This window comes from Granulicella sp. S190 (assembly GCF_009766095.1).
Taxonomy (GTDB): domain Bacteria; phylum Acidobacteriota; class Terriglobia; order Terriglobales; family Acidobacteriaceae; genus Edaphobacter.
Genome location: NZ_LMUD01000016.1, coordinates 15,284 through 111,116, shown reverse-complemented (window position 1 = coordinate 111,116; position 95,833 = coordinate 15,284). Strand labels below are relative to the sequence as shown.

Sequence of the window (95,833 nt, the reverse complement as noted above, 5' to 3'; positions counted from 1 at the left end):
GCACAAGCCGCAAACCACGCGCACGCGAATCCATGGCGTACTCGAAGTCCCGCTTAAGAAGAAGGCAAAAAACGAGCCCGGCCATCCCGCCGCGCAGGTCGTACTGGTCGACACCCCAGGCATTCACAAGCCCGACACTCAGCTCGACCGCCGCATGATGCAGGAGGTACACGACGCGCTCGAGTCACGCGACGCCGTCCTCTTCATCGTCGACGTAACCCACCGCCTCCCCAAGGCTCCCGGTGCAACTGACAGCGGCAAAGCCACAGGACGCATGGGCATGTCCGCAGCAGAAGACGACTTCGCCCTCTCGCTCATCAAAAAACTCGAGTGCCCCGTAATCCTCGTCCTCAACAAGATGGACGCGATCCCCAAGAAAGATCTGCTGCCCCTCATGGCCCACTGGTCCACCCTCCACAACTTCGCCGACGTCATCCCCATCTCCGCGCGAAAGAAAGAAGGCCTCGAACTGCTGCTGCATAAGATCGTCGGCCAACTCAAAGAAGGCCAGCGCTACTTCCCGAAACATCAACTCACCGATCAACCCGAGCGTTTCCTTGTAGCAGAGCTGATCCGCGAAAAGATCCTCATGCTTACCGGCGAAGAGGTTCCATACGCAACGGCGGTCGTAATCGAAAAGTTCGAAGAACCCGCCTCGATGAAGAAGATGAAGGACGGCAAGCTCCCGGTCACCAAGATCTCCGCAGCCATCTTCTGCGAGCGAACCGGCCAGAAGGCAATCCTCATCGGCAAGCAGGGCGAGATGCTAAAGAAGATCGGCACCTCAGCGCGCAAGGACATCGAATCCCTCCTCGGCACCCGTGTCTTTCTCGAGCTCTTCGTCAAGGTGCAGGAGGAGTGGCGATCCAGCCGCGGCTTCGTCGAAGACCTCGATTGGCGACGCCAGCTCGAAGAGATCGCAGCCAAACAAGCAGCTGAAGAAAAATAGCCTGCACCGTTCGCTTGCCTACTCCTTCACGCTCACGCCCAGCGCCTTCATCTTGCGATACAGATGACTCCGCTCCAGCCCCAGCCCCTCGGCAGCACGGCTGACGTTGCCATGAAACTCATCTAACTTCTTCAAAATATAGTCGCGTTCGTAAGCCTCCCGCGCCTGCAGCAGACTCGTGAACTCTTCGCCGCGACCATTACTTTTACTCGCATCCCGCGCAGAGTCGCGATAAACCAGCATCGGCAGATGCTTCTTCTCGATCCTCTGCGTCTTCGGATTCAAGATCAAAACCCGCTCCACAAGATTACGCAGCTCACGAACATTGCCCGGCCAGTGATACTGTTTCAGCGCGGCCAGCGCATCCTCGGTCATATCCACGTGGGGTCGGCCATACTCCGCGCCAAACTGCTGCAAAAACTCCTTCACCAGCAAAGGAATATCTTCCTTCCGATCGCGCAGCGGCGGCACAAAAAACGGAATTACATTCAGGCGATAGAAGAGATCCTCGCGAAAGTTACCCCGCGCAATCTCTTCTTCAAGGTCTTTATTCGTCGCGGCAATCACCCGCACATCCACGTGAACAGGATGCGAAGCCCCAACAGGAAGAAAGCGCTGCTCATCCAGCGCCCGCAGCACCTTGGCCTGCGTCTTCAGGCTCATGTCGCCAACCTCATCCAGAAAAAGCGTACCGCCATCAGCCCTCTCAAAGGTCCCGCGCTTCTCGGTCGGTCCTCCCGGCACGGCGCCGTGGCGATAGCCGAACAACTCGCTCTCGATGTAGTCCTCAGGAATCGCTGCGCAGTTCAGCTCAACAAACGGACGATCTTTACGCAGACTCTCCGCGTGCATCGCGCGACCCACCAACTCCTTTCCCGCACCCGACTCGCCGTAGATCAAAACCCGCCCATTCGTAGGAGCCATCAACTTGATCTGCTGCCGCAGCGCCTTCATCGGAACGGAGTTCCCCGTAACTGTCCCCTTCGTTAGCTGACGCGAGAACTCCTGGTTATCCTCGCGCATCTGCCGCGCCTTCATCGCGTTCTTCAGCACGATCAGGGTGCGATCGAGCGAGAGCGGCTTCTCCAGAAAGTCGTAGGCGCCAAGCTTCGTAGCGCGCACCGCGGCTTCGATCGTGCCGTGTCCGCTGATGATAATCACCTCGGGAACGTTCGCGGACTCCATCTGCCGAATCTCGGTAAGCGTGTCGAGACCATCACGATCAGGCAGCCAGATGTCGAGCAGCACGACGTCATAGGCCGCGTCGCGAAGAAGCTCCAGCGCTTCGCCCGCAGTAGCGGCTGTAGTGACGACATAATCCTCTTCACGAAGAATGCCTTCGAGCGACTCGCGAATCTCGGCTTCGTCGTCGACTATAAGTACATGGTTCATTGGGGGCCTTTGGGGAGGGTGGTGGCAAAGTCATCCTCTGCCGCTTTGCTGCTTGGAACTGGAGGCGTTGCAACTTCCACCGCGTGATGGCCATTCTGCGGAGCCCCGAAGCTGCTGAACACAGCCGCCTCGGGATCGTTCTCTCCGGAACTCGCTGGTCGAAGTTCAACGATGAACTTCGCGCCCGCAGGCTCGTTCTTCTCCGCGCGGATCGTGCCTTGATGCTCCTGAATAATCTTCGCCGCAATCGCAAGGCCCAGCCCGGTCCCACGCTGCTTTGTAGAAAAGTAAGGCAGAAAAAGCCGCTCCCGCATGTCATCGGTAAGTCCCGACCCGCTATCGGCAATTGTCAGCTCCACCATTCCGTTCTCCAGAAGGCCCGTGCTGATTCGCAGTTCACGATAGAGGCTCTGCTGCATCGCCTCTGCGGCGTTGTCGATCAGGTTACCGAGGGCCCGCTTCAGAGCCTCCGGGTCCGCCATCACCAGCGGTAGATCCGTGTTCATCTTGCGCACGATCCGTATCGTCTGCATGCGGCCGGCAAAGAGCGCCAGAGAATTCTCGACGATCGTGTTCAGGTCCGCAGGCTTCGGTCGCGCCGTCGGAAACTCCGCCAGCGCAGCAAACTGGTCGACGAGCGAACGCATGCTCTCCACCGAAGAAGTAATCACCTCCGAACAGCGGCGAATCACGGCGATAGAAGGCGACTCAGTCGCGCTGTCGGGTGCCGCATCTGCAACAGCACGAGCCACGCGGTCGATGTGACGCCGAATCTGCTCCGCGCTCAGCCCAATCGGTGTAAGCGGATTTTTAATCTCATGCGCCACGCGCCTCGCCACCTCCTTCCACGCAGACTGCTTCTGCGCTCGAAGCAGCTCCGTCGCATTCTCCAACACAATCACGTACCCTTGGTGCTCTCTGCGCATCCGGTCCGTTGCCCCCGGCATCTCCAGCAGCGCAACCGTGGCAAGCAAATTCATCGTGCCGCCAAACCTGTCACCGGAGCTCTGCGGAAAGCCAGTAATCTCAATCTCGCTCGAAGCCGAACCCATCCTGTGGCTGCGCTTGATCAGCCGGTCCAACACCTCAGCGACCTCCGGCGGAAAGACCTCCTCCATCGTCAGACCGTAAAAGGGCGTCTGCCCGCCCGGGTCCATCATCTCGCTCAATGCACGGTTGGCCAGCACGATTCGGCGCTCCGTATCAAGCGTCGCAACCCCGTTCGGAATCGTCTCAAGCATCGTCTCAAGTTCGCCGCGCCGAGCCTCCAACGCAGTATTCGCCGCGCTCAGCTGCACCGTCGAATCCTCTACCGCCCGCCGGCTCCCCTCAAGATCCGCCGCCATGTGGTTGAAGCTGCGCACCAGTTCCCCAAGCTCCTCCGTCGCACTCTCCTGCACTCGGTGGCCATAGTCTCCCTGCGCAATCGCCTCCATCGCATCGGCGAGCGCCTCCACCGGCTTCGTCACCTGTTTGGACAGATGCAGCGCCAGCCAACATGAGGCAAACAAAGCCAGGCTCGTCATCATCAGCAGCAGGAGCATGTAAAGATCGCGAATCTGCCGCCGCTCACTATACAGCACCCAGTACGCATCCGCCGCCTTACGCAGGTTCGTCATGGTCGCCGCCATTCCGAAAGGCATCGGCAAACCCACCACAACGGTATTGCCCCCCTTCAGCGTAGCCGCGCCCAGCGCATAGTCCGTACTTCCCAGCGAAAACACTGGCTGATCGACCCGCTGCGCCGCCGCAAGGATCGAATCGTCGGTCGTGTTGGTAGACGCACTCGAATCCCCCGTGTCCACCCCCGCCGTCTGATCCGGCAGCCATGCCTTCACCTCGGCTGTAGCACCCGCTCTCGCCGGCATATGGAACGAAGCGGCGACACGACCCTCGCGATAGACGATCGCAAAGCCGTTCTGCAGAGTAATCTCGTGCTGTCGCAAGACCTGGTAGATCTCCTCGCGATTCAAATGAGACCCAGCAAGTGCCCCGGAATGCATCGGACCACGAGAAGGACGGTGACCCGACGCAGGCTCGCGCGAACCAGCCGCCGCCTTCACCACGCTAGGCACCATCGACACCGCAGGAAGGCCCGCGGCTATCGAGTCCGCCTCCGCGCGAGCGTTTGCCGTCGTATAGTGCGCCAGCTCTAGCGCCATGTTGTTGCTGTCCTCGCGCATGTCCGTCACGGGCTGTGTAAACCAGCGATCGACCGCGCGGTTCATCAGCTGATAGCTGAACGCAAACATCGACGCAATGGGAACCAGACTGACCAGCACCGCACCCCACAGCATCCGCGTTCGCAGGCGTGTCCCCATCACCCGGCTGCGTTGGTCCGCATACAGCTTCAACACGTTGCGAACCAGCAGCAGCAGCACCGCGACAAACAGAAGAAACGCCACAACCGACAGCCCTGTGAAGATCACAGTCTGCTGCGTGCTTGCAGGTTTAGGCAGCTGCGTGTTGAAAGCGTTCAACGTGGCAAGAGCCACAAAAAGAATCAGCAGGCACACACCTAGGGCCACGATCCAAACCTTTCGCCGGCTCGTAGTAGTGCCCATGCCTGTTCTCCTCGATCCTCCAGATTATATGCAGCTAACCGCAGACCAACTGCGGCTAAACCAGCTTCGCCACAGCCTGCCATTCCCGCTTCTGCGCCTGCGCAACCGCGCCATAGGTCAGAACGCCGTTGAACGTATTGACTCCCTCGGCAATCCCCTTATCTTCGCTGATCGCCGCATTAGCCCCCAGCCGCGCCAGCTTCAACACGTAAGGAAACGTCGCATTCGTCAATGCCAGCGTCGACGTATTCGGCACCGCGGCCGGCATATTCGTCACGCAGTAATGAACCACCCCGTTCACCTCGTACGAAGGATTCGAGTGCGTCGTCGGATGCGCCGTCTCAATGCATCCTCCCTGGTCGATCGCCACATCCACAATCACCGCGCCCTTCTTCATCTTCGCCACCATCGCCTTGGTCACAATCTTCGGAGCCGCCGCACCCGGAATCAGCACTCCGCCAATCACCAGGTCCGCCTCGCGAACCGCATGCTCGATGTTGTAGCTGTTCGAAGCCACCGTATACAGACGCCCGCCAAAAATATCATCCAGCTCCCGCAGCCGATTCAGATTCAGATCGATCAACGTCACCTTCGCGCCCATCCCCAGCGCAATCTTCGCAGCGTTGGTGCCAACAATCCCTCCACCGATAATGCACACATTTCCCGGAGCAACCCCTGGAACCCCTCCCAGCAGCACCCCACGCCCACCATGCTCTTTCTCGAGATAAGCAGCGCCCACCTGCACGCTCATACGCCCAGCAACTTCGCTCATAGGAGTCAGCAGCGGCAACGTGCCCGCCTTATCCCGCACCGTCTCATACGCAATCCCCGTCACCTTCGACTGCAGCAGCGCATCGGTCAAATCGGTCAGCGGAGCCAGGTGCAGATACGTAAACAGAACCAGCCCCTCGCGAAAGTGCTTGTACTCCTTCTCGACCGGCTCCTTCACCTTGACCACCATCTCGGCGAGCCGCCATACATCGTAGGCCGAGCCGACGATCTCGGCTCCCGCAGCCTGGTACTCGTCATCAGGCATCGCCGAAAGCGCTCCCGCATCATGCTCCACCAGGACCTTATGTCCTGCCTCGACCAGCGCCTTCACGCCCGCAGGGGTCACCCCTACGCGGCTCTCGTGATCCTTAACTTCCTTGGGCACACCAATAATCATTCGTCTGTCTCCCCATCGCCGAAGCTCCTTCTCATTGTATCCACCCACAACCAAACGATGTCGCAAATCCCCAGAACAACCTACCGCGCAGGCCTGGCGCCTCGCAGTCGACGGTTGAGCGGTTCAGAGAAGTAGCGTGAGACAAACCATCCCAGGGGCGCAGTGAGCAGCAGGATGCCGGAAAACCATACAACCATAGAAAGTAGATCCACTTGATGAGGAGCGGGGCCGCCCGGCCTTGCACTCGTGTTCGGATGCCAGTGAAGGAATAGCAGAACGCCCCACACCACGATGAACTCATGCGTTAGATAAACTTCATAGCTGTGCCGCCCATACCAGCGCAGAGGAGCAGTCAATCGATTCGGCCCACTCAAGCGACCTCCCGTCTGCCGCAGAACGCTGGCCAGCATCACGAGGCAGGCGGCCACTGCCAGCAAAGTGCCATAGAAATCTGCCTTCGTAGGGAATAGCTTCCAAAGCCAGTCAGGACCGCAGGCGATCACCGCGAAAAGGATAGCTCCGGCAACCTGCAGAAAAAGAAAAAAGCTCCTGTAGGCTCTGGACCACGCTTCGACTCGCCGCTTTGCTAGAAACTCTGTCAACAGGGCGGTCATGCAACCAAGAGCAATCCCATCCATCCCCCCAAAGTAGCTCTCCTCTTGCCAAATCGGATTACTCGACCAAACCGTCCGTGCAAACGGCCCAATCGTCACCAAGGCCAGCAGCAGAGCGATGAACAGGGCCATGCCCCACCGCAGGCGCGCAAGGCAGATGCAGGCAATGGGGAAGACGAGATAAAACATCTCTTCAACAGACAGAGACCACATCACATTCCAATTCGCGGGTAAGAAGCCATGCCTGCCCTCAAGCCAGTTCAGATGAAAAGTCAGAGCCGCCGCGACTGCGCGCCATAGAGGAACACCTTTCCCCGAAAACTGAAAACCCTCTGCATGCTTCAGAGCGAGCAAAGACAGAATGGTGATAACCAGCAGAAGTAACGGAGCGATTCGTGCAAACCTGATCCGGTAAAAAGTCGCCGCCCTCATGGCAGAAAGCGAACCGAATCGACGCAGTGAGGTGAGCGTGATCAGAAACCCGGAAACAGCGAAGAAGACAGTGACTCCGTTTCCTCCGTTCAAGAAGATTAGGTGCGCCATCATGCGGGGCATGTAGGGGCGAATGTCATAGCCTGCCAGATAGAAGCGCAACCACGTGTGCAGTAACACGACTGCCAGAATGGAAAGGCCGCGAAGAACGTCAACGGTGTCGAAGCGTGGTGCAGCCGCAGGTAGCGTGCCTGATGTCATCTCACCATCGTACGAACCTGAGAGACTCCACAAATCAGGGACTCTAAATTGGTACCGGCGCGATCAATAGTCCATCGGCACCACAGACCTTACACTTACCCACTACCCCGTCTTGCATTAGATTGGGCAGATGCCACGATTCACCCCAGCCACCACAGATCGGGCCACGCCGAACCGTCGCCTTCTATGTGCTCTGCTCATCATCCCGGTGCTGGTGTCTCTGGCTGCCGTCTGGGGCCTCGATCACTCCAGGGCAAACAAGTCGATCTTTTCGATCACCAATCTCGTAGGCCCCACCACCCAAAGCCTGCTCAACGGCGGAGGAATCACCATCTGCACCGAGCAGATGGGAACCATCGGCAATCCCATCTGCTTCCACGCAGCCCGCATGCCCGCCACCGCTGTTGTGGTCGCCGCAGGCATTCGTCTCTTCGGCGACCACTATCTGACGGTCGCCTTCTTCAAGACCCTCCTGCTGCTTCTCCCGCTTGAGCTTGCCATCTACCTCGTGTGGCGTTGTCTACCGCAAAGGCGACCCCGCGCCCTCCTGGTTGCGTTCCTGCTTCTGGCACCTTTCTTCATGACGCCGTTCCTTGCCGACGTCGTCAACCTCCAGGTCGACGAGGGCTACTCGTACAGCTTCCTGGCGCTGTCTGTCGCTCTTCTGCTCTTCCGTCGCTCCGGTCTGCCAGCCGTCGCAACGGCACTCCTCTTCGCAGCTGCACTGGACGGCCTCTATCTCTCCAAGAGTGGAATGCTGCTGGCAGTCCTGGTACTTCTCGTTGCGTTCGTGGGGGACGAACGTACCTCAAAGCTGCGATGGCTAGTGGTTCTGCTGGTAGCCGCAGCTCCAATAGGGTGGGCCATCCATCAGCATCACGCCAGCGGGCGATACAGCGTCGGAACCAGCCTCGACGGGCTCAATCTGCACAAAGGCAACAACGCCGCGTTCCTCCAGAACTATCCACCGGTCCGCGGAGACTCCCTCGACTGGTATGACGTCGTCCTCAACCACGGCCTTCGCTTCCCCGACGAGTGGAGCTTCAACGACTATCACCAGCGAGCCGCCCTGGACTATCTCCGGACCCACCCTAAGGAGACCCTACAGGGAGATCGGCGCAAACTGAAGATTCTCTTCTTCTCGCTGGAGAAGTACGGATCGAACGCGAACCACGGTCTTCGATGGGTGATGGAAATCGTAGGCATCCTGCTCTTCCGCCTGATCCTCTGGACTGCACTCGCAGCTTCGGCCTACCTGCTCTTTCGCCATCGGCATCAGGAGAGCCCCTCCCTGCGCTTCGCCGCAGCAGCCTATCTGGCAATCGTCGCCGCGTGTGCGCTCCCCTACCTGGCCGGATTCGCCTACACCCGCCACGTCAGCATCCTCATCTACCCATCCGCCCTCTTCTGCTGCCGCCTGCTATGCGAGCCAGAACGGGACTAACACGGAAGAGCCATGCTTACTGGTTAGGTTAGGTACTGAAATAGCGCTTGCTAAAGGGATACACTAGTGGGAGTCTCTTTTCAGGAAACGATCCAAACATCTATGTCTTCGAACACCTTTCAGATGCGTTACTCCCGCATTCACAACATGCGGTCTCTCTTTAGCCTTTTCTCCAGCGACTTGGCGATCGACCTGGGCACGGCGAATACGCTTGTCTTCGCGCACGGAAAGGGCATCATCGTCAACGAGCCCTCCATCATCGCGGTGAATAAAATCACCAACGAGGTAGAGGCCGTAGGCAAAGAGGCCAAGGAGATGCTTGGCCGCACGCCGGGAAACATCGTCGCCATCAAGCCCATGAAAGACGGCGTCATCGCCGACTTCCGGCACACCGAAAAGATGCTGAACTACTTCATCCAGAAGGCCCATAACCGCAAGATGATGGTTCATCCGCGCATCGTCATCGGCGTCCCGTCTGAGATCACCCAGGTCGAAAAACGCGCTGTCATGGACTCTGCCTATCGCGCCAAAGCCTCCGAGGTTCACCTGGTCGAGCAGGCCATGGTCGCCGCCATCGGCGCAGGTCTGCCCATCACCGAGCCTGGCGGAAACATGGTCGTCGACATCGGCGGCGGCACCACCGACATCGCTGTCATCTCGCTCGCTGGCATCGTCTACTCGCGCTCGGTCCGCATGGCAGGAAACCAGATGGACGAAGCCGTCATGACCTACCTCAAGCGCAAATACAACCTGCTGATCGGCGAACGCACCGCCGAGCAGATCAAGATTGTGCTTGGCTCCGCTTATCCGCTGGATAAGCCCATTCAGATGGAGGTCAAGGGACGCAACCTCATCGAGGGCGTGCCGAAGACCATCACCATCGAAGACTCCGAGATCCGCGAGGCGCTCAGCGAGTGCATCGCGACCATCATCAATGCCATCCGCGTAGCCCTCGAGCGCACCCCACCCGAGCTCTCCGCCGACATCTCCGACCGTGGCATCGTGCTCACGGGTGGCGGCGCGCTCATCAAGAACCTCGACAAGCGCATCCGCGAAGAAACTGGCCTCCCGGTCTCCATCGCCGATGACCCTCTGGCCTCGGTCGTCTTGGGCACAGGCAAGATGCTTTCTGACTTCAAGCTCCTGCGAAAGATCTCCATCGACTAGCTCTTCCCTGTCGCAGTGGCTTCACTCTGGTTATAGAAAAGGTTCCAGACTCAGTCTGGGACCTTTCTTTCTTGGGCAGCGGTCCAGGCAAGACACAGCAGCAGTATCATCTTCCCTCCGACCAACGGGAGGACAAAGCGAAGCAATCACAAGTCACGAAGTGACTGCCCCACGCAAAGTGGGCCCGTCCGGCAGGACAGCCTCTGAGCAGGTCAAAAATAAAGTTGAAAAACGTGGCATGTTTTTAGACACCCGAAAACTGACGGCTAAAACACCACGTCAGCCACGCAATCCACCACAGTTACACCAGCAAAAAACCATCACGAAACAGCCGTTTTTCGCAAAATCCCCTTATTTTTCGCCGCTCCACCACGCCAGAAAAAAACATGCAAAACATTAAACGCCAACCCTCTAAGCAGACTCCGGAGAATGAGTCAGGCTTACCCGGATCCGGTCGATGCGACGATCGGTACTGGCCAGCACCTCAAGTCGAAGCCCATCCTCTTCCACCACCTCGCCCGGCAGTGGAATGTGGCCCGCAATCTCCGAGACCAGGCCGCCAAGTGTAGTAGATTCATAGTGTTCCGGTAGACGAAGCGCCGTCGGATCGTCACGCGTATCGCGATCCTCAACCCCCTCGTCGCTGTCTCTCCTGCGCAACTCGGCGTCCTCTTCCCCATCATGCGGCTCGCCGTCTTCAGCAGGCCGCAGACTCCGCTGCCCATGCTCAAACTGATCCGCAAAGAGGTCGCGAAGCCGCGAAAGCTCGAAAGAACCCGAGACAACATACGCTCCATTCGCCTCTCGAATCGGCGCATCATCCGCCTCCGGCTCATCATGCTCATCGGCAATGTTTCCCACGATAGCCTCAAGCAAATCCTCAATGGTGACAAGGCCTGCGACGCTTCCGTACTCGTCGATCACGAGGCGCATATGCTGCTTCTCGCGCTGCATCTCGCGCAGCAGTTCGGCTACTTTTTTAGTCTCCGGAACGAAGGCTGCAGGCCGCTGGATCTGGAGCACAGTGCGAGTGTTCGCCTCCGCATCCAAAACCTTGAGAAGGTCATGCGCAAAGGCGATTCCGGTGACATGATCGAGCGAACCCGAGTAGACAGGAACGCGGGAGAAGGCATGTTCATTGATCGCAGCCGTGAACTCATGAAGAGTCAACGTGCCGGGCACAGCAAAGATCTCGGGACGGGGAGTCATCACCTCGAGAACCACCTTGTCCCCGAACTCCACAGCGGAACGCACCAGTTCGCGATCCGACTCTTCAAGAATCCCTTCTTCTTCCCCTGCTTCCAGGAGAGCGTCCATCGCCTCAGAGGGGTGATCCTCTTCTTCCGTATCTTCAGGCTCCGCCAGCGCGGCGATGGAGAGCAGAAGGCCCAGCAGAAGCGTTACCGGAAGGATGAGATAGAAGAGGGCTTGAAGAATAGGCGAAATCCGCGCGATCCAGAGGCCACGGGTCCGGCTGAACAGAAGCTGCGGGAGCAGGCGGTCGAAGATCAGAATCAGAAGAATGAGCTCAAAGCATGCGCGGAGGATCTCGCTGAGGGTAGGTGTGCGCGCAAGGGCTGGGATCAGTGTGGACTGGGTGTAGAGACGAAGACCGGAGAGAAGTGCAAGCGCCGCAAGGCTAAGCTGACGAAGCACCGATGCGGAAAGAGCAATTGACTCGCGACCAATGCGAAGCCGGGGCTCGACGACCCGCTCCCAGGAATCGACATTGTCCTGGTACTCCCGCGCGAGGAACTTCCCCATCTCCGAGTAGATGCGGTCGACGTAAGAGGACAGCGCCAAGATCGCTAGCAGCACCATGAGAGCAAGCGAGTAGCTATAGGCGGGGGTCATCTAGCGCCTCGCTTATCTTTAGTTTTCTCGATCTTTGTCACTCTTCGAACGGTCTTCGGCGAAACTGTAGAGCTCTTCTTCACACGCGGCGACAGTTTTTTTGCAGCACGGGACAGGGGTTTTCCCGGGAATGCTGTAGTTCGCTCGATAAGCGTGTTAGAAAGCTTGAGCTTGCTACGAAGCTCAGCCTCGCGGATAGCCATCTCGCCATTATCGGTCTCGTGGTCGAGGCCTGAGAGATGAAGGAGGCCATGCAGGAGGAGAATTCGCACCTCGTCGCGCAGGGAGTGTCCGTACGTGGCAGCTTGTCGGGCGGCGGTTTCGAGGGAGATAGCGAGATCTCCAGCGTGGGAGTCGGCAATCTCAGCAGGAGCGGGAAAACTGAGGACGTCGGTAGCTTTATTCTTACCCCGAAAAGATTTGTTGAGACTACGAAGAGTCGGGTCGTCAGCAAGAAGAACCTCGACTTCGCCGCGGAGACCAACGGCTGCGCGGGCACGGTTGAGAAAGCTCGTCATACCGGAGCGCGAGAGAGTTTCTTTGAGACTTATCGGTGGTTCGATTGTGATCATGGAAGGGGCTTCGCTGCAGCCGTTGTATGGCTTGGCTTGTAGACACGGACGTAGTCAACCAGCATCTGCTGCGGGAAGGTCGTGGTCTGGTCGGGATTGCCGGGCCAATCGCCGCCTGTGGCCAGATTCAAGATGATAAAGAAGGGATGATCGAAGACCCAATGGGCACCTGGTGGCAGGTCGGCAGGGGTGCGGTGGGTGATGAGGTGATCGTCGATGAAGAATTTTATATCGTTAGGGCTCCACTCAACGGAGTAGAGGTGAAAAGCAGTGTTGACGGCCTCGCCCGACGGGAGGGTGAACTTTGCGGTGATGGGGTGCGCGCCGCTGTATCCGGGACCGTGGAGGGTGCTGTGAACCTCGGTTGGATTGCCGATGTTCTCCATGATGTCGATCTCTCCGGATTTAGGCCAGGGATCGGAGTCGATGTTGCCGCCGAGGAGCCACAAGGCAGGCCAGATGCCTTTACCGGTTGGGAGCTTCATGCGGGCTTCGAAGAGTCCGTAAGCCTGGGAGAACAGGCCTTTGGTGAGGATGCGGGCGGAGGTGTAGGGCTGCGTGATACCGTCTGGGCCGGTGTGAGTCTCTTTGAGGGCGGTGATGACGAGGTGGCCGTGCTGCAGATCGGCATTAACGGGACGGTTGGTGTAGGACTCAAGCTCGTGATTGCCGTAGCCGCCGCCACCGATGTCGTAGGTCCATTTGGCAGGGTCGGGGGAGGAGCCATCGGGGCCGTTGAACTCATCACTCCACGCTAAAGTCCAACCGGGCGGTGGCGACTGGGCTTTGAGGCTGGGTTGGAGTCCGACTACGAGAGCGAGCGCAAGGCAGGCACTTGTAAATGTGCACTTAGGGCCGGGCCGGCGAAGCGCGGGAATGGAGAAAGTACTTGGAGGTTCGATGTTGATCATCGCTTGGGGAGCAGTTGGTACTAAATGTCACAGGGGGCTGGATTCGCCCCCTGTGATTGATTATCGCAGATTCGTTGAATTTATTGGGGTTTGGGTATGGGTTTGGCCGTAGGAGCGAGGTTTGGATCAGGCAGCGCGGCTTCGCCGATTGGGAGCGGAAGCTGCTGCTGAGCCTTGCCGTAGCTGTCGTAGGCTCGCACGATGCGCTGGACGAGCTGGTGACGGACGACATCAACGTCTTCGAAGTGGCAGAAACGAATGCCTTCTACGCCGTCGAGGACGTGGAGTGCTTCGAGGAGGCCGGACTTCTTGGGGTTAGGAAGGTCAGTTTGGGTGAGGTCGCCGGTGATGACGGCCTTGGAGTTGTTGCCGAGGCGAGTGACGAACATCTTCATCTGCTCCATGGTGGTGTTCTGGGCTTCGTCCATGATGATGAAGGCGTCGGAGAGCGTGCGGCCACGCATGAAAGCGAGAGGTGCGACCTCGATGACGTTGGACTCAAGGAGCTTGTCGACCTTCATGGGGTCGAGAAGATCGTAGAGGGCGTCGTAAAGGGGACGGAGGTATGGGTCAACTTTTTCCTGGAGCGAGCCGGGGAGGAAGCCGAGACGTTCGCCGGCTTCAACTGCGGGACGGACCAGGATGATACGGCTGACTTTCTTGGCCATGAGGGCGCTGACTGCCATGGCGACGGCGAGATAGGTTTTACCGGTGCCGGCTGGACCGAGGCCAAAGGTCATGTCTGACTGTTCGATGGCTTCGACATATTTGCGCTGGTTGGGCGAGCGGGGCTGAACCATGCGCTTGACGCCGGCTGAGCGCTGTTTGCCGGTGTCGACGATGGACTTGAGGGTGGCGGCGGGGTCGGCGACGAAGAGTTTTAGCATGCCGTTGAGTTCGCCGTTATGAAGGTTGACGCCTGACTTGCGGAGAGTGTCGAAGTCAGTGAAGAGTTGTTCGACGCGGGCAACGTTGGTGGCTTCGCCGGTAACGTGGATAGCGTCGGAGCGGAGATCGATCGTGACGTTGAGTTTGTCCTCGAGGAGGCGGAGGTTTTCGTCGTGGGTCCCGTACAGGGGCTCAATGCCAGGTGTGATTTCCAGGGATTTTTTAATCAAGTAGTGTGCTGACCTCCGTCAGGGGGAGCTGGGTTGGGTGCATGACCGGTTGACTTGGGAGTTTTTGAGGGAAGAGCGGACACTGGCTGGTGGCGCATTGGCTGCGCCCTTTGACTGCGACCGGGATGGCGGAAGGTGCCAATCTAGTGTCGAAGATGGGCAAAGAGTAGAACGTCGGAGAGGTGGCGTCAAGGGGCAAATGATGAATTGATTTTGGTGCAGAACCGATGTGGAGTCGAGGTACACCATGTTTTCTACATATCAGATGCTTTTGATGGGGTTTGAGGCCTATTTTCGGCTGCAAGAAGGGTTGACCGAAGGCCCGGGTTTCCGTAGACTTAGATATTGCAGGGAGTGCGGTGGGCCGTGTCTGAATACAGAGTCGGCTGGCCTTGAGCCTGCATCCCATTTTCCCCTACAAATGTACGGGTTGAGAGAAGAGAGTTTATGGCAAATCATGTTTCGTCTTTGAAGCGCGCACGTCAGACCGTAGCTAAAACTGCGGTGAACCGCTCGAACAAGAGCAAGCTGCGCGGAACCCTGCGCCAGTTGCGCGAGTCCCTCGCTAAGGGCGACCACACGGCTGCAACCACCCAATACCGCGAGACTGCTTCGATCCTCGACAAGAGCGTGCAGAAGGGAATCCTGCACAAGAACACTGCAAGCCGTTACAAGAGTCGGTTGAACGCGCGTGTAAAGGCTGTGGCGCCGAAGAAGGCTGCTTAACTTTTTAGGTTATTCCCGAACGACAGAAGCATCGGGGTATAGAGTGTCAAAAGGCTGGCTTACGGAATACCGTGGCCAGCCTTTTTGTATCTAACCTGAAACCGGCCGTTGCATGTTATTGCGGCGAGTTTTTGGGTTTGTCTGTGGGCAGGGTGTAGAGGGTAGGCGGTTTGCGGTGCTCTTCAGGGGCTGGGTCGCCAGACGATTGGACAGTATCGCCTGAGGGCTCGACGGCCGGGACTGCACTTGTCGGTGGAGGCGCTTGGGTGGCGTCTACAGCGACACCACTCGCTTGGGGGGAAACGTTCACCGGGGTAACGGCGTTGGCTGGTTGAGCTTCGGGTTGGACGGTAGAATCGGCCTCTTCCGCCTCTGGATGAAGTTGATTGACGAGGTGAACCGGAAGATCGTTCTCGGGCGGCGCAGAGCTCTGGGCAAGTTTAACTGCAGCTTCTTCTTTCGACGAAAGAGGGGGAAGACGGTAGATCTCGATGGCTTCTGCGTGGACTACCGCGAGGGAGAGACCATCTGGAGAAAGAGCGAAGTTTTGACCCGCACGCTCTATGGGAGTGCAGTCAACGTGGAGAATCTGCTTACCACTTTCAGTCTGATAGACGACCACCGTTTGAGAGGAGATCTCGTCTGCGCTGACAGGCTGATCGGCCACAGCAGAGGAATGAAGAAGGACTCGACTCAAGGCAAATCGCCCGCTTGACGGTGCGTAGACAAGAGATGGAGCGATGAAGTCGCCGAAGAGACCCTGCTCCCACATCTCCTGACCACGCATGTTGAAGCCGCCGACAGCGCCGATGGTTTGGCCGTTCCGGCAGCCGAAGACTACGAACTCGCTATGGCTGACGAAGAGTGGAAATGGGCGGCAGGTGGAGTCGAAGGGAGAAAGTTCGTCAATCTTGCCGGCGTAGGAGTGAAAGTCGAAGGCGTAGTGTTGATGGCCTTGGTCGACAGTGGAAAGGTAGCCCGCTACCGTAACGGGTACCCCACCAGTGCCTTTAGAGTGGATGACCCCGGCAAAGTTGGATCTAACTGCGCCACCAGATTCGATTGGGGGGTGAAGGCGATAAAAGTTGATTTGAACGACAGGTGGTTCAGGAGCGGGATCGATCGGAGTGAGGACGAAGAGAGGAGTTTTCGGCCTGGGAGGCGCGGGAGTACGCCGAATGGTCTCGACGGTCAGCAGATCAGCATCAGGAGAGAGAATGACGGCGGCTATGCGGCGATTGTCCGTGGATAAGAAAGGGTGCTCCGCGAAAGGCTGGCCGGTGGAGAGATTGGCAAGCGGAGCAAAGGTGGTAAGTGTGTCGCGGATGCGTAGTAAAAAGTGACCGTGGCCCAGGCTCCATAGGTATTGCCCATGGTCGTGTGTGCGCCAGGTTGTGCGGGCGAGGATGTGGCCGGAGGTAAGTTCAAGCAGGACGGCATCGATCGTTCGATCCATATCATCCTCGGGCTCGTCGGGAAGGCGCTTGAGAAGGTGACGGGCGCTGAAGGTAAGCAGAAGATGCTGATCATCGACGTAATGGAGCGTCAGCATGGAGCTGCCAGCTAGAAGAAATTGTGCGGAAAGAGGTTGAAAACCAAAGCCTTCCAGGGGAAGACGAAGCGGAGCATCGGAGCCGCGAGCCGCAAAAGCGACTGTCGAAATGGATAAAAGGAGGACTCCCGCGAGTGGGAGACGGTGTAACACCGAAATGAGATATCTGGGAACCTTCATGGGAGTCAGCACGTATCTCTGCTCATCAGAGAGCGCATGGGGTAATGCTTTCACAGACGCGCGAATGACGCCAACGTATGCAGACAACGGAAGCAAATAATAGTCAGCATCGAGTTGGTGATACAAAGGCTGCAGAGATTTCGTACGTAAAGGACAATCGAATGTTGAACGGATGGATGTTGGAGATACCGGTCCTGCAGAAACGACGGGTTGGATTGGGTGCAGCGATCACATTAGCTGCCGTTGGCGCGTGGAATACTGCAATTGCCCAGCAAATCAAGTTGGTAAGTGATAGCAGCAAGCCTACCGAAATCTATCTGCCGATTCCCGGGTTCGATGCGACGTCGCTGGATACTTCAGCGGACCCCTGCAATGACTTCTACAAGTTTGCCTGCGGGAAGTTTGCGGCGAACCATCCGATTCCTGCAGATCAAGCGGGCGTGGATCAGTTTTATGCGCTGTATAACGTGAACACCCAATCGCTTAATGGGATTTTGAATAAAGCGGCTGCTGGTGGAGCGGGACGGTCGCCGGATGAGCAGAAGATCGGGGACTACTACAAGGCGTGCATGGATACGGACGCGATCGAAGCCAAGGGAGTTACGCCGATTGAACCTCTGCTTAGTGAGATTGACGCCGTGAAGAGCAAGGCTGAGCTGCCAGCGTTGATTGGGAAGCTGCAGCGCATAAGCGTGAACGCGTTCTTCGGTTATGGAGAGCAGCAGGACTTCAAGGACGCCACGAAACAGATTGCGTTTGTGCAGCAGAACGGCCTCGGGTTACCGGAGAAGGATTATTACCTGCGCGCAGGAGCGAAGGACGTTGAACTGCGAGAGCAGTATGTGGCGCATGTGGCGAAGATGCTGGAGCTGGCGGGGAGCTCGCCCGAGAAAGCAAAGAAGGATGCGCAGGCCATCATGACGTTCGAAACGGCGCTGGCCAAGGCATCGATGGGTGTGACCGATATGCGGGATCCGGAAAAGACGTACCATCTGCAGCCGATCGCAACCTTCGAGGCCACGATGCCGGGTTTTAAGTTCGAAGATTTCCAAAGTGAGGTGCACTCGCCGAAGGTCACGGAGATTAACAACTCGACGCCGGATTTCTTTCCCGCACTGATGAAGGAGATTGATGCGACGAATCTGGAGACGCTGAAGGCCTACCTGCGACACCAGGTGCTGACGACTTATGCGGGCAGATTGCCGAAGCGATTCGATGCGGAGAACTTTGATTTCTACGGACGTAAGCTAAATGGACAGCCGGAGCAAGCGGCGCGTTGGAAGCGCTGTTCGAACTCGGTGAATGGCGCGTTGGGCGAGGCTCTGGGCAAGGTGTATGTGGAGCTGTACTTTGCTGGGGATAGTAAGGCGAAGATGATGAAGATGGTTGCAGACATCGAGGCCGCGATGGGACGAGACATCGATCAACTCGACTGGATGTCGGCCGCGACGAAGACGCGGGCGAAGGAGAAGCTGCGCGAAGTTACGAATAAGATCGGCTATCCGGACAAGTGGAGAGATTACTCCAAGCTGGAGATCAAGCCGGACGATGCGCTGGGGAACGCACGACGTGCGGATGCATTCGAGAATGACAGGCAACTGGCAAAGATCGGGCAGCCTGTCAACATTTTTGAATGGGACATGACGCCGCCGACGGTGAATGCGGACTACGACGATAGCCAGAATACGATCAACTTCCCTGCCGGGATTCTGCAGCCATCGTTTTACGATCCGAAGCAGGATGATGCGACGAACTACGGGCATATCGGCGCGGTGATTGGGCATGAGCTGACGCATGGCTTCGACGATGAGGGGAAGAAGTTCGACGGCAAGGGCAATCTGAGCGATTGGTGGACGGCGGAGGATACGAAGAACTTCGTTGCTCGGACAGACTGCCTGCAGAACGAGTATGGCAGCTTCGTCGCGGTTGACGATGTGAAGGTGAATGGCAAGCTGACGTTGGGCGAGAATACTGCGGACAATGGTGGTTTGCTGCTGGCGTATATGGCTTATCTAGATCGCGCGAAGAAAGAAGGTGTGGATCTGGCGGCGAAGAAGGATGGATACACTGCACCGCAGCGGTTCTATATCGGCTTCGCGCAGAACTGGTGCGAGAACTCAAGGCCGGAGCAGGTGCGGACACAGGTGTTGACCGACCCCCATTCGCCCGATCACTTTCGTGCGAATGGTGCAATTGTGAATCAGCCTGGGTTTGCGGCGGCGTTTGGTTGCAAGAAGGGCGCGCCTATGGTGCCGGTGAAGAGTTGCCGCGTCTGGTAGTAGTTGTCAGGTTTCAGTTGTTAGTTCTGTGGTGTGACGGAAGAGAGCCTTTCGGCTCTCTTCCGTTTTTGTGGGATTGAGTGTGCGAAAGTGGAGGGATGGCGGTTTTAGAGAAGAGACGGGCACTGGGGTTTGGAGCTTGTGCGCTGGCTAGTTCGTTGTGGGGGTGTGGGTTCTTCTTCGGCAAGATTGCATTGGCGGAGATGAGCTTCGCACATATGGTGCTGTACCGGTTTCTGTTTGCCATGGTGGTGCTACTGCCGCTGCTGGTGACGCATCGTCCGGGGTTGAACCGGCGGGAGTGGGGATTGCTGCTGGTGGCTTCGTTTCTTGGCGTGCCTCTGCAGTTTCTGATCCAGTTCTATGCGTTGTCGATTACCACGGTGAGCCATGCTTCGCTGATGGTGGGGACGATGCCGGTAATTCTTGCTGTGGGGGCGGCGGGGTATGCCCATGAGCGGATGGACCGGGTGGGGTGGGTGGCTCTGGCGGGATCGACGTGCGGGGCGGGGCTGATTGCGCTCGGTGGGGGCGTGCATGCGAAGGGCGGGGCGACGCTGGCTGGGGATGCGCTGGTCGTGGTTTCGCTGCTGATCGCGCTGTTCTGGATACTTTTGAATAAGCAGCTGATGGGGCGGCACTCGCATGTTGTGGTGACGGCGTATGGGGTGCTGCTCGGTACGGTGATGTTGATGGTGTGGGTTCCGGTGCGTTATGGGTTGCCGCCGGTGGCGGGGGTGTCGGTGAAGGCGTGGCTGGCGCTGGCGGCGAGTGGGGTGTTGTGCACGGCGACTACGACCCTGCTTTGGAACTGGGGGATGACGCAGGTTCCGGCCTCACAGGCTGGGGTGCTTTTGAATATGGAGCCATTGATTGGGAGCTTGCTGGGGGTGATCGTTCTGGGAGAGCGGCTTGGGCCTAGCGCGTGGGTTGGTGGTGGGCTGATTTTGGCTTCGGCTGTCACTTTGACGACGCGGTCAAAGACGACGGTGCGGGAGACGATGCCGGTTACTTAGGTGTCAGTTCTCAGGTGTCAGTTCTCCGGTATCAGGTAACGGTTTGGAGTTTTTTTGTGGTGCGGTGCCAGATAAGGGCAAGGGTGGTGCCGGCTACGATGAGGCCGGTGCAGAGTCCCAGCCATAGGCCGACAGCTCCGTATTGGAGGCGAAAGCCGAAGAGATAGCCGACAGGCAGGCCGATGATCCAATAGCCGACGATCTGGACGACGAGGCCTGCGTGGGTGTTTCCTGCTCCGCGGAGGGAGCCGGTGGCGGTGATCTGGAGCCCGTCGAAGAACTGGAAGATAGCCGCGACGAAGAGTAGAGGGATGGTGGCGGCGATGACGTCTTTGTCGGCGGTGAAGCTGGCAGCGATGGCATGGGGGATGAGCAACAGGACCGCGGAGAAGCAGGCCATGACTCCGGCGCCGAGGAGGATAGCAGCCCAACCCGCCGAGGCTGCTTCAGAGGGAGCTTTGCGGCCTATGGCCTGGCCTACGCGGACCGCTGCGGCAGCGGAGATGGCGAAGGGAACCATGAAGGTGAAGCTAGCGCAGTTGAGCGCGATCTCGTGGCCTGCGAGGGGAAGGCGCCCCATGACTCCAATGAGGAAGGTGACCATGCCGAAGATGGAGATTTCGACGAAGATCTGACCGCCTGCCGGGGCTCCAAGGAGGGCGAGGCGGCGGAGGCGATTGGGCTCGAAGTGGCGGGCCATGCTGATAAGCCCATAGTGGTGGCGACGCTCGATACGCCAGAGGGCGATGACCATGAAGAGGGCGAGGTAACAGCGGGAGAAGGAGGTGGCGAGGCCTGCGCCTGTGACTCCGAGCGCCGGGATGTGGATGGGGCCGAAGGAGTGACCGTAGATGAGGAACCAGTTGCCGAAGACGTTGATGAGGTTGGCCGTGACGAGTGCGACGGCGATGGGACGGACGTGGTTGAAGGCCTGGAGGTAGCGGCGGAGTGTGAAGTAGAGGAAGAGTGCGGGGGTGCCGTAGTTGAGTGAGCCCAGGAAGGCGACCGAGCCGGTGAGGACGGCGCGGTCAATAGGCAGGCGAAGCATGAGGAACGGGGCGCAGAGGATGATGAGGATGAGAGTGAGCGCGAGTCCGGCAGCGAGGATAAGACCGTGGAGGAGCCAGCGGTTGGCCTCGTCGAAGCGGCCTGCCCCGTGAGATTGGGAGAGGTAAGTGTCGAGGCCGAGGAGGACGCCGGCGATGCCGAAGGCGATGGTGTTGTAGAGGACCTGGCCGAGAGCAGCGGCGGAGATGGCGAGTGCGGGGTTGGCCATGTGACCGACCATGATGGTGTCGACAATGCCCATGGACATCCAGCCGAGTTCGGCGAGGATGAGGGGGAGGGCAAGCGTGAGGACCGGCCGGATTTGTTGACGAATGGACATAGATTTTGCGGTACCCCCTCCCCCCTCCCTTCTATGGGGTATCTTGTACGGAAGTTATCCGCTTTCTTAGAGATAGAGGTGGCCCCCGTCTGCAAAATATTCATTACAGATGGTTTAGGCCTAAAATACTTGTTTTGTACAGTTTACAGGACCTAAAAACGGAAACCCCGGTTTAGCCCGGGGTCTTTTGACGTGTGGCTCCAGTATAGCTGGTTGCAGGAAACTGATGCGCCACGCGAATCTGCTGAACTGACGCGGTGAATCGCGTGTTCGGGGATTGACAGCTTTTCGAAGACTGCAAGTTAATACTTTTTCGAGTAGCGAGGAATCGAACCTTTACGCTCATTGCATGGCTGAGAGCTTAGAACTTGAGCAAAAAATATTTGAAGTAGTCATTGCAAATAAGAAAGAACAGACAACGACAGATACGGGCGTCTCTCCACTACGTCGCGCGATAGTACCGCGCGACGTCGGTCGAGATGACGATTCTTTGTGGCTGTAATGAAACGCGATTTCGATGGAGCCTGGAGTTTATTTCAACGGCGCATGAGCTTTTAGCAGTTGCTTAGAGATTTTCAAAGTTTGAAAGGATCGGTATGCGCGCCTACGTTGTCGAACGTCCTGATGCAGAATTTTCGGTGGTCGATCTTCCCCGCCCTGTTCCTTTGTCGGGTCAGGTGTTGGTGCGAGTCCATGCGAGTGGGGTGAATCCTCTGGATACCAAGATCCGAGCGGGGAAGGCGCCCCATGCGAAGCAGCCGCTGCCTGCGGTGCTGGGACTGGATATGGCCGGTGTTGTAGAGGAGATTGGCGACGGCGTGACGTCGTTTCGTCCAGGCGATGAGGTGTATGGGATGGTTGGCGGTGTGGGCGGGTTGCAGGGGACGCTCGCGGAGTTTGTTCTGGGGAACGCCGATCTGCTTGCGCTGAAGCCGAAGGCACTCTCGATGCGCGAGGCTGCGGCTCTGCCGTTGATTACGATCACTGCCTGGGAGGGGATTGTGGATCGCGCCGGCGTGCATGCGGGACAGAAGGTGCTGGTTCACGCGGGCGCGGGCGGAGTAGGGCATGTTGCGGTGCAACTTGCGAGGGCGTATGGCGCGGAGGTTTTCGCGACGGTGTCTGCGGAGAAGCGAAGCGTGGCGGAGGAGTTCGGAGCGACCCCGATCGATTACCGCAGACTTTCAACGGAGCAGTATGTGGATCTGCATACCGATGGGCAAGGCTTCGACGTGGTGTATGACACGGTGGGCGGTGCGACGATCGATGCGTCGTTCGTTGCGGTGAAGCGATATACGGGCCACGTGGTGAGCTGCCTGGGATGGAGTACGCACTCGCTGGCTCCGCTCTCGTTTCGTGGGGCGACGTACTCTGGCGTGTTTACGCTGATGCCTCTGCTGACGGGCGTAGGGCAGCCCCATCATGGGGAGATTCTTCGGCAGGCGGCGGTGCTGGCTGACGAAGGCAAATTGAGGCCGCTGATGAATAGAGAGCGCTTTGGCGTGGCCGAGATCGGAGCAGCACATGCCCTGGTGGAGTCCGGAGCTTTGGGCAAGGTGGTGATTGATCTTGTTTGATGTGGGTTGATTACGTTGGATCGTTCAATCGGTGAAGGCTACCGGGGAGTGAGCAGAAGAGCTTGCTCACTCCGCCGGTTATTAGGTTTAGAACTGTTCTGGAATTCCGAACTGCTTCGGGATTCAGAACTGCTCAAAGATGTTGGAGAACTGGTAGGAGCTTTGCGAGACACCGCTGCAGAGGTTTTGACTTCCGGTCTCTCCGCTGGGGCACTTTTGATCTCTCTCGAGCGCCCAGAATGAGAGCAGGCTGACGTTCGGGGTACTGTTTGCGAATGTGGCCACTTTCTGAGCGTCAGCGAGAGAGAAGATTTCGACGTAGCCATCGGGGTTAGGGTCCTGATATCCAACCTGCGACGTGATGCCGAGAGTGGAGCTGGAACCGATCTGCTTGAGCTGTGCGAGGGTGCCGGTTGCCGAATTGACGGCGATGCTTCCTTCCTCTTCGGAGCTGTCGTCGTAGTCCATCGTCATGATGTTGACGGTGGAGAGCTTGACTCCGTATTTTTGGGCGCTGGTGAGGACGTAGAGGGCGTTGGGGTCGAGGCCAGTGGTATCGACGGGAATGGTGAAGCTGACGATGAGGCCGGGATTGGCCGCCTGCAGGGCTGCGATGGTCTTGTTGCGCAGGTCGACCGTGGCTTCATTGTCGATCGTGTCGGCGTAGTTGTTCTCGATGTCAAAGTCGATGCGAGTGGCGTTGTACTTTGTAATGACCGCCTGATACTGGGCCTGGAGGCTGCTTTGCGTGGTGCACTTGTCGGCGAGCTCGTAGCCAGCTGCTCCGCCGAAGGAGATGATGCCATCGCCACCGGCGTTACGCAGGGTTTGGAGGTAGCCCGCATAGGTGGAGTCCGAGGTGATGGGGCTGTAGTCGTCCCAGGCGGCTTCGCAGGCGGAGTAGTCGGCGATGATGAACGCGAGGGTTACATACTTCAGCCCTGCGGCTGAGGCCATGGCGGGTAGATTGTTGTAGGGGTAGCCATTTCCCATATTGACGTAGGGAGCGACGATTTTGGTGGGCGTACCGCCGCCAGAGGGGGCGCTTACGACGATGTGGTCGACGTCGGGAGCCGAGCCACTGGCGTTGAAGAATCCGATGGAGTTAGTGCTGCCGGCGGTGAAGTTAGCCTGGAAGGTGACGGGCGCTGCGGGCGCTGTCCAACTGCTGCCGGTGAGGTTGTTGAGGGTTGGACCTGCTCCATCGTTGACCTGGATGGTGAAGGAGCGAGCGCCGCCGTCCGTGCCTTCGGTGTAGTAGAGCGTGACCGTGTAGGTGCCAGTGGTGGGGACGCTGATGTTTTTGATGCGGAGATAGTTGGCGTTGCCGTTGCCGATATTGCCGACGCGAAAACCGTTGAGACATCCCGAACAGCTTTCAGCCACGGCTGTGCCCTCTAATGCGTTGCTGCTGGCATTCGATTCATAGACCGTTTGCGCTTGCAGAGATGTGAGAGACGCGAAGAGCGCGACGAAGAGAAGGAAGAAGAAGCGTGAGGATGACGCTCGTCTGGAGGGTTGAGTGGAGTGGTCCGCGGGATCGCGAGGGTTCAGAAGGAGATGCCGGGAAGGTAATGCGTGCATGAAATTCTCCTTGGAGTAGCAGGTTCTGACGGTGAGGCCATCGAGATCGCTAACGGACCTGGAGAGTTTCAGTTGCTACGGAGAGCAAGGGACTTTCTAAACCTTAATTCACAACTTTCAATCTGTTGGGGAAAGTTACGGAGGAAAGATTAGTTTGTCAATCAAATTATTTGAGACTAACGCTTATCTGAGGAGTGCGGCTGTTTGTGCGGAGGAGCAAGGGTGTACGAAGTGCGGATTTCTACTTCCCGGTGCGGCGGTTGCGAGGCGCAAGATTCACATGTTTGTAATCTCCGGGGAGCATGGGCTTGCCTACACTTTCAGCTATGCTTGATCAACTTTTGACTCATGGTTTTACGAATGGAAAGAGCGAAGGGACGACGATTCTAAAGCTCGTTGGACCGCTGACTTTGTCTACGATGTTTGGGTTTCAGAACGAGTTTCGCAGCAAGACGCCGCAGGTGATGATCGTCGATCTAAGCGAGTCGCCGTATATGGATTCGGCTGGGCTGGGGCTGCTGATGAACTACTACGTGTCGGCAGAGAGCCACGGACGAAAGCTGCTGCTGGCGGGGGTGAATGAGCGGATCGAATCGCTGCTGGAGATGACGAAGGTGCAGACGATTCTGAAGAGCTTTCCCAGTGTTGAGGCGGCTGAGAGTTCTTTGTAAAGGCTAGAGATAGTGTCCTGCCGGACGGGCGCCCTGCGCGGGCAGCGATCACTTCGTGACTTTTATACCGGTTTGGGAGGACCAACTGCCTGGTCCTCCCTTTGGTCGAGTTGGGCTTTATTGCGGGGTGATGATGCCTCCTACGGGCATGCTTTTGGGGAGGCTGCCGGGGCGCTTGAGGTGCATGGCTTCGGCGGTCATGTCGGTGTATTTGAGGCCTGCACCGGTGTTGAAGAGGACGACCTTGTCGGTAGGTTTGAGTTCTCCGTTGGCGATGAGAGCGTCGTAGGCTGCGGTAGCGGCGGCTCCTTCGGGGGAGAGGAAGATGCCCTCGTGCTTGGCCCAGTCGAGGATGCTGGCTAGGATCTCTTCATCGGAGAAGGCCAGGGCTGCGCCGCCGGATTGGCGGACGATGTCGAGAATGATGGCGTCGCCGTAGGGCTTGGGGACGCGGAGGCCGGCGGCGAAGGTGGCGGCGTTCTGGAAGAATTCGCTGGCGGGCTTGCCCTCTTCGAAGGCCTTGGCTACGGGGGCGCAGCCGCTGGCCTGAAGGGCGTACATCTTTGGGCGCTTGCCGGTCACCCAGCCTAGCTGCTCCATCTCTTCGAAGGCCTTCCACATGCCGATGAGGCCTACACCGCCGCCCGTGGGGTAGAAGACGGCGTCGGGATACTGCCAGCCGAGCTGCTCGACGAGCTCGTAGCCCATGGTCTTTTTGCCTTCGACGCGGTAGGGCTCTTTGAGGGTGGAGATGTCGAACCAGACTTCGCTGGCGGGGAGGTTGGCGTCGCGCTGGGCCTTGATGTTTTCACCAACCATGCGGGCGCAGTCGGAGATGAGGCCGTCGACCATGGTGACGTCGGCGCCGTAGACGATGCCTTCGAGATAGTTGGCGAAGGGGACGTCCTGAGGCATGAAGATGTGGGCCTTGATATCGGCGGCAGCGGCGTAGGCTGCGAGGGCTCCGGCGGCGTTGCCTGCGGAGGGGACGGCGAGGTGACGGAGGCCGTAGTGTTTGGCCATGGTAACAGCGAGGCCGAGGCCGCGGGCTTTGAAGGTGCCGGTGGGGTTGGCTCCTTCTTCTTTGACGTAGAGGCCGGGGTAGCGCTTGCTGTGGAGCATCGGCGTCCAGCCTTCGCCGAGGGTGACGGGAGTTACGTCAGGAAGGACGCTGGCGTAGCGCCACATGCCGAGGCTTGAAGGAGATGCCGCAGCGCGGGCGGCGATGTCTTCACGCTTCGCGGTGTGCTTGAGCTTGTCCATGTCGTAGCGGACGTAGAGAGACCCGGCGCAGAGGGGGCAGAGGGTTTGAGGAGTTTCGGCAGAGAGGTGGTGATGACATCGAGAACATTCGAGCGACGTAATAACGGCCATATATTAGATGCTAACGGATTTGGGTTACGAAGAGATTGCTTAAGCGGCGCAAAAGTGCGACGAGGCGATGTGAGGGTTGTTTCCCACTTTGGAAAACAACCTCATTAAGATGGTGCTCGTGGCTGCTAGTGGCGCTGGAGCCAGCGGCGAACGGAGAAGTCCGTTGCGATGCTGGCGGCCAGGAGGGTGAGGCTGATGCTGAAGGCGCTGACCACCCAGTTGAGCTCCATGCGTCCTTTGAGCATGAACCTGTCGAGCAGGGTCAGGACCAGGACCAGGACCGCCGCCTCCGCAAAGAAGGACGAGCAGCGTGGAGCAGCGGCGGCGAGCAGGTCGAAGAGTGGGGATGTCTTCTTTTGAGGCGGAGCTTCGCCTCCGGGAGGAACCAGCGTGATGCGATGGATGGGCTGGGGAGAAGAATCTGAGGGTTGCTGCGGTAGAACTCCTCCGAAGGAGGTTAGTAGATTTTTGTGAAACATAAACAAGCCTTTGTGGTGCCTGCTGTTAGTCTGCCTCCGGCCAGGGTGAATGTCGAGTAAATTTCCCGTAAATGTAAGACATAGCTTGGGTTATGAATATTTATGCAGTGCGGATGAGAGAATATGCAGAGAGATTGAGGTAGGAATGCGTTTAATCGCGGTGGATATGGATGGGACGCTGGTGGGGCCTGATGGGCAGGTGAGCGTACGGAACCTTGCCGCGATGAAGGCGGCAGAGCAGGCCGGGGTGCGGGTGGTGGTCGCTACCGGGCGGCGACATTGCTACGCGATGAGGGTGCTGCGCGGGCTGGGTCTGCGGGAGGAGGATGCGCTGATCAGCTCGAATGGAACTGTGACAAGGACGATTGGGGCGAAGCTGCTGGAGAGGACGTTGCTGCCGGTGGAGACAGCGCGGTGGTTGTGTGGGCATCTGGAGGAGTTTCGCAACGCGCTGGTGGTGACGTTCGACAAGGTGGGGACGGACGGGGAGGATGTGCGCGGGGCGTTGGTGGTGGAGCACCTGGAGGAGCTGCACGCGAGCATTGGCAGGTGGATGACGGCGAATGAGCCATATATCGAGAGGGTGGTGCCAATTGAGAGAGCGCTGGAGGGTGAAGCGCCGATCCAGATGATGCTGTGCGGGACGGTGGAGCGGATGCGGAGGGCGGAGGCGCTACTGCTGGATCATTCGGGGGTGTCGGCTGTGGGGGTGGCAGCTGTGGAGAGCGCGAAGGTTTCGTTGCATCGGACGGAGTATCCGGAGCGGGATTTAAGTATTGTGGACATTTTGCCGGCGGGGTGCAGCAAGGGTTCGGCGCTGCTGCGGCTGGCGGAGACCCTTGGGGTGGGGGCGGAGGAGATTGTGGCGATTGGGGACAACTGGAACGACGTTTCGATGCTTGAGGTTGCGGGGCAGGCAGTGCTGATGGGGAATGCGCCGGAGGATTTGAAGGCGGAGAGGGCGGCGAGAGGGTGGATATTGGGCCGGCGGCATGACGAGGATGGAGTGGCGGAGGCGATTGAAGCGGTGTTGAACGGTCTGCCAGTGACACGATAGTGGGAGTTTTAGCGGGATGGAGGATGGGCTTGGGGTGGTAGGCTTTGAAGGTGGCTATGGGTTTTAGAACGTTCGTGTTGAGCGCTGCGATGCTGGCTGCAATGATGGCTGCGGCGTGCCCGCTGGCCAATGCAGCCGAGCACGTGACGCTGAAGAACGGATTTGAGGTGGATTGCGTTCGGCGCGAGGCGGTTGGAGATAAGATCCGGCTGTACTTTGCGGAGAAGGGCGTGCCGGCCTCGGAGTCGAACTACATGGATGTAGCTTCGGACTCGGTGGTTCGGGTGGAGACGGTTGCGGATGTGCCAGAGCCGGCGGCCGAGGAGAAGGCACCGACTGCGATGGTGCTGATGACCGCGCCGACGAAGGAAGAGATGCACGAGATGCTGGCGCATGCGGGGGCGGCGCACCATATCGATGAGGATCTGCTGGCGAGCGTGGTGAGGGCAGAGAGCGGCGGTCATGTGCGGGCGGTTTCGCGCACCGGGGCGCAGGGGCTGATGCAGCTGATGCCGGGCACGGCGAGTGCGATGGGCGTAGAAGATTCGTTTCGTCCGGAGCAGAATATTGCAGGCGGGACGGCTTACCTGGATATGCTGCTGACGCGGTATCACGACAATGTGGCGCTAGCGTTGGCGGCCTATAACGCCGGGCCGGGCGCGGTAGATAAGTACCGTGGGGTGCCTCCGTATCGCGAGACGCGGGAGTATGTGGCGCGGGTGATTCGCGAGTTCAATCGGCGGAAGCAGACGGCGATGGTCGCACAGGCCAGGTAAGACAGCACCAGCTACAGACCAAGAGAGAGATTTGATGACGAAGCGTAATGCAGTCGTGTGGGGAGTGGGCGCGGTTGCGCTGGTGGTGCTGGTTTGGTTATTTCGGACGAAGGTCCACTTCGACTGGGCTACCTTCTGGCAGCAGCTTCGCTATGTGAGCCTGGGGCATATCCTGGCTGGGATTGTGCTGATTTACGTTACGTATTATCTGCGGGCGCTGCGATGGTCGGTGTTTCTGTCGCCGACGAAGAAGGTTCCGGCTACTTCCCTGCTGGGCTCGCAGTTCATCGGGTTTACGGCGGTGGCTTTGTTTGGACGGCTGGCGGATCTAACGCGGCCTTTCCTGGTAGCGCGGCGGATTAGCCTGTCCTTGAGTTCGCAGGTGGCGGTGTACACGATTGAGCGGATGTTCGATCTTGGCGCGGCAGCGTTGATTTTTTCGAGTGCGCTGGCGTTTACTCCGCGAGATCTGCCACACCATGAGGTCTTTGTTCGAGCAGGCGCTGTGAGCATGGGTTTGACGCTTACGATTGCGATCTTCGCGGGCGTCGTGCGGGCGGCGGGCGCCGTGGTAGCAGCCTTTGCACGGAGGACCGTGGGACTTGTTTCAAAGCCTGCGGGCGAGAGCATCGCTACGAAGATCCTTGGGTTTCGCGATGGGTTGAATGCGTTGTCGTCGGCGCGGGACTTTGGAATTGTGACCCTGCTCTCGCTGACCATGTGGGTGATGATTGGGTCTGCTTACCTACAGACAGCACACGCCTTTATTCATACGCCTGAGCTGGCTGGAGTGACATTTTCGCGGACGATGCTCCTGATGGCGGTCAGCATCGGCGGGTCGGCGCTGCAGCCTCCCATCATTGGCTGGTTTACGCAGATTGCGATTACGGCGGCGGCGATGCATTCGTTTTATGGTGCGCCGATTGAGGCGGCTACGGCTTGCGGTGCTGTGTTGCTGGTGGTCACGTCCCTCTGCATTATTCCTGCCGGGTTGATCTATTCGCGGGTGGAGCATGTGAGCTTGAAGAGGGTGGCCGAGGAGAGCGAGGCTGCCGGGGTCGCTGGTTAGTTTTTTGTGAGTGCTTTGTCCTGCCGGACGGGCCCACTGCGCGTGGAGCGGTCACTTCGTGACTTGTATACCTCATCTTGCTTGGGGGTTCGTTTCGGGCCTCGCTTTGCTCGGCGTGATTATCGCGCTTGTGCGCTGTAGAATCTATCTATTCCGATGAAGTGTCCCTACTGTGGTTTTGCCCAGGACCGTGTTGTCGATTCCCGCGAGAGTAAAGACGCGGACTCGATACGCCGGCGACGGGAGTGCGAAGGCTGTAACAAGCGATTTACGACGTATGAGCGGATCGACGAGATCCCGTACATGGTGGTGAAGAAGGATGGACGTCGGGAGAAGTTCGACCGGCAGAAGGTGCTGAGCGGGCTGTTGCATGCGTGCGAGAAGCGGCCAGTGGCCGCGGTGAATCTGGAGCGCATTGTGGATGAGACCGAGGCGTATGTGGTGGATTCGCCGGAACGCGAACGGACGACGAATGAGGTCGGCGAGCTGATTATGTCGCGGTTGAAGGATATCGATACGGTGGCGTATATCCGGTTCGCGAGCGTGTATCGGGACTTCAAGGATGTGCGCGAGTTCAAAGAAGAGCTGGAAGAGTTGCTGAACGGAAAAGACCCTAAGAGATTGTCGAAGAGGTGAGGCTGACCGCGGATCGTCGCGGATAGCGCGGATATGAAACAAGGAGCAACGACAAAGGCGAAATACGGGGTCTCTCCACTGCGCAACAGACGATGAGACTGTCTGTCGCTCCGGTCGAGATGACACACTCTTCCGATTGGGGAATGTCAGATGACGCACTTCAGGCGGGGGATTTTGGAATGAGTTTAACTTTACAGAAAAGGCGGTAGTGGATGACGGCAGCAAAGAAGACGCACAGAATTACTTTGATTCCGGGGGATGGGATTGGCCCGGAGGTCTCTGGCGCAGTAGTGAAGATTCTGGAGAACGCGGGTGCGGCGACGGGCGTGGCGTTTGACTGGCATCCGTACGATGCTGGCGCGACCGCGTTCGAGAAGACGGGCGAGTATATTCCGAAGGCGCTGTACGACTCGATCGAGAAAAACAAGGTGGCGCTGAAGGGACCGGTGACGACACCGATTGGCGGCGGGTTTGCTTCGATCAATGTGACGTTGAGGAAGAACTTCGAGCTGTTTGCGAACTTCAGGCCGGTGAAGAGCCTGCCGGGGCTGAAAACGAACTATCCGAACATCGATCTGGTGATTGTGCGCGAGAACATGGAGGATCTGTACGCCGGGCTGGAGCACGAGGTGGTGCCTGGGGTGGTGCAGGCATTGAAGATTATCACCGAGAAGGGGTCGACGCGGATTGCGAAGTTTGCGTTTGACTATGCGCGGAAGCATGGCCGGAAGAAGATTCATGCGATCCATAAAGCGAACATCATGAAGCTGTCGGATGGCCTGTTTCTAAAGTGCTGCCGTACGGTAGGCGAGGGTTTTCCTGAGATCGCGTATCACGAACACATCGTGGATAACACTTGCATGCAGCTGGTGATGAATCCTTACCAGTACGATATTTTGCTGACTGAGAATCTGTACGGGGATATTTTGAGCGACCTTTGCAGCGCGTTTGTGGGTGGCTTGGGATTGGTTCCTGGGGCGAACCTGGGGACGGAGTGCGCGATCTTCGAGGCGGTGCATGGATCGGCTCCTGATATTGCGGGGAAGGATATGGCAAACCCAACGGCTCTGCTGCAGAGCGCAGTGCTGATGCTGCACCATATCGATGAGCCGGTGGCGGCAGAGCGGGTGCAGGCCGGGTTGGAGCAAGTGTATCGCGAGGGGAAGACGCTGACGAAGGACGTTGGAGGAACCAGCGGGACGAAGGCGTTTGCCGATGCGGTGATCGCGGCGATGGAAGCTCCGGTGACGGCTTAGTTGCTTCACGGATCACCTCAATGGTGCGAATCTACGAAGAGACAAAAGCGAAAGCAAAGACAAAGACGAAATACGGGGATCTCTCCACTTCGCTACTCACGATGAAACTGTGAGGAGCTTCGGTCGAGATGACGATTTGCAAAGGTGTGGAGGCGGTATGAGGCGGATTTGTGGCTGGTTGATGGCGACGGTGGTTGCTGGTGGGGTGTTGAGCGGATGCAAGCCGAGCGATGCGGTGAAGCATAGCGGCGATGGAGTCGCGGCGACGGAACCGGCTGCTGCTCCGGCGCCTACGGTCCAGCTCGATAAGGCGACGCTGGGGATGGTGACGGGGACGATCCATCTGACGGGGAAGGCACAGGCGCGGGTGAAGATCGATATGTCGATGGATCCGGTGTGTTCAATGACGGCTGGGGATAACTTTGCCGAGCAGTATGCGGTGAAAGATGGCAAGCTCGCGAATGTGTATGTGTACATCAAGAGCGGGCCGCCTGCGGCGATGCTCTCTGGCGGGCCGACGCCTGCACCGGTGGTGCTGGACCAGGTGGGATGCAAGTACGTGCCGCATGTGATTGCGCTGGTGCGCGGCGGGTCAGTGGAGTTCAGAAACTCTGACTCGACGATGCATAACATTCACACGATGCCGACGGTGGTGGGGAGCCAGCCGATCGACATCTCGCAGGGGCCGAAGGGTGCGCCGCAGGTGAAGCAGTTCAACCAGCCGGAGGCGATGATTCCGGTGCGGTGCAACAACCATCCGTGGATGAATGCGTTTATCAATGTGTCGGCTACGCCGTTTTTTGCGGTGACGGATGCGGATGGACACTTTGGGATTAGCGGATTGCCAGCGGGGACGTATACTTTGGCGGCGGTGCACGAGAAGATGGGCGAGCGGACGATGACCGTGACGGTTGAGCCTAAGGGGACGACGAAGGCGGACTTCAGCTTTACCGCATCGAACTAGAGACGACAGCATGGTGGAGGCAGGATGAGCGCAGGATTGGCGTTGTTAGCGGCGATGCAGCATACGGCACAGTTCACGGTGGACCTGGCTTTCGTGGTGCATGCGCTGCCGCTTTGGTTTTTGGTGTTTGCCCTGTTTCTGCCTCGCCTGGCAATGGTGGTGGCTTGGTTTCAGGGGCTGCTGGGGCCGTTTCGCTTCGATCTGACGCCACCGCACTTTCAGGGTTTGTTGCCGCTGCTGTTCTGGCTGCTGCTGCCGCGGGCGCTGGTGCTTTATCTGATCTACCAGGATCAGGGGATTCACTTCTGGTTTTTGCTGCATCTGCTGGTTGCGCTGCTGGTATGGGCGGGCGGTGGGCACCGGATGACTCGGCGACGGCGGGATAGTTAGGTCCGACTAGATATGTCCTGCCGGACGGGCGCCCTGCGCGGGCGGCGGTCACTTCGTGACTTTTTACCTTTTTTATTTTGGGTCAGGTGATCTGGGCCTCCCGCTGGTCGGCTTGTCATAAGTGACGGTGTTGGGCCGGCGCGTTATTCTTAGTGGATGGAACGACGCAGGGTTGGCATTCTTGGCGCGACCGGGATGGTCGGGCAGCGATTCATTCAACTTTTGAGCAATCATCCGTGGTTCGAGATTGCGTGGCTGGCGGCAAGCGATCGCAGCGCCGGGAAGACGTATGCCGAGGCCTGCAAGTGGAAGCTCGATACTCCGCTGCCGAAGCGAATTGCGGCGATGACGCTACAGCCAAACGTTCCTGAAGGCTCGGCGATCGAGCTGCCGAAGATCATCTTCGCGGCGCTGGATGCGGAGATTGCGCGCGAGCTGGAGCCGAAGTTTGCCGAGGCCGGGTGCGCGGTGATCTCGAACTCGAGCGCGTTTCGGATGACGGCAGATGTTCCGCTGGTGGTGCCAGAGGTGAATGCAGATCACCTGGCGCTGATCGAGACGCAAAGCTACCGCAAGGGGCATGGCGGACGCGGCGGCTACATCGTGACGAATCCGAACTGCAGTGCGATTGGCCTGGTGATGGCATTGAAGCCGCTGGAAGAGCGGTTTGGGATTGAGAGTTTGTTTGTGTCGACGATGCAAGCGGTGAGCGGTGCGGGATATCCGGGGGTGGCTTCGCTGGATATTCTGGGGAACGTGGTGCCGTTTATTAAGAATGAAGAGGAGAAGCTGCAGGAGGAGGTCGGCAAGCTTCTGGGCGAACGGAAGGGCACGAAGATTGAGTTGCTGGACGCGAAGGTGAGCGCGCATTGCAACCGGGTTGCGGTGGAGGACGGGCATACCGAGTGCGTGAGCATCAAGCTGAAGAAGAAGGCGACGCGCGAGGAGATTCTGGCGGCGTGGAGCGAGTTTCTACCGCTGCATGGGCAGCCTCTGCCGACTGCGCCTGAGCAGCCCGTGGAGTATGACGAAGGCGTAGACCGGCCGCAGCCCCGGCTGGACAGGATGCGCGGGGGTGGTATGGCAGCGACGGTGGGACGGCTGCGCGAGTGCCCGTTGCTGGACTGGAAGTTTGTGGTGTTGTCGCACAACACGATTCGCGGGGCGGCTGGGGCGGCGGTGTTGAATGCGGAGGTGCTGGCCCTGTTGGGCAAGCTGGATAAGATGGGCGTTCCGTTGACTGTGGGTGGTTCGGCGAAGACTGGGAGTCAGCTGAAGGCTGCGGCGGTGACGGCTTGAGCGTAGCGCGAGAGAAGTTGGTGGTGATGAAGTTTGGCGGCACGTCGGTGGAGGACGCGCAGGCCATGGGGCGGACGACGGCGATCGTACGCAGCCGCAGGGAGAAGGGGCTGGAGGCTGTCGTTGTGGTGTCGGCGATGGCGAAGGTAACCGATCTGCTGCTGTCGGCTGCGAGTGCCGCGGGGCGTGGGGACAAGGCAGGAGCGCTGGCGATTGGCGCACGGTTGCGGCATCGGCATATCGATACTTCGAGTGCGCTGCTGCAGGGCGAGCGTTGTGTGCGGGTGCAGCAGGCGTTGCATACAGAGTTCGACGCGCTGGATGACCTGCTGCGCGGGATTGCAGCGGTGGGTGAGTTGACGCCGCGCACGAACGATCTGGTGGTGAGCTTTGGCGAGAGGCTGTCGAGCAGGATGATGGCTGAGGCGCTGGAGCAACAGGAGCTGCAGGGTGTGCATGTCGATGCCCGGAGCTGCATCATTACAGACGCGAGCTACGGCAAGGCGGTGCCGCAGAACGCGGCCATTGAGGCGAAGCTGGCTGCGATTGTGCTGCCTCTGATTGAAGCGGGAAAGACGCCGGTGATGGGCGGATTTATCGGCTCGACTGCTGAGGGCGTGACGACGACGCTGGGTCGCGGCGGCAGCGATTTTACCGCTGCGCTGGTGGGTGGCGGGATGCACGCTGGAGCGATCGAGATCTGGACGGATGTGAATGGGATCATGACTACAGATCCGCGGATCTGTCCGGATGCGCTGCGGGTGAAGACGATCAGCTTTGAAGAGGCGGCTGAGCTGGCTTACTTTGGCGCGAAGGTGCTGCATCCGGCTACGATTCTGCCGGCAGTGCAGAAGAGCATACCGGTGTGGGTGTTGAACTCGCGCAACGCGGAGAATGAAGGCACGAAGATTACCGCGATGGCGGCGAAGTGTGCGAGCCCGTTCAAGAGCATCGCGGCGAAGAAGCGGCTGACGATCATCGATGTAGTTGCGAGCCGGATGCTGATGTCGCATGGGTACCTGAAGGCGGTGTTCGATGTCTTCGATAAGTACAAGTGCGCGATTGATATGGTGTCGACGAGCGAGGTGAGTATCTCGCTGACGGTGGACAGCAACCAGCAGCTGCCGGAGATCTGTGCGGAACTGGCGAAGATCGCCGACGTAAAGATGGAGGGGCACAAGGCGCTGGTGTGCCTGGTGGGCGAGGATATTCGCGGCCATAACGGCATTGCGGGGCAGGTGTTTTCGGCGATCAGCCATGTGAATGTGCGGATGATCTCGCAGGGGGCGAGTGAGATCAATATGAGCTTCATGATCGATGAAGAGGATGTGGAAGAGGCGGTGCGGAGTCTGCACAACCACTTTTTTGCGAACCCGGATGAGACGGTGTTCGATGTTGCGAACAGGGTTCAGCTACAGGGCAAAGCTTAGGGAAGGCACACATGCGGGTTCTGGTTCTGGGGATGGGAAAGACAGGCAAGCTGGTGGCATCGGTGGCGGCGGAGCGCGGACATAGCGTGCATGTGCTGGATGCGAAGGAGAACGCGGGAGCGGCTGCACTGACGCCGCCGTTTGTTGCGGGGTTCGATGTGGTGATCGATTTCACTACGCCGGAGGCTACGATTCAAAACATGCGGGCTTGCCTGGCGACTGGCGCGAAGATGGTGATTGGGACAACGGGCTGGTATGACAAGCTGAACGATATGCGCGGGCTGACGGAGCGGAAGCAGGCGGGGCTGTTGTATGGGACGAACTTTTCTGTCAGCGTGCAGGTGATGCTCAAGATGGCTGCGGTGATGGGCAGCGAGTTGAAGAAAGCTGGGTATGCGTTTTCGATTGAAGAGACGCATCATTCCAGCAAGCTGGATTCGCCTTCGGGTACTGCGATCAGTCTGAAGAGGGTGGTTGAGACTGCGGCTGGCGGGGCTGAGGTGCCAGTGGAAGCGAAGCGCGAGGGCGATGTGATGGGACTGCACACGCTGATAGCTACGAGCGATGCGGATCGGCTGGTGCTGACGCATGAGGCGTTTTCGCGGCGGGGGTTTGCGGAGGGCGCGGTGAGGGCGGCGGAGTGGCTGTCGACGCGGACGGGAAGCTTCGACTTCCAGGATGTTTATACCGAGGTTTAGTTGGCTATCGGTAACCGTTGAAGAGCGCTATTGAAGGCTTAACACGGATTGGCACCGATGGCATCGATTTAAGAACAGACAACGGAAAAAGCAGATCCGTACGGGATGACAAACAACGATACAAACAACGAAAAACAAAGGCGAAATGCAGGGATCTCTCCACTGCGAGACGGACGATAATACTGTCCGCCTCTCCGGTCGAGATGACGATAGTTTGGGTGGGCGATAATTTTCTTAAGATGTCGATGCGTTTGGAGGATTGATTATGAGCGTTGCAGTAGTGGCGGAAAAGACGAAGTTTGCGGACCTGACTTTTGAAGAGAAGCTGGACCGGCTGGCAGAGGTTGCGGTGAAGGTTGGGCTGGGGTTGCGCGCGGGGCAGGAGCTGATCATGTCCGCTCCGATGGAGGCGCTGCCGCTGGTGCGCCGGATTACCGAGCATGCGTATAAGGCCGGAGCGCTGCTGGTGACGACGTTCTATGCGGATGATCCGAGCGTGCTGGCGAGATATGAGTATGCGTCAGATGCAAGCTTCGACTATGCGCCGAAGTGGCTGCAGGACGGGATTGCGGAGGGGTTCCGCAGCGGGGCGGCGCGGCTGGCGATTGCCGGGTCTAATCCTGCGCTGCTGGCGAAGCAGGATCCGGCAAAGGTGGCGCGGGCCAACGTTGCGGCATCGAAGGCGGGGAAGCCGGCGATGGAGCTGATTACGCGACATGAGATCAACTGGACGATCGTTGCGTGTGCGACGCCGGAGTGGGCGAAGCTGGTGTATCCGGGAGAGCCCGAGGAGATTGCGGTCGCGAAGCTTTGGGAGGCGATCTTTGTGGCGTCGCGGATTGCGGTGGACGACCCGGTGGCGGAGTGGCAGGAGCATGGCGCGAGGTTGAAGAGCCGCGTGGAGATGCTGAATGCGAAGCGGTTTTCGGCGCTGCACTTTACCGGGCCGGGAACGGATCTGACGGTTGGCCTGGCAGACGATCACCTGTGGGCCGGCGGTGGAACGACTGCGGGGAATGGCGTTTATTGTCAGCCGAATATTCCGACGGAGGAGTGCTTTACGACTCCGCATAAGGACCGCGTGGATGGGACGGTGAAGGCTTCGAAGCCGCTGTCGCACCAGGGAACGTTGATTGAGAATATTGCGGTGCGGTTTGAAGGCGGCAAGATCGTTGAGGCCACGGCGACGGCGGGTGAGGATGTTTTGAACCGGCTGATCAGCACGGATGACGGGGCAAGGCGGCTGGGCGAGGTGGCGCTGGTGCCGCACTCTTCGCCGATTGCGCAGAGTGGAGTGCTGTTCTGGAGCACGCTGTTCGATGAGAATGCGGCGAGTCATATCGCGCTGGGACAGGCTTACTCGACGTGCCTGATTGGCGGCGAGAAGATGGACGCGGAGCAGTTGGCGGCGTTGGGTGCGAATGCGAGTCTGATCCATGTGGACTGGATGATCGGGTCGGGCGAGATGGATGTGGATGGTGTGGCTGCCGATGGGAGTGCGGAGCCGTTGATGCGCAAGGGCGAGTGGGTTTAGCTTCGCGCGGGAGAACGATCGCGCGGCCTGGGTGTTAGGTCAGGAATGATTCAGGCCGCGCTGAGAGTGCGATAAAGCTGCGCCAGTACGGGATTTTCCACTGCGCGGGCGATAATTTCTCTGGTATTTGTGGGAAATTCGCTGTAAATTGAAGCTCAATCGGACTGTGGTCCGCCTTCATTCCAACGTTCCCAAAGAATAGTACCTGCAAAGCGATCGGTTTTTTTGCAGCACATAGATAGCTGGTCCTCTAGCTCATCAGGATCTTCAGTTGGTGTCTTCCTTCTGTTGCCGCGGTGTCGCATCTCTACAAATCAAACTCTTCGAGGAGCACTTCTATGCACTCTGATTCTGTGAACTCCGATAGGACGACAGGCGTTTCCCGCCGATCGTTTCTGCGCATCGTTGGCGCGGCCTCCGCGGCTGCTACCTCTTTCCCGGCGTTTGCTGCGATGCAGCAGGCGGCGCCAGCAACGGCACAGCCTGCGCGACGCGGCCGACGCGGGATGCAGGCGCTATCGCCGGATACGGTGATTATCAGCGCGAACGAAAACCCACTAGGGCCGGCGCAGTCCGCGTTGACCGCGATATGTAGCACTGCCGCGACGGGTGGCCGCTATCATGAAGACGAGTACATGAAGACGCTTGCCGTCTTCAACGAGCAGTATGGCCTGAAGAACGATTATTCGGCGCTGTTTCCTGGCTCGAGCGGGCCGCTGGACCTGGCGCTGATGTCGAATATTGGACCGGATAAGCCGCTGGTCTATGGCGATCCGAGCTACGAACAGGGGCCACGTGCGGCCGATGCGATGAAGGCTCCGAAGTATCCGGTGCCGCTGACTTCGACCTATGCGTATGACGTGAAGGCGATGCTGAAGGTGCATCCTTCGCCGGGTGCTTACTACATTGTGAATCCGAATAATCCGACGGGAACGGTGACGCCCAAGGAAGACATCGTGTGGCTGGTGAATAACAAGCCGAAGGGTTCGGTGGTGATCATTGACGAGGCCTACACTCACTTTTCCGATAATGAATCGTGCATCGATCTGGTGGCGCAGGATAAGGACGTGATTGTGATGCGGACGTTCTCGAAGATCTACGGGATGGCCGGTCTGCGCGCTGGATTTGCGGTGGCGAGGCCGGACCTGATCGACCGGTTCAACAATGTTGGAGGTCCCAGCCAAAGTTTGGCGAGTATCTCCATTACCAGCGCCGCGGCTGCGCGGGCGAGTCTGCAGGATAAGGACCTGGTTTCGCTGCGGAAGAAGATCAATGCGGATGTGCGGTCGGAGACGTTGGAGTTTTTGACCAAGCATGGCTACAAGATCGTTCCTGGCTCGCAGGCGAATATGTTTATGGTGGATGTGAAGCGTCCGGGCAAGGAGTTTCAGCGGGCGATGCTGGGCGAGAGTGTTGCGATTGGGCGAACGTGGCCTGCGATGCCGAACTACGTGCGCGTGACGGTTGGGACCAAGTCTGAGATGGCAAAGTTTCAGACGGCCTTTGTGAAGTGCATGGACACTGCGCCGGGCTCTGCAAATGGGGCTGCGGCTTTGGAGATGCCGAGATTTCATGTACCGTCGGAGTTTGCTCGAGGGTAGAGATTCGGAACAGGATAAGGCTCTGGCGGCAGATCGCCGGGGCCTTTTTTCTGTTTGTAGGGACGGAAGCGCTGCTCTGAGGAAATCAATACTGCCGACGCGGTAAACTTGCAGTCATTATGGAATTGATGGGTTGTGGAACGGCGCTGGTGACTCCCTTTCGCAGGGACGGCAGTGTAGATGAACCGGCGCTGCATGCGTTGGTGATGTGGCAGATCGAGAGTGGGATCGATTTTCTTGTGCCGTGCGGGACGACGGGAGAGGCCTCGACCCTGAGTGAGGTCGAGTGGCTGCGGACGATTGAAGTGGTGATTGCCGCGGCGGCGGGGCGGGTGCCGGTGATTGCGGGGTGCACGCATAACTCGACGCATGAGGCGGTGGCGAGGGTACGGAAGCTGTCGCACGTGCATGGGTTGACGGGCGTGCTGACGGCAAATCCTTACTACAACCGGCCGGGACAGGAGGGGCAGTACCAGCACTTTCACGCAATCGCAGAGGCGACTGAGCTGCCGGTGCTGCTGTACAACATTCCTTCGCGGACGGGCGCGAACCTGGAGCCGGCGACGGTGCTGCGGCTGGCTGAGCTGAAGAACGTGATTGGGGTGAAGGAGTCGAGTGGGAATATTGCACAGATTACCGAGTTGCTGACGACGGCTCCGCGAAGCTTCAAGGTATTCTGCGGAGACGATGGGCTGGCGCTGCCGGTGCTGGCGCTGGGTGGGGCGGGGCTGATTTCGGTGGCTTCGAATGTGATTCCTGGGCAGATGTCGCAGATGGTGCGAGCGGCTCTCGAGAATGACTGGGTGGATGCGAGACGGATCAACCGGCAGTTCTTCCGGTTGATGCAGGCACACTTCTGGGAGGCGAGCCCTGCCCCGGTGAAGGCGGTACTGCATATGCTGGGACGTGGGGAGGATGTGCTGCGGCTGCCGATGGTGCCGGTTTCAGATGCTACGCGGAGGAGGCTGGAGCGGATGGTGGGTGAGCTGGGGATGCTGGTGGAGGCTCCTGCGAGCGGTGATGATCTGAGGATGTTCTAGGAGGTTAGGGTTTAGGCATCAGGACTGGTTGCCATCACTAAGAAGCTGGAAGTTTAACAAGATGCTGGAGAGGAACTAAGAACGTGATCGGGTTACAGGAGCGGATTGAACATTGGTTTGCGCAGGGTGCAGAGGCGATTGGGAACGCAGAGGCAGAGGCGGCGTTTCTTGAGCTGCGTGGAAAGTTGGAGGCGGGAGAGCTGCGTGCGGCTGAGCCGGATGCTTCTGTGCCTCTGGGGTGGCGTGTGAATGGCTGGGTAAAGCGCGGGATCTTATTGGGGTTCCGCATTGGCACGATGATGGAGATGGGTGGGGAGACGCTGCGGTTTATCGACAAGCATACGTACCCGGTGCGGAAGTTTGTCGTGGCAGATGGGGTGCGCGTGGTGCCGGGTGGCGTGAGCGTGCGGACGGGTGCTTATGTGGCGAAGGGGGTTGCAGTGATTCCGCCCTCGTATGTTAACGTTGGCGCGTATGTGGATGAGGGGACGATGGTGGACTCGCATGCGCTGGTGGGGAGCTGCGCGCAGGTTGGGCGGCGAGTGCATCTGAGTGCCGCAGCGCAGATTGGCGGAGTGCTGGAGCCGGTGAATGCTTCGCCGGTGATTATTGAAGATGACTGCCTGATCGGCGGGAATACCGGGGTTTATGAGGGGACCGTGGTGCGCAGACGCGCGGTGCTGGCGGCCGGGACGGTATTGACCCGGGGGACGCCGGTGTATGACCTGGTAAAGGGCGAGATCTATAAGGCAACAGCTGAGATGCCGCTGGTGATTCCTGAGGGGGCGGTGGTGGTGCCGGGATCGCGGGCGGTTTCGAAGGGTAAGGGCGCGGAGTGGGGGTTGAGTCTGGCGGCTCCGGTGATTGTTAAATATCGGGATGAAAAGACTGAGCTTTCCTTGGTGCTGGAGGAGATTTTGCGGTAGCTTGTCCTGCCGGACGGGCCCACTGCGCGTGGAGCGGCCACTTCGTGGCTTGTATACCTTTTGCATGACAACCATCTGCGGTAGCCCCTCCCGTTGGTCGGGGACGGGCTACCGCTGTGGTCTTGTCTATGCGGGTTTCTTTGGGACGGAGTTGAAGAGGCTGAGGAATCCCTCGGAGATGGTGGGGTGAGTGAGGATCAGGTTGTGAACGGCGGTGTACGGCATGTCGGCGGACATAGCTAGCTGGATGACGGGAAGGAGTTCGCCTGTGCCTGGGCCGATGGCAGTGAAGCCAAGGATCCGATCGTCAGGGGCGATGAGGACTTTCATGAAGCCACGGGTTTCGTCGAGGGTGCGGGTGCGGAGAACGGCAGCCATGGGGATCTTGCCGAGGCGATAGGCTGTTCCCTGCTTCTTCGCTTCGTTTTCCGTGAGGCCGACATGGGCCAGCTCAGGATCAAGGAAGGTGACGGAGGGCATGTGCCGGCCCGTGATGGTGCGGTTGGCACCCTCCAGGTTGTCGCGGACGATGCGGAAGTCGTCGTAGGAGGCGTGGGTGAAGTAGGGGGTTCCGGCGCAGTCGCCTATGGCCCAGACGCCCGGGGCGGTGGTTTCAAGGCGATCGTTTACCTGGAAGTGGCCTGCAGGTGTGGTCTTGATGCCGACGGTTTCGAGGCCCATGTTTTGCGTGTTAGGAATGCGTCCGGTGGCGGCGAGGAGGTGCGAGCCTTCGAGGCGGGCGCCGTCGCTGAGGTGGACGATGACGGACTTGCCGGAGGTGCCTTCGACACGGGTGACATTGGCATTGGAGACGGTATCGATGCCTTCGTCATGAAAGAGCTGCTGGACGAGTTCAACTACGTCGGCGTCTTCGCGGTGGACGAGGGTGGGGTTGCGCTCGATGATGGTGACGTTGGCTCCGAAGCGACGCATGGCCTGGGCGAACTCGAGCCCGATGAAGCCGCCGCCGAGGATGAGGAGATGCTCGGGGAGGGTGGTGAGCTCCAGGATTTCGATGTGGGTGAGGGGCGCGGATTCGGCGAGTCCGGGGATGGGATCGATGGTGGCACGAGAGCCGGTGTCGAGGAAGATGTAGTCGGAGCAAAGGGTACGGGTGCCCCCGGCGTTGAGAGCGACTTCGATGGTCTTGTCGGCAATGAAGCGGCCGAAGCCCATGACGATCTCTGCGTGGGACTTAGCGTAGTTGGCGAGGTGTATTTCGCGGAGGCCGTCGACCATTCGTTCGCGGCGAGCGCTAACTGCGGCCATGTCGACGTGCCATTTTCCGTGGACGATGCCGAACTCTTTGCCGCGCTGAAAGAAGGAGGCGACTTTGGCGGAGTGGATGACGTTTTTGCTGGGGAGACAGGCTATGTTGGGACAGGCTCCGCCGATGCGCTTGTCTTCCACATTGGCGACCTTTTTTCCCTGTGAGGCAAGATGCCAGGCGAGGTACTTTCCGCCTTCTCCGCTGCCTATAACGATTGCGTCGTACTGCTCTGGGGTGGACATAAGATCTCCTTGGGATCGACGTTGGAATCGAGGCATCTCTCAGATGCTCCGATGATCGCGATGGCTCACGTAATCGTCACACCGACGGGCAGATCGTTATCTGCCCGTAGATATGTGACTTGGAAAGTTCGCCGGGTTACACCCGGCCTGGTTTTAGCCACTATTTGGGAGCGTGGCTGGCGGGTGAGTTTTTTTGCCGTGTGCTTAGGCCGTTGGGTTCTCCAATATCTTCGCCAAGGCATGCAGCCGGCTGGCATCCTCTGCGTTCTTCGCGTCGGAGGCACTTGTTTCAACAGATGCGGCCATCGCATGCAGTTTCGCCAAATCCTTTGTGTCAAGATGCGACTTCTGCGTGTGCGTGATCGCTTTGTTCAAATCAGCGATTCGCGCCGAGGACAGCGCCTGCGAGCGCCCTAGTTGATCCAGATACGCCTTTGCCACTGTCAGTTGAGAGGGCCATGCAGTCTTCTGCTGGTTCTGCACGTTGAGTTCGCTGACCTTCACGAGGCTGGCCGCATCGATCTCATTCTGTGTCAGGAATTTGCTAGGGACCAGCTTGAACACGTCCAGGCCGCGCGCGATCTCCGACCCATAGATGTAGCCGTTGTACCAATACGCAGACCAGTCGCCGCCCAAGACGAGTGCCTTGGCATCGACGGGACCACGATCGAAGTAGGCGATCTCGAACGGATGAGCCGCGTCTGTGAAGTCCATCACCGAGATGCCGCCTTGGTACCAGGCCTGCACTTCGATATCGCGTCCGGGCACAGGTACCAGCGAACCGTTGTGAGCCACGCAGTTTTCCGTCTCGGTCTGAGCGGCTGGCATCTTGTAGTAGCTTGCGAAAGACAACTTGTCGTCCTTCAGGTTGAAGATGGCGTCCGCGCCCCACTTGTTGGGATCAGTTGGACGGCAGCGTGGCTGCAGACCGCCGCCCCACTCATCGGTAAAGACGACCTTGGTCCCATCATTCGAGAAAGACGCCGAGTGCCAATAGGAGTAGTTCGGATCATTCACAGCATCTACTCGCTTCGGGTGCACGGGGTCCTTGATATCGAGCAGGATGCCATTGCCGGAGCACGCTCCAGCTGCGAGTCCCAGGGCCGAATAGACCGTGATGTCATGGCACTGGTTTGTGTCCTTGGGCATCTCTTCTTTCTTGTCGTGGCTTCCGCCATTGTTCAGGCCGTTGAGAGCGCCGGTGCGCGGATCGATGAAGACTCGCGGACTGGAAACCACCTTGGCCTGCTGCGGAGCGGCGAGCGGCACCTTGATTACGTCGATGCGGAAGAGCGAAGTGTTCGGGTCTTTCTCTGGTTTCTCCTCGCCTGAACAGCCGGCGAGCTCCTCACTTTGGCGCACAAACGACGTGCCCGAGACGTAGAGGTAGACATTGTCCTTATCGTTGGGGTCCACCACCAGGGTATGCGTGTGGGAGCCACGGCAGGTCTGCACAGCAGCTACCTGCTTCGGGTTTTTGATGTCCGAGATATCGAAGACTCTGACGCCACGAAAGCGATCCGGACTGGCCGTCGGGATTCTGTGGTCCTTCTCATGTCCTGGAGCCGGCGGTGGCAGTGGCGGAAATCCCTGCACTCCGCAGTCGAGCCGTCCGTTCGGCATCTCCACCGACATGAACAGCAGGTTTCCATAGACCGAAACGTCGCCCTGGCCGCCTGGGCACACCAGCGAGGTAATCAATGAGATCTTGGCGGGGTTCGAGATGTCGTAGAAGTTCACGCCATAGAAGTTGCCCTGGAACAGATGCGTTCCCTGAAAGGCGAAGTCCGAGTTTGCGAAGGCGAGCTGCGCAATCACGAGCTGCATGGGCTTCGGTATCTTCTCCCTGTTACCCACACCTATCAGATCCAGACTCTTCTGAACGGCGGGATCGTCCGGGTTGGTCGATGACAGTTGAAACGCATTGGGCTTCTTCACAAACGCGAGGTGTTCCATCCCCATCGCAGCCTCACCCGCGTCGTAGAGTCCTGCCTTCAGGCCGACACGCGGATCGTTCGTCGTCGAACCCGTCATGCCAGGCGGCAACGGCGTAGGTGGCTTCGGCGTAAACGGATTGTCGTCTTCTGGAGCCGCCTGCGCAGCCGGAGCAGCAGGAGCCTGCGCCTGCAAAGCTCCCCAACTGGAGCACACCACAGCCGCGCCAAAGGCAATAGCGGCTAAACGGAAAGCGAGAGACTGCGTACGGTTCATCGTTTCTCCTTCAACATGTTCTGCATGATTCCAATCTCGGCTCGTTGCGTGTTGTCTGCGTCGGTAGCAAAGTCGAACAGGTCGGCATCCTGCCCTGCGCCGGGGGTATCGAAGAGCTGTTTGACCATCACCAGCGCCCCGTTGTGGTGCTGAATCATTCCGGTTAAAAACAGCCTGTCGAACTCCGCGCCTTTGGCTTGCCGTAGCGCATCCATCTGCTTTGACGTCAACATCCCCGGCATGGCCTGCATCGGGTGGCCGCTCATATCCATATCCGGCATTCCCGGCATGGTCATCGACACGGACTCGCCCCGCGCCGTCAGCCAGCGCTTCATGAACTTCATCTCGTCCGACTGCGAGAGGCCGATACGTGCGCCCAAGGAGCGAATCTCTGAGTTCTCGGTGTGCGACGGAATCAGCGCAGTCATCTCAACCGCCTGGCCGTGATGCATGATCATGCCTTGCATAAACTCGATGTCAGCCTGCGACCGTTGCGGGGCCTGTGCCGTTGTAGAGGACGGCAGCCGCTTGCTCGGGGATCCCGGCGCGCCCGGCTGGACCACGACAGGAGCGGGGTTAGTCTGCTGAGCACGACTCGGACTGATGGATAAGCCGCAAAGCACGGCCATTGCAAGCCGTCCCCAGAACGATGTGGCGGAGGTAGTCCGCGTTCGCGACTCGTGGCCGCAACCAATAGAGTTGAATCTCAATCTTGCCACCGCGCCGGACATATTTTCGTTCTCTCACGGTATCACGGGGATGCTGGTTAGATCCTGGGACCCGCATTGGTAAAAAGCTGGGCGATACGTTCCTCCAACTCGCTTATTTCTCACCCATTGGCGCTGTAGTGCAGATTTTTGCTTCCCGTGATATCAAGGAAGGCATGAGTTCTTCTGAGCAAGCTAATTCGGCCGAAACAGACAAACGTAGAGCTGCGGTGTGGGCCGCGTCGCAGGTTGAAGATGGGATGGCGGTGGGGCTGGGTTCGGGCTCTACTTCGGCGCTGGTGATTGAAGAGGTAGGGCGGCGGGTGGCGGATGGGTTGCGCATCGAGGCGATTGCTACCTCAGAGGATTCGCAGCGGCTGGCGCTGAGTTTGAAGATTCCCATGAGCGACTTCGCGCATCTGCCACAGCTCGACCTGACCATTGATGGGGCAGACGAGGTGCAGGAGGGTACGCTGTACCTGATCAAGGGGCATGGCGGGGCGCTGTTGCGGGAGAAGATTGTGGCTACGGCGAGTAAAAAGCTTGTGATCGCGGTGGATCCGCGGAAGCTGGTGAAGACGCTGGGGGCTGTGTTTACGCTGCCGGTGGAGATTGTGCCGTTTGGGTTTGAGACCACGATGAGGCGGCTGAAGGAGCTGGGGTATGAGGCGGAGCTGAGGATGAAGGACAATGGCACACCCTACATCACGGATGGGCAGCACTATATCGCTCATTGCAAGCTGCCGCAGGTTGGGTTTGATGCGAGGGAGGCCGCCGAGCAATTGAAGGCTACGCTGGGTGTGGTGGAGCATGGATTGTTTCTGGGGATGGCGAACAAGGTGGTGATTGGCGGCCCTGACGGGATTCAGGTGCTGGAGGCGAAGTAGCTTTGTGGCGCTGCTCCGACGAAGCAGCGGCGAAGACAAAGACGAAATAAAGGGGTCCTTTCTCATTCGACTACGCTCAGGGTCAGGATGACTGCGGGGGTAGCTATGAAGAGGGGTCCATGGAGTGGGTGGCTACGAAAGTAGCGGCATTTGTGCACAAAGGCGCTGTAATTGGCATGTTGACAGGCTGTTGAGCTTGCGGTGGTAAGCTTAAGCATTGATGGCACAAGATAAATTGAAGATTATTCCGCTGGGTGGCCTTGGTGAGTTCGGTATGAACTGCATGGCGATCCGCTGGCAGGATGACATTATTGTCATCGACGCCGGTCTGATGTTTCCTGAAGAAGAGTTGCTGGGTGTGGACATTGTTGTCCCGGACATCAGCTATTTGACTGAAAACCGCGAGAAGGTTCGCGCGATCCTTTTGACGCATGGACATGAAGACCACATTGGCGGGCTGCCGTGGATTCTGTCTGAGCTGAATGTTCCGGTGTACGGGACCGAGTTTACGCTGGCGTATGTAGAAGGCAAGCTGGAAGAGCACCGGCTGCTGGACGACGCCGATCTGAACGAGTTGATTCCCGGCAAGCGGCTGACGCTGGGACCTTTTTCGATCATGCCGATCCGGGTGACGCACTCACTGGTGGACTGCGTGGCACTGGCGATCCATACGCCTGTGGGCGTGATTTTGCACACGGGCGACTTCAAGATCGACCTGTCGCCGCCGGATAACAAGCCGTTCGATCTGCATGCGTTTGCGGAGCTGGGCAAGCAGGGCGTTCTCGCGCTGCTGCAGGACTCGACCAACGTGGATCGCAATGGGTATACGCCGAGCGAGCGGGCTGTGCGGCCGAAGCTGGATGAGATTTTTTCGCAGACGAAGAAGAAGTTGTTCTTCAGCTGCTTCTCTTCTTCGATTCACCGGATTCGGCTGGCGATGGAGCTGGCGCATCAGCATGGGCGCAAGGTTGCGGTGATTGGGCGGTCGCTGGATAACTCGACCGAGATTGCGCAGGACCTTGGGTATCTGGATCTGCCGCAGGGGTTGATTATCAATCCGGGGCAGATTCGCGATATGCCCGCGAATAAGGTTTTGATCATGATCAGCGGGACGCAGGGCGAGCCCATGAGCGCGCTGAGCCGGGCTGCGGTGAACAATCACAAGTTCGCGCATATCGACGCAGGCGATACGGTGTTGCTGAGCTCGCGGGTGATTCCAGGGAATGAGAAGTCGATCTATCGGATGATCGATCACCTGGAGCGGCGCGATGCGAAGGTGATTCACGACGATGGACAGTCGGGGTTGATCCACGTGAGCGGACATGGGAGCCAAGAGGAGCTGAGGTTGATGATCAATCTCGTTCGTCCGAAGTTCTTTATTCCGGTGCATGGCGACTATCGCCACTTGAAGCGACACGCGGAGCTGGCGGCGTCGATGGGCGTCGTGGAGAAGACGATTCTGATGGAGGACGGCGACGTTCTGGAGTTGGATAAGGGTTCGGCTACGAAGACCGGGAAGGTTACGGTTGGCCGGGTGTGCATCGACTCTGGCGGGACCTCGACCGATGTGGTGGAGGACATTGTCATTCGCGACCGGAAGCACTTGAGCGAGGATGGAATTGTGCTGCCGATCATTGCGATTAACAAGCGAACGGGCCTTCTGGAGAATCCTCCGGAGATTGTGATCCGCGGTATGGCGATTGCGACAGAAGAGGGTTTGATCAGTGAGGCGCGGCAGGTGGTTCAACGGACGCTGGAAGGATCTTCGGCGGAAGAGAAGGCCGACTATGGCGTGATCAAAGAGAAGATTCGGAATGACCTGAAGCGGTATATCCAGAAGAGCACGAGCCGTCGGCCTTTGATCATGCCGGTGATTCTGGAGATCTGACGAGTTTTTATGGTGTTGAAAGAAGCGCTCCTGCCGGGGCGCTTTTTTTGCGTCGCGATGCGGTTAGCGCGGTGATTACCCCTGTGAGGTTAGAGGCCGTGCAAGGGTGATGGGATAGTAGGATCAGCGCGGAACCCATAGTTTGCGCGAGCCTCGCGATGATGCGGTTTTGCAGGTTAGGTGGGTTATGTTGATGAATGTTTTTTGCCGTATGGTTGCAACGATCTCGATCGCAGCGATGGTGTCGGCCGAAGTAGCGAGCGCGCAGAAACCGGTGGTCGAGCCGCCGTCGCGGCCTAAGGTCGCGCTGGTGCTGGAGGGTGGCGGGGCACTGGGGTTTGCACATGTGGGCGTGATCGAGTGGCTGGAGGTGAATCACATTCCGGTGGACTATGTGGCCGGGACCAGCATGGGCGGGCTGATCGGCGGGCTGTATGCTTCGGGCAACAGTCCACAGGACATTGAGACGTTTGTAGGCGGGATCAACTGGCCGGTGGTGTTGAGCGGGCAGGTTCCGTTTCCGGCGTTGAGCTATCGCCGCAAAGAGGACAAGCTGGCGTTTCCGAACCGGCTGGAGTTTGGATTGAAGCATGGATTGAGCCTGCCGAACGGATTGAACTCAGGATCGGCGGTGGGGCTTTTGTTGGATCGCGAGATGCTTCCGTACTATGACCTGAAGAGCTTTGACGATCTGCCGATTCCGTTTCGCTGCGTCGCGACGGACATCACCTCAGGCAAGGAACATATCTTCAAGGATGGCTCGCTGGCGCAGGCGATGCGGTCGACGATGTCGATTCCTGGTGTGTTTGCGCCGGTGGCGCATGGAGACCAGATCTACTCCGATGGCGGCGCGGTGAATAATCTGCCGGTGGATGTGGCGCGGGCGATGGGCGCGGATATCGTGATTGCGGTTTACCTGGATACGGGGCCGGTGGATAAGGCAAGTTTGAATTCGCTGGTGGGCGTGGCGGGGCGGAATGTCGCGATCATGGTTGCGGCGAATGAGCTGCAGAGCATGAAGAACGCGAATATTTTATTGAAGGCGGATGTAAGCAAGTTCAGCGCCAGCGAGTTTGAGAAGAGCGCGGAGATTATTCCGCAGGGCGTGAAAATTGCGGAGGAGCATGCCGCCGAGTTGAAGAAGTATGCGCTGAACGATGCGGACTGGCGGGCTTATGTGGCGCGGCGGGATGCTCGACGAAGGACGCGGATTCCCGTGCCGCAGTTTGTGGATGTGTATGGGATCAAGGGCGCGCAGCGAGCCGAGATTGCGAATGAGTTTACGAAGTATGTGGGCAAGCCGGTGGACCCGACGAAGATTGAAGATACGATCGCAGATCTGCAGGGGACGGGGACCTACTCGAGCATCAGCTACAACCTGGTGGATGAGAAGAACAAGACCGGGCTGATGGTGCGGCCGCGCATCAAGGACTATGGGCCACCGTTTTTGAACGTGGGATTGACGCTGGACTCGAATGATTCGAACGACATTCAGCTTGGGCTGGGTGGGCGCGCCACATTTTTCGGCTTGACGGGGCCGGGCAGTGAGGTGCGGGTTGATGCTTCGGTGGGTGAGGTAGCGGGAGTTACGGGAGAGCTGTATCAGCCACTGGTTGCGGGTAAGCGGTATTTCGTCGCGCCTCGAGGGTACTACACGCATACGATCAATTCATTTTTCTCGGGGAGCCAAGAGCTGTCGCAGTATACCGAGGAGAGAAATGGTTTTGGGGCGGACCTGGGATACCGATTTAGTTCGAAGGCTGAGCTGAGGGCAGGCGAAGACTACCAGTGGTACGGGGAGACGCTGCGAGTGGGACAGCCGATTGAGCAGCTCTTCCACCTGACTCCGTTTGTAAGCAACGTGAGGTTTCAATACCTGGGGCAGGATAACGTGCAGGTGCCGACGCGGGGGTCGGAGCTGTTGACGAAGTACACGTATTCGACGCAAAGGCCCTTTGGTGAGGGCGGGTACTCGCAGTGGAACTCGAGGGCTGCGCACTTTCTTCCGATTGGGCAGAAAGGAATTGCCTTCGGCACGGTTGCGGGTGGGACGAGTTTTGGGGCGACGAACCTGGGGCTTGCCGGGTTTTCGCTGGGTGGAGCTCTGCGGCTGAGCGCTTATGATCGCGGGGAGCTGCTGGGGAGCGATTACTTTTTGGCGCAGGGTGGCTATCTCTACCGGTTGACGAAGCTGAATCCGGTGATTGGGGATTCGATCTACGCGGCGGGGTTCTATGAGGTTGGCAAGGTGTGGAATGGAGCGGCGGGGACGCCGAACCTGCCGAACGATATCGCAGGAGCTGTGGTGGTGAAGACGCTGCTGGGGCCGTTTTATGGCGGGGGCAGCATCGGCGACAGTGGGCATCGCAAGTGGTTCTTCGGGTTGGGGCGAGTGTTCTAGCTGTCGGCCACTGAGTGCTGTTGTTTCGTTGAGGCAGATACTATTATCTCTGCGGCGGATGCGCTTGAGGAGATGGAAGTAGATGAGCGAGTTTGTGACGTTGGAGGAGATACGGGCGGCGCAGAGGCGCATCGCCGGGGTTGCGGTGAGGACGCCGCTGTATCGCGTGGAACGAGCGCGGTTGCGGATGGGACGGTTTGCGGAGCCTGAGTTCGATCTCTACATCAAGGCAGAGAGCGAGCAGCCGATTGGGAGCTTCAAGCTGCGTGGGGCTTACAACATGGTGGCGCAGTTATCGCCTGAGGCGCTGCAGCGTGGAGTAATTACCTATTCGAGTGGGAACCATGCGCAGGGTGTGGCGTATGCGGCTCGGGCGCTGGGCGCGAAGGCGGTGATCGTGATGCCGAGCAATGCTCCTGAGGTAAAGAAGGCCGCTACGAGGACGCTGGGTGCGGAGATTGTGGAGGTGGGTCCGGCTTCGTCGGAGCGGAGGATGAAGGCGGAGGAGCTGGTGGCGGAGTTTGGCTATGCGATGATTCCGCCCTATGACGCGCCGCAGATTATCGCGGGGCAGGCTACCTGCGGGTTAGAGATTGTGGAGCAGCTGCCGGGGGTTGAGCTGGTGATCTCGCCGGTGAGCGGCGGTGGATTGTTGAGTGGGACGGCGACTTCTGTGAAGCTGGCGGCGCAGGCCGGGATGGCGAGTGCCGGGGTGCAGGTGTGGGGTGCGGAGCCCGAGCTGGCAGCGGATGCGAAGGAGAGTTTTTACTCGAAGACGCTGGTGGAGTGGCCTGCGGCGAAGACGACGCGGACGATTGGAGATGGGCTGAGGACGCAGAGCATGGGGGTACTGAACTTCGCGCATGTCATGCGATTCGCGGATGGGATTGTGACGGTGTCTGAGGACGAGATAGTGGCGGCGATGCGGGTGATGCTGGGCGCGACGAACCTGGTGCCTGAGCCTAGTGGCGCGGTAACGCTGGCGGCGGCGTTGTTTCACGCGGCGGAGTTGCCGAAGGTCAAGAAGGTGGCTGTAATTTTGAGTGGCGGGAATCTGGAGCCCGCGCTGCGGGAGCAGTTGATGGGGGAGCTGGCTGGGGCTTAGCTAATCCTTATCGGCAATGGCGGAGCGTGTAAAAGCAGATTCTTTCGCTTCACTGCGGAATGACAACAAAGGACGGGCACGGTGCTCCCCTTTTACTTTAGCGCTTCTGGTAGCGGGCCAGGACGTTTTGCAGGGAGACGACGCCTTCGAGAGAGCCTCGGAGAGCCCGGTTGGTGATGGGTAAGAGAGGCCAGCGCTCGAAGTGCGGGAGTGCGCTTGAGAGAGGGAGATCCGGAAAGAGGACTGGGGTCCGTTCGGAGCCTAGATGCTGGGCGAGGGTGATCGCACTGAGGCCATCAGACGAGGCACTGAGGGAAGCTTGTCTTTCAGGACTTCGCTCTTCGTCTGCTGATGCGTTCTCGATCAGAGAGGTGAGAGCTTCGAGCTCTTCCCTTCTAGCGGCGTACCAGAGACCGTCGCCGCATTGGATGAGGAAGACCGGAATGGATTTGAGGTCTTCGTATTGGGCCACGGACTGGAGAGTATTGGCGATGGTGTCGGTGCCCTGCAGGATGGGAACGGTGACTGGCCGGATGGCATCTTCGAGATGGAGGTTACTCTCTTCGCGAAGTTCTTCCATGGAGGGAAGGTCGAGGCCATCCTGATGGGTGAACTGCTCGAGGATGGGGACGGGCTGGAGAACTCGTGAGATGAGATAGGCGATGGTGTTCGCGAGGATGACGGGCAGGACGATGGAGTAGTTGCCGCTGACCTCGAGCACCATGAAGACGGAGGTGAGCGGGGCGCGGAGAAAGGCGGCGAAGAGGACTCCCATGCCGACCAGCGCGTAGGAGCCGACAGAGCCGGTGAAGTGGGGGAAGTAGATCTTTTCGACTGTGCCTACGGCTGCACCAAGCATGGCTCCGATGAAGAGAGTAGGGGCGAACATACCACCGGGGGTGCCGCTTGAAAAAGACAGCGTGGTGGCGATGATCTTGAAGAGCGCGAGGAGAAGAAGCATCTTCCAGGCGAACTGGGCGTGCATGGCCTGGTCGATGGCTTCGTATCCCGCGCCCATGACCTGCACGAGGCCGAAGTAGCCGATGGCTCCGACGAGAAGGCCTGCGGCGGCGGGCTGGAAAAGTTGCGTCCACTGCGGCTGGCTACGGAGTTTAGGGCGGAGATAGCTGAGGGCCTTCGCGAAGATAAGAGAGGCGAAGCCACCAACGACGCCGAGGGCCGCATAGGCGAGGAGTTCGCGGGAGTCGCGGAGGTTGATGGTGGGGATACGGAACATCGGCTGCGATCCCCAGAAGGAGCGGGCGACGACGACGCTGGCGACGGCAGAGAGGACGATAGAGCCGAGGACAGCGGCGCTCCACTGGCCGATGACCTCTTCGATGACGAAGAGGATGGCAGAGATGGGAGCGTTGAAGGCTGCGGCGAGGCCGGCGGCGGCTCCGATGGGCGCGAAGATGCGGAGCTTCTCTTTGGACATGCCGAAGCGGCGGCTGATGAGGGAGGCGACGCCTGCTCCGATCTGTAGCGATGGGTCTTCGGGGCCGAGGGAGTGGCCGCTGCCGATGGCGAGCGCGGAGAGAAGGAATTTACCGATGACGGTGCGGAAGGAGATGTAGCCGTTGCTGATGTAGAGGGCGGCCTTGGTCTGGTTGATGCCGCTGCCGCGGACCTTGGGGAAGACGTAGCGGGTGAGGATCGCGATGACGAGACCAGCGGCGGCGGGGACGAAGAGAAGGCGCGGTTGATGCGGATTGGGAGAAGAGCCCAGAAGGAGGACGCTGAGCCACTCGATGGCCATGCGAAAGGAGACTACGAGCAGACCGGAGACGACGCCGATGAAGATGGAGAGAAGCAAGAAGATGCGCTCTTCTCGCGCCGGGGCAATACGGGCGATCATGTCCTCGTCGAGGTTGCTTTCGGCGGCGGGGTCGATCTCTGGTTCTGCTCCGGCGAGGATGGTCTTCTCTTCCATTTACCTTATGGCTCCATTGCTTTGGGGAATCTGGCGAACTGTAGGAGGAGCGCGTCGTCGCCGGTAGGTGCGCCGCAGATCTTGCTGGTCTGGATCTCGGTATCGAAGACGAGCTCCATGGTGGCATCCTGTTGTGCTGGATCGTTGAGGAGAGCGGCACGGCCTTCGGTGGCCTCTTTGCCGGCCCATTTTGCGGAAAGAGTTTGCAGCGGAGAAGAGAGGCCGCTGGCTGCCGAGACCTGAGTGCTGCAGGCATCGAAGCGCTTCTTTGCGAGGTCGCGAGCTTTGAGGATGCGGGCGGTGCGCTCGTTGTTGGGAAGTTTTTTGAGCGGAGCGAGGGCGAGGATGCGTGCGGAGTCTTCCAGCATGATTTTGTCGTCGGGAGAGATTGCCTCAGGGCTGGAGGCTGTCTCATGTTCGCTTGCGGCTTGCTCCATCAGGCGGTGGGCTTCGTCAAAGTGGCCGGACTGGTACTCGAGGCGCGCGGCGGATTCGAGTGCCTGCTGATTCTTCGGCTCCTGCGCCAGCACCTTCTGGTAGTAGGTGAGAGCGTCGCGGGGGGCACTGGCCTGCTCAAGAAGCTGGGCGAGGGTGAGCGCGAGGGGTACGTCTTCAGGGGCGTTGCCGCCGGCTATGAGCAGCTCGGTTCGGGCGGCGCTGAGGTCTTGATGGGAGATGAGGAACTGGGAGAGCTCGAGGCGAACGTCGCGTCTGCGGAGGACGCCGTCACCCTCCCATGTGCCGTAGATGGAAGCGTGATAGTAGTTGATGGCGGCTTGGACCTCTTTTTTCTTCGCGGCAAGGCGGGCGAGGCTGAGGTTGATGAAGCCGTTGCCGGGCTCAGTCTCCCAGAGGCCGAGGAAGTAGTTGTAGGACTCTTCGGTGTGGCCTGCATCGCCGAGGGCCTGCGCGAGGAGCAGCTCGTTGCTGCGCACACCGGGAGCGTAGGAGAGAGCGGTGCGAAGGGCGACGATAGCCTGCTCGGGATGGCCCGCCTTGATCGTGGCCTGACCACGTGCGGCCCAGCGCTGGGCCAGGTCTTCGCGATGGGAGGCAAAGGAGCTAAAGAGGAAGAGAGTGACGAGAGACAAAGCTATGGTGATGAGCAAAAGAACGAGCAGGTTAAGGGAGTCGCGAAGGATTAGCTTCCGCTTCATGCTCGGATACTGTTCTGTCTGCAGGGTCATAGAGGGGTCGGCGCTTCGTTCGAGACATTCTCTCTTTAGTTAGTCTACTTGTTTGGATGCGATTGAAGACGGGGACGTAGTCTCGTAAGGAGGAGAGCAGGAAGTGGCCGCTGAAGGGAGAAAGTTTAGACTGGACCGTGATTCGCTCTCCGGCAAGCGGCGGAGGCGTCTAATGAGGGCTATGCGGATAACTTCTTTCGGGCGATTTTTGAGGGTAAGCGGGGCTATAGTGCTGCTGGCTGGCTTCTCTGCGATGGGGCAGAAGAAGGGGAAAGACTACGACAGGACGGCCATTGCGACGGTGCTGCATGATGCGAATGTTTATGTCGCTTCCGATGCGGACTCGCAGAAGCTTTCGCTGGTAACGCCGGGACATGAGATACAGATCGTGGAGCGGAGCGGGCCGTGGGTGAAGGTGTTTGCGAATACCGACATCAACGACGATGCGAACGAAGACGATCGCAATAAGCCTGAGTTCGGCGAGGATGCGAATGTGACTCCGGCATCGGGATGGATTCGAGATAAGGGGATCCTGGGGCCGTCGACGGCGGGTGGGGATGTGATTCTGTTTGGGTCGGCGGCGAACTTTGAGGATGACGCGGAGCGCCCGCATGCGGCGAAGGGCGCGGCTGGAGAAGCTCATCTGCTGTACAAGCGGGTGGCGGAGTACTTTCCGGACTCGCCGCTGGCGGCTGAGGCTGCGTGGCGGGCGGCGGATATTCGATGGCAGCTGGATAAGGTGGACATCAGCACGCTGCCGAGCGCGAAGGAGCAGGAGGCTTATCTGCGCCCGCAGATCTATGAGGGCGAGCTGAAGAAGGTGATGAAGACTTATCCGGGCAGCGAGTTTGCGGCACGGGCGGCATTCGACCTGCTGGATAACAAGCTGTGCGGGGACTGGCAGGGGCTGCCGAAGTGTCCGGAGATGGAGACGGGGTTGTACGTGAAGTATGCGCAGCAGTTTCCGGATGGGCCTAAGGCTGCGGAGGCGCTCTATAACGCGGTGTATCGGCAGGGTGTTGTGGTGACGATGTACCTGGTGCAAGAGGATAAGAAGCGAGCGGATGAGGCGGCGAAGAGGACGCAGGCCCTGGCTATGGACTTGAAGGCTAGATATCCCAAGTCGGAGTTTGCGGCTCGCGGTGCGAGCATTGCGTTTCGGGTGTCGCAGGGGATCGCGGTTTATGGAAGCGACCGGGATTAGCGGGCGGTATCTTTTGCGAGTCTCCGGGCGGGATCGATTTACCGCTTAAACATGCTGAGCCTTTAGGATAGAGATATGTCGATCTTTCATGTCATTATCCTTGCCATTGTGCAGGGGCTTGCCGAGTTATTGCCTGTCTCCAGTTCCGCTCATGTGGTGGTTGCCGAAAAGCTGTTGGGCCTGGACCCGACGACACCGCAGATGACGCTGCTGCTGGTGATGCTGCATACGGGCACGATGTTTGCCGTGATTGTGTACTTCTGGAACCAATGGAAGAAGACGTATTTTTCGAGCAGCGATGCGTTCAAGCGATTTCTGATCCGGTTGATCTGGGCTTCGGCGCTGACGGCTGTGATCGGCGAAGCGATTGTGAAGACGATTGAGAAGACCGCGTTCAAAGGCGCTTCGAAGGGTGAGATTGAGCTGCTGTTTGGACGATTGGATCTGATCGCTCCTGCGCTGGCGGCTGCGGGATTGTTGATTCTGCTGGCCGGGCTGATGGAGAAGAGACGCATGGGCGCTCATGAGCAGGTGTACGGCGATAGCGTGACGATGCGGCAGGCAGGATGGATCGGAGCGATTCAGGGTCTGTGTCTGCCGTTCCGCGGGTTCTCGCGGTCGGGAGCTACGATCTCAACGGGCATGCTGGCGGGAGCCAGTAAGGAGCGAGCAGAGCGGTTTAGCTTTGCGCTGGCCGTGGTGTTGACGCCGCCTGCTGTGGGTCGCGAGGTGCTGCGGCTGTTGAAGGCTTCGCACGAAGCAAAGGCGGCAGGGGTGCCGATCGATCTGCATGGAAGTATGGTCATGGGGCTGCTTGGCGCCGTGTTCGCTTTCCTTGCAGGGCTGGTGGCACTGAGGTGGTTGAGCAGCTGGCTGGAAGAGGGTCGCTGGTACCTGTTTGGAATCTACTGCCTGGTGGCTTCGGTGGTGGTGTTTGGGCTGTATCACGCGGGGTATTGAGACGGTCGTAACTCTAACGGGAACGGGTGTAGAGCCATGCCCAATAGATCAGAGGAATCTGCAGGGGGATGCGTAGCCATTGCGCCCAGCTTTGTCCCATGACGCCGGGAAGAGGCAGGTAAATCATGGCCATGTAGATGTTTGCCGGAAGAACCGCGATCAGCAGCGCGGCCAAGCCCCATGCGGCCGCATGGCGGGTTGTAGGTAGAAAGAGTCCGAGGCCGCCAAGAATCTCTGCGGCTCCGCTGAGGTAGACCATGGCAAGGTGTGCCGGCAGGTAAGGCGGCATGATGGCAAGGTAGCGTTGCGGCGCGATGAAGTGAAGACTACCCGCGACGAGGAAGAGAAGAGAGAGAAGGACACGCCCGATCATGCTGTTGTCTTCCTTCTGTCTGCGACCACTCCCGCTGAAGCTTACTGCTGATGGGTTTAAAGATATAACGGGCAGCAGGGTGATCTCTGCTGCCCGAGTCGAGTGGTCTGCGTCACTGTTGAATTCTTGCGGTCAGTTACTTTGTTACGAGTGAATCGCGGTGGCTCTTCACGTAGTCGTGGGAGGTTAGGACGTGAGCCTGCTGCTCGGCGATTAGCTGGCGAACGGGCAGCGGCAGATCCTGATTGAGAACGTCGGCATAGGCTTTCTTGGCTTCGTCTTCACCCTGCTCTGCGGTTTCGAGAAGTGTGTGATCGCCGCCGCCTAGCTTGGCTTTGAGATCTCCCCATACGCGATGAAGGGCTCCCACCGTGGTGCCGGACTCCTTGATATCGTGGACGCCGTTTTGATGGAGAACTTCTTCGAGGTCGCCGCGGAAGCTTGCTCGCTTGAGGGATTCGGCCAAAAAGTAGCGCTTGAGGGTGTCATCTTTGAGGTGTTCGCCGATGTCGGCAAAGCCTTTTTGACTATCGAGCAGAGTGCTGATGAGGGAGTTGAGGGCGAGTTGCATCTCGTGCTGTCTGCCTGAATCTGTGGACATGAGACCTCGAATCTTGGGTAAGTAGTGGTAAGTAGCAGTTCGAGTACTGAGTGCGGCTGGGGCAGGGTCCGTCGGCTGTGCGCGATTCTCCTCCGCCGACGGCAAGCAAGAGAAATCGCGAAAATCCCGCTCCCCTGCCAACCGGTTCTAAGGACCGCCGAGTGAAATTTGGCTCGGCGGTGGATATGGAAAGATAGATGCGGCGATGGGCTATAGGTTTGTATGTGGGTACCCCAAAGTGAGGTTTTCCTCTATTTGTGCAGGCTCTGGGGGGTGGTCTGGGATAATCGAAAGTGCTCTGGTGATTTGCGGACTCGGTTTGGATCGGATGGCGTACAGAGGTGTGTGCGCTGCGTCGATGAGTCCGCGCGTCCCCCTCACATGAAGGCTCCCCAATGAAAACTCTGAGACTTGTTTCGACCCCGACGCGTAACCGCCGCCTGAACGAGATTCTCGGGATGGTCGTGCTGGTGAGCGCGGGTCTGCTGCTGCTGGCGCTGGCGAGTTATACGCCGACCGATCCCTCGTTCGACACCGTGGGGCAGTATGTCAAAGGGCGGCCTGCGCATAATTGGACGGGGATGGTGGGGGCTTATCTCGCCGATGCGATGCTGCAGCTGATTGGGGTTGCTGCGTTTTTTCTGCCTCTGGTGCTGGGGCGGCTGGGGCTCTGCTGGATGCGCTCGCGGCCCGCTGGCTCTCCGCTGGCGAAGACGATTGGGCTGGCGATGTGGGTGGTGTTTGGGCCGGCTGCGATTGGGTTGCTACCTGGGGCGATGCTGTGGCGGGGCTCGCTGCCTGTTGAGGGGACGAGCGGCAGACTGCTTGCCGATCTCCTGGTGCATTACCTGAACCTGCCGGGCGCGGCGATTGTGCTGACGCTGATGGTGGCTGTGTCGCTGTATCTTGCGACGACGTTTACGTTCAACACGGCGCGGGAGTGGGCGACGATCCGGTTTGGCTTTCTGCAGCGGCTGTGGGAGTGGTGGATCGAGCGGCGGAGTCGAAGGGCTGGGGCAGAGGTTGATCTTGACGAATCGTATGGGAGCAAGCGGGAGCAGGCGGATGCGCGAGCCCGCCGGGCGAGAGAGCTCGCAGAGGCTGCAGAGCTAAGGAGACTGGAACCCGAGCCGGAGCCCACGACGCTGCTGGGTGGGCTGTTTGGCTGGTTGAGCAGGAAGAAGAAGGTTCAACCGATATCGATTGCCCCGGAGGAGGTCGCGGTGGGCCATACTCCTTCGATCTTCGAGACGATGCCAAGGACGCTGGTGGATGCTCCTCCTATGACGGCATTTGGAACTGCGACTGCTGCTGCGGCTCCGTTTGCTGAGGTGCTGGCGAAGGCGGCTGCGCCGATGCATGCGCTGGACGATGTATCGAACTTCAGTGGTGCGGATGGTGCCGCGGACTGGCGTGAGCCGATTCCGATGAAGGCGCCGACTCCGATGCGCGCGGTGAAGAAGGTCGTCGAAGAGCCGATGGCTCCGTTTGCCGTTCCGCATGCGGCTGCGGCTCCGTTGCAGACGATGCCCGATAGCATCTCGTTTGGCAGACGCGCGGATGCGGATATCAAGCCGGTAACGATTGTTCCGAAGAGTGTGCGCGGGTACAAACTGCCACCGTCTTCGCTGCTGTATCGCAGTGAAGAGCATGCGGTGGTTCGCGAGGATGCGCTGCGTGAAGAGGCGCGGGTGCTGGTGGAAAAGTCCGCCGAGTTCGGTGTCGATGGGCAGGTGACGCAGATCAATCCAGGGCCGGTGGTGACGACGTTCGAGTTCAAGCCGGAGGCTGGCGTGAAGGTGGCACGCATCACCGGGCTGGCGGATGATCTCTGCCTTGCGATGGCCGCAGAGTCGATCCTGATTGAACGTATGCCGGGCAAGAGCACGGTCGGGATTCAGGTGCCGAATCATGAGCGGGAGACGATCTGGCTGCGGGATGTGGTGGAGTGTGAGAGCTTCGCGCAGAGCAAGAGCAAGCTGGCAATCGCGCTGGGCAAGGATATCAATGGGCGCATTGTGACGGCGGATCTGGCGAGCATGCCGCACGTGCTGATCGCAGGCTCTACAGGTTCAGGTAAGTCGGTGGCGATTAACGCGATGATCATGAGCGTGCTGTTCAAGAGCACGCCGGAGCAGGTTCGCATGATCCTGGTGGATCCGAAGCGGGTGGAGCTTGGGATGTATGAGGGGATTCCGCATCTCTTTACGCCGATCATCACGGAGGCAAAGCTGGCGGCAAATGCGTTGCGAAATGCCGTGCGTGAGATGGAGCGAAGGCTGAAGCTGCTGGCCGCGAACCATGTGCGAAACATCGACCAGTTCAACAAGCTGTTCGACCACGGCAGCGAGTACCTGTTCGAAGACGTAAACCAGGAGCCGCTGCCGTACATCATCATCATCATCGACGAGTTGGCCGACCTGATGATGCTGGACCGGGCAAATGTGGAGGAGTCGATTACGCGGCTGGCGCAGATGGCGCGCGCGGTTGGGATTCACCTGGTGCTGGCGACGCAGCGACCTTCGGTAGATGTGATTACTGGGTTGATCAAGGCGAACGTGCCTACTCGCATGAGCTTCCGGCTGGCGACGAAGGTAGACTCGCGAACAATTATCGATTCGAACGGCGCGGAGAGCCTGCTGGGACGGGGCGACATGCTTTACCTGCCGCCGGGAACGAGTCGCGTGCAGAGGGTGCATGCGCCGTTTGTGACGGAGAAGGAGATCTCCGCGGTGACAGCGTTCTGGAGAGCGCAGGGCGAGGCGGAGTATGTCCATGGCTTCCTGGAAGGACCGAAGGAAGACACCGGCACCGGCAAAGATGGCGATGGTGGAAACGACGGGGATAATAACGACGAGTTGTACGATGATGCGGTACGGCTGGTCTTTGAGTTTGGAAAGGCGAGCACTTCCCTGCTGCAGCGCAGGCTGCGCATTGGATATGGGCGCGCAGCTCATCTGATCGACATGATGTACAACGATGGACTGGTGGGACCGGCGGATGGATCGAAGCCGCGAGAGATTCTTAAGTCGGCCAACTGGATCAACGAGGTGGATGCGGCGATTCGTTAGTTCTCAGCTCTCTGTTTAGCCAGTGAAAAGCTAACGGCTGGGAGCTTACGGCTCGCTCGTCTAGTGGTGAACTATCTTCGAAGAGCGGATGGCTATGATCGCGAGGATGCAGATCACGATCAGCAGAGCGATCCAAAGCAGGTGAGGATGGCGATCGGTGAGTGGGCGCGCATCGGGGCGGTCTCGGTAGGCAGGATTGAACTGCTCTGCGTCCAGCTTTGCCGCGCGGAACTTATTCGATGCGGAGAAGAGGCGGGTGTAGTCATACTGCGGTGCGGTGAGAGCCGGATCTCCATAGAAGAGGGTGAGAGGTTGAGCCGCTGGGGCGTCGAAGCAGATCTTGCGCTGGCGCATCTCCAGCCGTACGGCGGTGATGGGGAGCGGGGTGTCGTCGCCGTTGTTGATTGCCACTTCTACCGCCGCAGCACTTTGCAGGTTGCTGCCGAGGGTTGCGGGGACATAGAGCTGCTCTTGCCGAATCTCGCGGCCTGACTGCGTGAGATGGACGCGAAGGATGGTGCCAGCGAGGGTTTCGCTGAGCGAGTCGGCCTGGTTGGGAGTGGTTGGGCGGTCGGTGATGCTCACGTCGCGGCTGAAGTTCGCCTTGAAGGCGGGAGCGAGGACGAAGGAGACGCGTTCGACAGGGATGCGCTGCGGCAGAGAGAAGACGGCGACGCTTTGCCGGTTTCGCTGGGTGAGGATGAAGACCTCCTCGGCCACAGTGTAGAGAGATTGCGCCTCGCGGCTGGGCGGAACGGTGACGGATTGCACCATCTTCTGAAGAGCCTGCGGAGAGGTGTCGAAGGTGTGAGTGCCCGCCACGGGAGAGACGGCTAGTTCGACGTGGAGATAGGGGAGGCTGGTCTCCTGCAAATGAATGGTGGTGTTACGGGAGAGATGCTGCGAGGTGAGGTCGAAGAGGGTGAACTCGCCGAGGCTGATTTGATTTGCGTAGTTGGGATCGCGCGTGCCGGAGACGGTGGCGGTGGCAAGAAAGTCCTGTCCGGCGAGGTTGAGGGCCAGCTCGGTGTAAGGGCGATTCGGCATCTCGAGGTCGAAGACGATGTTGCGACCGCGTAGGCCGAGGTTGCGGAGAGTGGCGGTGTCGCTGTCGGGTTGCTGAGGCTCGCTCAACGTAATGGCGTAGGGGATCTCGTGATCTGCCTGGAAGAGGCGAAGATCTTTCAGCGAAGCAGCGGCGTGGGGAAAGAGGGCGGGATCGAGGACGGCGCAGCTGGGGCCTGCTCCCGCAGGGAGGGTGATGGTCCGTTGATAGCGGAGGTAGTGCGGGTCGAGAGCGACGGGTGTTGCAGCGGCTTGCCAGAGGAGAAGGGACAGGAGGATCGCAGACTTCACTGGTCGGCTCCTTCGTGCGCAGGCAGAGGAGGTTCTGGCACCGGTTCGGGGACGCGGAGTGCGAGCCAGTCTTTCTGATAGGCGAAGCTTACAGTCATCAGGAGCGCTCCGAGACCGAGAAAGCTCAGGACGCGATAGCCCTGGCTGAGGTTGCGCAAGTCATAGACGAAGGTCTTGCCGATGGTGAAGACGAGTAGGAGGAGTGCCTGCCAACGGATGAAGGCGGAGCGCTTCCAGAAGCCCACGGCGAGCAAGGCCGCTCCGTAGAGCATGAGAAAGGCTGAGATGGCGAGGGCCTTTTGCAGATCGGCTTCGGGATTGCCTGCGGAGACGCTCCATGCGGAGTCTAACTCGCGGAGGCAGGCGAGGATGGCGATGAAGTTAAAGGCCACGATGGACGAGCCTGCGATGAGAAGCCAGCTGGGGAAAGACTTGTCCTCGGCGTCTCCATGATGAAGCGGGCCGTGAGCGAGGAAGGCCGAGAGACCCAGAGCGACGAGTCCGAAGAGAGCAGTCGCAAAGCGAAGATTGAGAAAGACAGTGTCGACCCGCTCGTTGAGCCAGAAGGGTTCGACCAGGAGTCCGCAGACTCCGAGTACGAGGGCGGCCACGGCCAGACGGCGCAGGATGATCGGAGAGGCGTCGTCCCTCTTTTCTGGCTTCTTCTCTGGCATAGGAGTAGATACGCGAATTGCGACCCAGAGAAGAGCTGCGCCCTCGGCTAGCCATCCGACGATGATCCAGCGGCCGCTGGCCTTGAGAGGGATGGCGATGGTAAGGAAGACGATGGCCAACGCGAGATGGACGGCGGAGGTGACGCGCGGCTGGGGCAAGCGCATCAAGCACAAGTACAGTGCAGCAAAAAAGACCGCTAACCATGGGAGAAGGTCATGGTTGCGGGTGTCCTCGAGGATTGAATAAAACGCGAGCGCCGCGAAGGCCGCGTTGGCTAGTGGGAGAAGTATCTCCGTGATTGGGGCGGAGGGCTGTCCTTCGGTTTTTGGAGCGCGAAGAGAAGGAAGAAGAAACGTGATGAAGTAGAGCACCAGGAAGATCGCGGTGATGGCCAGCGGCTTCGACACGTTAGAGACATCGAACCACTCGACATACCAAACGATGAAGAAGGCTACGGTGGCGGGAAAAGCGCCGAGGAGCAGGCGCGGCCATGGCTTGAGGCGGACGAGGATGACGGTGGCTACGTCGATGGCAAGGAGGTAGGTGAAGAGAAAGATCTCGTGGTTGCCGCCGGTGGAGAGAAGCAGAGGCGTAGCGAAGGCACCTGCGAGGGCATACGCGGCGAGGATCTGGCTGTTCTGCGACCACGCCATGTAGGCGTTCCATGCCGTGACAAGGATCATGGCCGGAAGAGCGATGCCGGCGGGAAGCAGATGGTAGACCTGAAAGGCCGCCCAGAGCGAGAGGTAGAGGGCTCCGCTGCCGATAGCCTTCAGGGAGTAAGAGAAGGCGTTGAATCCCTGGCGGCGGAAGTGCTCGGACCAGACGACGATAGCTGCGCCTGCGATGAGGCCAGCGAGGATGCGCCCCATTGGGCCTATCCAGTGGTTGTCGATGGCCCATTTGAGAAAGAGTGTGACGGCGATGAGCAATGCGATGATGCCGATGCGGCTGAAGAGCTGGGAGCCTATGCGGTCTTCGAGCGAGCCATTAGGCTTAAGGAGTTTTCGGGCGGGGTCTGGGGCGGGAAGGCCGGTGGAGCTGGCTTCAGGTCGAGGTGGAGGAGGAGACGAAAGTCTACGCGCTCTGAACGATGGCGTGGAGCGCAGCTCGGCTAGCTGCTGCTCGAGGGTTTCGACGCGAGCAGAGAGGGCGGCGAGGGTGGCGGCCACCTGGGCTTGCTGGTTGGGCTGCTTCGGCCGGACTTGATTCTGGTCATCCTGATTCTGGTCGTCCTGCACATCCTCCGAAGCCATGGCAACTACTTTACCGCTATCACGCACCGGAGTGGTACAGAAGACTCTCAGTTGATAGTCTTTGCGCTAAGGATAAGGGAGACGCATGCCGGTTCGAATCTTGATTGTGGATGACGATGAGTTGAGCCGGGAGGTGCTTACCCTGCTGACAGAGGGTGAAGGGTACGAGGTGGAGGCGGTCGACTCCGGCGATGCGGCTCTTTTGCATCTTAGGCAGGCAAGGCAGGTGCCGGAAGTGGTGTTGACCGATCTGCAGATGCCTGGAACTGCGGGGGATGAGCTTGCGCGGCAGCTGCGTGGGTTGTGCGGGGTGGAGACGTTGCTGCTGGCTATGAGCGGAAGCGAACTGGAAGAGGGCGTAGGATCGGAGTTCGACGGTTTTCTGCTGAAGCCGTTTACGATGGACATGCTGACGGGTACGCTGGTGAATGGTCGAGGGGAATCTACGCGCGGGCAGAAGGCCACGAGCCTTAGTCTGTTGCCGGACAGAGCGACACCGCCGACTGTATTGAATGAAGATACCTATGCCAAGCTTGCGGGATCCATGCGAGCTTCGCAGCTGGATCAACTTTTTACTCTCTGCCTGAAGGACGTGGAGGACAGGATTCGAAGGATGCGGAAGGCTGCATCTGACGGCGACTCTGCTGCGTATAGGAGAGAGGCTCACGCGGTGAAGGGTGGATGTGGAATGGTTGGCGCTGTCGAGTTGCAAAGTCTTGCAACGTCAATGGAGGAGCGGGGTTTGTGTGATGACGATGTAGCTACATTGGATGAATTCATGGTCGCGTGGGAACGACTGCGGCGTATTCTGATCGCACGCGGAAACAACTATAGCCGGCTCAACGAGTTGTCGGGAGATGATGCACGATGAAGGAATCGATAAAGAAATTTGACGATGCAGTTGTCGCGGCGACACCGATTCGGATCGTAGTTGCCGACGATCATCCTGTGGTGCGCTTCGGCGTGAAGAACATGCTGGAGAACGAAGCCGGCTTCGAGGTGGTAGGCGAGGCCGAAGACGGCGACGTGGCGATTACACAGACGCTGGAGCTGGAGCCGGATATTCTTCTGCTCGACCTGCAGATGCCGCGGCTGCCTGGGCTTGAGGCTCTGCGCGCCATCATGAGCAAGTCGCCGCGGGTGAAGATCATCATGCTGACCAGTACGATCTCGACGCAGCAGATCATCGAAGCGCTGCAGATCGGCGCACGCGGAATTGTATTGAAGGATGCGGTTGCGGGCGATCTCTCGCGTTCGTTGCGAGCGGTGCTCTCGGGCGACTACTGGATCGGCGGGGAGCGCGTCGCTAACCTGGTGACGGCACTGAACGAGCTGATGAAGAAGGCCGCAGCGGTGCCGGAGCGGAAGACCTATGGTTTGACGCCGAGAGAGCTGGAGGTGGTCACCTGCATCGTGGAAGGCTGCAGCAACAAGGATGTGGCCAAGCAGTTCACGATCAGTGAGGAGACAGTGAAGCGGCATCTTTCGAATATCTTCGACAAGACGGGCGTCTCGACGCGGCTGGAGTTGGCCCTCTTTGCCATCGCGCACAAGCTTGTCGTCCTCGATAACTAGGCCGGACTCTCTCCGCTCGTGGCCTTCAGTAGAATGAAGGAATGAGTGAGGGTGCATCGTTAGAGATTGTGGATTTGCTGGTGATTGGCGCAGGGCCGACGGGCCTGGCCTGTGCGATTGAGGCGCAACGCGCGGGCTTTACGGCGCTTCTGGTCGATAAGGGCTGCCTTTGCAACTCGCTGTTCCACTACCCGGCGCACATGACGTTTTTTACGACGCCGGAGCTGCTGGAGATCGGGGATATGCCCTTCTCCAGCCCCAACCAGAAACCGAATCGCAATGAGGCGCTGGAATACTACCGCAAGGTGGCCGAGCACTACCGGCTGAACGTTCGCCAGTACGAAAATGTGGAGCGTGTCGAGGGGTCCGACGGAAACTTCACCATCCATACGACAGACCAGTTTGGGCGGCTGAAGCAGCAGCGCGCTAGAAAGCTTGTGATCGCCACCGGCTACTACGATCTTCCGAACTACCTTGATATTCCAGGCGAAAACCTAAGTAAGGTCAAGCATTACTACCATGAACCTCACCCCTACTATGGGCTTGAGGTTTTGGTGATCGGAGGCAAGAACTCCGCGGCGATCGCCGCACTCGACCTTTGGCGACATGGAGCCAAGGTGACCCTGGTGCATCGAGGGAAAGAGATGCAGAAGAGCGTCAAGTACTGGATTCTTCCGGACATCAATAATCGGATCAAGAACCGTGAGGTAGAGGCGCACTTCGACAGTGTCGTGACGAACATCACCGAGGATGACGTGACGCTCGCGACGCGGCGAGGAAAGATCACGATTCCGAATCATTTTGTCTTTGCGCTGACCGGATATCACCCCGACTTCGAGTTTATCGAGCGGCTGGGAGTGAAGCTGGATAAGGCGAATGACCGCTGCCCGGTATGTAATCCGGCTACGCTTGAGAGCAATGTTCCGGGGATCTATGCGGCGGGTGTGATTGTGGCCGGCGAGCGGACGAGTGAGATCTTTATCGAGAACGGACGCTTCCACGGCAAGTTGATCGCGGAAGATCTGCGTAGGAAACGAGCTGCGACAGCCTAATCTCGGCAGCTCCGCCTCATCCGATAACGCGGCGGAGAAAGCCCTTGATGCCCAGCCAGGTGAGAAGGCAGAGAGACGCTATGAGCATGCCCACGATGAGGAACGGGTTCATGTGGGGGAGCGTCGGAGTGAGGGCTGCGCGAAGGCCTTCGCTCATGTAGACGATAGGGTTGATCAGGACGCCGATCTGGAGCCAGCGAATGTGAGTCAGCGCGGCCCAGGGATAGTAGACGCAGCCTAGAAAAGTAATTGGGATAACGACCACGCCGAAGATGAGGCCGATCTGCTGCGGTTTGACACTGGTGCCGATGGTGAGGCCAAGCGCACCAGCAGTAAGGCTTGCCAGCGCCACAACCAGGAGCAGGAAGGGCCAGTTGCTGACGTGGGTGACGGGATGCACCGCGGGAACGTAGTAGGCCAGCGGATAGACGATGCAGGCAGCGATGATGCTCTGCAACGCCGAGAAGACAATCTTTTCTATGGCGACGAACGGGACCGGTAACGGACACATCACGCGGTCGTCGATCTCGCGCGTGATGCCGAACTCCTGCGCGAGCGGGAGAGCGACTGCCGCGATGCCGGAGAACATGATTGCGACGGCCATGAGGCCGGGGAGAAGCACGGTCGAAAAGGCGCTGCCCGCCATGGCTCCCGTAGGATTCAGCTTCATCGAGGAGGACCCTGCGCCACTCATATTGGGGATGACGTAGGTGAAGACGAAGAGGAAGAGCAGAGGGTTCATGCAGACGCGGATGACGAAGGGAAAGAGTTCGCGGCGAAGCACATGAAGGTCGCGGCGAAAGAGTCCGAAGAAGGCGCGGGTGTACTGCACGGACCTCGAGCCCTGTGCGCCGCGCGGAGCGGATCGGGTTGGCGGCGTGCTGGTGGTTGCGGCTTCGGCCAGTTGGGTCATAGATTTCGGGTTCTCAGGATGCTCGGGCTACTCGCGGAGGTCGCGGCCAGTGAGGCGGATGAAGACCGTCTCAAGGCTGGTTTCGGTGATGGTGAGATCGCGCAGGCCGTAGGGGTTCGCCTCGCGGACGACATCGGAGAGCAGGCCTTCGGCGCCGTGGGCCAGGACGCGAACGCCTTTGGGTGTAGGTTCAGCACTGGCTACGCCGGTGAGCTGCTGCAGTTGTTGAACAAGCGTGGGGATGTTGTCGTGGCTGCGAAGAAAGAGCTCGTAGACCTTCTGTGCGCCGACAGAGCCTTTGAGGGCGGTGGGAGTGTCCTGCACGAGGATCTTGCCGTGGTCGATGATGGCGACGCGGTCGCAGAGCTCATCGGCCTCTTCCATGTAATGTGTGGTGAGAACGACGGTGATTCCCTCTTCGCGCAGCTTGCGGACGGCGTCCCACATGGCGATGCGGCTCTGCGGGTCGAGGCCGGCACTGGGCTCGTCGAGAAACAGAACCTTGGGACGGTGGGCGATGGCGCGGGCGATCTGGACGCGCTGGGCGAGACCGCCCGAGAGTTGCGCGGGATAGGTTCCGGCGCGCTCGGTGAGATGAAACTGCGCGAGGAGTTGATCCGTGCGCTCGGCTGCTTCGGCGCGCGAGAAGCCGAAGTAGAGGCAGTGGAAGTTGATGTTTTCGTAGATGGTGCAGGCGCGGTCGAGCGTGTTGTACTGAGGCACGACGCCGATGAACCGACGCGCCACCGCAGGAGCTTTGACGACGTCGATGCCTGCGATGAGGACCTGCCCGGCGGTGGGCAGGGCGCGAGTGGTGCAGATGCTGATGGTGGTAGTTTTGCCAGCTCCGTTAGGGCCGAGCAGGCCGAAGAGCTCGCCCTCGCGCACACTGAGATCGATGCCGTCGACGGCGACGACCCGCTGCTTGCCGTCGTAGATCTTCTGGAGGCTTTCGATTTCGACGATCATTGATCTTCCCTCCCATCATGCGCTCACTGCGATTATATGCAATGTGACGAGCGGTCTTCGCCAGGTAAGGTCTACAGTTTTGCGGCGTCAACAAGATACAAGCGGTGTCCCGTTACTGGCTGACGCGAACTACGATCTTGCCGAAGTGCGAGGCAGACTCCATGTGAGCGAGGGCCTCCGCGGCCTGATGGTATTCGAAGACTCTATCGATGACAGGATGCAGACTCGCCGTGGTGATGGCTGCATTCATCTGCTCGAACATGGCGCGGGAGCCGACGTAGATGCCCTGCACGCGGAGTTGCTTGTGAAGGATCGGCGTGAGGCCAACAGGGTCTGAAGTGGATGCGCCAGAGAGCACGCCTATCTGCGTGATGGTGCCACCAACCCGGGCTGCCCGCAGAGACTGACTGAAGGTTCCGGCGCCACCTACTTCGATAATGCGGTCTGCTCCTTTGTTCGCCGTGGATTCAAGCACCCACTTGGACCAGTCGGGACGCTGCTTGTAGTTGCACCCTTCGTCGAGGCCAAGATCTTTGGCGCGCGTCAACTTCTCTTCGCTGGAGGAGGTGCCCAGGACGCGGGCTCCGAGCAGCTTCGTGAACTGAAGCGCGAAGAGAGAGACTCCGCCAGTGCCTTGAATAACAACGGTGTCGCCGGGTTGAGCAGGAGTGGCGGGATCTCCGGCATGATGCAGGGCGTTCCACGCTGTAACGGCCGCGCAGGGTAGCGTGGCGGCCTCTTCGTAGGTCAGGTGATCAGGAAAGTGAATGACGCCTTCTTGAGAAAGGAGAGCGTACTCCGTAAGCATGCCATCTATATCACCGCCGAGCGCAGCCTTCGATTTTTCGGCAGTGAGCGAACCGTCAAGCCACTGCTGCATGAAGATGCCACAGACACGGTCGCCCACGTGGACACGCGAGACGCCTTCACCCACGGCAACGACCTCGCCGGCTCCGTCCGAACAGGGGATGCGGGGGAGGGCCATCTTTGGGTTATAGAGTCCCTTGACCATCATCAGATCGCGGTAGTTGAGAGAGACGGCGCGGACTTTAATTAGAACCGTTCCGGGCGCTGTCTGCGGTGTTGGCAGATCAACTTCGCGGAGTTGATCGATGCCAAAGCTCTGGATGGGATAGGCGTGCATAGGACCTCAAAACATGTGAGATGGCGATTAACTCGCGATGTGCCGCGAACTGAAAGCAGCGAAACTAGTTATACATTGATATCTCGCGGCGTAGAATGAACTACATGTCGCGAGGTTGGGAGAGTAAATCCGTGGAAGAACAGCAAAATCAGGCTGCCGCTCCGAAACCTGTCACCACTAATGACAACGCCGAGGTGGCAGAACGCAAAAGAAAGAGACAAGCGCTGGAGTTGCAACGGGAACGGATTCTGTCGGAGCGGACATCGAGTCCGCATCGGCGGTCCGCGCTTACGATTGCGCTTGCCGATATCGAAGAGAAGCTCTCGGAGCTTGGGTGGTCGATTCACCTCTAGGTTTTCTCTGGCTCTGGTCGAGGCACAGCTAATCGCGGTTCAATCGCCGACTCGCGTTTGAGTGTTAAGCCGATCTGATCGTCCGCGAGCTGTACCGGCTGGTAGAGTACGGGCTCTCTGGTGCGCAGCCGCCTTTCACAGATTTCGCAGGCTGGATAAAAGAAGAGACCGCCCGGAGGCGGCCCTTCGTGGTGTTTGCACGCAGAACCCTACTGTGGAGGAGCGGAGTCAGGACTGCTTTGTTCAACTCCGATAGCATCTCCCGAGACCACAAGATTGACGCGACGATTCTGGGCGCGGCCCGAAGCGGTAGCATTATCCGCCACTGGCTTGGCTTTGCCGTATCCTGTCGCGCTGATGTTATCGGTCTGGACGCCCTGGGTAACGAGGAAGTCGCGAACCGCATCGGCACGATTTTCAGAGAGCTTCTGGTTGTACTGATCGCTTCCAACGCTGTCGGTGTAGCCTTCCACCTGAAGCTTTAGGCCAGGATAAGCCTGAAGAATTCCGGCCACCTTGGCCAGACTGATCTGAGTATTGGGTTTGAGCGTGTAACGTCCGGTGTCAAACAGAACATCCGACATGTTCACGATAAGACCGCGAGCTGACTCGCTCGTGGCCAGAACACTGTTGAGCTGCGCACGCAATCTTTCGCGGACTGCGTTGGCATCGGAGGCGCTCTTATTGGCGCTCGCTGCACGAGCCTGGGCTTCCGCAGCGGCGGCTTCTGCCCGGGCTCGGTCGGCGTCAGCTTCTGCTTGAGCGGCTCTTGCCCGCTCAGCCTCAAGCTGAGACTGTTGCGCCTGCAGTTGAGACTGCTGCGCCTGAGCCTCGGCATCGCGTTTCGCGTTGTCTGCGTTCTGCTGACGCTCAGCTGCCTGCTTACGCAGCGTGACGAGGCGAGCATCCTCGGCGCGCTGTACAGCCTGACGGGCGAAGGTGATCTCTAGATTGCGATTGCCTTTTTTATTCTGGTCGATGTCGGTGGCGTTGCGAAGATCCTGCATCGCTTCGGCCATAATCTCAGGAGCATACTTATCTGCTCCTGCTACCTGCGCGATACGGATCGCGTTGTTGGCCTGGTACAGCTCGAGAGGAGACTTCTCATTCCGGGTAATCGGGTTCAGGTTCGACTTCGAGCCATCGGTCTGAGCATAGGCACCGCGTGGCAGAAGCGAGTAGTGCGCGTTTACCTTTTCGAGCACGCCATTGGTCTTGTCATTAATGATCACGTTCTGGAGCACAACGACGTCGCTCGGCTGGGTGACCGAGAAATAGGGCTCAGCAGTAACGATCATGCCGAAGGACTGGAGAGCGGTCGTCACTTCAATGTTGTTCTTATTGTTCGAGGGAAGAACCTCGCCGAGGTTGTTCGGACGGCCGTCAGGTGTGATCGCCCACAGGACGTAGGTCAGGTATTCGGGCCCAAATCCATTGGCAGGCGTAAGTCCCTGGAACCTGGCTGAGATATGGATTCCGCCGCGCTCACTGGTTACCTTGGCTTCTCCCTTAGCGAAGGGCAGAAGTGCAGTTCCCTTGAAGCCGATGTTGGTGGAGCCGCTGCGATGAAGATAGTTCACGGCGTCCAGGTCGCGCTGGACGACCTTCACCCGATAGAGATAGATTCCATTATCCTGCTTTTTAATCTGGTCAGAGTCCTGAGGGGGATTCATCTGGGCGGTAGGATTCGGTTCCTGCGCGTCGAGCGATTTGGCAAATCCAGAGAAACCAACAGAAAACATCAGGGCAGTAAAGACGATCTTGTTACGGTTCATTCACGATCTCCTTGCGATCTCGAACTGGTGGCGCAGACGCAGAACTTTTCCTTCGTCTGGCGGCTATACATTGCGATGCAGGGGGTGGTTTAAAGGGTGTCCAGAGAAGGCGGGTTCTCTTCGGTAACGATACCCTCTAGAGAAGAAAAAGGAAGGGAATAAAGGGCTTGCGGTCTTGGGGAGAACCGCGCGGCCCCCGAAGCCTGAGGGCCGCAGGGGCTGGTACTTACGGTTAGGCGCTGTGCTGATGCTGCGGGGTGGTCTTGTGCACGAAGTGGTATGGAGGCCAGGGACCGGAGAGCTGCATGCGGCAGTCTTTGAGCTCGAGCGTGGCCGAGGTGTACTTGTTCTGGTACCGCTCCACCGTCTTGTTGTCGATGAGATGGGCGATATCGAGGAGCATCTTGCCGGTGTCCATACGCTTGCAGGTGATCTCTTCCGCCAGCGGCAGGAACATGCGATGCATCTGGATGGAGAGCGCACGGGCCTTGGACTGACGCTCGCGTTGCCGGCTCGCGCTCTCGCGCAGGCTGGTCAAATACTGCTGACCGACTGTCATATCGCGGGCTGCATTGCCGGGGCAGATGTCGTCGACGAGGACCTTGAGATGCATCTCTGCCTTGCCGCGAAGACGCTCGACGTTGGCCTGGAAGTGGCGCTGATTGGAGCGAACGGAGCGACGCAGGGCGTCATCATCCTGGAAGGTGGTGCCGAAGCGAAAAGGTAAAACAGTGGAGAGCTTGAAGCAGTCCGCGACGACGCGAGCATGATCTTTGGCGGCCTGCTGGTCGAGACGGTCTGTGTCTTCCGGGCTGTGCTCTGAGACGATGACGGCCAGATCGCTGGCGGGAAAGAGAAAGGTCTGATTACCGAAGAGCCCCGAGACGCCCGCAAGGGGCATCGGACGGCGGTGGCGGCAAAGTTCTGGGAATGCTTGTCTCTCTGCGACGCAATACGCGTACCATGCCATAATTTTTATCCTTCCGAGCGCGCTGAGGGGTCTAACCGCCCCATCAGGAAGTTGGTTATGTAACCTAAACCGATACGGAAATTTTGGAGGAACTCTTCATTTCAATAGGGTTTTCGTCTCTGAGAAGCATGCAATGTATCGCAAACTCCGCCGAGCCGAAACGGATAGTATGCCTATTGAAGTACGATTGGCAACACTTTCTTCACCTGCAAATGCACTATTTTCTGGGCAGGCTAAGGCGCTTGAAGAAACTGCGAATCAGGCTATACGTCTAGGCCGTATGCCAGGTGGTCGTACCAAAGAATAAAAGATAGAGAGAGAGCATCGCAAAGTCTAAGATTTGCCTTCTACTTTTCAGTCGGTGCCCTCTTTGGTTCGACCGAAGCCGATGCCTGAGTACGCCAAGAAGGTGGATCCGCAGCAGTTATGGCTCTTGGAGCCGAATCTTCGGGGCTGGATATGCCGACCAGACGCAACACCTTTCCAATCATACGAACAACCGGTCGCATATTTAACCTCGAAACTGCTTTGACATGCCTCAGGCTACGCTATTTTTAACGGATGAGATCAAACGACGCAACGAACCCTGGCAGCAGGCAAGGTAAGTGGCACAGCCTGTTCGTCTTGAGCCTGATCGCAGGTGTGATGACTCAACCGGCAGCGAGCGGATGGGCCCAAGGGGCCAAGCCTGCGCCCGATGTGATTGTGTTTACCAATGGCGATCAATTGACAGGGACGCTGGAACGAGCGACTGGTGACTCCTTCGTCTTCAAGAGTGATGTGGTCGGCGAGATTACTGTGACCGCGGACAAGATCAAGGAGCTGCACACCGCGGGTAAGTTCGTCGCACTGAAGAACGGCGAGAAGGTGACGCGCACCTCCAAGACTCCAGGAACGATCACCTACCAGGACAATGCGATCTCACTGGCGGACGAATCCTCCTCCAGCACTGTTGAGACGGTTCCGGTGAAGGATCTTGCTGCGCTGATCGATAGCGCGACCTACGGCAAAGAGGTAACGGGCAATCCAGGGATCTTCCAGGATTGGACCGGCGGAGTATCGGGCGGCGTGAGCCTGGTCGAATCGACACAGACGGGGCAGACATACTCCGCGGCGGTCAACCTGATTCGGCTCGTTCCTTCGGTCACATTTCTGCCGGCGCGAACACGCGATACCGTCAATGTGCTCGAGACCTATGGCAAACTGACCCAGCCTGTCATTCCGCAGACGACCCCAGCAACTCCGGACTCCGTTGCGAAGACGAATATCTTCCATGCAGACGCAGAGCATGACAAGTACCTCACTCCGAGACTGTACGGACTGGTCGGAGTCTCTTACGATCACAACTTCTCACAGGGCCTGAACCTGCAGCAGATCTATGGCGCCGGCATCGGCTACACCGTGATTCAAACACCTGTTCAGGAGTTCGATGTAAAAGCGGATGTGCACTACGAAAGACAGAACTTCGTGCCTCCCACCGCCAGTACGGACCTGATCGGATCGAGCTTCACGGAGCTGTATCACCGCACCTTGCCACGCAAGATCCTGTTCACGGAGAGTGGCACGTTCATCCCCTCGTGGAACGATCCGAGCATCTACTCCGCGATCTTTGAGGCCGGCTTGCAGTTGCCTACGTACAAACGCTTTAGCCTCAACCTGAATCTGCAGGATAACTATCTCAGTAATCCTGCAATTGGATTCAAAGACAATAGCTTCCAGTTCTTGACAGGAATCACCTACACCCTGAAATAGGGTGGTCTAAAACTCGAAGCGGTCTCGATGCCTTCGCGTCGAGACCGCTTTCTTTTTAAAGCTTCGAGGCTAAGGTGTCGGCGAGTCCAGAATCTGGGTGACCGGGCCGGGCAATTCCTTGTCGGCGCTCTTGAGAAGCAGGCTGACCTGCCACATCTGAGTGTCGGAGAGAACGTGGCCGTAGGCAGGCATGCCGGAGAGACGGATGCCATTGGCCACCTTCCAGTATGTCTCGCCGGGCTCGTCATCGCTGACGCCTACGACACCATTGCCGCCGTGCTTCTTCCAGAGTTGTGGAGCCGAAGGAAACATGTGTTTGGCGTAGGCAACGTCGTGGCCTGGCGTGCCGTGACAGCTTGCACACTGGGCGCGATAGATGTGCGCTCCGGATTCGAAGACATCCTCGCTGATGCCAAAGGGAGCGGTCTTTGTTTCGCGCTCAATACGAGCATCTAGAGGAAGATGAACGATTTGTCTTTCGAAGGGCAGAGGCGCATCGGCCACCGCGACCGGTAGAGGGCCAAACTTGAGGTAAGCGAAGAGTCCCACCACGACGGCGGCGATCCCGAGAAGGAAACCCAGAAAGACCTTGCCGAAACCGCCGCCGCTACTGCTTTTTTTCGCCATCTTGAGGAACTCCTTTGGGGTGAGGGCCGCTTTGAGGGGCGGCGGATGTTCTAATAAGAGAAGGCCGCCGTTGGATCTTCCAGTCGTCGGTCCCGAGTTCCACCATAGCAAAGCGAAGCTTGTGCAGGAGTAATCGTTGATGTTCGGTTTCAGATCGAGTGTGAAGCAGGTAGCAGGAGTGTTGCTGGCAGGTTTAATGGTCAGTGGAGCGGTTGCCGTACAGGCGCAGGTGACGCACAGAACCCGGCGGGAGTCGAGCGCTAACCGCAAGGCGCGCATCGCGAGAACGACTGCGGAGACCTACAGCCATCGCTTCGAAGTCGCCGGCGGCGGCGGGTACATGCGGTTCAAGTCAGGCTCGTTGCTGCAGAAGAATAATGAAGTAACCTTCTGGATGTCTGGCACCTACTTCCTGAATCAGAAGCTCGGCATCATCGGCGAGGTTCGCGGAGCCTATGGGAATGCAAAGATTGCCAACAATCTTGGCTCTCCGGTAACGCTGCCTTTTAATCCGCAGATCTCCGAGTACCCCTTCCTGGGCGGAATCGCATACCGGGTATATGCGAAGGAGAAGTACGCGGTGACGGTGACGGGCGAGGGCGGCGCGGCGCTGGGCAAGTTTGACGGCGACGCCAAGGGATTCCGGTCGAGCGATATCGGCGTGTGGCAGGATGCGACGAAGCCTGCTTTCGCCGTGGGCGCCAACTTCGACTACAACTTCTATCCAAACCTGGCGTTTAGGGTCTCGCCGACCTATATCGCCACGTTCTTCCGGCTTGATCCTACCGATCTGACGCATGGGCCGCAGAGCACCATTCAGAATAACTTTGGCGTCAATGTAGGCGTGGTGTACAGGTTCGGAAAGATTCGATAAGTTTCGATCGATTCATGACGGGTGCTGCGAGAGATTTCGCTGCACCCGTTTCGTTTTTGCGCTGGATAATCCGTTGAGCGTTAGTGGCGGGGCTCTACGTTGAGCCGCGTCGAGCCAGGGATGCTGCGGCGTAAGTAAAATGCTCTAGCGAAACTATCTGTGGAGGCACTCTCGTCATGGCGACGATCAAGCAGGACGACTTTATCCGGAGCGTAGCGGATGCGCTGCAGTACATCAGCTTCTACCACCCGGTGGACTACATTACGAACCTCGCGCGGGCCTACGAGATGGAGAAGAGCCACGCCGCAAAGGATGCGATGGCGCAGATCCTGATCAACTCGCGCATGTGCGCGGAGGGCCATCGGCCGATCTGCCAGGACACCGGAATCGTCACAGCCTTTGTAAAAGTGGGGATGGAGACGCGGTGGGAGCCGGGCATCGGCGGCATGATGACTATGCAGGAGATGGTGGATGAGGGCGTGCGCGAGGCATGGCGGAACGCCGATAACGTTCTGCGGCCTAGCATCCTCGAAGACCCAGCCTTTACGCGCAGAAATACGGGGGACAACACCCCTGCGATGGTGGTCGTCGAACTGGTGGAGGGTGGAGATGTCGATGTGACGGTCGCCTCAAAGGGCGGAGGCTCGGAGGCGAAGAGCCGGTTTGCAATGCTCAATCCCTCTGACTCCGTAGTCGACTGGGTGCTGAAGACGGTGCCGGGGATGGGCGCAGGCTGGTGCCCCCCAGGGATGCTGGGGATCGGCATAGGAGGCACCGCCGAAAAGGCGATGGTGATGGCGAAGGAGTCGTTGATGGACCCGATCGACATGCAGGAGCTGATCGCACGCGGGGCAAAGACGAAGATCGAAGCGCTGCGGATTGAGCTGTACGAAAAAGTGAACCGGCTTGGTATCGGCGCACAGGGTCTGGGTGGGCTGACGACGGTGCTGGATGTGAAGATCATGGACTTCCCGACGCATGCGGCCAACCTGCCGATCGCCATGATTCCGAATTGTGCGGCGACCCGGCATCTGCACTTCAAACTGGATGGGAGCGGGCCGGTGATGGTCGATCCTCCGAAGCTGGATGCGTGGCCGAAGCTGGAGTATGACGTTCATACTGCGCGGAAGGTGAATCTAGATACCGTAACGCACGCGGACGTGAAGACATGGAAACCGGGCGAGGTGATTCTGCTCTCCGGCAAGCTGCTGACCGGACGCGACGCGGCGCACAAACGCATGACCGACATGCTGACACGCGGAGAGAAGCTTCCGGTCGACTTCAAGAATCGTTTTATCTACTACGTGGGGCCGGTGGAGGCGGTGCGCGATGAAGCCGTCGGGCCTGCAGGGCCAACGACCGCAACTCGCATGGATAAGTTCACCAGGCAGATGCTGGCGGAGACGGGTCTACTCGGAATGATCGGCAAGGCGGAGCGGGGGCCGGCGGGAATCGATGCCATTCGCGAGTTTGAGGCGGTATACCTGATCGCAATCGGCGGCGCAGCTTATCTGGTCTCGAAGGCGATCAAGAGCTCGAAGGTGCTGGCCTTCGCTGACCTCGGCATGGAGGCGATCTACGAGTTTGAGGTGCAGGATATGCCGGTCACTGTGGCCGTCGATACCAAGGGCACCAGCGTACACACGACTGGCCCTGAAGAGTGGTCGCGTAGGATCGCGGGGATACCGATTTTGCAGTGATGAACTTAAGGAGATTGAAACACGGATGATGCTAAGTGGAGTATCGCGCTCTTTTGCTGCCGTTTTGATTTTTTTTGCTTGCGTTGCATCTTCAATGAAAGCCCAGGAGGAGCCCAACGCGCAGGCTTCGAATCCGCCATCCCTGGGCCAGCAAGCAGTTCAGGTAATACTCAGCAGATTCAAACTTGATTCCACGAATATGGTCCCTGCAACAAAGAAACCGCTGGCAGCAGATGGTAAATGGTCGATCGGGAATGAAAGACCCGATCTGTGTCCGAAGACTACAGATCCGTGCGTACAGGTTTTGTACCGTGTGTCCGATACGAAGATCTCCTGCGAATGGTTAGTCTTACTTCTCGGAAGCAGTCAGACCAACCTTGTCTTAAGTTTAAAACGAAGATGCTGCACGATACTTGCTAAATAAGATGCCCAATCAGGACATGGCTGCTGATCAGTTTTATCGCAAGAAGATCAAAACTAAAGCTCCCACATATCCAGATCAAGCGAGGAATGCGCGCATTAGCGGTTCTGTGAAGATGATCGCGCAGATTGAGAGCGACGGACGGGTCGGCAAAATCACTATGGTGAGTGGTCCAGAAATTCTGCGAGATGCTGCCATAACAGCCGTCAAGGAGTGGCAGTACGAACCTCTCGTCGTCGAATCCACTGCGATCTCGCAACAAACTCTGATAGTTATAAATTTCAACATCGGACGATAAGAGTTCGGCCGGTTCTGAAAACATCAATAAGATCGTTCGAAAAAGCCCTATCAGGAGATGCGGGACGGGTGCTCTGCGGCGGGCGATGGCTTGGGCTTGCGGCTCAGGACAAAGCTGCGGCGCTTGCGGCGTTTGTCGGAGGCGTGGTCGATCTTCCTCCAGAAGCCGATGAAGTAGTCGATCGCCGAGATGATCGACACAATCGTCATCCAGTAGATAGCAGTCACCGCGATGAAGTGAACGCCGACGACGTATCCGCCGCCCACGCTTGGGAACCAGAGCCAATACTTCCAGCGGTGAGCCAGAATCGCTGCGACGACTGAGACGATCTGAATGACGGTTTTGAGCTTGCCGATCTCGCTGGCCTCGATGGTGAAGCCTTCGGTGGCGGCGATGGAGCGCAGGCCGGAGACTAGAAATTCACGGCCTATAACGAGGATGGCGATCCACGGTTTGACGATGGCAGGGGTGTAGGCGACGAGGATGATGTAAGCCGCCGTGATCATGAGCTTATCGGCCAGAGGGTCGAGGAGGATGCCCATGGTGGTGATCTGTTTACGGCGGCGAGCGAGGTAGCCGTCGAGCCCATCCGTGATGGCTGCAAGGATAAAGATCACGCTGGCGATGATCTCCTGCTCGCCGCCGCGCAGCCCCGTGGCGCCGTGACCGCCGGTAAAGGGAAACGCAGGCGAGAGGATCCATATGAGCAGAGGCAGGCAGGCGATGCGGCTCATCGTGATGGAGTTGGGCAGGTTCATCGAGAGATTTCAGCGTGCGCGGGATGTGGCAGATACTCAGCCCCGACAATAGCATTCTGCCATAGTAAGACGCGCGAAAGGAGGAAAGGCGGCCCGGACGTCGAAACCGCTAAGATCTTCCTTGAAGGGTCATGCCGGATTGCAGCGGCAGCAATCGCCTTGTAACCCCTTTGCCTTCACGAGCTGCTCGTTTCTCACACTGATTCGCTACAGTTGGAAGCAAGCAGGAAGAGGCGGCCCGAAGGCGGCCTCTTTCCGTTCACGATGCAGACGGATCAGGCGTAGATGCCGCGCTGTTTGGTGGTGTAGGCCACGCGGTCGATGGCGAGCATATACGCTGCGATACGGTTGTTGACTCCGTGGTTCTGGGCATAGGTCACGACATCCTTGAAGCTCTCGGTCATGATGTTATCGAGGCGCTGGTTGACCTCGGCCTCGGTCCAGAAGTAGCCCATGCGGTCCTGCACCCACTCGAAGTAGCTGGTGGTGACGCCGCCGGCGTTGGCCAGGATATCCGGGATGATGAAGACGCGCTTATCGGCTAGGATCTCATCGGCCACGGTGGTGGTGGGGCCGTTGGCGCCTTCGCAAAGAATCCTGCACCGTAGGCGGTCAGCGTTGAGGCTGGTGATTACGTTCTCCGTCGCTGCGGGGATGAGGATCTCGCAGTTGTAGGTGAGCAGTTCGTTCTTGTCTGCAGCCTCCGCCTCGCTGAAGCCGACGATCGTGCCAGCGCTCTTGCGGTGCTCGAGGAGGGCGTGAATATCGATGCCTTTGGCGTTGTAGAGGCCGCCGTCGTGCTCGGCGATCCCGATAACGGTGTAGCCCTTCTGCGCCAACAGCTTTGCCGAGTTGGAGCCCACATTGCCGAAGCCTTGAACGATGACGCGGCAGCCATCAATCGACATGCCCAGGTGCTTCATCGCCTCATCGCAGACGACGGAGACGCCGCGACCGGTAGCTTCTTTGCGTCCGCGCGAACCGCCGAGATTGACGGGTTTGCCGGTGACGACGGCGTTGACAGTCTGGCGCATGTGCATGGAGTAGGTGTCCATGATCCAGGCCATCGTCTGCTCGTCGGTGCCCATGTCGGGGGCGGGAACGTCTTTTTCCGGTCCGATGAATTCGATGAGTTCCGCAGTGTAGCGGCGCGTCATGCGCTCGAGTTCCCCCTGAGACATCTTCTTCGGGTCGCAGATGACACCGCCCTTGGCTCCGCCGAAGGGAATGTTGACGACGGCGCACTTCCAGGTCATCCAGGAGGCCAGGGCGCGAACTTCATCGAGGGAGACGTCAGGAGAGTAGCGGATGCCGCCCTTGGCGGGACCGCGGGCTACGGAGTGCTGGACGCGGTAGCCGGTGAACACTTCGATAGAGCCGTCGTCCATGCCGACGGGGATGTGAACGATGATTTCGCGAGAGGGATAGCGGAGAACCTTCCAGATGCCTTGGTCGAGATTAAGTTTTCGTGCGGCGAAGTCGAATCGAGCGGCCTGCGCTTCCCAGGGATTAGTCTCCTGCTCGAGGGTGAGGGTCTGCATTTTTACGTTCCTTTGTACTGTTGCTGGTATCAGCGATTCTCCGGCCATCGTATTTGCCTCACTGGAAGCAGGATACAGCTTGTGCCAGACCGGTCTGTGGCCAAACTCGAGGAGTATAGGCTCGCCGAACGACGATGTGCAATCGAACGGATGGGGGAGGGACCGTTGCGATCAAGTGTCGTCGGCAGCGCATAAAAAGCATGTAAAGACGCATTTATGATGGATGAAGCCATGCCTTCTTACGACTCGAACTCTCTCCCCTCCGCCCGTGATTTTTTGAAATTAGGCCAGAAACACTCTCTGGTGCCCGTTTATCGCACAGTCACCGCAGATCTTGAGACTCCGGTTTCGGCGTTTCTGCGTATCGCGTCGGAGGAGCCAGAGGCCTTTCTACTGGAGTCAGTCGAAGGCGGAGAACATGTCGGCCGCTATACCTTCATCGGCATCCAGCCATACAAAAAGATGACGGCGCATGGAACGCAGATTACCGTTCGAGAAGGGCGGCGGGAGCGGGTGTTCGACGGAGACATCTTCGAGCAGCTGAAGCGGGCGCTCAGCGGCCACACCCCAGCTCGGCTGCCAGGATTGCCCCCCTTCACCGCAGGCGCCGTGGGATTCTTTGCCTACGACGTAGTGCGGCAGATCGAAAAGCTGCCGTCCCTTGCCAAGGATGAACTAGGGGTTCCGGATGCCTGCCTGATGTTCTTCGACCAGGTGCTGGCCTTCGATCATGTGAAAAAAGAGATTCACCTGATGGTGACGGCCGACCTGAAGCGAGAGCCTCGCGAAGGCGCCTATGAGCGGGCTGTCCGTAGGCTGAACAAGATGGAGAAGAGGCTGGCGAGCGCGCTGCCCGTGCGAAAGAAGAAGCGGCCCGAAGGCAAGCTCAAAATAACCTCGCGCACACCCAAGGCTGCTTTTTTGAAGGCCGTGCAGAAGACCAAGGAGTACATCGCCTCTGGAGACGTCTTTCAGTGCGTGCTGTCGCAGCGGTTCGACTGCGTCCCCGAAGTAGAGGCTTTTGAGATCTACCGGGCGTTGCGCATCGTGAACCCTTCGCCCTACATGTACTTTCTGCGATTCGGCCTTGAGGATAAGTCTGCGAAGAAGTCGAGCGTCGCGCACATCGTAGGCTCCTCTCCGGAGCTTCTGGTGCGGGTGCACGGCCGCGACGTGGAGTATCGGCCCATCGCAGGCACCAGGCCGCGAAGCGCGGATGAGGTGGAAGATCGCGCCATTGAAGCGGATCTGCGCGCCGACGAGAAGGAGGTCGCCGAGCACATCATGCTCGTAGATCTCGGACGAAACGATGTGGGCCGCGTCAGTGAGTTCGGCTCCGTGAAGGTAAAGGATCTGATGTTCGTGGAGCGGTACAGCCACGTGATGCACCTGGTCAGTTCGCTCGAAGGCAAGCTGCGCTCGGGGCTGGGTGCGCTTGATGCCTTTCGCGCCTGCTTCCCTGCCGGAACACTGAGCGGCGCACCGAAGATCCGCGCGATGGAGATCATCGAAGAGATGGAACCGGCCCGGCGCGGCGTCTACGGCGGTAGCGTACTCTACGCGGACTTCAGCGGCAACCTCGACTCCTGCATCGCAATCCGCACGCTCTATATGAACGGCAAGCAGGGTCACTTTCAAGCAGGAGCCGGAATCGTGGCCGACTCCGTTCCCGAGAAAGAATTTGAGGAGTGCGGGAATAAGGCGAGAGCAGTGGTGAGGGCGATTGAGAGGGCGCGGGGTGTTTAGTAGCAGTGGCGTGAGTCGTTAGTCCACTCAATGAGTGAGAACTGTAATCGAAGTTCGTCACTGAAAACGCCGCTTTATATAAGTCACCTTTTCCGCACTAGGGGAGTTGACGTTTGCGATATTCGTCGAGATAAATCGTCATCGATTGGGGCATAACGTTACGGTAGAGACCCATTTTGAATGGAAAGTAGCTGGGATCGGGATAATTGGTCGCAGCATTTGGAACATTCGCAGTGATGCCGCTGTAATCGACAACCTGCTTATCGTCCAACCATGCGCGGACCAGCCCGTCTGGATGTGGAGTGAACCGTACCTCGAAGCGTAGGTCGAGCCTCGCGGAGATCGCGTTTCTCTTGGTAGAGGACGATGAACTGGTGGTGAGATCCTGAGTGATGCTGAGGACCCCGCCGATATAGCGCACAGCAAGCACGGGGCTGTCGTTCCCACACGGCGAATCGCGGCGAGGGCAGTATTCCCACCACTGTGCTACTACGAGGCGAACCGGAACGATCGGAAAGTCTGACGGCAGGTACATACTCCAAGAAAACTCATAGAGCTTATTCTGGCGAGTTGTGAGTGGCCGAGCCTCCAGAAGTTCATCTCGTTCGCTGTCGGCGTCGCCGCCAAGACCGGGGAGGAAAATATCGTGCGAATGAAGATCGATGCGAAGGGCGCCATGGCCTGCGCGAACAATGCTGGATTGGATCGTGACTTAGGTAGGGACGAGTACGATTGTGTCCCAGAGGTTACTTAGGGACGGGCCTTCAAAACCATCGTAGACGTTGAGGGGAGGGGAGGGTGGCTGAGAAAGTGATGTAGCCATACCTGCGGAGCAGAGAATCGCCCACAATAAAGAGTTGCGAAGCATGCCGCCCGGAATAATCCCTCGACACCTGTTCCTAATTGTACGATCACCGACAGGTAAGTAGGTGCATTACCGTTGCTCCATTGCCATGAAGTCAATAGATGGACTCAACTTCCTTGAAAGTCCGCTTATCGGTGAGTTCCCACTAAGCAATCGACAATAGCGATCTGCCTGGGGCGTAGAATTTAAACATTGCTATGGTCTTTGTTCTGGATAACTACGATTCGTTTACTTACAACCTGGTGCAGTACATGGGCGAGCTTGGCGCCGAGATGGTGATTCGGCGCAACGACGAACTGACCCCCGCTGAAGTCGAAGCGCTGCGTCCTGATCGGATCCTCATCTCGCCGGGGCCCTGTACGCCGCAGGACGCAGGCATCAGTATGGATTTAATCAAGCGCTTCGCCACTCTGGGCACGACAGGCGGTCCAAAGGTTCCGATTCTGGGAGTGTGCCTCGGCCATCAGGCGATCGGCGCGGCCTTTGGCGGCAACGTCGTACGCGCTCCGAAGCTGATGCACGGCAAGACCAGCGAGGTGAAGCACGATGGCAAGACCATCTTCGAGGGCATCCCGTCGTCGATGACCTGCACGCGCTACCACTCGCTGATCGTCGCGGAGAACGGCCTTCCTGAAGAGCTGGAGGTTTCAGCACGAACCGAGGATGGAGAGACGATCATGGCTCTCCGGCATCGCGAGCTGCCGATCGAAGGCGTGCAGTTTCATCCCGAGAGCGTGTTGACGGTGCATGGCAAACAGATCATTCAAAACTTTCTGAAGATGTAGTTGGAGCAGCAATGGTGCGTCGGCTGATTCTGGTGTTCGCGATCGGATGCGGAGGGGCGCGAGCACAGCAGGCTATCGGCTCGGTAGGGGTGCAGAACGCCAACATCGCCGGTGCGCTCGAGGTGAGCAATGGACGCGCGATCCTCGTCGGAAACACTACGGTAACGGCAAGAGATCGCACCGCTGAGATTCAGTTGAACCGCGGCGGCACCGTTCGCGTGTGCGCGACCAGCGGATTGCATGTGACCTCTGGACAAGGAACCTCCGGGTCGCCTCCTCTAACGCTGGCGCTGGATCGCGGCGCAATCGAAGTGCAGATGCCCGCGACGACGCACGACATGGTGATGACGCCGGACCTGCGATTCACGTTGCACGGGGATGGCCCGCTCGATCTTCAGCTCCGCGTCACCAGGAATGGCGATACCTGCGTGGAAAATCGCGGAGCCCAGGCTCCAACGCTACAGATCGCGGACCAGTTTGGCGAGGCGACCTACGAGCTGCGCCCGGGCCAGCATGTGTTGTTCGAGCATGGCAGCCTGAAAGAGGTCGTCGATCATGAGACCTCCTCCTGCGGATGCCCGGCCGAGCCCGCGATGACGGTAGCCGATGCTCTGCTGAACGGCGGCAAGACGGAGACACCGGACGATGCATCAAAAAACGCAAAGACTGCTGCGGAGCTGCATCCCTTCCCTGCTGCGGTAAGCGCTGGACTAGCCCCGGTGGCAATCCCGCAGGCTCCGGTTGGGGATTTGCATGAGCAGGTCTCGGCAACCCTTGCCTCTGGTGATGGAGCGGACAGCCTCGCGCCAGCAGCAGCGTCTGATGCGAAGCCAGCGGCCACCAGCTCGGCCACCCAGAGCGCCCCACCGCCAACTCCGCCGCCAGCCGAGCCGCAAAAGCGAGGTTTCGGACATACCCTTGGCCGATTCTTCCGCAAGATCTTCGGCGGAGCGTAGGCTATAGTCAGCGGCGGCGGAAGGAGCAGGAGAGGGCTTGCTGCGCTACAATTATAGGGTTGCAGGCTATCCGGCAGGGATGCCGCTGGCCTCACAAAAAATCTCATTACAGCTGAATTCAGCACAGATCAGGGGCTTTCTTTTATGTCGATTCCCGCAACACAGATGCGCCCGGGCATGATTATCAAGTACAGAGACGATCTTCACCTGGTGTTCTCGGTTGAGCATCGCACCCCAGGCAACCTCCGCGCGTTCATCCAGGCAAAGCTTCGCAATGTGCGCACGGGCGCGATGTTCACGGAGCGCTTTCGCTCGCCTGACCCGATTGAACGCGTCTACGTGGACGAGGTGAAGATGGAGTTTCTTTACAACGACGGCGACGAGTACTACTTCATGGATGACAAGTTTGAGCAGACCATGCTGAAGCGTGAAACCCTGGGCGATGCCGTGGATTATCTCTTGCCGAATCTCTCGATCGCCGTGAGCTTCCACGATGGGAAAGCTGTCGGCATCGAGCTTCCGGGAGTAGTCGAGATGACCGTGATGGAGACTGAGCCGGGGATCAAGTCGGCGACAGCTTCCTCAGTGTCCAAGCCAGCAAAGCTCGAAACAGGGCTCGTCGTGCAGGTGCCTGCTTTCATTAACGAAGGCGAAAAAATTCGAGTGGATACTGCAGAAGGCGCCTACATGAGCCGGGCGTAACAGAATGCATTCTTAGAGAGGGCGGAGTCACTGGCTCCGCCTTTTCTTTCGCCTCCCTCGCCTTGCATGGGGGTTAGCTGCTCTGCGACACTGGAGGCTCCATGGTGTGCCATTACCTCGTAAAAGGTCGCGTGCAGGGAGTAGGGTTTCGCTGGTTCGTGCATCAGGAAGCAGCCGAGATCGGTCTCCGCGGATGGGTTCGTAACACGGATCAGGGCCACGTTGAAATCGTTGCAGCGGGGAAACCCGAAGAACTTGCCGAGTTGAAAGATGCGCTGCGAAAGGGTTCGCGCGGCAGCCGCGTCGACGCCGTTGAGGAACAGGAACTGGTCGAAAGCGAAGGCGCGAAGCTTGGACCATTTGAGATTGAAGGAGCTTGGTAAGAACTGATGACACTGCCTATTAATTGTGAACCACTGAAGACTCTGATCCGCACCGTGCCGGACTTTCCAAAGCCGGGCATCCTGTTCTACGACATCACGACAGTTTTGAAGGATAAGGCGGGGTTCGCCACGCTGATCGACGCCTTCGCGCAGTACTACATCGGAAAAGAGATCGACCTGGTCCTCGGCATAGAGGCGCGTGGATTCATCTTCGGACCTGCGCTGGCCTATCGCCTGAACGCGGGATTTGTGCCGGTCCGCAAGCCGAAGAAACTGCCCGCCCCCACCGCCCGGGTGAACTACGACCTCGAGTACGGAACCGACTCTCTGGAGATTCATCTCGATGCGATTCAGCCCGGACAACGGGTGATCATCGTGGACGATCTGCTGGCCACCGGCGGCACCATGCAGGCGACCGTGCAGTTAGTACGGCAGCTCGGCGGGGAGATCGCCGGACTCGGATTTGCCATCGAACTCGACTTTCTGAAGGGCCGCGAGAAGTTTCAGGAGTACGACGTGCTCAGCCTGTTGCACTACGACGAATAGTCTTCGCAACTCTCTCGGCAGTTCTCAACATCAACGACCAGCATCTCAGAGAGCTGCTGGTTCTCAGATCAGAAGACAAAGGGGGCAACAATGAAGTCAAGTGGATATGCCGTACACGATAAGAAGTCATCCTTGGTTCCTTTCAGCTTTGAGCGACGTGAGCCAGGCGCGCATGATGTCGTCGTCGAGATTGCTTACTCAGGAATCTGTCACTCGGATATTCACCAGGCCCGCGATGAATGGGGCGGTTCCATCTATCCCATGGTGCCGGGCCACGAGATCGTCGGCTACGTAACGGCGGTCGGCGGAGCGGTGAAGAAGTTCAAGGTCGGCGATCGCGCCGCTGTCGGCGTCATCGTCGACTCCTGCCGAGAGTGCGAGAACTGCAAGGCGGACGAGCAGCAGTACTGCCTGAAGGGTGCGGTCGAAACTTACAACAAGCGCGACTATGCCGGCGTAGTCACCTATGGCGGCTACGCTAACAACATCGTCGTTCACGAGTACTACGTCCACACCGTCTCGCCGAAGCTAGATCTGGCTGCGGTGGCTCCGCTGCTGTGCGCTGGCATCACAACCTACTCGCCGCTGCGTCACTGGAAGGTTGGAAAAAACAGCAAGGTGGGCGTGGTTGGCCTGGGCGGCCTGGGTCACATGGGGCTCAAGTTCGCCCACTCGTTCGGAGCGCACGTGGTGCAGTTCACCACCTCCGAAAACAAAATCGAGGATGCGAAGAAGCTGGGCGCGGATGAAGTCGTTGTGACGAAAGATGCCGCAGCACTAGCTAAGCATGCGGGAAGCTTCGACTTTATTCTCGACTGTGTCTCCGCGCCGCACGACATCAATCAGTATCTGAATTTGCTTCGCTTGAATGGCACGCTGTGTCTTGTTGGTCTGCCTGAGACGCCGTTGTCGGTCGCGCCGTTCTCCGTCGTGGCTAATCGACGCTCCCTCGCCGGATCGGGAATCGGCGGAATGAATCAGACCCAGGAGATGTTGGACTACTGTGCCGAACACAACATCGTCTCCGACATTGAACTGACCTCAGTCGACAAGCTGAATGAAGCCTACGAGCGCGTACTGAAGTCGGATGTGAAGTACAGGTTCGTGATCGATATGGCGACCCTGCCCAAGAGCTAATCTTGCGGCATCACGCCCCGCGACTGCGTCTTCACATAGACAGTCGCGGGGAGTGATGCGTTCTCTACATTTTCTAGGCGAATAGCGTAAACAGCGGAGAGTCCAACGCAACCGTCTGCGTAGGTCCTGAAAGCTTTCCGGTAGTGGGGTCGCGGCGGAAGATGGTGACACTGGCCGAGTCCTGGTTACCACACAGCAGCCAACTTCCGGTCGGGTCGAGCGTGAAGTGGCGCGGCGTCTTGCCACCGCAGGAGATCCGCTGAACCAGCGTCAGATCTCCTTCTTGCTTCTCGATGGAATAGACCACCAGGGAATCTTCTCCGCGATTGCTGGCGTACAGAAAGCATCCATCCTGAGAGATCGCGAGCTCTGCAGCCGTATTCTTCCCGGCGGGAAACTCCGGCGCAATCGTCTTGATCGAGAATGTGGTGTTCACCAAAAGACCTTGAGGTGTTTTGCTGAAGCGAGTCGCAGTCCACAGGCAACGATCGATGCTGGAGTCGATCTCGTTGATCGCATAGACCCAGCGACCGTTCGGATGAAAGATCACATGGCGCGGACCCGAGCCGGGCCGATCGTTGGTGAAGAGATGAGGATCAGAGAGCTGCCCCGTCTCTGGATGAATATAAAACACCGAGATGTGGTCGGTTCCCAGATCGCAGACCAGCAGGAAGCGGTCATCCGGCGAGATGGTGGCGCAATGCGGATGGGAGGCCTCCTGTCGAGCGGAGTTAGACCCAAGCGCGGCAAACTTCTGACGGTCTTTATAGTCGAGGCGCGATACCGGCTGGCTCAGCGTGCCATCTGGCTGGATGCAATAGGACGATACGGAAGCACCGATGTAATTCGCAACAAAAGCCGCATGGCCAGTCGAGTCGACCGAGATATAAGCAGGGCCAGCTCCGCCGGAGGGAACCTGGCACGTCTGATGAAGAGTGCCGCCCCCTGTATCCAGCATAAAGCTCGTCACAGTTGCAGCAGGATCGTTGATCGCATTCACCGCGTAAAGAGAGCGCTTGCCTGAACCAGGCGGCGTGATCGCCAGAAAGGAAGGCCTGGCCGTTGCAACCGCGAGCGCAGGCGGAGTCAGCAGCCCCTTCAACGGGTCAAAAGTCGACCGATAGATGCCTTTGCTGACCCCTTTGTTCGTATCCGTTCCAAAGAAGACATGAACGGGGATCGGCGGCGCGACCTTCTTCTTGCGTGTAGGCCAGATCGCGAAGGCGCGCGCAGAGGCAGCGAAGGCTGGAAACAAGACAAGGAATCTACGGCGCGTAAACATGGCCAAACCCCTCGAAGATTATGCCGGTTCGCCGGGAAGGTGAATGCCCATCTCGTCTTCTGCCTGGACATTCTCGTTGATGACGGGAAGACTGGGTAGATTGTCAGTACGGCCAGCTTCTTTGACGACGGCGCTGGCGTGCTCGAGAACCTCATCCACCGTCATCGTGTACATCTCCCTCCCGTTGTCGTAACCGGACTGGACAGCATGCTGCAGATACCTTCCGGCAGTCTGAGCGGCAAGATAATCGGTGATGACATGCCCCGTACGACGCTTCTGCTCGACCCAGGCCAGGTTCGGCATGGCGATCCAGACCGGTTTGCCATTGACAGCAAAGCGGATGTCGGTAGCATCGGCATGCCGCGTCGCAATGGCCACTATGGTTCCCTTCCACTGGCAGTGGAGCGCTTCCCCGGTCCAACGGTCGGTTACTTTGAAGTCTTCATACATGATTGTCTTTAGCTTAGTGCAGGGTGGACGGATCAGCAAGGAGTCCGGGGACAACCAGACTGGCTCTGGCCTCTGTCGCCTTCCAGAGGTGCAGTTCAAGTTGCTCTACCCATTGGAATAAAGTTGAGGTTACTTTCGTAAGCACTTGAAATTGCTTCTGGCTTATGCAGGGTGCCGCAGATATCCTGATCTTGATTTACGGTGATACAGCGTGCGTCGAACAGAAGTTGAAGCTGCTAGTTTAAGGGCGATTTGGACACGTGATTTGTTGGACTCCCAGCCAGAGCTCGAATGTGACGAACTGGTACGGCTTGCTGCCTCTCTCTGCGGAACTCCACTTGGTTTGGTGACGCTGCTCGACGAGCGGCACCAATGGTTTCGTGCGTCCAACGTGCTGAAGCTCGGCGATACTCCACGGGAGATCGCCTTCTGCGCTCACGCCATACGCCAGTCGGAGATGTTTCTGGTCAAAGATGCGATGTTGGATGCGCGTTTCAATAGCAATCCATTGGTCATCGGCGATCCGCCCATACGCTTCTTCGCCGGCGTAGCACTCTATACCTCCGACGATGAGCCGATGGGAACGTTCTGCGTCATCGATATGGCTCCCCACATCTTGAGTGAAGATCAGGTTGCCGCCCTTGAGATTCTGGCACGGCAGATAAGTCTTCGCCTGGAAGCAGTGGTGCAGCGCCGCGCGCTCGAACAGGCACTGGCGGAAAAAGAGAGAGCAAGCGCAGGCCTACGGGCAAGCGAGGAACTGTTTCGCGCCTTCATGAATGCGAGCCCCTTTCTGAGCTATATCAAAGATGCTGCCGGTCGGCTTCTGTTTTACAACCGCAGTTTTGCACAGCGGTTTGGCGTTAGCGAGTATGCATGGCTAGGCCGGACAGACGAGCAACTATGGTCCAGAAAGCTCACCAAATCCGTACGAACTCACGATCTCGAAGTCATGGCCGGCGGAAAGATGGTCGAGACTGAAGAACATATTCGCAACGCCGACGGTACGGTCAGCTCGCTGCGATCTTTCAAGTTTCCATGTCATGACTCTGCGGGCAACGTGCTTCTTGCAGGCGTGGCCGTGGATGTGTCGGAAGATGTCGCCCATAAGGCGGAGCTGGAGCGCTACCATCGCGAACTCGAAGACGCCAACGACCAGCTGCGGAAGCTCGCAGTCACGGACGAGTTGACCGGACTGCGAAATCGCAGATCCTTTGAAGAGCGCATGGTAATGGAGTTCTCGTTGGCCCGGCGCAGGAAGCGTGAGCTCTCTGTGCTGCTGATCGACGTCGACAACTTCAAGACCATCAACGACAGATGGGGTCATGCGGCAGGCGACGAAGTTCTCCGGCGGCTGGGTACGATTCTGCGAACGACGGTACGTCTGCCCGATCTGCCTGCCCGGTACGGAGGCGAAGAGTTTGTTGTCCTGCTTCCTGAGAGCGGCGAAGAGAGCGCTATGGGATTAGCGCGACGTGTCATGCAGCGGGTCGCAGCGGAAGACTGGGAGAATGAGCCGCTGACGATCAGCGTCGGCATGGCTTCAATGAACGAGTCGCTCGAGAACGGATTCCAACTTGTGGAACTTGCGGATGAGGCGTTGTACGCCGCCAAGCGCGCCGGAAAAAATCGGGTGATGGTTTACAGCGGTTAGACCAACGCCGCCGTTGGTTTAGAGTCGCCTCCGCTTTTTGTTTATCATTTCCGAAGAAAATCTTCGGTTGCCCTTTTTCACACAATCAGGAAAATTGCCATAAGCTCGTTCGTGCCGATAAGCAAAAGAGGCGCACCTTGAAGGTGCGCCTCTCTCGTGTTGATCGATGTTGAAAGTTATACTTCTGCGTTTGGATCGCCGGCTTCGCCTTCACCGCGCTCTTCCATCTGCTTAGCTAGCTCTTCACGCTTCTTGGTGCGGGCTTCAGCGCGCTTCTGAGCCTTCTCGTTGAGCTCGTGCTCGGCGCCGAGCAGTTCGATATAGGCCATCTCGGCAGCATCACCCTTGCGGGCTCCGAGGCGTGTGATGCGGAGGTAGCCGCCCTGACGTGCAGCGTAACGCGGGGCTACAGTGGCGAAGAGGCGGTCGACCGACTCCGGCGTCATCAGGTAAGCAGCAGCCTGGCGGCGAGCATGAACCGTGCCGCGCTTGCCGAGAGTAATCATCTTCTCGATCAAAGGGCGGGTAGCCTTGCACTTGGTGATGGTGGTCTCGACGCGATCCATCAGGATGACCGAGGTGACGAGGTTGCGCAGCATGGCGCGGCGATGGCTGGTGTTGCGGCCTAGTTTGTATCCTGCATTACGGTGACGCATCGGAGATCTCCTTCGACTCGGCTTCTAGCCGTGAGTCGGTACTGCTTGGAATGTGTGCGTTCGGCCTAAGCCTGGCGCGGGTAAAACTGCCTCGAACCACTTAGGAGGCTTGCTGCTACGCTGCTTGCGCTGCGTTTCAAGCTGGACTGCGGTGACGGAGATTACCCCGCCACCGCATATCCGGTTAGAAGTTCTCTGGCTCACTGCCGACGAGGTCGAGGTCTTCATCCTCATCTTCGTCTTCATCATCGTCATCAAAGTTACCGAAGCTGGCGGCAAGAGTGGCTGCAGGCAGAACAGAGGTGGGTCCGGGCTGCGGGTTGCCGTTCTCATCGATCTTCATGCCGAGCGACAGGCCCATCTGCGCGAGGATCTCTTTGATCTCGTTCAAAGACTTGCGGCCAAAGTTCTTGGTCTTCAGCATCTCGGCTTCGGTCTTTTGAATGAGTTCGCCGATGGTGGCAATGTTGGCGTTCTTGAGGCAGTTATAGCTGCGGACAGAGAGCTCAAGCTCTTCGACCGAGCGGTTGAGGTTCTCGTTGCGCAGGGCAGGACCGTCGTGCAGACCGTCGTGACCGGCCTCCATCTCCTCTTCAAAGTTGATGAAGATGGTCATGTGATCCTTCAGCAGCTTGGCGGAGAGACCGAGAGCATCGGCAGGAAGCACAGTGCCGTTCGTCCAGATCTCGACAGTAAGCTTGTCGTAGTCGGTGATCTGACCGAGACGTGCGGCCTCGACGAGGTAGTTCACCTTGCGAACAGGCGAGTGGACCGAGTCGACCGGAATGAAGCCTAGTCCGAGGTCGCCATCGAAGTTCTTGTCGGCCGAGATGTAACCACGGCCGCGCTTCAGGCGCATCTCCATGTCGATCTTGCCGCCTTCGGAGACGGTGCAGATGTAGACGTTCTTGTCGAGGATCTCAACATCGCCGTCGGCTTCGATCATGCCGGAGGTAATGACGCCAGCCTGGTCGGCGCGGAGGTAGAGAGCCTTGGGACCTTCACCGGCAAGCTTGAATGGGATCTGCTTGAGGTTCAGGATGATGTCGGTCGCATCTTCGACAATGCCGGTGATGGACTGGAACTCGTGCAGGACGCCTTCGATGCGAACAGCGGTGACTGCAGCGCCTTCGATCGAGGACAGAAGGGTGCGGCGGAGCGCGTTACCGATGGTGGTACCGAAGCCGCGCTCAAAAGGCTGCGCGGAGAACTTGCCATACTTTTCGGTCAGGGTTTCAGTTTCGACTGCGAGACGCTTGGGCTTTTGAAAACCTCTCCAAAGCATACTGTTTCTCCTCTTCCGGCTCACTCGCGATGCATTCTGCGAGATGGCGGATTGTTGCGGTGCGGGTTAGGTTTTGTGTTGCTTTCGCATTTGTAGCGCAGCAAGGAACAAATACGATTGTTCTTTGCTGCGCTGCAAGATGACGAATCTTATATGTAACTACAGCGGTTACTTGCTGTAGAGTTCGACGATCAGCTGCTCGTTGACCGGCAGGTTAATATCTTCGCGCTTAGGCAGAGCGATGACCTTGCCGGAGAAATTGTCGCGATTGATGTCGAGCCATTGAACCTGGTTTTGTCCGGCGGCGAAGTTTTTCGCCTCTTCGAGGATGACCAAGGCCTTGGAGCCCTCGCGGATCGCAATCTCGTCACCAACCTTCACCTGGAAGGATGGGATGTTGACCTTGCGGCCATTCACCTGGAGGTGCCCATGGCGGACAACCTGACGGGCCTGGCGGCGGCTCATCGCGAAACCGAGACGGTAGGCGACGTTGTCGAGGCGGGTCTCAAGTTGCTGGAGCAGGTAGGCGCCGGTGACCCCCTTCTTAACGGAAGCCTTCTGGTAGTAGGCGCGGAACTGGGTCTCGAGAGTGAAGTAGATGCGCTTGGCCTTCTGCTTTTCGCGGAGCTGCAGACCGTAGCCGACGACCTTCTTCACTTTGCGGGACTGGCCGTGCTGGCCTGGGGGGAAGTTGCGCTTTTCTACGGGGCACTTCTCAGAGAAGCACTTGGTTCCCTTGAGGAAGAGCTTGGTGCCGTCGCGGCGGCAGAGGCGACAGACGGGTCCTGTATAACGTGCCATTTTTTGAACTCCTGACTTCGGGTGACGATCGCTTTACGCGCGGGCAGCGCTTCTTCACGATCCGGTGAAAGTTGTCAGTTGACCGTTCTCAGTTATCGATAGTGCAAAGATGCTGACAACTGAGAACGGAAAACAGGGAACTGTTTCTCAAACGCGGCGGCGCTTCGGCGGACGGCAACCATTGTGCGGCATCGGCGTAACGTCACGGATGCTGCGCACCTCGATGCCGGTGGTGGCGAGAGCACGGATCGCGGACTCGCGGCCAGAGCCCGGACCGGAGACGCGCACATCGACCGAACGGACGCCGTGGTCGCGAGCTGCGTTGGCTGCACCCACAGCGGCCTGCTGCGCCGCAAACGGAGTTCCCTTACGGGAGCCGCGGAAGCCAAGCGAGCCGGACGACTTCCAGCTGAGCGTGTTGCCCGTCTGGTCGGTGATGGTGACGATGGTATTGTTGAACGAAGCCTGAATAAAGACGAGGCCGAATGGAACGTTCTTACGTTCGCGCTTCTTGAACTTCTTGTTCTTGCCGGGCTTTGCTGCGCCCTTGGTGTTCTGTGTCTTCGCCATGTCTTATTTCGTCGCTTTC

Annotated in this window: 83 protein-coding genes; 46 read left to right on the top strand and 37 right to left on the bottom strand. The window is 58.6% G+C overall.

Going from position 1 to position 95,833, the window contains the following annotated elements; genetic code table 11:
- On the top strand, positions 1-949 hold a 949-nt coding region (era, locus tag GSQ94_RS09865), incomplete at its 5' end, for a GTPase Era (RefSeq protein ID WP_254063775.1).
- Positions 950-967: 18 nt separating this feature from the next.
- On the opposite strand, the gene GSQ94_RS09860 is transcribed toward era, so the two are convergent.
- The 4 genes from GSQ94_RS09860 to GSQ94_RS09845 all read right to left on the bottom strand — a co-directional run bounded on the left by GSQ94_RS09860 (position 968) and on the right by GSQ94_RS09845 (position 7,380).
- Complete coding sequence (locus tag GSQ94_RS09860; protein WP_158943563.1) at positions 968-2,341, bottom strand: sigma-54 dependent transcriptional regulator; 1,374 nt, start codon at positions 2,339-2,341, stop codon at positions 968-970.
- Complete coding sequence (locus tag GSQ94_RS09855; protein WP_158943561.1) at positions 2,338-4,905, bottom strand: PAS domain-containing sensor histidine kinase; 2,568 nt, start codon at positions 4,903-4,905, stop codon at positions 2,338-2,340. The genes GSQ94_RS09860 and GSQ94_RS09855 overlap by 4 nt, the downstream gene beginning before the upstream one ends.
- Before the next feature lie 55 nt (positions 4,906-4,960).
- The gene (gene ald / locus GSQ94_RS09850) at positions 4,961-6,073 is read right to left on the bottom strand and encodes an alanine dehydrogenase (protein WP_158943559.1); all 1,113 of its coding nucleotides are present in this window, start codon (positions 6,071-6,073) and stop codon (positions 4,961-4,963) included.
- An 80-nt stretch (positions 6,074-6,153) separates the two neighbouring features.
- Positions 6,154-7,380, bottom strand: coding sequence for an acyltransferase (locus GSQ94_RS09845; protein ID WP_158943557.1), 1,227 nt, complete (start codon positions 7,378-7,380; stop codon positions 6,154-6,156).
- Positions 7,381-7,510: 130 nt separating this feature from the next.
- Here GSQ94_RS09845 and GSQ94_RS09840 point away from each other — a divergent pair, with 130 nt between their 5' ends.
- From GSQ94_RS09840 to GSQ94_RS21125, 3 genes are all read left to right on the top strand, one after another.
- The gene (locus GSQ94_RS09840) at positions 7,511-8,824 is read left to right on the top strand and encodes a hypothetical protein (RefSeq protein ID WP_158943555.1); all 1,314 of its coding nucleotides are present in this window, start codon (positions 7,511-7,513) and stop codon (positions 8,822-8,824) included.
- 102 nt (positions 8,825-8,926) lie between these two features.
- Entirely contained in the window at positions 8,927-9,991 is a 1,065-nt protein-coding gene (locus GSQ94_RS09835) for a rod shape-determining protein (protein ID WP_158943553.1), read from the top strand.
- A gap of 160 nt (positions 9,992-10,151) precedes the next feature.
- Positions 10,152-10,391 carry a hypothetical protein gene (locus GSQ94_RS21125; RefSeq protein ID WP_216843062.1) on the top strand — a complete coding sequence of 80 codons (240 nt, stop codon included), beginning with the start codon at positions 10,152-10,154 and terminating at the stop codon, positions 10,389-10,391.
- Between the two features lie 11 nt (positions 10,392-10,402).
- Here GSQ94_RS21125 and GSQ94_RS09830 read toward each other — a convergent pair whose 3' ends face one another.
- The 4 genes from GSQ94_RS09830 to GSQ94_RS09815 form a co-directional block, all read right to left on the bottom strand.
- On the bottom strand, positions 10,403-11,845 hold the full coding sequence (locus GSQ94_RS09830) for a hemolysin family protein (protein WP_158943551.1): 1,443 nt from the start codon (positions 11,843-11,845) through the stop codon (positions 10,403-10,405).
- On the bottom strand, positions 11,842-12,417 hold the full coding sequence (gene ybeY / locus GSQ94_RS09825) for an rRNA maturation RNase YbeY (protein ID WP_158943549.1): 576 nt from the start codon (positions 12,415-12,417) through the stop codon (positions 11,842-11,844). The genes GSQ94_RS09830 and ybeY overlap by 4 nt, the downstream gene beginning before the upstream one ends.
- The gene (locus tag GSQ94_RS09820) at positions 12,414-13,328 is read right to left on the bottom strand and encodes a family 16 glycosylhydrolase (RefSeq protein WP_158943547.1); all 915 of its coding nucleotides are present in this window, start codon (positions 13,326-13,328) and stop codon (positions 12,414-12,416) included. The genes ybeY and GSQ94_RS09820 overlap by 4 nt, the downstream gene beginning before the upstream one ends.
- An 80-nt stretch (positions 13,329-13,408) precedes the next feature.
- Positions 13,409-14,446 carry a PhoH family protein gene (locus tag GSQ94_RS09815; protein WP_158943545.1) on the bottom strand — a complete coding sequence of 346 codons (1,038 nt, stop codon included), beginning with the start codon at positions 14,444-14,446 and terminating at the stop codon, positions 13,409-13,411.
- 447 nt (positions 14,447-14,893) lie between these two features.
- On the opposite strand from GSQ94_RS09815, the gene rpsT reads away from it, so the two are divergent.
- A complete protein-coding gene (gene rpsT / locus GSQ94_RS09810; RefSeq protein WP_158943543.1) occupies positions 14,894-15,172 on the top strand; it encodes a 30S ribosomal protein S20 in 279 nt (92 codons plus the stop codon).
- A 115-nt stretch (positions 15,173-15,287) separates the two neighbouring features.
- Here rpsT and GSQ94_RS09805 read toward each other — a convergent pair whose 3' ends face one another.
- Entirely contained in the window at positions 15,288-16,904 is a 1,617-nt protein-coding gene (locus GSQ94_RS09805) for a hypothetical protein (RefSeq protein ID WP_158943541.1), read from the bottom strand.
- Positions 16,905-17,065: 161 nt separating this feature from the next.
- Here GSQ94_RS09805 and GSQ94_RS09800 point away from each other — a divergent pair, with 161 nt between their 5' ends.
- Together GSQ94_RS09800 and GSQ94_RS09795 are read left to right on the top strand one after the other, a co-directional pair.
- Entirely contained in the window at positions 17,066-19,183 is a 2,118-nt protein-coding gene (locus tag GSQ94_RS09800) for a M13 family metallopeptidase (protein WP_254063774.1), read from the top strand.
- A 98-nt stretch (positions 19,184-19,281) separates the two neighbouring features.
- Positions 19,282-20,199: a DMT family transporter gene (locus GSQ94_RS09795; RefSeq protein WP_158943539.1), complete on the top strand. Its 918-nt coding sequence runs from the start codon at positions 19,282-19,284 to the stop codon at positions 20,197-20,199.
- A gap of 31 nt (positions 20,200-20,230) precedes the next feature.
- Here GSQ94_RS09795 and GSQ94_RS09790 read toward each other — a convergent pair whose 3' ends face one another.
- Positions 20,231-21,586 carry an MATE family efflux transporter gene (locus GSQ94_RS09790; RefSeq protein WP_158943537.1) on the bottom strand — a complete coding sequence of 452 codons (1,356 nt, stop codon included), beginning with the start codon at positions 21,584-21,586 and terminating at the stop codon, positions 20,231-20,233.
- Positions 21,587-22,182: 596 nt separating this feature from the next.
- On the opposite strand from GSQ94_RS09790, the gene GSQ94_RS09785 reads away from it, so the two are divergent.
- Positions 22,183-23,163 carry a zinc-dependent alcohol dehydrogenase family protein gene (locus GSQ94_RS09785; protein WP_158943535.1) on the top strand — a complete coding sequence of 327 codons (981 nt, stop codon included), beginning with the start codon at positions 22,183-22,185 and terminating at the stop codon, positions 23,161-23,163.
- 123 nt (positions 23,164-23,286) lie between these two features.
- On the opposite strand, the gene GSQ94_RS09780 is transcribed toward GSQ94_RS09785, so the two are convergent.
- Positions 23,287-24,747, bottom strand: coding sequence for a glycosyl hydrolase family 18 protein (locus tag GSQ94_RS09780; protein WP_158943533.1), 1,461 nt, complete (start codon positions 24,745-24,747; stop codon positions 23,287-23,289).
- A gap of 308 nt (positions 24,748-25,055) precedes the next feature.
- Between GSQ94_RS09780 and GSQ94_RS09775 the strand changes: the two genes are divergently transcribed.
- Positions 25,056-25,418, top strand: a complete 363-nt coding sequence (locus GSQ94_RS09775) for an STAS domain-containing protein (protein WP_254063773.1) — start codon at positions 25,056-25,058, stop codon at positions 25,416-25,418.
- A gap of 117 nt (positions 25,419-25,535) precedes the next feature.
- Here GSQ94_RS09775 and GSQ94_RS09770 read toward each other — a convergent pair whose 3' ends face one another.
- Both GSQ94_RS09770 and GSQ94_RS21120 read right to left on the bottom strand, forming a co-directional pair.
- On the bottom strand, positions 25,536-26,792 hold the full coding sequence (locus tag GSQ94_RS09770) for a threonine synthase (protein ID WP_158943531.1): 1,257 nt from the start codon (positions 26,790-26,792) through the stop codon (positions 25,536-25,538).
- A gap of 125 nt (positions 26,793-26,917) precedes the next feature.
- Positions 26,918-27,271 (bottom strand): hypothetical protein, encoded by a 354-nt coding sequence (locus GSQ94_RS21120; protein WP_216843061.1) that lies wholly within the window; start codon positions 27,269-27,271, stop codon positions 26,918-26,920.
- Between the two features lie 145 nt (positions 27,272-27,416).
- Between GSQ94_RS21120 and GSQ94_RS09760 the strand changes: the two genes are divergently transcribed.
- From GSQ94_RS09760 to GSQ94_RS09695, 14 genes are all read left to right on the top strand, one after another.
- The gene (locus GSQ94_RS09760) at positions 27,417-28,328 is read left to right on the top strand and encodes an HAD-IIB family hydrolase (RefSeq protein WP_158943529.1); all 912 of its coding nucleotides are present in this window, start codon (positions 27,417-27,419) and stop codon (positions 28,326-28,328) included.
- Between the two features lie 56 nt (positions 28,329-28,384).
- Positions 28,385-29,104 (top strand): lytic transglycosylase domain-containing protein, encoded by a 720-nt coding sequence (locus tag GSQ94_RS09755; RefSeq protein ID WP_158943527.1) that lies wholly within the window; start codon positions 28,385-28,387, stop codon positions 29,102-29,104.
- A 34-nt stretch (positions 29,105-29,138) separates the two neighbouring features.
- Positions 29,139-30,173 carry a lysylphosphatidylglycerol synthase transmembrane domain-containing protein gene (locus tag GSQ94_RS09750; protein WP_158943525.1) on the top strand — a complete coding sequence of 345 codons (1,035 nt, stop codon included), beginning with the start codon at positions 29,139-29,141 and terminating at the stop codon, positions 30,171-30,173.
- Between the two features lie 156 nt (positions 30,174-30,329).
- Positions 30,330-30,809, top strand: a complete 480-nt coding sequence (nrdR, locus tag GSQ94_RS09745) for a transcriptional regulator NrdR (RefSeq protein ID WP_158943523.1) — start codon at positions 30,330-30,332, stop codon at positions 30,807-30,809.
- A gap of 212 nt (positions 30,810-31,021) precedes the next feature.
- Positions 31,022-32,065 carry an isocitrate/isopropylmalate dehydrogenase family protein gene (locus GSQ94_RS09740; protein ID WP_158943522.1) on the top strand — a complete coding sequence of 348 codons (1,044 nt, stop codon included), beginning with the start codon at positions 31,022-31,024 and terminating at the stop codon, positions 32,063-32,065.
- A 157-nt stretch (positions 32,066-32,222) separates the two neighbouring features.
- Positions 32,223-33,029, top strand: a complete 807-nt coding sequence (locus GSQ94_RS09735) for a beta-sandwich domain-containing protein (RefSeq protein ID WP_158943520.1) — start codon at positions 32,223-32,225, stop codon at positions 33,027-33,029.
- 24 nt (positions 33,030-33,053) lie between these two features.
- On the top strand, positions 33,054-33,419 hold the full coding sequence (locus tag GSQ94_RS09730; protein ID WP_158943518.1) for a hypothetical protein: 366 nt from the start codon (positions 33,054-33,056) through the stop codon (positions 33,417-33,419).
- Positions 33,420-33,575: 156 nt separating this feature from the next.
- Positions 33,576-34,718 (top strand): aspartate-semialdehyde dehydrogenase, encoded by a 1,143-nt coding sequence (gene asd, locus GSQ94_RS09725; RefSeq protein WP_254063772.1) that lies wholly within the window; start codon positions 33,576-33,578, stop codon positions 34,716-34,718.
- 26 nt (positions 34,719-34,744) lie between these two features.
- Positions 34,745-36,148 carry a lysine-sensitive aspartokinase 3 gene (lysC, locus tag GSQ94_RS09720; protein WP_158944043.1) on the top strand — a complete coding sequence of 468 codons (1,404 nt, stop codon included), beginning with the start codon at positions 34,745-34,747 and terminating at the stop codon, positions 36,146-36,148.
- 11 nt (positions 36,149-36,159) lie between these two features.
- Positions 36,160-36,846 carry a 4-hydroxy-tetrahydrodipicolinate reductase gene (locus GSQ94_RS09715; protein ID WP_158943516.1) on the top strand — a complete coding sequence of 229 codons (687 nt, stop codon included), beginning with the start codon at positions 36,160-36,162 and terminating at the stop codon, positions 36,844-36,846.
- Between the two features lie 265 nt (positions 36,847-37,111).
- Positions 37,112-38,380: an aminopeptidase gene (locus GSQ94_RS09710; RefSeq protein ID WP_158943514.1), complete on the top strand. Its 1,269-nt coding sequence runs from the start codon at positions 37,112-37,114 to the stop codon at positions 38,378-38,380.
- 338 nt (positions 38,381-38,718) lie between these two features.
- Positions 38,719-39,981, top strand: coding sequence for a pyridoxal phosphate-dependent aminotransferase (locus GSQ94_RS09705; RefSeq protein WP_254063771.1), 1,263 nt, complete (start codon positions 38,719-38,721; stop codon positions 39,979-39,981).
- A gap of 119 nt (positions 39,982-40,100) precedes the next feature.
- Positions 40,101-41,021, top strand: coding sequence for a 4-hydroxy-tetrahydrodipicolinate synthase (gene dapA, locus GSQ94_RS09700; protein ID WP_174240912.1), 921 nt, complete (start codon positions 40,101-40,103; stop codon positions 41,019-41,021).
- Positions 41,022-41,104: 83 nt separating this feature from the next.
- Positions 41,105-41,947, top strand: coding sequence for a 2,3,4,5-tetrahydropyridine-2,6-dicarboxylate N-succinyltransferase (locus tag GSQ94_RS09695; protein ID WP_158943512.1), 843 nt, complete (start codon positions 41,105-41,107; stop codon positions 41,945-41,947).
- Positions 41,948-42,073: 126 nt separating this feature from the next.
- On the opposite strand, the gene GSQ94_RS09690 is transcribed toward GSQ94_RS09695, so the two are convergent.
- From GSQ94_RS09690 to GSQ94_RS09680, 3 genes are all read right to left on the bottom strand, one after another.
- Positions 42,074-43,459, bottom strand: coding sequence for an NAD(P)/FAD-dependent oxidoreductase (locus GSQ94_RS09690; protein ID WP_158943510.1), 1,386 nt, complete (start codon positions 43,457-43,459; stop codon positions 42,074-42,076).
- Positions 43,460-43,663: 204 nt separating this feature from the next.
- A complete protein-coding gene (locus tag GSQ94_RS09685; protein ID WP_216843060.1) occupies positions 43,664-45,670 on the bottom strand; it encodes an LVIVD repeat-containing protein in 2,007 nt (668 codons plus the stop codon).
- Positions 45,667-46,389 (bottom strand): DUF305 domain-containing protein, encoded by a 723-nt coding sequence (locus GSQ94_RS09680; RefSeq protein ID WP_254063770.1) that lies wholly within the window; start codon positions 46,387-46,389, stop codon positions 45,667-45,669. Before GSQ94_RS09680 ends, GSQ94_RS09685 begins: the two co-directional genes overlap by 4 nt.
- Positions 46,390-46,553: 164 nt before the next feature.
- Between GSQ94_RS09680 and rpiA the strand changes: the two genes are divergently transcribed.
- The 4 genes from rpiA to GSQ94_RS09660 all read left to right on the top strand — a co-directional run bounded on the left by rpiA (position 46,554) and on the right by GSQ94_RS09660 (position 52,658).
- Positions 46,554-47,264 (top strand): ribose 5-phosphate isomerase A, encoded by a 711-nt coding sequence (gene rpiA, locus GSQ94_RS09675; RefSeq protein WP_158943508.1) that lies wholly within the window; start codon positions 46,554-46,556, stop codon positions 47,262-47,264.
- Positions 47,265-47,484: 220 nt separating this feature from the next.
- Entirely contained in the window at positions 47,485-49,152 is a 1,668-nt protein-coding gene (locus tag GSQ94_RS09670) for a ribonuclease J (protein ID WP_158943506.1), read from the top strand.
- Positions 49,153-49,345: 193 nt separating this feature from the next.
- On the top strand, positions 49,346-51,553 hold the full coding sequence (locus GSQ94_RS09665; RefSeq protein ID WP_216843059.1) for a patatin-like phospholipase family protein: 2,208 nt from the start codon (positions 49,346-49,348) through the stop codon (positions 51,551-51,553).
- A gap of 82 nt (positions 51,554-51,635) precedes the next feature.
- On the top strand, positions 51,636-52,658 hold the full coding sequence (locus tag GSQ94_RS09660; RefSeq protein WP_158943503.1) for a threonine/serine dehydratase: 1,023 nt from the start codon (positions 51,636-51,638) through the stop codon (positions 52,656-52,658).
- Positions 52,659-52,755: 97 nt separating this feature from the next.
- Here GSQ94_RS09660 and GSQ94_RS09655 read toward each other — a convergent pair whose 3' ends face one another.
- Together GSQ94_RS09655 and GSQ94_RS21115 are read right to left on the bottom strand one after the other, a co-directional pair.
- A complete protein-coding gene (locus GSQ94_RS09655; protein ID WP_254063769.1) occupies positions 52,756-54,591 on the bottom strand; it encodes a chloride channel protein in 1,836 nt (611 codons plus the stop codon).
- A gap of 5 nt (positions 54,592-54,596) precedes the next feature.
- Entirely contained in the window at positions 54,597-55,748 is a 1,152-nt protein-coding gene (locus GSQ94_RS21115; RefSeq protein WP_216843058.1) for a lipopolysaccharide assembly protein LapB, read from the bottom strand.
- A 211-nt stretch (positions 55,749-55,959) separates the two neighbouring features.
- Here GSQ94_RS21115 and GSQ94_RS09645 point away from each other — a divergent pair, with 211 nt between their 5' ends.
- Complete coding sequence (locus GSQ94_RS09645) at positions 55,960-56,982, top strand: hypothetical protein (RefSeq protein ID WP_158943501.1); 1,023 nt, start codon at positions 55,960-55,962, stop codon at positions 56,980-56,982.
- A gap of 75 nt (positions 56,983-57,057) precedes the next feature.
- Positions 57,058-57,942, top strand: a complete 885-nt coding sequence (locus GSQ94_RS09640; RefSeq protein WP_158943499.1) for an undecaprenyl-diphosphate phosphatase — start codon at positions 57,058-57,060, stop codon at positions 57,940-57,942.
- Between the two features lie 13 nt (positions 57,943-57,955).
- On the opposite strand, the gene GSQ94_RS09635 is transcribed toward GSQ94_RS09640, so the two are convergent.
- Together GSQ94_RS09635 and GSQ94_RS09630 are read right to left on the bottom strand one after the other, a co-directional pair.
- Positions 57,956-58,315, bottom strand: a complete 360-nt coding sequence (locus GSQ94_RS09635; protein WP_158943497.1) for a DoxX family protein — start codon at positions 58,313-58,315, stop codon at positions 57,956-57,958.
- 136 nt (positions 58,316-58,451) lie between these two features.
- Positions 58,452-58,916: a PA2169 family four-helix-bundle protein gene (locus GSQ94_RS09630; protein ID WP_158943495.1), complete on the bottom strand. Its 465-nt coding sequence runs from the start codon at positions 58,914-58,916 to the stop codon at positions 58,452-58,454.
- 395 nt (positions 58,917-59,311) lie between these two features.
- Between GSQ94_RS09630 and GSQ94_RS09625 the strand changes: the two genes are divergently transcribed.
- Positions 59,312-61,987, top strand: coding sequence for a DNA translocase FtsK (locus GSQ94_RS09625; protein ID WP_158943493.1), 2,676 nt, complete (start codon positions 59,312-59,314; stop codon positions 61,985-61,987).
- Positions 61,988-62,047: 60 nt separating this feature from the next.
- On the opposite strand, the gene GSQ94_RS09620 is transcribed toward GSQ94_RS09625, so the two are convergent.
- Both GSQ94_RS09620 and GSQ94_RS09615 read right to left on the bottom strand, forming a co-directional pair.
- Positions 62,048-63,343 carry a DUF3999 family protein gene (locus GSQ94_RS09620; RefSeq protein ID WP_158943491.1) on the bottom strand — a complete coding sequence of 432 codons (1,296 nt, stop codon included), beginning with the start codon at positions 63,341-63,343 and terminating at the stop codon, positions 62,048-62,050.
- Positions 63,340-65,274 (bottom strand): DUF2339 domain-containing protein, encoded by a 1,935-nt coding sequence (locus tag GSQ94_RS09615; RefSeq protein WP_158943489.1) that lies wholly within the window; start codon positions 65,272-65,274, stop codon positions 63,340-63,342. Before GSQ94_RS09615 ends, GSQ94_RS09620 begins: the two co-directional genes overlap by 4 nt.
- An 85-nt stretch (positions 65,275-65,359) precedes the next feature.
- Between GSQ94_RS09615 and GSQ94_RS09610 the strand changes: the two genes are divergently transcribed.
- The 3 genes from GSQ94_RS09610 to GSQ94_RS09600 are packed head-to-tail and all read left to right on the top strand — an operon-like array spanning position 65,360 to position 67,901.
- Complete coding sequence (locus GSQ94_RS09610) at positions 65,360-66,145, top strand: response regulator (protein WP_158943487.1); 786 nt, start codon at positions 65,360-65,362, stop codon at positions 66,143-66,145.
- Complete coding sequence (locus GSQ94_RS09605; protein ID WP_158943485.1) at positions 66,142-66,849, top strand: response regulator transcription factor; 708 nt, start codon at positions 66,142-66,144, stop codon at positions 66,847-66,849. Before GSQ94_RS09610 ends, GSQ94_RS09605 begins: the two co-directional genes overlap by 4 nt.
- 41 nt (positions 66,850-66,890) lie before the next feature.
- Complete coding sequence (locus GSQ94_RS09600; RefSeq protein WP_158943483.1) at positions 66,891-67,901, top strand: YpdA family putative bacillithiol disulfide reductase; 1,011 nt, start codon at positions 66,891-66,893, stop codon at positions 67,899-67,901.
- A gap of 16 nt (positions 67,902-67,917) precedes the next feature.
- Here the strand turns inward: GSQ94_RS09600 and GSQ94_RS09595 are convergent, their stop codons facing one another.
- The 3 genes from GSQ94_RS09595 to GSQ94_RS09585 all read right to left on the bottom strand — a co-directional run bounded on the left by GSQ94_RS09595 (position 67,918) and on the right by GSQ94_RS09585 (position 70,927).
- A complete protein-coding gene (locus tag GSQ94_RS09595; RefSeq protein ID WP_158943481.1) occupies positions 67,918-68,814 on the bottom strand; it encodes an ABC transporter permease in 897 nt (298 codons plus the stop codon).
- 27 nt (positions 68,815-68,841) lie between these two features.
- Entirely contained in the window at positions 68,842-69,783 is a 942-nt protein-coding gene (locus GSQ94_RS09590; RefSeq protein WP_158943479.1) for an ABC transporter ATP-binding protein, read from the bottom strand.
- 112 nt (positions 69,784-69,895) lie between these two features.
- Positions 69,896-70,927, bottom strand: coding sequence for an NAD(P)-dependent alcohol dehydrogenase (locus GSQ94_RS09585; protein ID WP_158943477.1), 1,032 nt, complete (start codon positions 70,925-70,927; stop codon positions 69,896-69,898).
- 131 nt (positions 70,928-71,058) lie between these two features.
- Here GSQ94_RS09585 and GSQ94_RS09580 point away from each other — a divergent pair, with 131 nt between their 5' ends.
- Positions 71,059-71,280, top strand: a complete 222-nt coding sequence (locus GSQ94_RS09580) for a hypothetical protein (RefSeq protein WP_158943475.1) — start codon at positions 71,059-71,061, stop codon at positions 71,278-71,280.
- 209 nt (positions 71,281-71,489) lie between these two features.
- On the opposite strand, the gene GSQ94_RS09575 is transcribed toward GSQ94_RS09580, so the two are convergent.
- Together GSQ94_RS09575 and GSQ94_RS09570 are read right to left on the bottom strand one after the other, a co-directional pair.
- Complete coding sequence (locus GSQ94_RS09575; RefSeq protein WP_254063768.1) at positions 71,490-73,055, bottom strand: OmpA family protein; 1,566 nt, start codon at positions 73,053-73,055, stop codon at positions 71,490-71,492.
- A gap of 232 nt (positions 73,056-73,287) precedes the next feature.
- The gene (locus tag GSQ94_RS09570) at positions 73,288-74,025 is read right to left on the bottom strand and encodes a GvpL/GvpF family gas vesicle protein (protein ID WP_158943473.1); all 738 of its coding nucleotides are present in this window, start codon (positions 74,023-74,025) and stop codon (positions 73,288-73,290) included.
- Between the two features lie 645 nt (positions 74,026-74,670).
- Here GSQ94_RS09570 and GSQ94_RS09565 point away from each other — a divergent pair.
- On the top strand, positions 74,671-75,777 hold the full coding sequence (locus tag GSQ94_RS09565; protein WP_158943471.1) for a DUF481 domain-containing protein: 1,107 nt from the start codon (positions 74,671-74,673) through the stop codon (positions 75,775-75,777).
- Between the two features lie 69 nt (positions 75,778-75,846).
- On the opposite strand, the gene GSQ94_RS09560 is transcribed toward GSQ94_RS09565, so the two are convergent.
- Positions 75,847-76,404: a cytochrome c gene (locus GSQ94_RS09560; protein WP_158943469.1), complete on the bottom strand. Its 558-nt coding sequence runs from the start codon at positions 76,402-76,404 to the stop codon at positions 75,847-75,849.
- 139 nt (positions 76,405-76,543) lie between these two features.
- Between GSQ94_RS09560 and GSQ94_RS09555 the strand changes: the two genes are divergently transcribed.
- The 3 genes from GSQ94_RS09555 (at position 76,544) to GSQ94_RS09545 (ending at position 79,697) form a co-directional block, all read left to right on the top strand.
- Positions 76,544-77,278 (top strand): outer membrane protein, encoded by a 735-nt coding sequence (locus tag GSQ94_RS09555; RefSeq protein ID WP_158943468.1) that lies wholly within the window; start codon positions 76,544-76,546, stop codon positions 77,276-77,278.
- Between the two features lie 176 nt (positions 77,279-77,454).
- The gene (locus GSQ94_RS09550; RefSeq protein ID WP_158943466.1) at positions 77,455-78,978 is read left to right on the top strand and encodes a fumarate hydratase; all 1,524 of its coding nucleotides are present in this window, start codon (positions 77,455-77,457) and stop codon (positions 78,976-78,978) included.
- Positions 78,979-79,403: 425 nt separating this feature from the next.
- A complete protein-coding gene (locus GSQ94_RS09545; RefSeq protein WP_158943464.1) occupies positions 79,404-79,697 on the top strand; it encodes an energy transducer TonB in 294 nt (97 codons plus the stop codon).
- A 50-nt stretch (positions 79,698-79,747) separates the two neighbouring features.
- On the opposite strand, the gene pgsA is transcribed toward GSQ94_RS09545, so the two are convergent.
- Positions 79,748-80,455: a CDP-diacylglycerol--glycerol-3-phosphate 3-phosphatidyltransferase gene (gene pgsA, locus GSQ94_RS09540; RefSeq protein ID WP_158943462.1), complete on the bottom strand. Its 708-nt coding sequence runs from the start codon at positions 80,453-80,455 to the stop codon at positions 79,748-79,750.
- Between the two features lie 275 nt (positions 80,456-80,730).
- Positions 80,731-81,996, bottom strand: coding sequence for a Glu/Leu/Phe/Val dehydrogenase (locus GSQ94_RS09535; protein WP_174240911.1), 1,266 nt, complete (start codon positions 81,994-81,996; stop codon positions 80,731-80,733).
- A gap of 216 nt (positions 81,997-82,212) precedes the next feature.
- Between GSQ94_RS09535 and trpE the strand changes: the two genes are divergently transcribed.
- Positions 82,213-83,742, top strand: a complete 1,530-nt coding sequence (gene trpE / locus GSQ94_RS09530; protein WP_371417485.1) for an anthranilate synthase component I — start codon at positions 82,213-82,215, stop codon at positions 83,740-83,742.
- A 97-nt stretch (positions 83,743-83,839) separates the two neighbouring features.
- Here trpE and GSQ94_RS09525 read toward each other — a convergent pair whose 3' ends face one another.
- Positions 83,840-84,448, bottom strand: coding sequence for a heparin lyase I family protein (locus tag GSQ94_RS09525; protein ID WP_158944036.1), 609 nt, complete (start codon positions 84,446-84,448; stop codon positions 83,840-83,842).
- 356 nt (positions 84,449-84,804) lie between these two features.
- Here GSQ94_RS09525 and GSQ94_RS09520 point away from each other — a divergent pair, with 356 nt between their 5' ends.
- The 6 genes from GSQ94_RS09520 to GSQ94_RS09495 all read left to right on the top strand — a co-directional run bounded on the left by GSQ94_RS09520 (position 84,805) and on the right by GSQ94_RS09495 (position 89,116).
- Positions 84,805-85,392, top strand: coding sequence for an aminodeoxychorismate/anthranilate synthase component II (locus GSQ94_RS09520; RefSeq protein WP_158943458.1), 588 nt, complete (start codon positions 84,805-84,807; stop codon positions 85,390-85,392).
- An 11-nt stretch (positions 85,393-85,403) separates the two neighbouring features.
- Positions 85,404-86,348, top strand: a complete 945-nt coding sequence (locus tag GSQ94_RS09515) for a nuclease (RefSeq protein WP_158943456.1) — start codon at positions 85,404-85,406, stop codon at positions 86,346-86,348.
- Between the two features lie 144 nt (positions 86,349-86,492).
- Positions 86,493-87,050, top strand: a complete 558-nt coding sequence (gene efp, locus GSQ94_RS09510) for an elongation factor P (RefSeq protein WP_158943454.1) — start codon at positions 86,493-86,495, stop codon at positions 87,048-87,050.
- A 101-nt stretch (positions 87,051-87,151) separates the two neighbouring features.
- Positions 87,152-87,433 carry an acylphosphatase gene (locus GSQ94_RS09505; protein WP_158943452.1) on the top strand — a complete coding sequence of 94 codons (282 nt, stop codon included), beginning with the start codon at positions 87,152-87,154 and terminating at the stop codon, positions 87,431-87,433.
- 6 nt (positions 87,434-87,439) lie between these two features.
- Positions 87,440-87,979, top strand: coding sequence for an adenine phosphoribosyltransferase (locus GSQ94_RS09500; RefSeq protein WP_158943450.1), 540 nt, complete (start codon positions 87,440-87,442; stop codon positions 87,977-87,979).
- A 90-nt stretch (positions 87,980-88,069) separates the two neighbouring features.
- On the top strand, positions 88,070-89,116 hold the full coding sequence (locus GSQ94_RS09495; RefSeq protein WP_158943448.1) for an NAD(P)-dependent alcohol dehydrogenase: 1,047 nt from the start codon (positions 88,070-88,072) through the stop codon (positions 89,114-89,116).
- A 73-nt stretch (positions 89,117-89,189) separates the two neighbouring features.
- On the opposite strand, the gene GSQ94_RS09490 is transcribed toward GSQ94_RS09495, so the two are convergent.
- Positions 89,190-90,398: a lactonase family protein gene (locus GSQ94_RS09490; RefSeq protein WP_158943446.1), complete on the bottom strand. Its 1,209-nt coding sequence runs from the start codon at positions 90,396-90,398 to the stop codon at positions 89,190-89,192.
- 18 nt (positions 90,399-90,416) lie between these two features.
- Positions 90,417-90,848, bottom strand: coding sequence for a hypothetical protein (locus GSQ94_RS09485; RefSeq protein ID WP_158943444.1), 432 nt, complete (start codon positions 90,846-90,848; stop codon positions 90,417-90,419).
- A 265-nt stretch (positions 90,849-91,113) separates the two neighbouring features.
- Here GSQ94_RS09485 and GSQ94_RS09480 point away from each other — a divergent pair, with 265 nt between their 5' ends.
- Positions 91,114-92,502, top strand: coding sequence for a diguanylate cyclase (locus GSQ94_RS09480; RefSeq protein WP_158943442.1), 1,389 nt, complete (start codon positions 91,114-91,116; stop codon positions 92,500-92,502).
- A 176-nt stretch (positions 92,503-92,678) separates the two neighbouring features.
- Here GSQ94_RS09480 and rplQ read toward each other — a convergent pair whose 3' ends face one another.
- The 4 genes from rplQ to rpsK form a co-directional block, all read right to left on the bottom strand.
- Complete coding sequence (gene rplQ, locus GSQ94_RS09475; protein ID WP_158943440.1) at positions 92,679-93,158, bottom strand: 50S ribosomal protein L17; 480 nt, start codon at positions 93,156-93,158, stop codon at positions 92,679-92,681.
- Positions 93,159-93,342: 184 nt separating this feature from the next.
- Positions 93,343-94,443, bottom strand: a complete 1,101-nt coding sequence (locus tag GSQ94_RS09470; protein WP_158943438.1) for a DNA-directed RNA polymerase subunit alpha — start codon at positions 94,441-94,443, stop codon at positions 93,343-93,345.
- 168 nt (positions 94,444-94,611) lie between these two features.
- Positions 94,612-95,244, bottom strand: a complete 633-nt coding sequence (rpsD, locus tag GSQ94_RS09465; protein WP_158943436.1) for a 30S ribosomal protein S4 — start codon at positions 95,242-95,244, stop codon at positions 94,612-94,614.
- A gap of 147 nt (positions 95,245-95,391) precedes the next feature.
- Entirely contained in the window at positions 95,392-95,814 is a 423-nt protein-coding gene (gene rpsK / locus GSQ94_RS09460; RefSeq protein ID WP_158943434.1) for a 30S ribosomal protein S11, read from the bottom strand.
- Between the last annotated feature and the right edge of the window lie 19 nt (positions 95,815-95,833).

Excerpts from the sequence above, each read along its gene's own strand:
- GSQ94_RS09860 (WP_158943563.1), bottom strand. The coding sequence starts at position 2,341 with ATGAACCATGTACTTATAGTCGACGACGAAGCCGAGATTCGCGAGTCG.
- GSQ94_RS09855 (WP_158943561.1), bottom strand. The coding sequence starts at position 4,905 with ATGGGCACTACTACGAGCCGGCGAAAGGTTTGGATCGTGGCCCTAGGT.
- ald (WP_158943559.1), bottom strand. The coding sequence starts at position 6,073 with ATGATTATTGGTGTGCCCAAGGAAGTTAAGGATCACGAGAGCCGCGTA.
- GSQ94_RS09845 (WP_158943557.1), bottom strand. The coding sequence starts at position 7,380 with ATGACATCAGGCACGCTACCTGCGGCTGCACCACGCTTCGACACCGTT.
- GSQ94_RS09840 (WP_158943555.1), top strand. The coding sequence starts at position 7,511 with ATGCCACGATTCACCCCAGCCACCACAGATCGGGCCACGCCGAACCGT.
- GSQ94_RS09835 (WP_158943553.1), top strand. The coding sequence starts at position 8,927 with ATGTCTTCGAACACCTTTCAGATGCGTTACTCCCGCATTCACAACATG.
- GSQ94_RS09830 (WP_158943551.1), bottom strand. The coding sequence starts at position 11,845 with ATGACCCCCGCCTATAGCTACTCGCTTGCTCTCATGGTGCTGCTAGCG.
- ybeY (WP_158943549.1), bottom strand. The coding sequence starts at position 12,417 with ATGATCACAATCGAACCACCGATAAGTCTCAAAGAAACTCTCTCGCGC.
- GSQ94_RS09820 (WP_158943547.1), bottom strand. The coding sequence starts at position 13,328 with ATGATCAACATCGAACCTCCAAGTACTTTCTCCATTCCCGCGCTTCGC.
- rpsT (WP_158943543.1), top strand. The coding sequence starts at position 14,894 with ATGGCAAATCATGTTTCGTCTTTGAAGCGCGCACGTCAGACCGTAGCT.
- GSQ94_RS09805 (WP_158943541.1), bottom strand. The coding sequence starts at position 16,904 with ATGAAGGTTCCCAGATATCTCATTTCGGTGTTACACCGTCTCCCACTC.
- GSQ94_RS09800 (WP_254063774.1), top strand. The coding sequence starts at position 17,066 with ATGTTGAACGGATGGATGTTGGAGATACCGGTCCTGCAGAAACGACGG.
- GSQ94_RS09795 (WP_158943539.1), top strand. The coding sequence starts at position 19,282 with ATGGCGGTTTTAGAGAAGAGACGGGCACTGGGGTTTGGAGCTTGTGCG.
- GSQ94_RS09790 (WP_158943537.1), bottom strand. The coding sequence starts at position 21,586 with ATGTCCATTCGTCAACAAATCCGGCCGGTCCTCACGCTTGCCCTCCCC.
- GSQ94_RS09785 (WP_158943535.1), top strand. The coding sequence starts at position 22,183 with ATGCGCGCCTACGTTGTCGAACGTCCTGATGCAGAATTTTCGGTGGTC.
- GSQ94_RS09780 (WP_158943533.1), bottom strand. The coding sequence starts at position 24,747 with ATGCACGCATTACCTTCCCGGCATCTCCTTCTGAACCCTCGCGATCCC.
- GSQ94_RS09770 (WP_158943531.1), bottom strand. The coding sequence starts at position 26,792 with ATGGCCGTTATTACGTCGCTCGAATGTTCTCGATGTCATCACCACCTC.
- GSQ94_RS21120 (WP_216843061.1), bottom strand. The coding sequence starts at position 27,271 with ATGTTTCACAAAAATCTACTAACCTCCTTCGGAGGAGTTCTACCGCAG.
- GSQ94_RS09760 (WP_158943529.1), top strand. The coding sequence starts at position 27,417 with ATGCGTTTAATCGCGGTGGATATGGATGGGACGCTGGTGGGGCCTGAT.
- GSQ94_RS09755 (WP_158943527.1), top strand. The coding sequence starts at position 28,385 with ATGGGTTTTAGAACGTTCGTGTTGAGCGCTGCGATGCTGGCTGCAATG.
- GSQ94_RS09750 (WP_158943525.1), top strand. The coding sequence starts at position 29,139 with ATGACGAAGCGTAATGCAGTCGTGTGGGGAGTGGGCGCGGTTGCGCTG.
- nrdR (WP_158943523.1), top strand. The coding sequence starts at position 30,330 with ATGAAGTGTCCCTACTGTGGTTTTGCCCAGGACCGTGTTGTCGATTCC.
- GSQ94_RS09740 (WP_158943522.1), top strand. The coding sequence starts at position 31,022 with ATGACGGCAGCAAAGAAGACGCACAGAATTACTTTGATTCCGGGGGAT.
- GSQ94_RS09735 (WP_158943520.1), top strand. The coding sequence starts at position 32,223 with ATGAGGCGGATTTGTGGCTGGTTGATGGCGACGGTGGTTGCTGGTGGG.
- GSQ94_RS09730 (WP_158943518.1), top strand. The coding sequence starts at position 33,054 with ATGAGCGCAGGATTGGCGTTGTTAGCGGCGATGCAGCATACGGCACAG.
- asd (WP_254063772.1), top strand. The coding sequence starts at position 33,576 with ATGGAACGACGCAGGGTTGGCATTCTTGGCGCGACCGGGATGGTCGGG.
- lysC (WP_158944043.1), top strand. The coding sequence starts at position 34,745 with ATGAAGTTTGGCGGCACGTCGGTGGAGGACGCGCAGGCCATGGGGCGG.
- GSQ94_RS09715 (WP_158943516.1), top strand. The coding sequence starts at position 36,160 with ATGCGGGTTCTGGTTCTGGGGATGGGAAAGACAGGCAAGCTGGTGGCA.
- GSQ94_RS09710 (WP_158943514.1), top strand. The coding sequence starts at position 37,112 with ATGAGCGTTGCAGTAGTGGCGGAAAAGACGAAGTTTGCGGACCTGACT.
- GSQ94_RS09705 (WP_254063771.1), top strand. The coding sequence starts at position 38,719 with ATGCACTCTGATTCTGTGAACTCCGATAGGACGACAGGCGTTTCCCGC.
- dapA (WP_174240912.1), top strand. The coding sequence starts at position 40,101 with ATGGAATTGATGGGTTGTGGAACGGCGCTGGTGACTCCCTTTCGCAGG.
- GSQ94_RS09690 (WP_158943510.1), bottom strand. The coding sequence starts at position 43,459 with ATGTCCACCCCAGAGCAGTACGACGCAATCGTTATAGGCAGCGGAGAA.
- GSQ94_RS09685 (WP_216843060.1), bottom strand. The coding sequence starts at position 45,670 with ATGAACCGTACGCAGTCTCTCGCTTTCCGTTTAGCCGCTATTGCCTTT.
- rpiA (WP_158943508.1), top strand. The coding sequence starts at position 46,554 with ATGAGTTCTTCTGAGCAAGCTAATTCGGCCGAAACAGACAAACGTAGA.
- GSQ94_RS09670 (WP_158943506.1), top strand. The coding sequence starts at position 47,485 with ATGGCACAAGATAAATTGAAGATTATTCCGCTGGGTGGCCTTGGTGAG.
- GSQ94_RS09665 (WP_216843059.1), top strand. The coding sequence starts at position 49,346 with ATGAATGTTTTTTGCCGTATGGTTGCAACGATCTCGATCGCAGCGATG.
- GSQ94_RS09660 (WP_158943503.1), top strand. The coding sequence starts at position 51,636 with ATGAGCGAGTTTGTGACGTTGGAGGAGATACGGGCGGCGCAGAGGCGC.
- GSQ94_RS09655 (WP_254063769.1), bottom strand. The coding sequence starts at position 54,591 with ATGGAAGAGAAGACCATCCTCGCCGGAGCAGAACCAGAGATCGACCCC.
- GSQ94_RS21115 (WP_216843058.1), bottom strand. The coding sequence starts at position 55,748 with ATGAAGCGGAAGCTAATCCTTCGCGACTCCCTTAACCTGCTCGTTCTT.
- GSQ94_RS09645 (WP_158943501.1), top strand. The coding sequence starts at position 55,960 with ATGCGGATAACTTCTTTCGGGCGATTTTTGAGGGTAAGCGGGGCTATA.
- GSQ94_RS09640 (WP_158943499.1), top strand. The coding sequence starts at position 57,058 with ATGTCGATCTTTCATGTCATTATCCTTGCCATTGTGCAGGGGCTTGCC.
- GSQ94_RS09635 (WP_158943497.1), bottom strand. The coding sequence starts at position 58,315 with ATGATCGGGCGTGTCCTTCTCTCTCTTCTCTTCCTCGTCGCGGGTAGT.
- GSQ94_RS09630 (WP_158943495.1), bottom strand. The coding sequence starts at position 58,916 with ATGTCCACAGATTCAGGCAGACAGCACGAGATGCAACTCGCCCTCAAC.
- GSQ94_RS09625 (WP_158943493.1), top strand. The coding sequence starts at position 59,312 with ATGAAAACTCTGAGACTTGTTTCGACCCCGACGCGTAACCGCCGCCTG.
- GSQ94_RS09615 (WP_158943489.1), bottom strand. The coding sequence starts at position 65,274 with ATGGCTTCGGAGGATGTGCAGGACGACCAGAATCAGGATGACCAGAAT.
- GSQ94_RS09610 (WP_158943487.1), top strand. The coding sequence starts at position 65,360 with ATGCCGGTTCGAATCTTGATTGTGGATGACGATGAGTTGAGCCGGGAG.
- GSQ94_RS09605 (WP_158943485.1), top strand. The coding sequence starts at position 66,142 with ATGAAGGAATCGATAAAGAAATTTGACGATGCAGTTGTCGCGGCGACA.
- GSQ94_RS09600 (WP_158943483.1), top strand. The coding sequence starts at position 66,891 with ATGAGTGAGGGTGCATCGTTAGAGATTGTGGATTTGCTGGTGATTGGC.
- GSQ94_RS09595 (WP_158943481.1), bottom strand. The coding sequence starts at position 68,814 with ATGACCCAACTGGCCGAAGCCGCAACCACCAGCACGCCGCCAACCCGA.
- GSQ94_RS09590 (WP_158943479.1), bottom strand. The coding sequence starts at position 69,783 with ATGATCGTCGAAATCGAAAGCCTCCAGAAGATCTACGACGGCAAGCAG.
- GSQ94_RS09585 (WP_158943477.1), bottom strand. The coding sequence starts at position 70,927 with ATGCACGCCTATCCCATCCAGAGCTTTGGCATCGATCAACTCCGCGAA.
- GSQ94_RS09575 (WP_254063768.1), bottom strand. The coding sequence starts at position 73,055 with ATGAACCGTAACAAGATCGTCTTTACTGCCCTGATGTTTTCTGTTGGT.
- GSQ94_RS09570 (WP_158943473.1), bottom strand. The coding sequence starts at position 74,025 with ATGGCATGGTACGCGTATTGCGTCGCAGAGAGACAAGCATTCCCAGAA.
- GSQ94_RS09565 (WP_158943471.1), top strand. The coding sequence starts at position 74,671 with ATGACTCAACCGGCAGCGAGCGGATGGGCCCAAGGGGCCAAGCCTGCG.
- GSQ94_RS09560 (WP_158943469.1), bottom strand. The coding sequence starts at position 76,404 with ATGGCGAAAAAAAGCAGTAGCGGCGGCGGTTTCGGCAAGGTCTTTCTG.
- GSQ94_RS09555 (WP_158943468.1), top strand. The coding sequence starts at position 76,544 with ATGTTCGGTTTCAGATCGAGTGTGAAGCAGGTAGCAGGAGTGTTGCTG.
- GSQ94_RS09550 (WP_158943466.1), top strand. The coding sequence starts at position 77,455 with ATGGCGACGATCAAGCAGGACGACTTTATCCGGAGCGTAGCGGATGCG.
- GSQ94_RS09545 (WP_158943464.1), top strand. The coding sequence starts at position 79,404 with ATGCCCAATCAGGACATGGCTGCTGATCAGTTTTATCGCAAGAAGATC.
- pgsA (WP_158943462.1), bottom strand. The coding sequence starts at position 80,455 with ATGAACCTGCCCAACTCCATCACGATGAGCCGCATCGCCTGCCTGCCT.
- GSQ94_RS09535 (WP_174240911.1), bottom strand. The coding sequence starts at position 81,996 with ATGCAGACCCTCACCCTCGAGCAGGAGACTAATCCCTGGGAAGCGCAG.
- trpE (WP_371417485.1), top strand. The coding sequence starts at position 82,213 with ATGATGGATGAAGCCATGCCTTCTTACGACTCGAACTCTCTCCCCTCC.
- GSQ94_RS09520 (WP_158943458.1), top strand. The coding sequence starts at position 84,805 with ATGGTCTTTGTTCTGGATAACTACGATTCGTTTACTTACAACCTGGTG.
- GSQ94_RS09515 (WP_158943456.1), top strand. The coding sequence starts at position 85,404 with ATGGTGCGTCGGCTGATTCTGGTGTTCGCGATCGGATGCGGAGGGGCG.
- efp (WP_158943454.1), top strand. The coding sequence starts at position 86,493 with ATGTCGATTCCCGCAACACAGATGCGCCCGGGCATGATTATCAAGTAC.
- GSQ94_RS09505 (WP_158943452.1), top strand. The coding sequence starts at position 87,152 with ATGGTGTGCCATTACCTCGTAAAAGGTCGCGTGCAGGGAGTAGGGTTT.
- GSQ94_RS09500 (WP_158943450.1), top strand. The coding sequence starts at position 87,440 with ATGACACTGCCTATTAATTGTGAACCACTGAAGACTCTGATCCGCACC.
- GSQ94_RS09495 (WP_158943448.1), top strand. The coding sequence starts at position 88,070 with ATGAAGTCAAGTGGATATGCCGTACACGATAAGAAGTCATCCTTGGTT.
- GSQ94_RS09490 (WP_158943446.1), bottom strand. The coding sequence starts at position 90,398 with ATGTTTACGCGCCGTAGATTCCTTGTCTTGTTTCCAGCCTTCGCTGCC.
- GSQ94_RS09485 (WP_158943444.1), bottom strand. The coding sequence starts at position 90,848 with ATGTATGAAGACTTCAAAGTAACCGACCGTTGGACCGGGGAAGCGCTC.
- rplQ (WP_158943440.1), bottom strand. The coding sequence starts at position 93,158 with ATGCGTCACCGTAATGCAGGATACAAACTAGGCCGCAACACCAGCCAT.
- GSQ94_RS09470 (WP_158943438.1), bottom strand. The coding sequence starts at position 94,443 with ATGCTTTGGAGAGGTTTTCAAAAGCCCAAGCGTCTCGCAGTCGAAACT.
- rpsD (WP_158943436.1), bottom strand. The coding sequence starts at position 95,244 with ATGGCACGTTATACAGGACCCGTCTGTCGCCTCTGCCGCCGCGACGGC.
- rpsK (WP_158943434.1), bottom strand. The coding sequence starts at position 95,814 with ATGGCGAAGACACAGAACACCAAGGGCGCAGCAAAGCCCGGCAAGAAC.